Source organism: uncultured Maribacter sp., assembly GCF_947496775.1.
Lineage (GTDB): Bacteria > Bacteroidota > Bacteroidia > Flavobacteriales > Flavobacteriaceae > Maribacter_B.
Genome location: NZ_CANMDU010000010.1, coordinates 57,672 through 152,120 on the forward strand (window position 1 = coordinate 57,672; position 94,449 = coordinate 152,120).

The 94,449-nt window shown below is 32.4% G+C and carries 82 protein-coding genes and 1 pseudogene; 35 read left to right on the forward strand and 48 right to left on the reverse strand.

Going from position 1 to position 94,449, the window contains the following annotated elements:
* Positions 1 to 32: 32 nt before the first annotated feature.
* The gene (locus tag Q0856_RS14960; protein WP_298480788.1) at positions 33 to 620 is read right to left on the reverse strand and encodes a DUF1287 domain-containing protein; all 588 of its coding nucleotides are present in this window, start codon (positions 618 to 620) and stop codon (positions 33 to 35) included.
* Between the two features lie 618 nt (positions 621 to 1,238).
* On the opposite strand from Q0856_RS14960, the gene Q0856_RS14965 reads away from it, so the two are divergent.
* Positions 1,239 to 3,992, forward strand: a complete 2,754-nt coding sequence (locus Q0856_RS14965) for a T9SS type B sorting domain-containing protein (protein WP_298506302.1) — start codon at positions 1,239 to 1,241, stop codon at positions 3,990 to 3,992.
* A 966-nt stretch (positions 3,993 to 4,958) separates the two neighbouring features.
* Here the strand turns inward: Q0856_RS14965 and Q0856_RS14970 are convergent.
* From Q0856_RS14970 to Q0856_RS15050, 18 genes and pseudogenes are all read right to left on the reverse strand, one after another.
* A complete protein-coding gene (locus Q0856_RS14970; RefSeq protein ID WP_298506304.1) occupies positions 4,959 to 5,681 on the reverse strand; it encodes a DNA alkylation repair protein in 723 nt (240 codons plus the stop codon).
* The gene (locus Q0856_RS14975) at positions 5,682 to 6,005 is read right to left on the reverse strand and encodes a hypothetical protein (protein ID WP_298506306.1); all 324 of its coding nucleotides are present in this window, start codon (positions 6,003 to 6,005) and stop codon (positions 5,682 to 5,684) included.
* Positions 6,006 to 6,115: 110 nt separating this feature from the next.
* Entirely contained in the window at positions 6,116 to 7,339 is a 1,224-nt protein-coding gene (locus Q0856_RS14980; protein ID WP_298506308.1) for a M1 family aminopeptidase, read from the reverse strand.
* Positions 7,340 to 7,551: 212 nt separating this feature from the next.
* On the reverse strand, positions 7,552 to 7,938 hold the full coding sequence (locus Q0856_RS14985; protein WP_298480778.1) for a DUF4345 domain-containing protein: 387 nt from the start codon (positions 7,936 to 7,938) through the stop codon (positions 7,552 to 7,554).
* 69 nt (positions 7,939 to 8,007) lie between these two features.
* Positions 8,008 to 8,514 (reverse strand): WYL domain-containing protein, encoded by a 507-nt coding sequence (locus Q0856_RS14990; RefSeq protein WP_366139613.1) that lies wholly within the window; start codon positions 8,512 to 8,514, stop codon positions 8,008 to 8,010.
* Between the two features lie 66 nt (positions 8,515 to 8,580).
* Positions 8,581 to 8,640, reverse strand: a pseudogene (locus Q0856_RS18140) (HTH domain-containing protein); the annotation flags it as partial.
* A gap of 126 nt (positions 8,641 to 8,766) precedes the next feature.
* Positions 8,767 to 9,924: an IS481 family transposase gene (locus Q0856_RS14995; protein WP_298506311.1), complete on the reverse strand. Its 1,158-nt coding sequence runs from the start codon at positions 9,922 to 9,924 to the stop codon at positions 8,767 to 8,769.
* Between the two features lie 294 nt (positions 9,925 to 10,218).
* Positions 10,219 to 11,163 (reverse strand): hypothetical protein, encoded by a 945-nt coding sequence (locus Q0856_RS15000; protein ID WP_298506314.1) that lies wholly within the window; start codon positions 11,161 to 11,163, stop codon positions 10,219 to 10,221.
* Positions 11,164 to 12,089: 926 nt separating this feature from the next.
* Positions 12,090 to 12,521, reverse strand: coding sequence for a hypothetical protein (locus tag Q0856_RS15005; RefSeq protein WP_298506316.1), 432 nt, complete (start codon positions 12,519 to 12,521; stop codon positions 12,090 to 12,092).
* A 390-nt stretch (positions 12,522 to 12,911) separates the two neighbouring features.
* Entirely contained in the window at positions 12,912 to 13,910 is a 999-nt protein-coding gene (locus Q0856_RS15010; protein ID WP_298506318.1) for a hypothetical protein, read from the reverse strand.
* Between the two features lie 531 nt (positions 13,911 to 14,441).
* A complete protein-coding gene (locus tag Q0856_RS15015) occupies positions 14,442 to 14,840 on the reverse strand; it encodes a hypothetical protein (protein ID WP_298506320.1) in 399 nt (132 codons plus the stop codon).
* An 8-nt stretch (positions 14,841 to 14,848) separates the two neighbouring features.
* The gene (locus Q0856_RS15020) at positions 14,849 to 15,601 is read right to left on the reverse strand and encodes a methyltransferase domain-containing protein (RefSeq protein ID WP_298506323.1); all 753 of its coding nucleotides are present in this window, start codon (positions 15,599 to 15,601) and stop codon (positions 14,849 to 14,851) included.
* Positions 15,592 to 16,332: a DUF2071 domain-containing protein gene (locus tag Q0856_RS15025; protein WP_298506326.1), complete on the reverse strand. Its 741-nt coding sequence runs from the start codon at positions 16,330 to 16,332 to the stop codon at positions 15,592 to 15,594. The genes Q0856_RS15020 and Q0856_RS15025 overlap by 10 nt, the downstream gene beginning before the upstream one ends.
* Before the next feature lies 1 nt (position 16,333).
* Positions 16,334 to 16,708, reverse strand: coding sequence for a DoxX-like family protein (locus Q0856_RS15030; RefSeq protein WP_298506329.1), 375 nt, complete (start codon positions 16,706 to 16,708; stop codon positions 16,334 to 16,336).
* Between the two features lie 37 nt (positions 16,709 to 16,745).
* Positions 16,746 to 17,489, reverse strand: a complete 744-nt coding sequence (locus Q0856_RS15035) for an SDR family NAD(P)-dependent oxidoreductase (RefSeq protein WP_298506332.1) — start codon at positions 17,487 to 17,489, stop codon at positions 16,746 to 16,748.
* 63 nt (positions 17,490 to 17,552) lie between these two features.
* Positions 17,553 to 18,110, reverse strand: a complete 558-nt coding sequence (locus Q0856_RS15040) for a Crp/Fnr family transcriptional regulator (RefSeq protein ID WP_298506335.1) — start codon at positions 18,108 to 18,110, stop codon at positions 17,553 to 17,555.
* Positions 18,111 to 18,125: 15 nt separating this feature from the next.
* A complete protein-coding gene (locus Q0856_RS15045) occupies positions 18,126 to 18,785 on the reverse strand; it encodes a uracil-DNA glycosylase family protein (protein WP_298506338.1) in 660 nt (219 codons plus the stop codon).
* A complete protein-coding gene (locus Q0856_RS15050; protein ID WP_298506341.1) occupies positions 18,785 to 19,510 on the reverse strand; it encodes a hypothetical protein in 726 nt (241 codons plus the stop codon). Before Q0856_RS15050 ends, Q0856_RS15045 begins: the two co-directional genes overlap by 1 nt.
* A gap of 274 nt (positions 19,511 to 19,784) precedes the next feature.
* On the opposite strand from Q0856_RS15050, the gene Q0856_RS15055 reads away from it, so the two are divergent.
* A complete protein-coding gene (locus Q0856_RS15055) occupies positions 19,785 to 21,521 on the forward strand; it encodes a thrombospondin type 3 repeat-containing protein (protein WP_298506343.1) in 1,737 nt (578 codons plus the stop codon).
* A 239-nt stretch (positions 21,522 to 21,760) separates the two neighbouring features.
* On the opposite strand, the gene Q0856_RS15060 is transcribed toward Q0856_RS15055, so the two are convergent.
* From Q0856_RS15060 to Q0856_RS15070, 3 genes are all read right to left on the reverse strand, one after another.
* Complete coding sequence (locus tag Q0856_RS15060) at positions 21,761 to 24,307, reverse strand: phosphoenolpyruvate carboxylase (RefSeq protein WP_298480754.1); 2,547 nt, start codon at positions 24,305 to 24,307, stop codon at positions 21,761 to 21,763.
* Between the two features lie 127 nt (positions 24,308 to 24,434).
* Positions 24,435 to 27,887 (reverse strand): pyruvate carboxylase, encoded by a 3,453-nt coding sequence (locus Q0856_RS15065; protein ID WP_298506347.1) that lies wholly within the window; start codon positions 27,885 to 27,887, stop codon positions 24,435 to 24,437.
* A gap of 174 nt (positions 27,888 to 28,061) precedes the next feature.
* Entirely contained in the window at positions 28,062 to 28,427 is a 366-nt protein-coding gene (locus tag Q0856_RS15070) for a hypothetical protein (RefSeq protein WP_298506350.1), read from the reverse strand.
* 199 nt (positions 28,428 to 28,626) lie between these two features.
* Here Q0856_RS15070 and Q0856_RS15075 point away from each other — a divergent pair, with 199 nt between their 5' ends.
* Positions 28,627 to 31,047 carry an outer membrane beta-barrel family protein gene (locus Q0856_RS15075; RefSeq protein WP_298506355.1) on the forward strand — a complete coding sequence of 807 codons (2,421 nt, stop codon included), beginning with the start codon at positions 28,627 to 28,629 and terminating at the stop codon, positions 31,045 to 31,047.
* Positions 31,048 to 31,068: 21 nt separating this feature from the next.
* Here Q0856_RS15075 and yaaA read toward each other — a convergent pair whose 3' ends face one another.
* The 3 genes from yaaA to Q0856_RS15090 all read right to left on the reverse strand — a co-directional run bounded on the left by yaaA (position 31,069) and on the right by Q0856_RS15090 (position 33,545).
* Positions 31,069 to 31,830 carry a peroxide stress protein YaaA gene (gene yaaA, locus Q0856_RS15080; protein ID WP_298506358.1) on the reverse strand — a complete coding sequence of 254 codons (762 nt, stop codon included), beginning with the start codon at positions 31,828 to 31,830 and terminating at the stop codon, positions 31,069 to 31,071.
* A gap of 95 nt (positions 31,831 to 31,925) precedes the next feature.
* Positions 31,926 to 32,954 carry an RluA family pseudouridine synthase gene (locus Q0856_RS15085; protein ID WP_298506361.1) on the reverse strand — a complete coding sequence of 343 codons (1,029 nt, stop codon included), beginning with the start codon at positions 32,952 to 32,954 and terminating at the stop codon, positions 31,926 to 31,928.
* Positions 32,955 to 32,957: 3 nt separating this feature from the next.
* On the reverse strand, positions 32,958 to 33,545 hold the full coding sequence (locus Q0856_RS15090) for a PASTA domain-containing protein (RefSeq protein WP_298480743.1): 588 nt from the start codon (positions 33,543 to 33,545) through the stop codon (positions 32,958 to 32,960).
* Between the two features lie 98 nt (positions 33,546 to 33,643).
* Between Q0856_RS15090 and Q0856_RS15095 the strand changes: the two genes are divergently transcribed.
* The 5 genes from Q0856_RS15095 (at position 33,644) to Q0856_RS15115 (ending at position 39,488) form a co-directional block, all read left to right on the forward strand.
* Positions 33,644 to 34,615: a D-alanine--D-alanine ligase gene (locus Q0856_RS15095; protein WP_298480741.1), complete on the forward strand. Its 972-nt coding sequence runs from the start codon at positions 33,644 to 33,646 to the stop codon at positions 34,613 to 34,615.
* Between the two features lie 113 nt (positions 34,616 to 34,728).
* On the forward strand, positions 34,729 to 35,187 hold the full coding sequence (gene coaD, locus Q0856_RS15100) for a pantetheine-phosphate adenylyltransferase (RefSeq protein WP_298480739.1): 459 nt from the start codon (positions 34,729 to 34,731) through the stop codon (positions 35,185 to 35,187).
* A 186-nt stretch (positions 35,188 to 35,373) separates the two neighbouring features.
* Positions 35,374 to 37,266: a PAS domain-containing protein gene (locus Q0856_RS15105; RefSeq protein WP_298506364.1), complete on the forward strand. Its 1,893-nt coding sequence runs from the start codon at positions 35,374 to 35,376 to the stop codon at positions 37,264 to 37,266.
* Positions 37,253 to 37,657, forward strand: a complete 405-nt coding sequence (locus Q0856_RS15110) for a response regulator (protein ID WP_298506367.1) — start codon at positions 37,253 to 37,255, stop codon at positions 37,655 to 37,657. Before Q0856_RS15105 ends, Q0856_RS15110 begins: the two co-directional genes overlap by 14 nt.
* A gap of 82 nt (positions 37,658 to 37,739) precedes the next feature.
* Positions 37,740 to 39,488: a M14 family metallopeptidase gene (locus Q0856_RS15115; RefSeq protein ID WP_298506369.1), complete on the forward strand. Its 1,749-nt coding sequence runs from the start codon at positions 37,740 to 37,742 to the stop codon at positions 39,486 to 39,488.
* 12 nt (positions 39,489 to 39,500) lie between these two features.
* Here Q0856_RS15115 and Q0856_RS15120 read toward each other — a convergent pair whose 3' ends face one another.
* Positions 39,501 to 40,088 (reverse strand): NUDIX hydrolase, encoded by a 588-nt coding sequence (locus tag Q0856_RS15120; RefSeq protein WP_298480732.1) that lies wholly within the window; start codon positions 40,086 to 40,088, stop codon positions 39,501 to 39,503.
* A 7-nt stretch (positions 40,089 to 40,095) separates the two neighbouring features.
* On the opposite strand from Q0856_RS15120, the gene pyrE reads away from it, so the two are divergent.
* Both pyrE and Q0856_RS15130 read left to right on the forward strand, forming a co-directional pair.
* Entirely contained in the window at positions 40,096 to 40,737 is a 642-nt protein-coding gene (gene pyrE / locus Q0856_RS15125; protein WP_298480731.1) for an orotate phosphoribosyltransferase, read from the forward strand.
* A gap of 6 nt (positions 40,738 to 40,743) precedes the next feature.
* On the forward strand, positions 40,744 to 41,136 hold the full coding sequence (locus Q0856_RS15130; protein WP_298506371.1) for an SRPBCC family protein: 393 nt from the start codon (positions 40,744 to 40,746) through the stop codon (positions 41,134 to 41,136).
* Here Q0856_RS15130 and Q0856_RS15135 read toward each other — a convergent pair.
* The gene (locus Q0856_RS15135) at positions 41,133 to 41,864 is read right to left on the reverse strand and encodes a biotin--[acetyl-CoA-carboxylase] ligase (RefSeq protein ID WP_298506374.1); all 732 of its coding nucleotides are present in this window, start codon (positions 41,862 to 41,864) and stop codon (positions 41,133 to 41,135) included. The genes Q0856_RS15130 and Q0856_RS15135 overlap by 4 nt on opposite strands.
* Positions 41,865 to 41,957: 93 nt before the next feature.
* On the opposite strand from Q0856_RS15135, the gene rsfS reads away from it, so the two are divergent.
* From rsfS to Q0856_RS15165, 6 genes are all read left to right on the forward strand, one after another.
* The gene (gene rsfS / locus Q0856_RS15140) at positions 41,958 to 42,335 is read left to right on the forward strand and encodes a ribosome silencing factor (protein ID WP_298480725.1); all 378 of its coding nucleotides are present in this window, start codon (positions 41,958 to 41,960) and stop codon (positions 42,333 to 42,335) included.
* Positions 42,336 to 42,343: 8 nt separating this feature from the next.
* Positions 42,344 to 44,353 carry an ATP-dependent zinc metalloprotease FtsH gene (ftsH, locus tag Q0856_RS15145; protein WP_298506376.1) on the forward strand — a complete coding sequence of 670 codons (2,010 nt, stop codon included), beginning with the start codon at positions 42,344 to 42,346 and terminating at the stop codon, positions 44,351 to 44,353.
* 61 nt (positions 44,354 to 44,414) lie between these two features.
* Positions 44,415 to 45,026 carry an LUD domain-containing protein gene (locus Q0856_RS15150; RefSeq protein WP_298480722.1) on the forward strand — a complete coding sequence of 204 codons (612 nt, stop codon included), beginning with the start codon at positions 44,415 to 44,417 and terminating at the stop codon, positions 45,024 to 45,026.
* Positions 45,027 to 45,030: 4 nt separating this feature from the next.
* Positions 45,031 to 45,834 carry a phosphatidate cytidylyltransferase gene (locus tag Q0856_RS15155; RefSeq protein ID WP_298480720.1) on the forward strand — a complete coding sequence of 268 codons (804 nt, stop codon included), beginning with the start codon at positions 45,031 to 45,033 and terminating at the stop codon, positions 45,832 to 45,834.
* Positions 45,824 to 46,507 carry a phosphatidylserine decarboxylase family protein gene (locus Q0856_RS15160; RefSeq protein ID WP_298480718.1) on the forward strand — a complete coding sequence of 228 codons (684 nt, stop codon included), beginning with the start codon at positions 45,824 to 45,826 and terminating at the stop codon, positions 46,505 to 46,507. The genes Q0856_RS15155 and Q0856_RS15160 overlap by 11 nt, the downstream gene beginning before the upstream one ends.
* Positions 46,482 to 46,751, forward strand: a complete 270-nt coding sequence (locus Q0856_RS15165) for an acyl-CoA-binding protein (protein WP_298480716.1) — start codon at positions 46,482 to 46,484, stop codon at positions 46,749 to 46,751. The genes Q0856_RS15160 and Q0856_RS15165 overlap by 26 nt, the downstream gene beginning before the upstream one ends.
* A 14-nt stretch (positions 46,752 to 46,765) precedes the next feature.
* Here Q0856_RS15165 and ppk2 (Q0856_RS15170) read toward each other — a convergent pair whose 3' ends face one another.
* From ppk2 (Q0856_RS15170) to Q0856_RS15190, 5 genes are all read right to left on the reverse strand, one after another.
* Positions 46,766 to 47,551 (reverse strand): polyphosphate kinase 2, encoded by a 786-nt coding sequence (gene ppk2, locus Q0856_RS15170; protein WP_298480714.1) that lies wholly within the window; start codon positions 47,549 to 47,551, stop codon positions 46,766 to 46,768.
* 1 nt (position 47,552) lies between these two features.
* Entirely contained in the window at positions 47,553 to 48,401 is an 849-nt protein-coding gene (gene ppk2, locus Q0856_RS15175; protein ID WP_298480712.1) for a polyphosphate kinase 2, read from the reverse strand.
* A gap of 32 nt (positions 48,402 to 48,433) precedes the next feature.
* Entirely contained in the window at positions 48,434 to 49,024 is a 591-nt protein-coding gene (locus Q0856_RS15180) for a hypothetical protein (protein WP_298506377.1), read from the reverse strand.
* A gap of 74 nt (positions 49,025 to 49,098) precedes the next feature.
* Positions 49,099 to 49,713, reverse strand: a complete 615-nt coding sequence (locus tag Q0856_RS15185; RefSeq protein ID WP_298506379.1) for a fumarylacetoacetate hydrolase family protein — start codon at positions 49,711 to 49,713, stop codon at positions 49,099 to 49,101.
* Between the two features lie 19 nt (positions 49,714 to 49,732).
* Positions 49,733 to 52,363 (reverse strand): valine--tRNA ligase, encoded by a 2,631-nt coding sequence (locus Q0856_RS15190; protein WP_298506382.1) that lies wholly within the window; start codon positions 52,361 to 52,363, stop codon positions 49,733 to 49,735.
* 189 nt (positions 52,364 to 52,552) lie between these two features.
* Here Q0856_RS15190 and Q0856_RS15195 point away from each other — a divergent pair, with 189 nt between their 5' ends.
* Positions 52,553 to 52,945, forward strand: a complete 393-nt coding sequence (locus Q0856_RS15195; protein WP_298480703.1) for a DUF1573 domain-containing protein — start codon at positions 52,553 to 52,555, stop codon at positions 52,943 to 52,945.
* An 81-nt stretch (positions 52,946 to 53,026) separates the two neighbouring features.
* Here Q0856_RS15195 and Q0856_RS15200 read toward each other — a convergent pair whose 3' ends face one another.
* Positions 53,027 to 54,346 carry a PDZ domain-containing protein gene (locus Q0856_RS15200; protein ID WP_298506384.1) on the reverse strand — a complete coding sequence of 440 codons (1,320 nt, stop codon included), beginning with the start codon at positions 54,344 to 54,346 and terminating at the stop codon, positions 53,027 to 53,029.
* Positions 54,347 to 54,497: 151 nt separating this feature from the next.
* Between Q0856_RS15200 and Q0856_RS15205 the strand changes: the two genes are divergently transcribed.
* The 9 genes from Q0856_RS15205 to Q0856_RS15245 all read left to right on the forward strand — a co-directional run bounded on the left by Q0856_RS15205 (position 54,498) and on the right by Q0856_RS15245 (position 63,361).
* Entirely contained in the window at positions 54,498 to 55,688 is a 1,191-nt protein-coding gene (locus Q0856_RS15205) for a pyridoxal phosphate-dependent aminotransferase (RefSeq protein WP_298480699.1), read from the forward strand.
* Positions 55,688 to 56,704 (forward strand): UDP-N-acetylmuramate dehydrogenase, encoded by a 1,017-nt coding sequence (gene murB, locus Q0856_RS15210; protein ID WP_298506387.1) that lies wholly within the window; start codon positions 55,688 to 55,690, stop codon positions 56,702 to 56,704. Before Q0856_RS15205 ends, murB begins: the two co-directional genes overlap by 1 nt.
* 200 nt (positions 56,705 to 56,904) lie before the next feature.
* A complete protein-coding gene (locus Q0856_RS15215; RefSeq protein ID WP_298480695.1) occupies positions 56,905 to 57,471 on the forward strand; it encodes an RNA polymerase sigma factor in 567 nt (188 codons plus the stop codon).
* Positions 57,471 to 58,229 carry an anti-sigma factor gene (locus Q0856_RS15220; protein WP_298480693.1) on the forward strand — a complete coding sequence of 253 codons (759 nt, stop codon included), beginning with the start codon at positions 57,471 to 57,473 and terminating at the stop codon, positions 58,227 to 58,229. The genes Q0856_RS15215 and Q0856_RS15220 overlap by 1 nt, the downstream gene beginning before the upstream one ends.
* 74 nt (positions 58,230 to 58,303) lie before the next feature.
* On the forward strand, positions 58,304 to 58,513 hold the full coding sequence (locus tag Q0856_RS15225) for a membrane or secreted protein (protein WP_298506390.1): 210 nt from the start codon (positions 58,304 to 58,306) through the stop codon (positions 58,511 to 58,513).
* 40 nt (positions 58,514 to 58,553) lie between these two features.
* On the forward strand, positions 58,554 to 59,111 hold the full coding sequence (locus Q0856_RS15230) for a sigma-70 family RNA polymerase sigma factor (RefSeq protein ID WP_298480690.1): 558 nt from the start codon (positions 58,554 to 58,556) through the stop codon (positions 59,109 to 59,111).
* A 110-nt stretch (positions 59,112 to 59,221) separates the two neighbouring features.
* Positions 59,222 to 60,097, forward strand: coding sequence for a lipoyl synthase (gene lipA / locus Q0856_RS15235; protein WP_298480688.1), 876 nt, complete (start codon positions 59,222 to 59,224; stop codon positions 60,095 to 60,097).
* Positions 60,098 to 60,140: 43 nt separating this feature from the next.
* Positions 60,141 to 61,151, forward strand: coding sequence for a type I glyceraldehyde-3-phosphate dehydrogenase (gap, locus tag Q0856_RS15240; RefSeq protein WP_298506392.1), 1,011 nt, complete (start codon positions 60,141 to 60,143; stop codon positions 61,149 to 61,151).
* 23 nt (positions 61,152 to 61,174) lie between these two features.
* On the forward strand, positions 61,175 to 63,361 hold the full coding sequence (locus Q0856_RS15245; RefSeq protein ID WP_298480683.1) for an ATP-binding protein: 2,187 nt from the start codon (positions 61,175 to 61,177) through the stop codon (positions 63,359 to 63,361).
* On the opposite strand, the gene lpxK is transcribed toward Q0856_RS15245, so the two are convergent.
* Positions 63,358 to 64,362, reverse strand: a complete 1,005-nt coding sequence (lpxK, locus tag Q0856_RS15250; protein ID WP_298506395.1) for a tetraacyldisaccharide 4'-kinase — start codon at positions 64,360 to 64,362, stop codon at positions 63,358 to 63,360. The genes Q0856_RS15245 and lpxK overlap by 4 nt on opposite strands.
* Before the next feature lie 51 nt (positions 64,363 to 64,413).
* Here lpxK and Q0856_RS15255 point away from each other — a divergent pair, with 51 nt between their 5' ends.
* Together Q0856_RS15255 and Q0856_RS15260 are read left to right on the forward strand one after the other, a co-directional pair.
* Positions 64,414 to 65,508 carry a Nif3-like dinuclear metal center hexameric protein gene (locus tag Q0856_RS15255; protein WP_298506443.1) on the forward strand — a complete coding sequence of 365 codons (1,095 nt, stop codon included), beginning with the start codon at positions 64,414 to 64,416 and terminating at the stop codon, positions 65,506 to 65,508.
* Positions 65,509 to 65,510: 2 nt separating this feature from the next.
* Positions 65,511 to 66,290 (forward strand): C4-type zinc ribbon domain-containing protein, encoded by a 780-nt coding sequence (locus Q0856_RS15260; protein ID WP_298480679.1) that lies wholly within the window; start codon positions 65,511 to 65,513, stop codon positions 66,288 to 66,290.
* A gap of 72 nt (positions 66,291 to 66,362) precedes the next feature.
* On the opposite strand, the gene Q0856_RS15265 is transcribed toward Q0856_RS15260, so the two are convergent.
* Positions 66,363 to 67,706: an NAD(P)/FAD-dependent oxidoreductase gene (locus tag Q0856_RS15265; RefSeq protein WP_298506398.1), complete on the reverse strand. Its 1,344-nt coding sequence runs from the start codon at positions 67,704 to 67,706 to the stop codon at positions 66,363 to 66,365.
* A gap of 566 nt (positions 67,707 to 68,272) precedes the next feature.
* Here Q0856_RS15265 and Q0856_RS15270 point away from each other — a divergent pair.
* The 3 genes from Q0856_RS15270 to Q0856_RS15280 all read left to right on the forward strand — a co-directional run bounded on the left by Q0856_RS15270 (position 68,273) and on the right by Q0856_RS15280 (position 78,945).
* Positions 68,273 to 75,802: a Calx-beta domain-containing protein gene (locus tag Q0856_RS15270; RefSeq protein WP_298506399.1), complete on the forward strand. Its 7,530-nt coding sequence runs from the start codon at positions 68,273 to 68,275 to the stop codon at positions 75,800 to 75,802.
* Positions 75,803 to 76,077: 275 nt separating this feature from the next.
* Entirely contained in the window at positions 76,078 to 76,983 is a 906-nt protein-coding gene (locus Q0856_RS15275; protein WP_298481341.1) for a type IX secretion system membrane protein PorP/SprF, read from the forward strand.
* A gap of 18 nt (positions 76,984 to 77,001) precedes the next feature.
* On the forward strand, positions 77,002 to 78,945 hold the full coding sequence (locus Q0856_RS15280) for an OmpA family protein (RefSeq protein WP_298506402.1): 1,944 nt from the start codon (positions 77,002 to 77,004) through the stop codon (positions 78,943 to 78,945).
* Between the two features lie 75 nt (positions 78,946 to 79,020).
* On the opposite strand, the gene Q0856_RS15285 is transcribed toward Q0856_RS15280, so the two are convergent.
* From Q0856_RS15285 to Q0856_RS15300, 4 genes are all read right to left on the reverse strand, one after another.
* The gene (locus Q0856_RS15285; RefSeq protein WP_298481337.1) at positions 79,021 to 79,569 is read right to left on the reverse strand and encodes an ATP-dependent Clp protease proteolytic subunit; all 549 of its coding nucleotides are present in this window, start codon (positions 79,567 to 79,569) and stop codon (positions 79,021 to 79,023) included.
* Positions 79,570 to 79,701: 132 nt separating this feature from the next.
* Entirely contained in the window at positions 79,702 to 80,523 is an 822-nt protein-coding gene (locus tag Q0856_RS15290) for a mechanosensitive ion channel domain-containing protein (protein ID WP_298506405.1), read from the reverse strand.
* A gap of 23 nt (positions 80,524 to 80,546) precedes the next feature.
* Entirely contained in the window at positions 80,547 to 80,744 is a 198-nt protein-coding gene (locus tag Q0856_RS15295) for a hypothetical protein (RefSeq protein ID WP_298506407.1), read from the reverse strand.
* A complete protein-coding gene (locus Q0856_RS15300) occupies positions 80,745 to 81,374 on the reverse strand; it encodes an RNA polymerase sigma factor (protein WP_298506410.1) in 630 nt (209 codons plus the stop codon). It lies immediately after the preceding gene.
* A 75-nt stretch (positions 81,375 to 81,449) separates the two neighbouring features.
* On the opposite strand from Q0856_RS15300, the gene Q0856_RS15305 reads away from it, so the two are divergent.
* Positions 81,450 to 82,133, forward strand: a complete 684-nt coding sequence (locus Q0856_RS15305) for a hypothetical protein (protein WP_298506412.1) — start codon at positions 81,450 to 81,452, stop codon at positions 82,131 to 82,133.
* Here Q0856_RS15305 and Q0856_RS15310 read toward each other — a convergent pair.
* On the reverse strand, positions 82,130 to 83,278 hold the full coding sequence (locus Q0856_RS15310; RefSeq protein WP_298506415.1) for an MFS transporter: 1,149 nt from the start codon (positions 83,276 to 83,278) through the stop codon (positions 82,130 to 82,132). The genes Q0856_RS15305 and Q0856_RS15310 overlap by 4 nt on opposite strands.
* Before the next feature lie 25 nt (positions 83,279 to 83,303).
* On the reverse strand, positions 83,304 to 83,702 hold the full coding sequence (locus tag Q0856_RS15315; RefSeq protein ID WP_298506418.1) for a VOC family protein: 399 nt from the start codon (positions 83,700 to 83,702) through the stop codon (positions 83,304 to 83,306).
* Positions 83,703 to 83,836: 134 nt separating this feature from the next.
* Here Q0856_RS15315 and Q0856_RS15320 point away from each other — a divergent pair, with 134 nt between their 5' ends.
* The gene (locus tag Q0856_RS15320) at positions 83,837 to 84,694 is read left to right on the forward strand and encodes an AraC family transcriptional regulator (RefSeq protein WP_298506421.1); all 858 of its coding nucleotides are present in this window, start codon (positions 83,837 to 83,839) and stop codon (positions 84,692 to 84,694) included.
* 10 nt (positions 84,695 to 84,704) lie between these two features.
* On the opposite strand, the gene kynU is transcribed toward Q0856_RS15320, so the two are convergent.
* Positions 84,705 to 85,976: a kynureninase gene (gene kynU / locus Q0856_RS15325; RefSeq protein WP_298506424.1), complete on the reverse strand. Its 1,272-nt coding sequence runs from the start codon at positions 85,974 to 85,976 to the stop codon at positions 84,705 to 84,707.
* A 144-nt stretch (positions 85,977 to 86,120) separates the two neighbouring features.
* Here kynU and Q0856_RS15330 point away from each other — a divergent pair, with 144 nt between their 5' ends.
* Positions 86,121 to 86,762 (forward strand): O-methyltransferase, encoded by a 642-nt coding sequence (locus Q0856_RS15330; protein WP_298506427.1) that lies wholly within the window; start codon positions 86,121 to 86,123, stop codon positions 86,760 to 86,762.
* Here Q0856_RS15330 and Q0856_RS15335 read toward each other — a convergent pair.
* The 6 genes from Q0856_RS15335 to Q0856_RS15360 form a co-directional block, all read right to left on the reverse strand.
* Positions 86,728 to 87,300 (reverse strand): phosphatase PAP2 family protein, encoded by a 573-nt coding sequence (locus Q0856_RS15335; RefSeq protein ID WP_298506430.1) that lies wholly within the window; start codon positions 87,298 to 87,300, stop codon positions 86,728 to 86,730. The genes Q0856_RS15330 and Q0856_RS15335 overlap by 35 nt on opposite strands.
* 5 nt (positions 87,301 to 87,305) lie before the next feature.
* Positions 87,306 to 87,587 (reverse strand): twin-arginine translocase TatA/TatE family subunit, encoded by a 282-nt coding sequence (locus Q0856_RS15340; RefSeq protein WP_298481314.1) that lies wholly within the window; start codon positions 87,585 to 87,587, stop codon positions 87,306 to 87,308.
* 82 nt (positions 87,588 to 87,669) lie between these two features.
* A complete protein-coding gene (locus Q0856_RS15345) occupies positions 87,670 to 89,976 on the reverse strand; it encodes a M1 family metallopeptidase (RefSeq protein ID WP_298506432.1) in 2,307 nt (768 codons plus the stop codon).
* A 60-nt stretch (positions 89,977 to 90,036) separates the two neighbouring features.
* On the reverse strand, positions 90,037 to 90,543 hold the full coding sequence (locus Q0856_RS15350; protein WP_298506435.1) for a DUF6702 family protein: 507 nt from the start codon (positions 90,541 to 90,543) through the stop codon (positions 90,037 to 90,039).
* A 52-nt stretch (positions 90,544 to 90,595) separates the two neighbouring features.
* The gene (locus tag Q0856_RS15355; protein ID WP_298506437.1) at positions 90,596 to 91,375 is read right to left on the reverse strand and encodes a carboxypeptidase-like regulatory domain-containing protein; all 780 of its coding nucleotides are present in this window, start codon (positions 91,373 to 91,375) and stop codon (positions 90,596 to 90,598) included.
* Positions 91,362 to 92,108 (reverse strand): carboxypeptidase-like regulatory domain-containing protein, encoded by a 747-nt coding sequence (locus Q0856_RS15360; protein ID WP_298481307.1) that lies wholly within the window; start codon positions 92,106 to 92,108, stop codon positions 91,362 to 91,364. The genes Q0856_RS15355 and Q0856_RS15360 overlap by 14 nt, the downstream gene beginning before the upstream one ends.
* Before the next feature lie 328 nt (positions 92,109 to 92,436).
* Here Q0856_RS15360 and Q0856_RS15365 point away from each other — a divergent pair.
* Positions 92,437 to 94,449: hypothetical protein (locus tag Q0856_RS15365; protein WP_298506440.1), on the forward strand; the 2,013-nt coding region annotated here is incomplete at its 3' end.

The following is a 94,449-nucleotide window of genomic DNA, read 5'->3' on the forward strand; positions in this document are numbered from 1 at the left end:
AACTGTAAGACAACAAAATAAATTTTACTTTTTTACTGTAAAATTTTATATCTATAATGCCCTATGATTTTAAAATCAAAGAGACAATCTTCTACAACTTGTCCTGCACCAATATTATGAACTATTAAATTTCGTTTACCGTCCTTAGATTTTTTATCTACTACAATTCCTATATGGGTAATGGCTCCCCTTAAATTCCAACAAACTACGTCTCCTGGAAGATAATCTTTTGCATTTTGGGTAATTGGTTTTTCTGCTCCTTGTCTTGTAAAATATGTCATTAAGTTTGGCACTCTTCTATGGTCTATATTTTTGTCGGTTCTCTTAAGCCCCCAAATCTTAGGATACACTTTAAAATTAGCTTTCATATCCTCATGCACGTTTTTCTGTAAGTCTATATTTGCTTTTCGGTACGCACGTATAATAACATCGGTACAAACACCTTTATCACTAGGAACGTCTCCGTTAGGATACTCTATAGAAAAATAACTAGGGTCGTAAGTAACTTGTTGCTTGGTAAGCTCCAAAGCATAATTAGACAGTGTTGCTTCTTTGGCCTCGGCTTGCGGATAACAAAAATTTAAATTAAAAATAAAGAATACGAATATTATCTTTTTCATAGGAATATAATAGGTACTAAAGAGATAAGTTACATACAGAGTATCTGTGAATACATATATCCAAAATTAACTAGTTTACTTCCTAAAAACATCCCTGTTTCCCGTGAAAAAGAAAATAACTGTATTTGATTTACTCTGTAAGGCACGAGCATAACGCTCTCGAGAGCAGGGTGGGCTTGCGCAACGATTACCATCGTTACTTCTTTTTGAATTTACACCTAGATATCTCATTAATTTTGGGTTCTGTAGTAGTCAATTATTTTTAAGGCACTTTAGCAAAAATTCTAACTAAAAAAGTTAGAATAGCCATAGATTTTTTAAGGACTTGTACTAAATACAAATTCAGATTCTTGAAATAAATCTAGATTGCAAAAATGCATTACAATTAAAATTTCTGTTCTTAAAAAGTGTTATCCGAAAATGTTGCTATTTTCTCTAATGATATCTATGTTGTGAGAATCAATTCAGAGTAAATTAAAAGAGTAACCTCTAAGAAAAACAGAAATAACAAAATACTTCGTAAATAATTGAATAAAAACCAAAAGGCTCAACACAAAAAGTAGTAGTTTAGATTTAATTAAGAAATACAACAAATTGTTTTTGATATTCGAATACCACATGAAGTTTTATATTTTAGTGATAAGTCTATTCTGTTTTCAATTTACGCAAGCCCAAGTAACACCTGCTGAAAAAGCAGCTTTGCAAGCCTTTTACAATGCCACAGACGGGCCAAATTGGATTAGTGAGAATGACGGAGACCTAACAAATGACTGGGATTTTAGTGGTGCTGTTACCAATGACTGGTATGGGCTAACCGTTGCTGGGGGTAATGTTGTTGCTTTAGAAATGAACCCTGCAAATCTAACAAATGGGGGAAACAACTTAACAGGAATTATACCTAACGAAATTGGTAATCTACCACATTTAGTAACGCTAAATCTCGCAGCGGAAAACCTAATGGGTAACCTTCCCATGGGTTTGTTTAATCTTAATGTATTGCAGCATATAAACCTTAGATCAAATAATTTAACAGGTAATATTCCACCAGAAATATCCCAACTTACCAACTTGATTTCCTTACAGCTTTACGATAATAATCTTAGTGGTGAAATTCCTGTTGAATTAACAACATTGAATTTACTAGAAGACATACAACTGTCAAATAATAATTTATTTGGTGAAATTCCTATTGAAATTACGAACATGATTCAACTAAGAATTCTAGACTTAAATAATAACCCCTTTACTGGCTTTCTATATCCTGAATATGGAAATTTAGTAAATCTTGAAACTTTCTATCTGTATAACAACTTACTTACTGGCTCAATTCCCAATGAAATAGGTGATATGTCAAACTTAGAGTTTTTATGGCTTGGCGGAAACAATTTGAATGGCACACTACCCACTAGCCTTGGTAACTTAACGAATTTAAAAGTCATAAATATTAGTTTTACAGATATTTCAGGGAGTATACCAGTTACGTATGGTCAATTGGTTAACATACAACGCTTTCTGTTAAATAATAACCAACTTTCTCAAGAGTTACCTAGTTCATTAGCTAATTTCACCCAAATAATTACTTTTAACGTAGACTATAATCAACTATCAGGAGAATTACCTGTGAGTTATAATCAATGGGTTTTGATTGAAAACATTCAAGTTGGCAATAACCAATTTACAGGTAACATTCCAGATTCATATGCAAATCTTACTAATCTTACTCATTTTTCAGTAGACCACAATAATTTTTCGGGAGAGTTATCGCCATTATTCGCAAGTTGGGATAAGCTTATATGGCTTAATCTACAGGACAACGATTTTAGCGGACCAATACCCGATACCTATTCAAACTTAATTAATTTAGAAAGTTTAAATATTGCAAACAATCAATTCAGTGGTGAGTTATCTCCTTCTTTTTCTAATTGGTCAAACGCCAAATATTTATTTTTTCAAAATAACCAATTTGAAGGGGCAATTCCTGACTTTACTTCTGTTCTTACGCTAGGTCCAACAGGAAATAAAGAAGATTCACTATCCTTTAATGATAATGCCTTTGAATTCGGCGATTTTGAAAACGAATTTAATCATTACGACCAAGAGCTTTTCGGGTTTTTCTACAGTCCACAGGCAAAAGTCAATGATATTGAATCTTTTAGTAGTTGTGAAGGATCAAACATAACATTATCAACCATGGTAAGTGGTTCTGCTAATGAGTACCAATGGTTTAAAAATGGGAATATCATCGAGGGTGCTACAAATGCAGATTTAGTTTTAAACCCTTTAGACACTTCCGATTCTGGAACCTATACTTGTAATATAACAAGTACCATTGTAACCGATCTTACACTAGAACGTAACCCAATATCACTTACCGTAAACGCTGATGGCCCCACGGCTAATTCGGTTGAAAATATAGTAGCCTGCGATTTAGATGCAGATGGTTTTACAAGTTTTAATATTGACCTTACTCAAGTAGAATCGCAAGTAATTGGCGCTCAAAACGGACTTACAGTTTCGTATTATGATACAACAGGAAATCCTTTAACCCTCACTACTAATTACACAAATAGTTCTGCAAACGAAGAAGTTATCACCGTAAGAGTTACCGACTCTGGTGGTTGCTATAATGAAAGTACATTTAGTCTTATAGCGGCAGAACCAATAACAGCAGATGATTTAGACGATGTAATTTCTTGCAATAGTTACGAGTTACCAGAATTAAACACTGGCAATAGCTACTTTACAGAACCAAATGCAAGTGGAACACAATTACAAGAAGGAACTATAATTACAAACTCGCAAACTATTTATATTCATACAGGAGTAGGAAACTGTTCCGATGAAACCAGCTTTAACGTAACGATCAATTCTCCGGCAATTGTAGATGAACTAAAGGATGTAACAGAATGTGAATTCTATACCCTACCAGAACTTAATAATGGCAACTATTTTACAGAAAGTAATGGCCAAGGCTCAGTGTTAACAGAAGGAGACACCATACTACAAACACAAACTATTTATATCTATAATACAACTACCAACTGCTCAAACGAATCTAGTTTTTTAGTAACTATAGATTTACTTTCATGTGAAAACTCAGAAGAAGCTATACTTGCCAAATTTCCAAAGTTCTTTACTCCTAATGCAGATGGAATACATGACGTTTGGAAAGTTAATCAAGACTTTTTTAGTCTAGAAGGCTCCATTGCCATTTATAATCGTTTTGGTAAACTTTTAGCTCAATTTGATGCTGAAAATGGATTTTGGGATGGAAATTACAACGGAAAGAGACTTCCTGCAAGTGATTACTGGTTTATGTTTAATGGAGTTGAAGGAAATTCTATTACAGGGCATTTTTCGCTAAAAAGATAACACTTTTTAAAAAATAATAGCACCATAATTATGTACATAATTTTGATGATTCGTTTTATTTTAATTTAAGCCAAAAATGATTAATACCTCGAAGTAGCTCCAGAATCGTTAGTTTATAAATTGGTAGTTGAGTTTAAAAAACTAATTGGGTTCTATTTAAAAACAATGTAAAGCTGCTTTTTGATAAGACTTTTTCATAGGAATATAATAGGTACTAAAGAGATAAGTTACTTACAGAGTATCTTTAAATACATATATCCAAATTAACTAGTTTACTTCCTTAAAACATTCCTGTTTCCCGTGAAAAAAGAAAATAACTGTATGTGGTTTACTCTTTAAGGCTCGAGCATAACGCTCATGATAGCAGGGAGTAATACAAATCTTTTAAAGATTTTTAGGCTTGTTCCAAAATATCCATTTTAACTGTATTTGCTTGCCTAATTGGTTCTCGTATGCATTTATTTTTGGTACTAAAATAGTTGCTAGAACAAAAGAAATTATTCTAATATATAGGACACTTAAATCTTTAAACAAATACTGTAGGGTAAACCTAATTATTACATAAACAGTTAATAATGCTACAAATCTTACAATTATGAACTTTGTTTTTCTATTCATTATATTTTTTCTATTTATTATCACAGTACAACATCAGCAAGGGAAAAGAAAACAACTGTATTTAGTCTACTCTTAACGGCACGAGAGCAACGCTCTCACTAGCTGAAATTAAGTAACACGTTTTACTATTTTTAAAACTTATTAATTGTAAGTATCCTTTTCGTGGTATTTGTTACAAACGAATGTTAAAAAGGAGAATCTTAGTGCATAGATTATCCTTGTTTCTACATAGCATTAAACTCTTAACTATTTTTATTGCAAGGTTTATTATAACACCTATTATGTAACATACCTTATGGCACGAGCATGATGCTCTCGAGAACAGGGGATTAAACGCTAAAATCTGTATTAACTATTACTATTCTTATCCACTGGACTTCTGTACTCTGCTCTTGGATAATCCGATATTCTCAAATTATCTTTTTGCAATTCGGCTAGTGCTTTTTTTCCTATCCATTTTGCTGATTTAGTATCAAATTCCATTATTTCATAAGCTGTTTCTATGGCTTTTTTATTGAGGTCCAAATTACGTTTTCCTATATTCCGTAATGACCAATTAACAGCCTTTTTTACGTATAGTCTTTCATCATTTGACTCTCGCTTAATTATTGGAAAAAACTGCTCAAATAGTTCGTTTCCCGAAGTTTTATCTGCCATACAATATGAAGCCAATATTGCAAATCCTGCTCTCTTTTCAAACTCGGGTTTTCTTTTAGTCCATTCTAATATTTTGGCAAGAGCAAATTTGCTTTTAGAAAAGAGTCCCATACTGAAACTGTCACAGATTTCCCAGTTCTCAAACGTCTTAACCCATTTCTCCATTAATTGTTCGGTAACGTCTTTTGGTTTAAACATTTTACTACACAACAGTCGTCCTTCGTATATTCCGCTGTCAAAAAGTTGTAAGGCAAGTTCATTGTTCTGTCCAATTTCTTTGGCTATCATTTTAAGTTCTTTGTGGTAAATCCCTAAAGAATTGTTAGATATAATTCCAAATTTATTTTCTTTGAAAACCACCTTTTCTGCATCTTTCAGGTCATAAAGACATTCTATGATTTCTTTATAAGTCAATTATTTTTTTGAATTTATTTCGATAGCTTGCTTTATGTAGTATTCAACAGCTTTTTTGTTCAATTCTTTTTGAGGTAAAACTCTAATGGCTTTTCCATTACCTGTTAAAAGTCCTAAGCTATCTTCCATTTTCGCGCCTTTTAAAAATCCAAAATCGATTCCATAAGGCATTGTTCGCATATGACAAATTCCACCTTTTTCATTTGAATAGGTCGTAATTCGTTCTTTTTTTGTTTCAATTATTCCGTCAAAGGATAGCAAAAATTTCCTTGCGTTTAAAAATAGTTCTTTATGTTTAGATTCCAAATCTTTGTCGTATTGCATAATGTTTCTTTTTCTTATTACGTATGGTTTTTTTTATAAGAAACGTAGAGCTATAAAAAAAGCATATTCGTTTCTGTTTATTAAATCAGTTTTTTGTTAGGCAACTGGCTTTATTCATTTAGTTTGTCTATAATATATTGTTCTGTTTCAATTCCGATTTCCGATTTAACTAAATTTAGAAATTCAGAGGTTTTATTTATTCTGTCTTTATGCACTTTTTTCAGCAACTGTTCAAAATCTTTTCTTCCAATTTTGTTTTCCAATTCGTAAAGCAGATGAGCTCCTTTATAGGTTGTAGTCTTCTGATTTTCAATTTTTTCTTCTTTAAGTTTGTAGAGCGAAGGCAAGTCGGTTATCCTTTCTTTTAATTTCTTTATATTTTCATTAAAACTCTTTTCGCCATATAAATTACGTTGTAAGATTATTGATGAATATTCTGCAAAGGATTCGTTTAGCCAATCTTCCCAAGTATTTACATTTGCCTTGTTCCACCATAAATGAGCTATTTCGTGGGCAAGTGTTTTTTCATCTGTCACTTTAAATGAATTTTCAATGGAAAGGGAAATAAATTCTTTTCGTGAATATGAAATTGAACGATTGAATTTGTTGATTGCTAACACAAGATTTCCACTACTACAATTACCCAACATAGTATTCAGCTGATTGTAATGATTTTTAGCACTTGTTTTTATGGCCTTTTTTGTTTTCTTGTCAAGAAGCAGATAATAAATTTTTATTCTACCTTTTCCAATATTAAAATGCCTAAAATTAGATGAGATAATTATTGGGATGTCTAAAAAGGGATTATTTTGTTTAATTCTCCATAGTTCTCCAGCATGTGATGTTTTCCCTGAACCAATGAGTTGATAGTCTTTATTTAATTGAACATTTATGTCATAGGCAAAAAGTCCGTATTCTATATTTAATGGAAACCAAGAAGTATAAAGATTGAGTTCTAACCAATTTTCATTAAAACGAAAATCTTTGTTTTGAATACTGTCTAAATCGTAGGTGTATTGTATAGTCAACTTTTTATTTTTAACTCCTTTTGTATTAATAAGAATAGCCCTATCGTGTCCTATAAAGGCTTCTTCTGCTATTTTATAAACAACTGGATTGTTGTTAGATGAAATATTAGATATGTTGGCAAATTGAGTTAGAAATAATTTTAATTCTCCTGCATCTGAAAGTGTACTAAATGTTATTGTAAATTCAGCTTTAATTTTTTCATCCTCTATATCAACAAGAATATTCCCTTTATAGTTTTCAATTTTCTGTGCTTTGGAAACAAATGAAAAGATTAACAACAATACACAAATACATGTTTTTCTCATACAGTTTCAATATTTTACATTAAAGACGAAAGAAAGTCATTCTTGTTACGGGTCAAGCTTGTTGACAACGTCTCGTATAACCGTCAGTTACGGGTTTATATACACAGACTTTTCAGAATTCAATATACTTAATTCAACGCAAAAACGGTTTAGGTTTGAACCTAAACCGCTATTTTTTGTATACGTTGTTAGCCACTGGCATTATTTTAGGTTTAAGACCAAATATTTATCAGACAAAAAACATTAGCTAAACCTAGAACAAGTTCAAATATAATTCCTTGAGTAATTTGCTTACTTGGTTTGCCATCAGCTTTTAAACTAATTATTCTACCAATTACAAAGCCAATAAAAATAAGTATTGCAATAATATGTGACGTAAGGGTCAGTTTTGCAATAAATATTCCAAGAGCAATTATGATTCCTGCAAAAAGCATTACAGAGCTAACACCTCTCATTTCATTTAACAAGCTAGCATCATTTTCTAATTGAATTCCTGAATTTTTTAAATAAGTATTAACAGGATTACTTAACCTGCTTATTCCTATAAATATTAACAAAAGAGCTGATAGTGATAAGACTATAATTCCGACAATTTCCATTTTTTTAATTTTTTAATTATTATTTATGCAAATGTAAATTGAGGTTGTGACAAGGATATGTCAAGGGTATTATTTATTCTTTACATATTTTTCAAAATATTCTTTTATAGTCATATTATGAGGACTAAAAATCTGTTTTTCAATTGTAATATTTTCAATAAAATCTATTCTGAAGTATCTAAAATCATTTCGTAATTGACAAAAAGCTACTAATAAAAAGTCTCCGTGAATGCTATAGATTGCAAAAGGTTCGATACTTCGAGTAGTTTGTTTTTTGTCAGAAGAAAAGTAGTCAATAGTTAATACCATATATTGAGTAATTGCCGATTGTATAAGCATTAGGTTGTCACTTGTTTTTTCTTCATTATTATTACCACTAAAGTAAATTCTCTCTGCTAGTAAATCTGTATTTCCCTTTTGAGAGTAGCGTAATATTGCTTTTATTTTTTCTAATGCACTAGTAACATTATCGACTAATGACAAGTCTTTATTTTTTATCGCTAGTTGCTCTATTGTGATTAAAGCATTAGCTTCATCTTCTGTAAAAAGAACTGGAGGTAGGTGATATCCTTCCATAATTGCATAACCTTTGCCTTCTTCTGTTACAATAGGAATTCCTGATTTTTCTAGTGTTCGAATATCTCTATATATGGTTCTTAAACTTACATTATGTTTCTCAGCAAGTTGTCTAGCTGTAACAATTCTTTTAGATTGTAGTTATGTAAGGATAGCAGTCAATCTAGAAAGTCTTGGCTTTTCTTTTTCCTCCATTTTGTGTTTTCAGCTGTTCGTTAAGAGACATGGTTTACACAAGTTAAAGATTAGGGTTTACACTAAATTAGTTTCTAACCTTGTAGATTCTTGTTTGTTTCTTAGGTTTCTTTGATCAAAGAAACCTAAAAATACGTTTCTAAAGAAGACCCTCCAAATCCCGTTTCCAATATCCTCTATTGCGACATATTTTCCTTTTAAAGCTGCCGATACATATACCCAATAATATGATTTCCATCTAATTGCACCACTCATGGTTACTTTAAGAATTTTATATTTAGAATCATATTGAAAATCGGGTATTTTTTCAGGGAAGGGTCTGCTTGAGAAATCATGTATATCAGCGGGTGTTTTCATATCCAAAGCTTCATGTGGTCTTATGTTATTATATTGCTTTACAAAGTGATTTAAACGTCTTTGTTGGGCTTTTAAATCATAGGCTGAAGGTTTTGCGAAAGCTGCCTTTAAATCGCGGTGCATGCGTTCATGTCTGCCGTTTTGTTGTGGCTGTCCAGGGTCTGAGAAAACCGGAGTGATTCCTAGTTCGATAAACCAATAGGAGAGTTGTGTAAATCGTTGAATGGCCCTGACCGAACCGAAGGGACTTCCGTTATCGGTGTGCAGTTGTTTTGGCATGCCGTATATTCTAAAAACCCTTTTGAATTCGGCCTTTGCGGACTTTAGGGTTTCTTTGTAATGCCCTTTGGCGGTAAAAAGAAATCTGCTTTTAGAGTCTGCAATGGTAAGTGGGTGACAATAGATTTTATTTCCCATCAGGAACTTACCTTTATAGTCCGCACTCCATACTTCATTACACGATTTTGGGTCGAAAATAGGATTAGTTGGTTTAACTCTTCTCATTCTTTTTTGAGGACATACCAGACCATTTCTCTTTAGAATATTATGCACAGTAACCACCGAAGGGACTTCTTGCTTGGTGAATTCTTTAAACAATAATTCTCTGATTTTTTTAGCCCCCCAAAGCTTGTATTCTGCTTTTAGATTTAGAATACTTTCAATGATGTTTTCTTTTGTGGCGTTGGGATGGTTTGAAGGTGCTCTAGATTGCTTTTTCAGACCCTCGAAACCTTGTTTTTCAAACCTATTTATTAGCTTGTAAGCTGTAGGTCTAGAGATTTCAAAGCTTTTGCATAATTCCGTAATGGTATATTTTCCTGTACGCCATTCACAGATAAATTCGATTTTTTGTTCCATAGTCGTTGTTGTTTTCCAAGGCATGATAATTTGATTTTTATCTCAAATTATAACTTGAAAAAGTGTAAACTATGTCCCTTTAACTTTGTAAACTATGTGCCTTTAACGTACCTGCTTGTGGCTAACGTCTCGGCTATGATTAGTACGGGAGCAAATATGCGATTACTTTCCGTTTGGCACTAAGCAAAAACCGTTTGTTTTGTTTTTTCTTTTTTTTAAATCAATACAAAATCCAACGGATTTTGCGACCTTATAAATATACACAAACCTTGGCTTAAAAACCCAAAGCCCGCATTAATTATAGCCATTGTTAGCTGCAGTTATTTTTTTTTCAATTTCCCTCCACATATGGTCAGAAACAGGTTCTCCAATCCCAGTTTCTGGGTTACGGTACAACATAGTCCATTCAGTCATACCGATATTTTCTGGAAATCGAGATACACTCTTCATATCCGAACTTATTGACCTAAGAATATCAATAATTGAATCTATTGTTGTTTCGATTAACCATTCGGAAACAAAGGAAATAGTTAATCTATTATCTTTAGTTTTCTTTCTTAAATACGAGAATTTTTTTGTTAGTTCTTTTCTTGCAAAAAATCTTAAGTCTATTTTTCCGGAGTTTAGTTCTATTTTAAGCGCTGATGGGTGTATATCGCTTTTTTCGTGTATTAACCTCGTTCTGTGTTCGTATAATTTATTTACAAATGAGTTGTGTTTCTCAATTACACATTTCGACACCTCTTTATTATTAAATTCTGTTTTTTGTCTACAGCTATTATTTAATTGCGACCATTTAGTAATTGATTCATCTTTATTGTTAATTATATAATTAATAATAGCACTTAAATAATCAAATATGGATGATAAGTGAAAGACTATACTATCGAAAATAGAAGTTATTTGTTTTTCATAGTTATCAAATAATGGATGAGAAGGGAATATTTGTTTGAAAATAACTTCAGGCTTTTTTTTAGCATATTCTTTTATTTCCCGTTCTATAATATAATATTGCCGAAATAGTAACTCCAAATGAAATTTAGAAGAAACCAGTCTAAAATCAATATTTTCTCTTAGTCGAATTATATGATGATTTTTACCTAATGTATTTTCAATATGATGACTATAATCCATAGTCATAGCACGAAAGGCTTCATGAAGAATGTCTATTTTTGTAGTGATACGCTCAAAACATCGGCTTAAGTCCTCTACATCTAATATTGGTAATTCTTTACTCATAATTGCAGCTAACTAAGATATATAAGTCACTCCCTCACCAGAAAACAACTCCCTATTTTTTATTTGAAGTAAAAATCTTAATAAAAAAGTAATCTAAAAAACAGAAAGGCGTAATGCCGCTACATACTTATTAACTAAAAAAGTTAAAAACTACGGTAAGTGTATGAAAAATACATTTTTTGAGGGTAAAACCATCATTTTAAGAAGTTTTAGGCGTGTAGGTCTTATATACTATTTTCCCTAAAAAAAGGAAAAAAACAACCACCCTTTTCTATGCTATTTTTTAAATATTAATGGCTAATGCATCAACATTAAGTGTTAAAACTTATGCGTAAACTGGAGACCTCCATAATAAAAAAGTTGTACCCAATATATAAGCTGAAAGGGCAAAGAAATAAAAAAATGCTTCCACACTATTTCTTGTTTTTGGAGTAATACAATACCAGCCACAAGCGCTACTAATTGTAGAACACAAAAAATAGGAATCAAAACCGCTTCATGTTTCTTTAAAGTAAATAGAGAACAAATAGAAATACCTATAAAAAGAAATAACATAATTGCCGAAGGCCATAAAATAGCAATATTTACATTAAAAACATATTTTACAAGTAACCCAACTATAAGCAACGGTAGTACAAAATAAATCATATTTAGAAAGAATTGTATTAAGTTAAAAAGCTCGTTTGTATTTCTACTTCTTTTGTAAAAACAGTATTGTATTACAAATTTCCGTAGAATATAAACTAAATACTACCCTGTTTATTGGGAAAACCTATAACAAATGCGTAAAAAACACCAAACACTTATTCTCCTAATGCATCTATTAAAAAATCTTTGTAGGATTAACCATAAGCTTATTTACAAATTTCATTCCGCTATTTATTGTATGCAAACTTTTCCTATCTGGTTAATTTTAGGGTGTTGCATTATTTAATCCACAAAAACTCTCGTTCACATGCTATATGAGATTGGTAATAGTTTATTTTAAAATCATCATGGGTATAGTTTAATCTCCAATCTATAGCTCCAAAATAAACAAAAGAAACCAGCATAGACCAGGCCATAATTAACCAACCAAATACAGGAATAATCTTTTGCGCTAGTTTTTCTTTTATTTTATGTAAGCGTACTACTAGTGTATAAATAAAGAGTGTCCAGAAAACTAAATTACCTAAAAAACCAAATAGATAAATTTCCCCAGACATAGAAAAAATCCAACTTGTGTTAGTTTCTTGAACAAACGGAAAGCCATAAAATTCTGGTCCATGTTCTGGATAATCGCAAACATATTTAAAAGTAAAATATTCATCTGTAATACACCCAAGTGCCGTTGTTAGAGAGAATACAATTTTTTTCATCTATGTAGTAATTTGTAAACTTTTACCAAAGATAATTGGTAAAAACAATATGTATACCCCTGTTTTAAGTGGAAATTAAAAGGCATCTATACACTTTAATTGTTTTTACAAATGTCATTTATTTTCTTTATATCAATAGATAAAAAAATATTAACGAAGAGAACAGCCTCTACTTGGCGACTAGTTTTGTTGGTATTTCCAATTTTCTTGTCTAAAATAGGTGTCGTTTCTAGACGAAAAAAAATTCTGTTTCAGTCAATGCATTTTTGTATAAATAGTGTTCCATTTAAGCAACTAATTTAGTAAATACAAACGAATAGAAAATCCTTGAGGATTTTCGTAAGCAATATAGGGCTACGCAATTATTTTTATGTGGTGTTGCCAATTGTGTTATTGTAACTGCACTACAAATTCCATTTCCTCGTAATTAGGCACATAAAGAATAAATTTTTCAATTCTGTCTGTTGATATAAGTATTGTATAATTTTCTCCAAATTCCTTTTTATAAGTATCATCTGGAATATCGGAATTTTCTATTTTTAAAAGTTTATGATGAATTTTTTTACTATAATCTTGAAGCGATAAGTTAGGGTTTTCTTTAAAAAGATTATAATTATAAGTGCAGATAGTAGAACTTCCAATCGATTCAACTCTATATCCGTTTTTATTAATATTAAAGTACCCTATGCCATCCAAAAGTTCACTTCTAGAGTTTTCTTGAGATATAACAACTGTATTATTGATAATATTTATGATTTTAAATTCCGAATCGTTTAATATAATGGGTTTGTTTATATCATTCATCGTAACTTCTTTATATGCATAACCCGAAATAAATCGAGCCTTAACGATTAATTCACCAGCTATTTTATCTTCTTTTGATACATCCAACTTAAAACTACTACTTATTGTCTTGCATAAAGATGAATTTGTTTGTATTTTTTTTGAGTGGCATTTTTGGTCATATCCCCAACTACTACCTATATAATCTCCAACTTTGATTTTTTCATTTTCTTGATTAGTTAAGTCACTCTTTATAATTACAAAATCTAATAATTTAAATATATCTTTATTTTCATCTTCCGATAAATAAGAACTTATTTGTAACTGTACTGTTCCAATACTACTGTTTATTTCTAGAGTACTATTTTCTTTAAGTATTTTTAAATATTTTTTCAAATTATCTTTTGAAGGAAATTCTTTGAGCCAAGGAAACAAGAAATCTTTATTTTCTTTTGGCACTATATCTACTTTCTTAAAGATATAAGAAGACTTTTCATATAAGTGCTTTGCGAATTGCTCAATTTCATTATTTTTAATTGCATCCATTTCTTGACTGAATATACTAAATGAAAGATTGAATATAATGATTGTAATATATATTTTCATTTTTTAATGTTAACAGTTAATATATTAAAACTTATGCGTAAACTGGAGACCTCCATAATAAAAAAGTTGTACCCAATATATAAGCTGAAAGGGTAAAGAAATAAAAAAATGCTTCCACACTATTTCTTGTTTTTGGAGTAATACAATACCAGCCACAAGCGCTACTAATTGTAGAACACAAAAAATAGGAAACAAAACCGCTTCATGTTCCTTTAAAGTAAATGGAGAACAAATAGAAATACCTACAAAAAGAAATAACATAATTGCCGAAGGCCATAAAATAGCAATATTTACATTAAAAACATATTTTACAAGTAACCCAACTATAAGCAACGGTAGTACAAAATAAATCATATTTAGAAAGACTGTATTCATAATAAAAAAAGAATTGTATTAAGTTAAAAAGCTCGTTTGTATTTCTACTTCTTTTGTAAAAACAGTATTGTATTACAAATTTCCGTAGAATATAAACTAAATACTACCCTGTTTATTGGGAAAACCTATAACAAATGCGTAAAAAACACCAAATACTTATTCTCCTAAAGCTGTTATAAAGAAAATAACGGTTACATATAACCAAAATATACTAAATACTACATGTACTGTAGTTTCAAAGGTTTTGCCTTTCCAAAGTTTTGAAGAGTAGCCTACAAACTGAATAATTAGGCGCAATAACCAAAAAACACCTAAGCCTAAGGCAATTTTTTTACCTAAGGAGGTTTCTATTATTTCCGTGGCAGATGAGACACAGAGTAGTCCCATAAGAAATACAGTTACGGCAATAAAAATCGTATGTATTTCCATCATTTGTTTGTTTACAAGACTCAAGGAACGCAGCTCTTTTTTCCAATGAAAGTATTTTGGAAAAATAATGTGTACCAATGCTAAAGCCATACATAAAACTCCAATAATTTTTAAATGAATTTGCATACTACTTATTAAGAACTACAACGAAAGATAGACATAAACGGGGTAAACTTGGTTTCTTTAAAAATAGAAAAACCTGCTTCGGTAAAAGCCTTTTTCCATGTTTTTCGAGAAAAAAAGTGGGTAAAACCAATAGAAAATGCCAAAAAATTGGAAAAATCCCGTAAATGTTCCACCGTAATTACCGTACCATTGGGTTTACATATTCTTTTGCATTCTTTTAAAAATAGCACTTTTTCTTTGTACGAGCGAATTTCATGAACGGCAGAGAGTAAAAAAACCACATCGACCGAATTACTGCTCACGGGTATACGATTGGTTTTTATTTGTTGCGTATTAGGGTACACTAAACTTACTTTACGTGCCCGTACAATTGCTGGTTCTGTATGTTGCTTAGGGTCGTAAAAATCGAACACTTTTATATCGGCTTCTGGAAAATTGTTTTTAAGGATAAAGCTGGTTTCATCAAAACCAGCATTAATGTTTACTAGGTGTTTTGGCTGTTCTTCTTTTAGCCCAAGCTTATCTAACCAATTAAAATTATAATAGCCAGAAAAATCATATACATAGGCAGATACTAACAACGGCATTAAAAAGCCATAAAGAAATACCCCAAGAATTATCCCTGTGATTACTAGTGGAATTTTATAAAAATTTAATGCTGCTATAAGCACTACCAACACCAACAACCCAATTACATAAAAATGTCTATTAAAGCTTAGAATATTTAATACCCCTTGAAACTTTCTTCTTTTTATTTCCATACTTCTATTCTACCTTTTTTCCAGTAGTAGGGAATATTTTTAATCTCAAAAACGTTAGCCAAAACCGCATTTTCCAAATTTTGTTCTTTTAAAAATTTAAAATTATAATCTATGGCTTCTATTGCTTGGGGTTTCCAATTTTGCCGTACGCCTTCTATTATTAAAACTTCTTTCTTTTCTTTAGTATACGTAAAGGTAAATGGCAATGGGCCTGCAAATCTCCGTGCTTCTTTAAAATCTGCAAAGGGAGAATTTATGGGTAAAGGTACTTCTGCCTTATTATTCTTTTTTACGGTTACCAAAAAGTCTGATTTTAGAGAAGAAATGCTACTGGTAGTTGCTGTTTCTTCTTGTTTAATATCTGTAGTAGTGTATTGGTAATGGGTAAATATGTTCCCCATAAATTGCATTTTCTTACTATCGGTTTCTGATTTTAATATATAGAGCCCTCTCAATTTTTTGCCTTCTTTAGTGGTGTACCGTACAAAAACACGATACCCAATTAAAAAAAAGTTATTCCCCATAAATTTAGGAAAACCTTTAGGACGTAAATCTTCCGTTTGCACCATAGCTACGGCTATAAAGGCATGGGTATCTTTAAAAGTATCTAAGGTTAAACACTCTGGTATCTTGTCCTGAAGTTGTTCTTTGGGTACTGCAAAAGTGAATACCAAAGAGCTTTTAAAATGAGATTCTACTGCAAAAGGATGGTTTTTTAATGTACTAAACATACTAGGCTTGGTTTTTTCCTTTTCGTAAATGAAACTCGTTGATATAAATAAGCATTATAAACAAAAATGCGAATATGGAATTATACTTTCCCCATAAAAGCAAATCTGGCACTATAAAGAATTCCATAATATTCATAATAGCTATTATTCCCATTTGCACTATGGCATTTATTCTTCTTTGTATTCTGGAGATTACCCATATACACATGGCCACTTCAGAAACACCAATAAGAATGGTAAAAAGTGGCCCGTAGGATTCTCCTAAAATATGACTTACAATTTCTTGGTGTCTTGGTACTTGGTTTAAGACTTTACAGTAGAGGCCATTAACCAACCAAACCAATGCAATTATATAGGTTATTATTTTAGAAATCATTACTCTAAGTTACTACTTTAACTTAAGTCTAAAAAAGCTATTCTTTATTTAATCCATTTATCTTTTTAAAGGCAAATTTTGGTGCTATTCTATGTAACCAATACAATAATTTTACAGCTCCTAATTTTATTTCTGTCTTTGCTGTTTGTAGTTCCCCTAGCATTTTTTCGACTGCTACTGGTGTAGAAATAGCAATTTTAGGAGGATTGCCTTTATGCCAAGGAGTATCTACCACTGGTAATAAAACCTCAACTATAGATATATTTTCTTGTTTTAATTGTTCTCGTAATACTTGGGTAAAAGAATGTAATGCCGCTTTGGTGGCATTGTAAAACGGGTAATCTGCTCTAGGGCAATACACCAAACCCGTAGTAATATTAACTATAGTGGGCCGGTAATTTTTCTGTAATACTGATACTAGTTCTTTTGTTAAATGAATGGGTGCCAAAAAATTGGTATTTATCTCTAATTCTGCCATTTCTATAGCCTCTGAGGTCTCCATAAAATTAGTTTTATGCACCAAAGCAGCATTATTAATCAAAACATTTAAACTAGAATGTTCTTTTTTTACCCATTCTAAAAATTGATTTCTCTGTTCCTTTTTAGATAAATCGCAGGAATACGTTTCTACCTCTGGCAACTCCTTTTTCACTGCGTTTAGCTTGGATAAGGACCTTGCGCAAATAATTATAGTATTGTCTTGTATTAACTGCCTGCATAGTTCCAAACCAACACCAGAGCTACCCCCGGTAATAAGAATGGTGTTATTTTTTAAATTCATTTTTCTCTGTTTAGAATTGAATTCAAAAATAAAAGCCTACAAAAAGGTTTGCATTGACCTAAGTTAAGACGAGAGCTTCTTTTTTATTCTGCTTAGAGATTCTGGTTGGATGCCTAAGTAAGATGCTATGATATTTTGCTTTGCTCTTCTGATAAGCTTGGGGTTTTCTTGCAAAAAATTCTGAAATCTTGTTGGAGCATCTAACAACAAAAAATCTCTTTCTCGAGCTTCTTTAATTATAAAAGCGTGCTCTAATAATTGCACTAAAAAAGTATTCCAACAGGGATGACTATCTTTAATTTTCAGCCAATCCGAGTACTTTAATTCTATTATTTTAGAATCTTCTAAAGCTTCGATATAAAAGTGGGATGCTTTTTCATTTATCATAGAAGAGTACGATACTATAAAGCCGTTTTCTTCTATAATATTTTTTGTAAACTCCATACCTTTTTCGTTTATATACACATAACGAAACAAACCAGAAGAAACAAAAGCAAACTTTCTTGGTATTTCCCCTGCACGCACCAAATAATCGCCTTCTGCTAAAGTTCTCTGCTTTCCTAAAGCAATTAACTTTTTGGCCTGTTCTTTGGGTACTAGATTATTTAAAAACTCTTTCATCAACTATTTCTTAACTTAAAAAAAGGGTTCGTACTGCATTACCCTAAAATCTAGTGTATTGAATTTTGGGTTTGCTTTTTTTAACTCTTTATACGCTTGCGTACTACCAATAGCTCTATTGGCAGTTCCAGATGGAGCAGTTAAAGAAACCGTAATAATTTTCCTTTTGCTATTAGGCATTATAAAACTATGTATCCTGGGAACTTCATTGTTTTCTACGGCTAAAGACAAGCCATTTTCTTTAAGGTGTTTTCTAAAAAAAAATTCAGGACCGTTTTTGCTGTTACCACCTGTGAAAATTAGCATTTGCACATTGGTATATTCTTTTAAATAGCCTACTATATTTCTGAGTTCTATTTGTTTCATTCCCAAATCAGAAGCATCTATTTTATCTCTTCTAGCACTACCAACAATATCGCAAACACCAATTTTTCTTTGCAAAAGAAAATTACGTCTTTGGTCGGCTGCATAAGCAGTAGTCTCGTATTTTAAATTTAGATCAAAAATACGGTCTAATACAGGCCATAGCATTCCATTACGACTACCATAACAAAAATCTACATCGTCTTCTTTTAAATCGCCTGTAGTAAATCTTGGCGGAGGCAAGGTACCTACAATTAGTTTGGTAGCTTCTTTAAATAAAAAAGGCTCGTAAGGATGGGTATGTAAGAACATTATAGGCTTGTTGTAAACAGTTCTTTTGCCTTAATAATTATAGCTTTGTTTTGTTTATAGCTTGGCTTAGACATATTCTCTGATTCGGTAATTATTTCTTGTAGCACTTCTTTAGAGGCACTCAATTTATTATTTCGGATATAAAATTTTGCTAATTCTAAACGTTCTTGGTACTTGCTATACGGGGCATTATATGATTTTAATACCTCCTCTGCCTTCTCTACTTGCCCCTCTTTCTCTAGTGCCATACCATACAAAAAGAAGCTTCTATATTTTTTAAACTTTGGTGTGTCTATAATTCTTTGCGCGTATTCTAATGAAGTTGCAAAGTCCGAAGAAAAATAATGGCATTCTTGCAGCTTAGAAATTACATAAAAATCGTTTTTAAACATATTGGTTAGCGCTGCTTGGTATTGGGTAATAGCTTGTGCATACATTTTGTTTTCTAGATAGGCATCGGCTAAAGCAACTTTATTCTCAAAGGAGTCCGAAAATTGAAGTTTTTTCTCTAAAGTCTTAATCTTTTTTGTCGGGTTTATTACTGCAGTTATGTCTTTCTGCAATTTATCCACATCATTCTTACGAATAACATTCATAAATAAATAAACGAAACAACCAATCACAGGTACAAAGAGAATTACAAAAAACCAATACGTATCATTCTTATGAGTAAAACAATGATAAACGCAATACGCCTGTAGGGCCAAAATAAAGTAATAATACATTCCTCTAATTTAAGAATTATAAAATTTTAAGGGCTTTCCGCTAAAGTATATTATTACATTTTTTTACAAAACATTTAAAAGGTGCCCTTTTAGAGCAAGATTCCCCAAGGCATATAAAACGGCTGCGTTAGCACTAAGATCGCTATAACATATATAAACTATAGGTTTTTTCCTACAATTCAACATCAAAAAAACACAATTTTACATCACGTTTAAGTTCCTATGCAACAATAAATTAGCTATAAACTACAAAAAAAATACATTTACCTACATTATGCATAAGTTATTTCTTTACATTATATGGTTGTTTGTATTTTTTATATATGCAAAAGTACAAGCACAAACTACCTGTACAATAAGCGGTGTAACTGTTACCGCCACAGGTTCCACAAGATCTGGTTACTTAAATCCTCCTACGAACCCCGGAGGCTGTACCTCTGCTTCTTTTAGTGGCTCTGGTATATGGACAGGGTTTTCTTCTACAGGTATAATCCTTTATACTTTTAGTCAACCCATTACCAGTATACGAATATCTTATAGTGCAGTTAATACTGCTGATATTTTAGCATTTACTACCAATACTGGCGGTACTATTAGCTTAAGTAACCCTTGTAATGTTACCATACCCAGTTCTAACAGAATTAAAGGAGTTGCTAATTATACCGATTCTTGGATTACGGTTACCTCTACTATACCATTTACAACACTTACCAGTACTAATGTTGGAGGAAGCTCTGGTTGGGTACAAGGAGATCTTTGCGATTTTACGATTTCTAGCTGCGATTTAAATAACCCTAATGACGATTGTGACGGTGATGGGGTAAATAATGGTATAGATTGCGACCCCCAAGACCCTAATGCGTATACCGATATAGATAATGATGGTGTTTGTGATGTAAGCGATTTAGACAATGACAATGATGGTATTTTAGATAGCGCAGAGGGTTGCACTTCTGGCATGCAAGATATAAGCGCCCTAAGTTTTAATGGGAACACCGTGGCATCTACCACCACAAATAGTATTACTACACGTACCGATTCTAGATGGTCTACCTCTTATTCTAATGAAGATTTTGATCTTCCCTTACGATTAAAGTTTAAGGCTGGCACCTTGCATAATATGGTAGGATTTCTTCCAAATGGAGGAACGCAAAGATTAACTACATGGAATGATGGGGCTTATAAAGTATATAGCACACCAAACCGTATGTATGGAAAATTACTCACCACATGGAATCCTTTTAATATAACACGAGCCGCCAATGATATTTTTGTTTTAGAAATTGATGTCTCTGGAAATTTAACCTTAACGCAAAATGGTATTACGCGTTTTACAGGAACAGCGCCAGTTACTTCTTATAAACTTGCAATAACTTCTATAACCGCAACTACTATTTCTGAAATAGAATTTACCCATGGTAATTCATTTGCTTGTGCAGATACAGATAATGACGGTATTGCAAACTATTTAGACTTAGATAGTGATGGTGATGGCTGCTCAGATGCCGATGAAGCCTATAATAATGTTAATGCCGACGGGAATGACGATGGTATTTATGGCACCGGAACTCCCAGCGTAAATGCAGATGGTACTGTTATTGGTGCTTCTTATGCAACTCCTTACGATTCGGAACCGAATGGAATACCAGACTTTTTACAATCTGGGCCCATACCAGTTATAACCACGGTACTAACAAATACTACTGCTTTTTCTGGCTCCAATGGGGTGTTTTCTATTGCCGCTACCAACGCCGATATTTTTTCTTGGGAAGTAAGTACAGATAATGGCACCACCTATAATTCTATTGTAGATGGTACAGAATACAATGGAACACAAACCGCTACTTTAACTATTATAAAAGCGGGTCTTGATAAAAATGGATACCTATATCGGGTAAAGTTATCGAACCAGGCCTATATATGCTCCGAAGAATCTTCTTCTGCATCTTTATTTGTTCGGTTACGCACTGTTATAACCAATAGAAGAATTACCTACAGAGTAAAGAAATAATAAACTATTTTAATTGCGGTACCCATTATCTCTATAGTAACAATTATAAATGTAATACCTCAGCACATACAATAGATTGTACCTCTTTTATATACTCGATGTTATACCTCTTTTTGGGCTATCATTAGATTAGTTTTTGGAAAAATTAGCTAGGATAATTGACCACCATATATTTTACAAAAAAACCTTACCAGAAACATCTAGTAAGGTTTTTTTACATTTTGTACTCTACTATAATACTACGCCGAATTACGACTAGCATTAATGTTACCATAAAGAGAACGCGTAACAATCTTTTCGTACAATTCTTTAAAAGAAGAATCTCCAGCAATTTTCTGAAGTGCATATTGTTGAATTACCAATAATGGCAATACAATATTTTCTCTTATTTTAATAGACTCACGAGAAACCGCTTCTTTTTCCATAAGAATTTCGGTATCTGCTACTAACAATAACATCTCCTTAGAAAGTTGATACTCTGCATGTAATATTTTCCAGAACTCTCCATATTCCTTATCATCTTTCATATAACTGGTAAGCTCAAAATAACATTTAGAAAGCGACATCATACTGTTAGACATAAGCGCTTTAAAAACAGGAACTTCATTATACAAGGCTTTTACCTCTTCTATTCTGCCTTGGTCTTTTAATGCTTTTATAGCGGTTCCTAGACCAAAGTAACCTGGTACGTTTTGCTTTAATTGACTCCACGACCCTACAAAAGAAATGGCACGTAAATCGGACAATTCTAATTTTGCTTTATTTCCTCTTTTTCCTGGACGACTACCAATATTAGCTTTGGTATAATATTTAAGTGTACTTCTATTTTCCAAATACGACATAAATTTATCATGATGTTTTAAGGCATCATACTTCGCAAAACTAAGCTCGGAAAGTTCTTCTATTAAATTTCTTTGCTCTTTTAGAATTACATTTTCTTCTCCAAAGAAATTGTTAGATAAACCTGCTGTTAACAATTGCTCTGAATTATAAATAAACTGCTCTTTGGTACCATAGGTACTTGTAATGGTTTGCCCTTGAATAGTTAATTGTATTTCATTATTTGCGATATCCTTTGTTTGCGCTGCGTAGAAACGGTGCGTTTTTCCACCACCACGTGCTGGAGGTCCACCACGGCCATCAAAAAATATGGCTTTTACATCATTCTTAGCACAAACACCAGATAAACTTTCTTTTGTTTTAATTATGGACCAATTGGCTTTTAAATACCCTCCATCTTTAGTACCGTCGGAGAAACCAAGCATCATAGTTTGCTTTTTACCTCTTTGTTCTACATGCTCAAAATAGGTTGGCATAGCAAATAGTTTTTGCATAGTGTCTTCTGCGCCGTCCATACCATTCATAGTCTCAAAAAGAGGAACTATATCAAAAGTAATTACTTTATTTTGCCATCCACTCCATCGGAACAATCCGTATACAAATAAGACCGAGAATATATCTTCCGAATTACTAATTATATATCTATTACACCCTTCTTCACCATTCTTACTTTGAATTTTTTGTAATTGGCTTATATTTTTGATAGTATCTCTTACTATACCTTCATCAAAATCTTCTGCATTTAATTGCAAATCTTTATGCAATAAAATATCTACCAACTCCTCTTCTTTTAGCTCGGATATGCTTTCACTAATTAAGTCGTTTTTCTTTAAAACTGCTTCTATAACTTTGGTATGTATGCTATGATCCTGTCTAACATCTAAGGTTGCAAAATGTGTTTTAAAGATTTTTACCTTATCCATAAAGTAATCTAACTCTTCTAAATAAAGACCATGAAATTGATCTATTAAAATAGCTCTTATTTTCTCTAATGGACCAATAATATCATTATATCCTACATGCTTCTGTGGGTTAAACATAGCAGCATATAAATTAGCACGAAGCTCATTAAGGCTATCCTGAACCGCAGTAAAAGTTAATTTTTTCTGAAGTTTCTTTAAATCGTTGTAATAGCACTTCATTAGCGTAATACGTAATTCATCTGCCACATCGCTAGTAATATCTGCCGTTACAAAAGGGTTACCGTCGCGGTCACCTCCAGGCCAGAATCCTAGTTTTAAAATATTGTAGTTTTCGAATTCTGTATTCTTAATATTCTTTTTTAAGTAAGCATACAACTCCCCAACGGCATCGTAATACACATTTCTAAGAATGTATATAATATTCTTTGCCTCGTCTAAAGGTGTTGGTTTTTTAGAATTTATAAGCGATGTTAATCCTAATTGCTGTAGAGTAACATCTATATCATCTATATTGTTTTCTAGAATTAAAGTTCGTAGCTCTGCAATAATATCTAAAACTGCAGGGGTATAAAATTGTGTAGGGTGTGCTGTTAATACTAATCTAGAACTAAAATTAGACAAGTGTTCCGCTATTTTATCCCAACTTTTATTTTTGTCTACTAACTCAAAATAATCTTTAATAGTTAGGTTGCTACTGTGCTCATACAATTTAGGGAAAGCCGCATCCTCTACACTATCATATAGCACCACTTGGCGCTCTACATACTGAATAATACGGAACATAAAATCTATTCTATCTTTCTCTGAGTTTATTGCTATATAATTCTCAAAAAAGCCATCTAGAATCTCTTTAGGGTTTAAACCCGATTTAAGACCTTTTTGACATTGTTCCAATATTAAAGGAATTACCATTCCTACATTTTCTATGTTGCGATAAGGTAAATTTAAAAACAAGCTATTGTAGACATTGAATCTATTAGTAACCGATTTTTTAAATTCTTCTAACCTTGGTGTTTGTTTCATACTCATTTATTTGCTTACCAATCGTATTATAGATTTAGAGCCTGCAAAAGTACCAAAGCTTTTTGGACAAAAAAAACCCTTTTGCATTAGTAACAAAAGGGGTTTAAATCATTATTTTTTTTACATTCTATTTAAGAACGATCACTAAATCTTCCGAATTTACTAATGAGCCACCGTTTAAAACAATTCTATCTACCACACCATCTGCTGTTGCCGTAACTGAAGTTTCCATTTTCATTGCTTCTATAATAAATAATGGTTGATTTCTTTTTACTTCTTGTCCTTTTTTAACTAACACATTAGACAGTAAACCTTGTAACGGAGCGCCAATTTCCTTAGCATTAGCAATATCTGCCTTTTTATTCTCCATTTTTTCCACTTTTACAGATGTATTTTTAACCAATACATTACGTAATTGTCCGTTAATTTTAAAGAATATGCTAACATTACCTGCCTCATCTGGCTCTCCTTTTAACATCAAGGAAATTAGAACTTTTTTTCCTTTATCTAACTCTACCATAATCTCTTCACCTACTTCCATACCGTAGAAGAAATTTTTAGTAGGTATATTTACCACATTCCCATATTTTACATGATTGTTATATGCATCTGTAAATACCTTTGGATATAATTTATAAGACAAAAAGTCGGTCATTTCTAAGGCTCTTCCCATACCTTTTTTAAATTTCTTTTTAAAAGCAGCAAATTCTTTTTTAAAATCTACTGGTTCTAAATGCGCATTTGGCCTTTCGGTATAAGGTTTTTCATCTTTAAGAATTATTTTTTGAAGTTTTTCTGGAAAACCACCAACTGGTTGCCCTAAATCTCCTCTAAAGAAATTCTTAACCGATTCTGGGAAAGAAATATCTTCTCCTTTTTCTAAAACGTCTTCAACTGTTAGGCTATTACTAATCATATATTGCGCCATATCCCCAACAACTTTAGAACTTGGAGTTACTTTTACAATATCGCCAAACAACGTATTTACCTCGCCATACATTTTGGTAACTTCTGGGAATTTATCTTCTAAGCCTAAAGCAATTGCTTGGCCTTTTAAGTTAGAATACTGGCCACCAGGAATTTCATGCTTATACACTTCTCCTGTTCCTGATTTTAAGCCCGACTCAAAGGTATAATAGTAATTCCGAACGGTTTCCCAATAATTAGAATACTCTGCTAACTTTTCTGAATTTAAAATATTCTCGCGTTCGTGGAAACGCAACATTTCCATCACCGAATTAAAATTCGGTTGCGATGTAAGTCCGGATAGGCCACCTAAAGCAACATCTACAACATCTACTCCTGCCTCTACAGCTTTTAAATACATTGCAGCTTGGGTAGATGAGGTATCATGTGTATGTAAGTGAATAGGAATATTTATTTCCGATTTTAAAGTTCCTATTAACTCATAAGCAGCATTTGGTTTAAGTAAACCAGCCATATCTTTTACACCTAGAATATGTGCTCCTGCATTTTCTATATCTTTTGCCAATTGCACATAATACTTTAAATTGTATTTGGTTTTGGATGGGTCTAAAATATCCCCTGTATAACAAATAGAACCTTCTGCTAAGCCACCAGTTCTTTTGCGTACATGGTCTATACATGGCGCTATTGATTTCATCCAGTTTAGCGAATCGAATATACGGAATACATCTACTCCGGTTTCCCAAGATTTTTCTACAAACTCACCAATTAAATTATCTGGATAAGCCTTATAACCAACTCCGTTAGAGCCTCTTATTAACATTTGCAACAAAAGATTTGGCATGGCTTTACGTAATAAAGCTAAACGTTCCCATGGGTTCTCTTGTAAAAAACGCAAACAAACATCGAAAGTGGCTCCTCCCCAAACTTCCATACTAAAAATCTCTGGATGATTTTTTGCAAAACCTTCCGCTACTTTTAGCATATCTGTGGTTCGCATTCTAGTTGCTAAAAGACTTTGGTGCGCATCTCGCATTGTAGTGTCTGTGAAATGAACTTTCTTTTCATTTTTTAACCACTGCGAAAATTTCTCTGGACCTAGTTCTGTTAACAAATCCTTAGTCCCTTTAGCATAATCCTCATTCTTCGGAAAAGCAGGAACTATAGGCTTAGAAAAAACATGGTTAGGATTATATTTTTTAACATCTGGATTACCATTTACAATAGTATCACCCAAAAATTGTATTAATTTGTTTACACGATTTTTTGGTTCTATAAACTCAAATAACTTTGGTTCATTCTGAATGAAATTAACGGTAACATCTCCGTTTCTAAAAGTTGGATGTTGAAGAATATTATTTAAAAAAGCAATATTTGTTTTTACCCCACGAATTCTAAATTCTGCTAGAGCTCTTATCATTTTACGGCAAGAACCATCTAAGGTTCTACTCCTTGCAGATGCTTTTACCAACATGGAATCAAAGAAAGGAGAAATAGCAACGCCTTGATAAACACTACCTGCATCTAAACGAATACCAAACCCTGAAGCACTCCGATAGGTAGTTACTACCCCATAATCTGGTTTAAAATCATTAGCCGGATCTTCTGTAGTAATTCTACACTGCAATGCATAACCAGATATATGAACTGATTCTTGGTTTTCGATTTTTATTTGTTTGTCCGATAATTTATACCCGCCAGCAACAAAAATTTGAGTTTTTATAAGGTCTATATTCGTGACCATTTCAGTTACCGTATGCTCTACCTGTACTCTTGGGTTTACTTCTATAAAATAAATACTACCATCATCATCTACCAAAAACTCAACGGTACCAATATTATTATAATCTACCGCTTTGCAAATATCCTGCGCGTAGGTATACAAACTATCTTTAGTTTCTTGAGACAACCCCACAGAAGGAGCAAATTCTATTACTTTTTGATAACGTCTTTGTACAGAACAATCTCTTTCGTACAAATGCACCATATTACCGTGTTCATCTGCTACTATTTGTATTTCTATATGTTTAGGGTTTTCTACAAATTTTTCAAGAAAAACGGTATCATCGCCAAAAGCATTTAAAGATTCTCTACGGGCCTCCGGAAAAGCTTTTCTTAAGTCTGCTTCTTTTCGAATAACTCGCATACCACGACCACCGCCACCTGAAGCAGCTTTTAGCATAATTGGGTATCCTATTCTGTCTGCTTCGGAAAGGGCTATTTCTACAGAAGTTAAATCTTTATCACTGCTTTGAATAATTGGAATATTATTCTGAACTGCTACTTCTTTGGCTGTTATTTTATCCCCCAAAGCTCTTAAAACTGATACTTTAGGGCCAATGAACTTTATACCATTTTCATCACACCTCTGCGCAAATTCTGCATTTTCCGAAAGAAATCCGTACCCAGGGTGTATAGCATCTACCCCATTATCTTTCGCTATTTTAATAATAGCCTCGATATCTAAATACGGTTTAAGCGGTTCGTTATCTTCTCCTATTTGATAACACTCATCTGCCTTATACCTGTGTAACGAATAACGGTCTTCGTAGGTGTAAATCCCCACAGTTTTTATTCCTATTTCTACACAAGCCCTAAAAATACGGATGGCTATTTCCCCGCGATTTGCTACTAAAACAGTATTGATTTTCACGCTTATTTTGATTTAGTTAATGGTTCTTTAATACTAAAATCAAAATTACGGCTTTTGCCGTCGTAACACAATACGATAAAAGTATAATTAATGTGTATTTTGTTATAATTTAAAATTAATACACGCCTCTATTTACGAAAATAGAAGCAAAAGGGCTTTTTTAAAGAATTATCCCTAATCGACAACAAAATTTAATAATACGTTTCCGCTTTCATCCAAGCCCAATTCGTAAGTGTAAAAACCAGGGGCTAAAAGACTTTCTCCAACAAAATCAACAGGTTGTAAAACATACGTTTCCCCATCGGAAATTATATTTATATATGCATAAGAATACAACTGATCGTACTCTAAATAATCCGAATACGAACCCGAAGAAATATTAGTATATTTAGTAGTATCTGAAACCACAATTACCTCTTGGTAAGTAACTTCGCTTGTATTTTTAATCCTAAGATTTACTTTGGTAATATTATCATCTCTATCGGTACAGCTAAAAGAAGTTATTAAAATTACCAGCAATAAAACCAAATGCTTTCTCATAATCGAAAAATATTTACCCTTTATTAAAGAAACGTCAATAGGAAGGATATATTTTACAAAGTAAAAACAGGCTTATTTAGCAGTAAAAGATGGAAAAACCATCGTTCTTCAATTACAGTAAGAAAAAACCCTAATTACTTTAAGAAATAAGCAAAATAAGGTTAAATTTATCTTCTCTTAAAACCAAATTTTACTTTAAATGACAGGATTAAAAACTAACCCGTGGCTCGCATTTGCGATTGGCTTTTTCTTTATGTACTTTTCTTGTTATGCGCAGGACTTTACTATTACAGGTTCTGTAAAAAACGGCAATGAGACGGCCATAGCTCTTGCTAATATTATTACCTATAAAGCAATTGATACCTCGGTAGTTAAAGGTGCTATTTCTGAAGGAAATGGAAATTTTACTCTAAAAAATCTAAAAAAAGGAGACTACTTAATACAAGCAAGTTATATAGAAAATGTATCCGATTTTAAAAAGGTAACCGTTGATCAAGACAAGCACATTGGTGACCTAAAAATTATACATCTAAACGAACTTGAAGGAGCTACAGTAATTGCTAAAACACCTACTGTTCAACGAAAATCCGACCGTATAATATTTAATATTGAAAATACCACATTAACAGATGGCAGCCTCGAAGACGCCTTAAAAAAAACCCCAGGCGTAATTATAATAAAAGATAAGTTGACCATAAAAGGTTCTGGAGATGTAGGCGTAATGATTAATGGAAAAATAATAAATCTCCCCAAAGATGATATCATGAATCTGCTCTCTGGTACCATGGCCTCTTACGTAGAGAGTATTGAAGTAATTACCTCACCACCTGCCAAATATACTGCAGAAGGGGGTATGCTAATTAATATAAAAATGTCTAAAGATATAAGTCCTGGCTATAATGGTTCTTTTTTTAATAGATACAAACAAGGTGTTTTACCAAAACATATCGTAGGTATTGATAACTTTTTTAAAAGAAAAAGTGTATCCTTCTCCGTGAACTATAGCTATACAGATTCTAAAAAAATATATAGAAATAACTATGTAACTCATTTTACGGATATTAATGATATGAAAACCATTTTCAATGAAAAACGTGATTTTCATCGATTTGAGAAAATACATAATGCAAATCTTTTCTTTGACTACAAAATTAACCAAAAGAATACCTTAAACATTTCTTCTCTAAATAGTTGGCAACCTAGATTTGACAAACCATATAACTCGGAAATTTATATTACAGATGCTAGCGACCTACCTATTTCTAATTTTACCACAGATAACAAAACTCAAAAGCCAAAACTCAATTCTTCCATTTATTTAGATTATAAGCGTCGATTAGCAAAAAAAGGAGCTACACTTTCCTTAGGTGCCCACTACACCTATTTTAAAAACAAAAATAACCAACAGAGTTTTACTGATTTTTACGATAATATTGGCATTAAAACAAACGGAAACAGTTTTGCTACGGAAGCAAATCAACAAATAGATTTATTTAACACTCAAATAGATTTGGTATACCCCATTGGCAAAAAAACCACCTTAGAAGGCGGAATAAGATATGCACTTATAGATTCTGAAAGCTTTATAAACCAAAACGCAGAGAACCAAAACTCTTCTAATGTAAACATAACCGATAATGGCAACTTTACCTACAATGAAGATATTTTTGCCGCTTATACATCTTTTGCTAAACAATGGGATAAAATAGAGTTGAATACAGGCATACGTGTAGAGCAAACACAAACACTAGGCATTGAACGGATTTTAGATAGTAAAACCAAAAAAAAGTACTTAGAATGGTTTCCTTCTTTTTCTATATTATACACTGCTAACAAAAAAAGTGAATTTAATTTATATGCCTTCAGGAGAATTTACAGACCTAGATATGAAAACATAAACCCCTATCAATATTTCTTAAATAATTTTACAGTAAAAGAAGGCGACCCAAATTTAGAACCTTCTATCAAAAAATTTCTAGCTTTTAATTATTCACGTAAGAATACCTATTATTTTGAAGCTTATATACGGGAAGAAAAAAATTATTTAAGTCAACTTACTTTTCAAGATAATGATTTAAATATAGTCCGCTTAATAAGTTCTAATTTAGAACGTGAGTTTTCTTACGGCTTAGACTTTTCCTACTATAAAGACCTAACCAATAGATGGCATTGTTATGTTTTATCTTCCTATTTTTTTAGTGAAAATAGATTTAACGATATAAATACAAACCAGTTATATGACAATGGCATTTGGTCTCTTTTTTTTAGAACTATAAACACCTTTACGTTTTTAGAAGACCGCAGCCTTACTGCCGATTTTTCTTTAGATTATCTTTCTAAATTAAGTGACAAAAACGGCGTACAAACTGGGTATAATGAGTTTAGCATTGCATTGCGTAAAACTTTTTGGAATAATAAAGCTAGTGCGTCACTAGGAATTAGAGATATATTTAAGCAAGGAAACATCTTTAGCACCATTAATTATGCGGATCAATACAGTACATGGAGCTATAGACCAGAAACAAGACTGTTAACCTTAGGTTTTCGTTATAAATTTGGAAACACTAACATTAAGAATAATAAAAAACGTAAGCATACAGCAGAAAGAAAAAGAATTTAAAACACTGTAATACGGCTAATGTTACCGAATAAAAACAGGCTCGTTTTCTTTTAAAGTATGAGCTTTACTATATTGATAATCGTCCAAATTAAAGCCTTTAATATCTTCTAGGGTAGTTGCATTAGTATCCACGATGTAACGGACCATAGAACCCCTTGCTTTTTTTGCAAAAAAACTAATTATCTTTAGTTTATCATTTTTCCAATCTTTAAAAATAGGCGTTATTACTGGAACCTTTAAAGATTTTACATCTACAGAAGAGAAATATTCATTACTTGCTAAATTCACAAAAAGCTCTCCGTCTTCTAATTCTGAATTTAAATGAGTGGTAAGCTCTTTTTTCCAAAACTCGTACAAATTACTATTCCTACCTACTTTTAATTTTGTCCCCATTTCTAATCTATAGGGTTGTATTAAATCTAAAGGCTTCAGTATGCCATATAAGCCAGATAAGATACGTAGAGAATCCTGAAGAGTATCTAACTTACTATCTTCCAAAGTATAAACATCTAAACCTTGATACACATCACCACTAAAAGCATAAACAGCTGGCCTTGCATTGCTAGTAGTAAAAGGAACAGAAAAATCCTGATTTCTTTGCCAATTTAATTGCGCTAGTTTATCTGAAATATGCATAAGATCAGACAAAGCCTTAGGCTTTTTTTTAGCCAGAATCTTATTCAACTTTACTGCTTCTTCTATAAATTTAGGCTGCGTAAATTTGCCTGTTGGTAATTTAGTATCAAAGTCCAATGACTTCGCCGGAGAAATAACAATTTTCATTTTCTTGCAATTAGAGTATAAAAATAATAAGGATTTACTAGATTAACTAGTTCCTGAAGAAAGACTTTTTAATACCGTTATTAAAGAAATTTATACTACTGACTATTTTTGGTGTATTGCCTCCATTTCTCAACGCAAGATGCTATATCTTCCGGAATATCTGAATTAAAACTCATTTTTTCTCCAGAGACTGGGTGCACAAATCCAAGCGTTTTAGCATGGAGTGCTTGTCTTGGTAAAATTTTAAAAGCATTATCTACAAATTGCTTATACTTGGTAAAGGTAGTTCCTTTTAAAATTCTTTCTCCGCCATAACGCTCATCGTTAAAAAGAGTATGGCCAATATGTTTCATATGCACTCTAATTTGATGAGTTCTTCCGGTTTCTAACTTACAAGAAATTAAAGTAACATACCCCAAACGTTCTATTACTTTATAATGAGTTATTGCTTCTTTTCCTTGTTCTCCCTCCGGAAAAACATGCATCTGTAACCTGTTTTTGGGATGCCTACCTACGTGCCCTTCAACTGTACCTTCATCCTCTTCTAAATTCCCCCAAACTAAAGCTACATATTCTCTTTCCGAAGTTTTATCAAAAAATTGCTTCGACAAATGTGTCATTGCTGCTTCAGTCTTTGCTATTACTAATAAACCAGAAGTATCCTTATCTATTCTATGTACTAATCCCGGGCGTTCATTACTATTTGCCGGCAAATTATCCACATGAAAAATAAGTGCATTTATAAGTGTTCCGGAATAATTACCATGACCTGGATGTACTACCATACCCGCTGGCTTATTCACCACCATAAGCACATCATCCTCATAAACAATATCTAAAGGAATATCTTCTGGAACTAATAAAAATTCATGCGGCGGATGTTCAAAAAGAACTTTTACCTCATCCCCCGATTTTACTTTATAGTTTTGCTTAACCACCTTATCATTCACCCAAATATGGCCACCTCGAGCGGATTGTTGAATTTTATTACGCGTAGCATTTTCAATGAAATTCATTAAAAATTTATCTACTCTTAGTGGTTCTTGCCCCTTGGACGCAATTACTTTATGATGTTCATAAAGCTCCCCTTCATTTGGTTCTGGACCCTCTTCTATTGGTACCATATTTTATTCTGAATCTGCCTTTACCTGTGCTCTCGAAGTAATATTTCCATTACCACATACCAATTCAATTTTAGATGTCTTTGGCAACCTATCACCTGGTTTAATCATTTTTCCTTTATACTTTATAGTATACACCATGTCCTTGCCCAATTCATCTATATAGGTGACTCTCTGCACATCTAACCCTACAGCCCGCAACATAGAAGTCGCGTTTCTTTGCGTAACCTGAATAATTTTAGGAACTGACACCTTCTTATAACCAGAAGGGTTTACCGTAAAATATATTTTTCTATTCTCTTTTACTTTATTCCCTGCCTGCGGATTTTGATCAATAATAGAAAACCTAGGATAATCGGGATTATAATTTGCCGAATCTAGCACTTCATAACGCAAACCCGCTTCTTCTACAGATTTACGCATATCCATTACAGACATTTTAGCAAAATCAGGAACTTCAACGAACTCACCATGATTGGTACTACTATTCAACCACCGTAACATTACAAATATTAAAACTACTAGAACTACTATGGCTAATCCTATCTGGATTAAAAAGGTTTTACTTTTTAAAAAACTAAATAAATTTCTCATGGAGTATAATTGACCTGACAAATATAGGAAACGGATTGCTTTTTTCTTTACTTTGAAGTATTGTTATTTATTATTAGAAAAAGTAATTACAGATTCCTATGAAAAAGAAAGTAGCCATAATAATGGGCGGTTACTCCAGCGAATACAAAATATCATTAAAGAGTGGTAATGTTGTTTATGAGTATTTAGATAAAGATTTTTTGGATGCATACCGTATTCATATTTTTAAAGACAAATGGGTTTATGTAGCTCCAGACAATACCGAACACCCTGTTAACAAAGATGATTTTTCTATTGTAGTAAATAATGAAAAAATACAATTTGATTGTGTTTTTAATGCTATTCACGGTTCTCCCGGAGAAGACGGACTTATGCAAGGGTATTTTGAGTTGTTAGGAATTCCACAAACTTCCTGTGATTATTACCAAGCCGCTTTAACATTTAATAAAAGAGACTTACTAAGCGTTTTAAAGGCCTATGGAATTAAGTCTGCAGAATCTTACTATTTAAATTTAGGAGATGTTATTGATGAAGATGCAATTATAGATAAGGTAAAACTTCCTTGTTTTGTAAAAGCTAATAAAGCGGGTAGTAGTTTTGGCATCTCTAAAGTGCACAAAAAAGAAGAATTGTACGCAGCCATTGAAAATGCATATAAGGAGGATGATGAAATAATTATTGAGAGTTTTCTTAATGGCATAGAAGTTTCTGTTGGTGTTATAAAATATAAAGGAGAAACCAAAGTATTACCAATTACCGAGATTGTTACGGAAAACGATTTCTTTGACTATGAAGCTAAATACGAAGGCAAATCCACAGAAATAACTCCGGCAAGACTTAACAAAACCCAAGAAGATAATGTTATAGCTATGGCTAAAAAAGCCTATGAAGTATTAAAAATGAAAGGTTTCTCGAGAAGCGAGTTTATTTTTATTGGAGACGAACCCTATATGTTAGAAATGAATACTACACCAGGATTAACAACAGAGAGTATTCTACCGCAACAGGCACAACAAGCCGGAATTTCTTTAGAAGAACTTTTTAAAAATGCTATTGAAGAAGTTTTGTAATAACTATATTGAGACTAGTACACGAGATGTTAAAATAAAATGCCTTTAACCATCTATATAAGTACCAAAATATTAAACCCAGTAATTGAGAATAAAACATGTAATTTTACCGTATGAGAAGAGCTGTTTTTCCCGGATCCTTTGATCCACTCACATTAGGTCATCAAGATATAATTGAAAGAGGCGTACCTCTTTTCGATGAGCTTATTATAGCCATAGGAAAGAATGCCGATAAAAAATATATGTTTAGTCTGGAAGAAAGAATTCGCTTTATTACGGAAGCTTTTAAAGATGAACCCAAAATTAAGGTAGTTACTTACGAAGGATTAACCGTAGACTTTTGCAAAAAAGAAAAAGCAGAATTTATTTTACGAGGATTAAGAAACCCAGCCGATTTTGAATTTGAAAAGGCAATTGCTCATACCAACAGAAAACTCGCTGAGATAGAAACTGTCTTTTTACTAACTTCTTCTGGGAAATCTTTTATTAGCTCTTCAATTGTAAGAGACGTAATTCGAAATAATGGAGACTATACTATTTTAGTACCACCTACAGTAACTACCAACCAATAACCCCTACAAAACGGTATAATTCCTACAAAAATAAATAAAAACCTCAGCAAGTATGAGGTTTTTATTTGTATAAATCATTATATTTAGTAGGAAATTACTTTCATTTATTGATTTTTTTATACCTTTGCCTATAGTTTTTTAAGAAAACACAACGCCTTTTAGCTAGTTCACAACAAACCTTTACACATGTCGTATAATCACATTACTTTAGTAGGAAAATACGACAAAATGCTGAAGAAGGATTTAAAACTTACAAACAATTATTTAATAAAACAATTACCTAAAGCAACTGCTTTTATTAATAAAAAGTACGAAGTTATCCACGCGTCTGATCAATGGATTAATAGTTTTTACTTTGATAATAATGACGTTTTTGGCAAATCTATCTTTACTCTTTTTAATGAAAATAATAAGGATTGGAAAATTATTCTTAAAAATTGTTTTATTGGACAACCCAGTGAATTATTTACCACAAAAATAAAAGATCAAAACAATAACAATCAATGGTTTGAGTGGTCTAACATACCTTGGTACGATGATAATGAAAATGTTATTGGAGCCATCATTCAAGCAGAAAATATTACTTCAAGAACCATTGACGAATTACGACTAAAAAAACTAGAAACCATACTCCAAGAAAAGTCCGAAATAGCCAAAATTGGAACTTGGGGGTTCGATGCAACAACACAAAAAGGTAATTGGTGTAACATTACTAAAGAAATACATGAGGTAACTGATGATATTGACCTGCCTTTAGACACCATGATAAATTTCTATAAAGATGGTTTTAGTAGAAATAGAATATCTATGGCAATACATAATGCCATGATGAAAGGTGTTTCCTGGTCCGAAAAATTACAAATTACAACAGCAAATGGAGCCACAAAATGGGTAGTTTCTACCGGAAAACCCATATATAAAAATGATGAATTTCAAGGCTTACTTGGAACTATACACGATATAGACAACCAAGTACATTCTAAAATAAAAACTAAAGAAAACGAACACTTACTTAAAACCCTAATTGATAACTTACCATTAAACGTATACATCAAGGATACCGAATCCAGAAAAATACTAGTTAATAAGGCCGAATGCGAATACATGGGAGTGAACTCTCCTGATGAAATATTAGGTAAAGATGATTTTGATTTCTTTCAAAAAGAGGTTGCTCAAAATTTTAGAAGAGAAGACATCGGGGTTATAAAATCTCTTAAACCAGTATTAGGGAAAGAAACTATTAGTATCAAAAAAGATGGTAGTACTACCACTTTTCTTACCTCTAAAATTCCGCTTACCGATAATAATGGCGATGCGTATGGTATTGTGGGTATAAGTACAGACATTACCCATTTAAAGCAAAAAGAAGAAGAATTAAGAGATTTAATAAATGTAACTTCTCTACAAAACAAAAAGCTAATTAATTTTGCACATATTGTTTCGCACAATCTAAGATCACACACTGCAAATTTTTCTATGCTTTTAGATTTTCTAGTTAATGAAAAAGAAGAGACAGAGAAAGAGAGCATCTTAAATATGTTAAGAAATGCATCGGATAACTTATTAGATACCCTAGACAATCTTAATGAGGTTGTTGCTATTAGTTCAAATACAAACCTAGACAAAACCCCGATTAACTTAAATGGTAAAGTAGAAAGCGTAAAACAAAATTTATCTGCTTATATCAAAAAAAATAATGCAACCTTAATAAATGAAATACCCAAGAATGCAGAGATAAAAGTTATTCCTGCATATGTGGATAGTATATTCATGAATTTCATTACGAATAGCGTTAAGTACAAAAATCCAGATAAAGATCCTGTGATAAAAATCAGTATGTCTAAGAAAGATAACTATTCCGTAGTAAGTATTACGGATAATGGCTTAGGCATTGATCTTAAAAAATACGGAAACAAACTTTTTGGCATGTACAAAACATTCCACAAACATAAAGATTCTAGGGGGATAGGCTTATACATAACAAAAAACCAAGTAGAGGCAATGAACGGAAAAATTACCGTCTCTAGTAAAGTAAATAAGGGAACCACTTTTAATATATATTTTAATGAAGAAGATTAACTCTATCTGTATTATAGATGATGACCCAATAACGGTTTTTGGTATTCAAAAAATGCTAGGACTGGTAACGGATTGTAAGAATATTAATAAATTCATTAATGGCAAAGATGCCATTGACGGCATTTCATCTATGCTAGAAAATAATACTCCTTTACCACAAGTTATTTTTTTAGACATAAATATGCCCATTATGGATGGATGGCAATTTTTAGAAGAGTTTATAAAATTACCCATTACCGAAACCGTAAGAGTAAATATTGTAACTTCTTCCATAGACGAATTAGACCGTAAGAATTGGGAATTATACAAATCGCAAACACATCATTTAATTACATTTAACAATAAACCAATTAAAAAAGAAGAAATGCAGCGTATTACGAAAGTTGCATAATTCATTTCCCCTTAGATTTTACCTATTTTTGTGATAATGTGTAAACTAACAAACAGCATTACACTTTAATAGATTTAAAAAAATGAAAAATATTATTGCATTTTTCCTTCTAGTTATTTTTGTTTCTTGCGAAACTGTAACCGATAAAAATACTACAGAATTCTCTACTCCTTACGAAAACTCTGAGAGCAAGGAAACTGCCACATATAAAGAGGTTATAGATTTTTACCTTGAATTAGCAAAAGAATTTTCCGAAATTAATGTTCAAACTATTGGCCAAACCGATAGCGGATACCCTCTACATTTAGTCACTTTTAATCCAGACGGAGAGTTTGATTTTAAAAAATTAGAGGAAGAAAAAATTACTTTGTTAATTAACAATGGTATACACCCTGGGGAAAGTGATGGTATCGACGCTACCATGTTACTATATAGAGATTTAGCTGAAGAAAAAATAAGTACTCCAAAAAACACCGTTATAACAACCATTCCTATATATAACATTGGTGGTGCACTAAATAGAAACTCCTCAACAAGGGCAAATCAAAATGGACCAAAAGACTACGGGTTTAGAGGCAACGCTTTGAATTACGATTTAAACAGAGATTTTATAAAATTAGATACCAAAAATGCAAAAACTTTTTCTCAAATTTTTCATTTAGTACAACCAGATATATTTATTGACAATCATGTTAGTAATGGGGCAGATTACCAATATGCTTTAACTCACCTTTTTACACAACACAATAAATTAGGAAGTTCTCTCGGTAATTATTTACATAACCAATTTATGCCACTCTTAGAAAATAAGCTTGCAAAAAATAATTGGGATATTACTCCGTATGTAAATGTTTTTAACACAGTCCCAGAAAAAGGTTTTTCCCAATTTATGGACCATCCGCGATACTCTACTGGCTATACAACATTATGGAATACTATAGGTATGATGGTAGAAACGCATATGCTAAAACCATATAAACAAAGAGTAGAAGGCACTTACATTGTATTGAAAAACGCTATTGAAATAGCAGAAAAAGATAGGAAAGAAATTAAATCGTCTAGAATAAAAACTAATGAATATTTTGCCAACCTTAAGAGCTACCCTATACACTGGCAAGTAGACACATTAAAAACCACTACCTTAAATTTTAAAGGTTTTGAAGCGGACACAATTATAAGCAAGGTTACTGGGTTCCCAAGACTTAAATACAATAGAGACAAGCCTTTCACCAAAGAAATAATTTATCAAAATTATTTTAAAGCAACTGATTCAATACCTATCCCAAAAGGTTATATCATACAAAAAGAATGGACTAAAATTATTAACTTGTTAGAATTAAACGACATTAACTATTCCACTATAGAAAAAGACACCACACTATTTTTAGAAAAATATAAAATTGACGATTACAGCACCTCTAAATCTCCTTATGAGGGTCATTATTTACATTACAATACAAGTGTAAGCAAAACTAAAAAAGAAATTAAAATTTCTAAAGGAGATATTTTTATCCCTACAAACCAAAAAGGGGTTCGATATATTCTAGAAACATTAGAACCATCATGCGTAGATTCTTTTTTTAATTGGAATTATTTTGATACTATTTTACAACAAAAAGAAGATTTTTCTCCTTATGTTTTTGAAGATACCGCTGCTTTAATGCTAGAACAAGATTCCGTATTACGAGAATCTTTTTATTCTAAGAAAAAAATAGACACCAGTTTTTCTAAAAATTGGTATGCCCAATTAGATTGGCTATATAAAAAATCGAAACATTATGAAAATGTGCATTTAAGCTATCCAGTATACAGAGTACCTAAAACAGAATAACAATTTAAAATCCTATTCTTCAAATAGGATTTTAATATTTATGTAAGAATTTTGTAGTGCCTTTTGTATTTTTTTTGGACCTTTCCATTTTACCTTCTCTATCCCCTCTTCTTTCTGCCCTATTAAATCTCCTTTAAAATTAGTTTTCATTGCATACCAATGCACCTCTTTTAACTTATATTTATTATTGCGTTTAAAGACATGGTATGTCGTCTTTAAGAAGTTCTCTATCTTTAAGTTTTTTACTCCAGTTTCTTCCTCTACCTCCCTAATAGCACATTCTTCAATGGTTTCTCCCTTATCTAACTTCCCCTTTGGCAAATCCCACTTATCATTCCTATAGATAAAAAGAACTTTACCTTTTTTATTTGTAACCACTCCACCAGCAGCAACAACTAAAGGAATTTTATCCGTAAACTTTTTAAGAATTTCTTCTTTGTTAGGATGATAGATATATGCTTTTGTAAGCTTTTTCTTAGATAAAGCATCTATAGCTTCCTGTATTGCTGTGCCATTTAATAAAAAATATTCGCCATCCGTAGTATCCGATATTTTATTTGTTAATATCAGAGGCAATTCATTCACAAAAACTTTATACATTTGCGTCATGGTTTTAGATAAAAACACAGCTAAAAAAACAGCAGAGCTTCTTCTGCAAATTAATGCAATAAAGTTGAATCCTGAAAATCCTTTTACTTGGGCATCTGGATGGAAATCTCCAATTTATTGTGATAACAGAATAATACTTTCTTACCCTGTAATTCGTAATTACATAAAAGAAGAAATAGCAAAACAAGTAGAGTCTCTTTACGGAAAGCCAGATGTTATTGCTGGTGTTGCAACCGGAGCTATTGGCATGGGTGCATTAGTAGCAGATTATTTAGGTTTACCTTTCATTTATGTAAGACCAGAACCCAAATCTCATGGAAGAAAAAACCAAATAGAAGGCTATTTAGAAGCAAACCAAACCGTTGTTGTTATAGAAGACTTAATAAGTACGGGCATGAGTAGCCTAAATGCTGTAGAGGCATTAAGAGAGCAAAATGCAAACATAAAAGGTATGGTTGCCGTTTTTACTTATGGTTTTGATAAAGCTGTTACGAATTTTGCGGATAAAAACGTGGAATTACACACCTTAGGAGATTACGCACATCTTATGGAACAAGCGTCCAATACAGGATATATAAAAGAAGAACAACTAAACACCTTGATGGAATGGCGTAAAAGTCCTTCTACATGGAATCAATAAATATCTATGTTTTTAGAAACTCCCAAAAAGAAAGTAGCGAAAGGCGATAAAGCGACGTTCGAATTTTTAACCAATCTTGAGAATTTTGAACAATTAATGCCCGATAACATCGCTAAATTCGAAGTACTTAATTCGGACCGTTTTTTATTTGCATTAAAAGGAATGCCAGAAATAGTTTTAGAAAGAAAAACGCAAACCCCCAACAGTCAATTGGTTTTAGGTGCAGCTAGTGAAAAACTACCCTTTACTTTAATAGCAGATATTACTAGTCTTAATGATAATGAAAGTGAAGTTGTTCTTAGTTTTTCGGGTGAGTTTAATGCAATGATGGCTATGATGATAAAATCCCCTATAACAAACTTTATGGGAACTTTGTCCGACAATCTTACCAAGATTTAATACAGAAGTTTAATTTCTTTTAAGCCAAATTCTTTTATAAACTTATCTTCTAACAGTACTAATAATTTACCTTGTTTAGATACGCCTTTAATAAAACCCATAAATAGATTTCCATTAGAATCTTCAAAAGTAGATGGCTTATCTTTTCTAAATAAAACCTTCTCGTAATCAGAAAATAATTTTTCTTTTGCAATGTTGGTCATATTACTTAAATCTACTTTTAAATTAGTAAGTAAAATCTTTAAAAGCTCATCCAAATTAAACGTTTTTCCCAACAACAATTTTAAAGAAGAGACGTTTAATAAGTTATTAAAAACTATTTGATTTACATTTAAACCAATTCCTATAACAGAAGTTTGTATTTTATTTCCGGAAAGAGAGTTTTCTAAAAGTATTCCACAAATTTTTGAATTACCTGACAGAATGTCGTTTGGCCATTTTACAGACAAATTAGGAACATGTAATTTACTCAATGTAGAATAAATAGAAAGAGAAATACAAATACTTAGTAGAAACTGATCTAAAATTAAAAAATTGTTAAATTTCTTTAAAACACTAAAAGTGAGGTTTTTACCTCCTTCGGAATCCCAAACAGTACCCATTTGTCCTCTGCCGGACAGTTGGTTATCTGTAACAACTGTGGTAAAATCTTTTAAAGAATTAGACAGCATTAAGTCCTTTAAATAGGCGTTTGTAGAGTCCGTGGCACTAAGTTTGATTAACTCCATTAGTAACTTTTTTTAGCAAACTTAAATGTATTACTAAAAACTAGGGTTATAAGAACAAAAAAATAATAACTTTGTATAAACTAAATTTTTTGAATGCAAAAAGGGAAAGCAAGTCCAGATGAGTTAATTGCATTAATTTTACAAGGAATAGAAGAAGTAAAAGGAAACGATATAAACTTACTTGATCTAAGAGAAATTGAAAATACCGTATGCGACTATTTTATAATATGTAATGGTACATCTAATACACACGTAAAGGCAATAGTCGGCTCTATCCAGAAAATCGTAAGCAAAACCAGCAAAGACAAACCTTGGCACGTAGAGGGCGAAGATAATGCGGAATGGGTACTTATGGATTATGTTAATGTAGTGGTACATGTTTTTCAAAAACAAGTACGCGAATATTATGACATTGAAGGTTTATGGGGCGATGCAAAATTCACTACCATTGAAAGTAGTATAAATAATTAAGAGAAAGAATGGCAAAAGATAACAATACAAACACAAAGAAACCTAAGTTCAACTCCTGGTGGATATACGGTATAATAGCCTTATTACTTATTGGTTTTCAATATTTTAATAGTGAAAACTTTTCAAGTGCTGAAAAAACTACCACCTCCGATTTACAAGGGTACTTGCGCAATGGAGACGTGGATAAGATATTAATTATCACCAACACCAACCAAGCTAAAGTCTTTTTAACTGCAGAAGCGCTAGAAAAAGATGTACATAAAAACGTGGCTACAAAACCTATGATTCCTTCTTCTGGTTCTGTACCTCAGTATACATTAGATTATGGTGACCTTCAGATTTTTCAAAATGAAATCACAGATATAAAGAAAGAAAACAACTTAGATACTGTCGTAGAATTCGGAAAAGAATCTAACATACTTGCCGATTTACTTTTATCGCTACTTCCTTTCGTACTAATTATTGGTATTTGGATTTATTTAATGCGTAGAATGTCCGGCGGTGGCGGTGGCGGCGCTGGTGGCCAAATATTTAACATCGGTAAGTCTAAAGCTAAACTTTTTGATGAAAAAACAGATACAAGAACCTCTTTTAAAGATGTTGCTGGTTTAGAAGGCGCAAAAGAAGAAGTAGAGGAAATAGTAGAATTTTTAAGAAATCCAGATAAATACACTTCTTTGGGTGGTAAAATTCCAAAAGGAGCTCTTTTAGTTGGTCCTCCAGGGACTGGTAAAACATTATTAGCAAAAGCAGTTGCTGGTGAAGCTAAAGTACCTTTCTTTTCTTTATCTGGTTCTGATTTTGTGGAAATGTTTGTTGGTGTAGGTGCCTCTAGAGTAAGAGACTTATTTAAACAGGCAAAAGACAAATCTCCGGCTATTATATTTATTGACGAGATAGATGCTATTGGTAGAGCTAGAGGAAAAAATAATATTACGGGTTCTAATGATGAGCGAGAAAACACCTTAAACCAACTATTAACAGAGATGGATGGTTTTGGCACTAATACAAATGTTATTGTTTTAGCTGCTACTAACAGAGCAGATGTTTTAGATAAAGCTCTTATGCGTGCGGGAAGATTTGACCGTCAGATATATGTAGATTTACCGGATATCAGAGAGCGTAAAGAAATTTTTGAAGTACACTTAAGACCGATAAAAACATTAGAAACATTAGACCTAGATTTCTTAGCAAGACAAACCCCAGGATTCTCTGGAGCAGATATTGCAAATGTTTGTAATGAAGCTGCTTTAATTGCTGCTAGAAACGAAAAGAAAGCTGTAGACAAGCAAGATTTCCTAGATGCCGTAGACAGAATCATTGGTGGATTAGAAAAAAAGAATAAAATTATAACTCCAGGAGAAAAAGAGACTATTGCTTATCACGAAGCCGGACATGCAACTACAAGTTGGATGCTAGAACATGCTGCTCCATTAGTAAAAGTAACCATTGTACCTAGAGGACAATCTTTGGGAGCTGCTTGGTATCTTCCGGAAGAAAGGTTAATTGTACGTCCAGAGCAAATGCTTGATGAAATGTGTGCTACCTTAGGAGGTAGAGCCGCGGAAAAAGTAATTTTCAATAAAATATCAACTGGGGCATTAAGCGATTTAGAAAAAGTAACTAAACAAGCCAGAGCTATGGTTACCGTTTATGGGCTTAATGATGAAATCGGAAATCTAACATATTACGATTCTTCAGGTCAAGATTCTTACGGTTTTTCTAAACCTTATAGTGAAGAAACAGCCAGAAAAATAGATGAAGAAATTTCTAAAATCATCGAAGAGCAGTATTTAAGAGCTATTGAAGTTTTAACGCAACATAAAGACAAACTAACCATTTTAGCGGAACGTCTTTTAGAAAAAGAAGTTATCTTCAAAGAAGATTTAGAAAAAATCTTTGGAAAAAGATCTTTTAAGGAAGATGAAATAACCGAAGAAACTTCCGTTATTGAAGAAATAAAAACAGAAGCTTCTTCTGACCATAACACAGAAGAAAAAGAAATAGAAAATAAATAACCAATTTATTCGTTGTCCAAGTATATTATAACTGGTTAACAAAAGAAGTGTAAATATTTAAATGGGGCTATTTGATATACTTTTTGGAGGAGGCAAAAAGAAAATTTCCAAGGAAACTGCGGAAACCAGAGGGGTTCACATGCCAGATTTGAATCTCCCCGTAGATGAAAAATTTACCATACATTTTAAAAAAAATGGCGGTAAATTTTTGTATTGCGATTCCTTTAAAGAAATTTCGCAAGCTTTAAACAGCATCGTTCAAGAAAATAAATGGGAAAATCATTCCTTTTTTGCAATGAATAAACAATTGCAGAATAAATTCGCAAAAGAAAATATAAAATTCACTAACAAAACAAATGAAAGTGATGTGTTTTTTACTACCTGCGAACATCTTATTGCTCAGAATGGTTCCATCTTAGTTTGCTCTAATCAGTTAAACGAAAAAAAATTAAACGAACTTCCGGATAATATTATCGTTTTTGCAACCACTAGCCAACTTGTAGAATCTATTGGCGAGGGCCTTAAAACTATAAAAAAGAAATATGGTCATCAAATTCCGGCCAATATTACAACATTAAAACATTTCCAAGCTACTAATGAAAACTCTGATGACTTTTTAACCTATGGTAGTTCTACAAAAAATCTATATCTTTTATTCTTAGAAGACCTATAGAACTATGAAAGAAATTTTAAGAAGGGCATTAACAGGAGCCGTATATATAATTATATTACTATCTGCTGTTTTTCTGAACTCCGATGCTTTTGACTTTCTTTTTATGTCCTTTGGACTTGCCTGTTTGTATGAATATAAAAAACTTGTACATTTAAAAGGATATTATATTTTCATTGCCTATTTAGCACTTTGGTGGGCTTACATCTATTTAGTACATGATCAAATTTTAATAAACATACTAATGTTTATTACTATAGTAGTTGATATTGCTCTTTTGTTTTTTCTATTCTCAAAGAAAAAAGAATCATTTAGTTTAGCTCAAAAATTTATTATCGGATTATTTTATGTCGGTGGCGGCTGCATTTTCTTAACTATGATACCTTATAAAGACAATGAATTTGCTAAACTTTTAATAATGGGCATATTCATTCTAATTTGGGTAAACGATACTTTTGCTTATTTAGTTGGTCGTAGTTTAGGACGTACTAAATTATATTCTGCAGTTTCTCCAAAAAAAACTGTGGAAGGTTCCATCGGAGGCTTTATATTTGCACTTTTAGCGGCTTTTATAATCGGTAGATTTGAACCCCTTATTGACCCATTGCAATGGATGATTTTAGCCTCCGTAATTGTTATCACAGGCAGTCTTGGAGATTTAATAGAATCTAAATTTAAAAGAATTGCTAAAGTAAAAGACAGTGGTGCAATTCTTCCTGGACATGGAGGAATGCTCGACAGATTAGACAGTTTAATATTTGCGGCACCTTTTGCCTATTTAACTTTATATATATTTACCTATGTTTCATAAAGAGGGACAGACTATTATCTTAACTACATTTTTTATTGTTAGTGCTATTATTTTGTCCGCGCAATATTTTGTTGTAAACCCATTTTTACGATGGGGCTTACAAATAGCCGCTATAATTATACTGATTCTTATTCTTCAGTTTTTTAGAAACCCTAAAAGAAATGCAAATAAATCATTTGATGAAATTCTTTCCCCTGTTGACGGAAAAGTAGTGGTAATTGAAGAGGTGGAAGAAAATGAATATTTTAAAGGCAAAAGAAAACAAGTATCCATTTTTATGTCTCCAGTAAATGTACATGTTACAAGATACCCTGCCAGTGGTAGTATAAAATATTCCAAATACCATCCTGGAAAATATTTAGTAGCTTGGCACCCTAAAGCAAGTGAAGAAAATGAACGCACTACAGTTGTTATTAACACCCCGAAATTTGGTGATATTCTTTACCGACAAGTGGCTGGTGCTCTAGCAAGAAGGATTGTAAACTATGCTGAAAAAGGAGAAAGTGTTCAACAAGGAGATGACGCCGGTTTTATTAAATTTGGTTCTAGAGTAGACTTATACCTACCTTTAGATTGTGCAATTACTGTAAAATTAAACCAAAAGGTAAAAGGAGCTGAGACATGCATAGCTTCTTTTGTGGACACCAATGAAAAAGGAAAAGCTACATATTGATTTTAGTAAGGCGGTTAATTACATTAACAATTACCAAGACCCTATTCCAGCAGATTTACTATTAAAGCTTTATGCCTATTATAAAATAGCGAATAAAAACTATAGTAACCCTGGCAGTAAAACTCCCTTAATAAATGCTTTTAAAGCTAATGCTCTTATACAAGCAAAGAATATTAGCTTAGAAAAGGCTATGAAAGAATATATAAAACTCGTTAAAAAAGAGTTTAAAAATTCTTCTCTATAAAAATTTTATGACACCTATTCCTTATATGGTATTGTATCTAACAAATGTTCAATTGCTTTTATTCTCGCAACGGTTTTTTTATTTGCTTCAATAATCACCCATGGTGCATGAGGCGTATTAGTATCCCTTAACATTACCTCTTTATACTTCGTATAATCGTCCCAAAGGTCTTGTGCTTTTTCATCTACAGCAGACATTTTCCAACGTTTTAAATCGCTCTTCTTAATATCTACAAACCTTTTTTGTTGTTCTTCCTTCGTAATGGAAAAATAAAATTTAACTAAGTAGGTATTAGATTGAATTATCATCTTCTCAAAATCATTCACTTGAGACATAAAAATGTTGTATTCTTCATCGGAACAAAAACCATTCACTGGCTCCACCACTGCCCTATTATACCAACTTCTATCAAAAAAAACAATCTTCCCGGGTTCTGGCAACTTATTTACATACCGCTGAAAGTACCATTGTCCTTGCTCATCTTCAGAAGGTTTATTTAATGCAACAACCCTAAAATATCTAGGATTAATATGAGCAGTTATCCTACGAATTGCTCCACCCTTACCAGCAGCATCCCTACCTTCGAAAAGGACAACAATTTTTTTTCCATTTTTAATTGCCCATGTCTGTAACTTCACCAACTCTCCTTGTAATTCTCTTAAGCGATTTTCGTATTTAACCTCTCTCAAGGTTTTTTCTAAATCAATATTCTTATTTGCAAAAAGCCTTCTTAATCCTAACTTTGAATTTAAAAGTTCTAAGTCCTTCTCTGTAATTTTCTCTTCTTTATCTAGGTTCATCTTAAATATCGATTTGCTTGGCATTTCTGTAATAACGTACTATAACATTAGGGTCTGGTTGAATAATACTGTTTTTATCCTTTTTTTCAGAATAATTGAAATTAGATAATAAATAGCGCATACTCTCCAAACGAGCTGTTTTTTTATCGTTTGTTTTTACAATAATCCATGGGCTAAAATTTGTATGTGTCTTTGTAAACATCTGCTCCTTGTAATAGGTATACTTATCCCATAACTCTTGACCTTTCCTGTCTACAGGACTAAACTTCCATTGTTTTAGTGGGTTTTTCAATCGGGCATTAAATCTTTTCTGCTGTACTTCCTTAGAGATAGAAAACCAAAATTTTATTAAAATCACCCCATCTTCATACAACAAATGCTCAAATTCTGGCACTTGCACCATAAATTGCTGATATTGCTTTTCAGAACAAAAACCCATAACAGGTTCTACTACCGCCCTATTGTACCAACTTCTATCAAAAAAAACTATTTCACCAGGATTAGGCAATTCTTTTATATACCTTCTAAAATACCATTGTCCCCGTTCATTATCTGTAGGTTTCGACAAAGCCACAACTCTAGAAGAACGCGGGTTTAAATGTTCTATAAATCTTTTAATGGACCCACCTTTACCGGCAGCATCTCTACCTTCAAAAAGAACAGCTACTCGCATATTATTTTTTGTTACCCAATTTTGCAAAAGAACCAACTCACTTTGCAATTTTACAAGCTCCATTTCATATTTTAAATTGCGAACCACATTAGCAATATTTATATTTTGTTGTTCCGCAATTTTCACAAGATCTTTACGTGTTTTTGCTTTTAAAAGGTCCTCCAAACTATAGCTCATAAATAGAATTAAAAAAAATTATTAAAATCGAATTAAAATGGCCCTACCATTATGTGCGCTCTAAACGTTCCTGGATCCATTAACCAAGGCATTCCTTTTGCATGGGGCTTACTTGGTAAACCGGTGGATTCTATAGTGGCAAATGGTGTATAAATGACATATCTAAATTGACCGTCACCAAGTTTACCTGTACTTTTGTCATAGGCGGCCTCGCTACCAAAATAAATGTACGTCATGCTTGGTTCTTTTGGCATTTTAATTTTACCTGCAGCAACCTCAGCGCCACGTATTTCTCTTTTTTCTTTAAAATTTTTTCCTTCGGCGGCCAACTCTCTTCCTCGAGCCATAAAAGGTTCTAATTTTATAGAATAACAAGAAACACTTATACCTTCTTTATTAGGGTTATCTGCTAAACATACTAAGTTATTAGTTCCTTCTCTGAGAACAACAAAATTACCAGTTTCATCATAACCGTACACTTTCGCTCCATTTTTATCTTCTTCGGGAGCTGGAAGAACTGCTGTTTGTATTTGAATTTCTTTAGGTAATATTTCTTTTTTCTGCTCTTGGGCAAAAATAGACACAGAAAACAAACACAAAATAAAAGAGACAAATTTTATCATAAGAAAATGTTTTTCTTAAAGATAAGAATCTGTCTCTTAATTTTACATCTTAAGATTTAAAATTATTAAGCTCGTTATTTCACTTTTGTATGAAACATTTTCTCTCCTTCTAGATACCCTAACATTTCATCTCCAGAATTTACCTTATCTGCACCTAAAGCTGGTGTACCAGACAACAAAATATCACCTGAGTTTAATGTCATTACATTTGAAACATAAACTATTAATTCTGCCAAAGTAGTAATCATTAAACTGCTATTTCCTTTTTGAGTTTCTATACCATTAACAGTCATGGAAAAATTAATGTTTTTTACATCGGAAAAATCTGATATCGGTAAAAATTTAGATATTGGTGTAGCACCATCAAAACCTTTTGCTAATGCCCATGGTCCTTTATTTGGCTCTCGGCTTTGTTTTAAAACATCTTTCGCTGTTAAATCATTTGCTAATGCTATAGCATCTACAAATAACAAGGCATCTTCTAACGTAGCATTTTTACAGGTTTTCCCTATTCTAAAAGCCAACTCTACCTCATACCAAACATCATCTGAAAAAGCAGGAAGCTCTAAATCCGCATTATTCTCTAAAAGAGATGAATCTGGCTTTGTAAAAATTAAAGGAATTACTTTTCCTTTTGGCATTTCACTTAAATCACTTACATAATTCTTTCCTATTCCTATTATTTTCATACTTATATCTATTGTTTTATTATCCTAGACTCCTTAAACTTTTCTCTAATGTTTCTATTTTAGCTTCGGCATCTGCCAGCTTTTTTCTTTCTATGGCAATAACTTTTTCTGGCGCATTATTTACAAAACGTTCATTAGAGAGTTTTTTCTGAACAGAAATTAAAAACCCTTTAGTGTATTTTAACTCCTCTGCTATTTTAACTTTCTCTGCTTCTACATCTATAGCTCCTTCTATAGGAATAAAGTATTCGTTACTTTTTACTCTAAAAGTTAAAGCGCCATCTACCGCTGTATCTACATAAGAGATAGATTCTAAATTAGTTAATTTTCGTATTACCGTATCCCAAGCTAAACCAGCTTTTTCCGAGTTTAATATGGAAAGAGACAAAGCTTCTTTCATTAGTATATTTTTCTCTTTACGAATAGTACGAATTCCCGATATTACATCTGCTGCAAAATTAAATTCTGCAAGTATATTAGTGTCAACACCTACTTCTTTAGGCCATTGCGACACCATTAAAGCTTCTTCTGGCGTTCTTTCTGTTATATGTTGCCATACTTCTTCCGTTAAAAAAGGCATAAAAGGATGTAACAATTTTAAATTTTGCTCAAACAAAAGAATTACTGCATTAAATGTCTTTTTATCTATTGGTTTTTGATAAGCTGGTTTTATAATTTCTAACAACCAGGAACTATAATCATCCCAAACTAATTTATAAATTGCCATTAAGGCGTCTGAAATTCTATACTTACTAAAATGATCTTCTATTTCTAATAAAGTCTCATTAAATTTTGCCGTATACCATTCTATACCTAGCTTAGATGCTTCAGGCTGCGGCAAATCTTCAACTTCCCACCCCTTTAACAAACGAAAGCCATTCCAAATTTTATTTGCAAAGTTCTTTCCTTGTTGGCATAAAGCCTCATCAAACATTAAATCGTTCCCAGCTGCAGCACTTAATAATAATCCAACGCGAACCCCATCTGCACCATAATCTTCCATAAGCTGTAATGCATCTGGAGAATTTCCTAATGATTTTGACATTTTACGACGCTGTTTATCACGGACCAAACCTGTAAAATATACATTTTCGAAAGGTCTTTCATCTCTATATTCGTAACCAGAAACAATCATACGTGCTACCCAGAAAAATAAAATATCCGGACCTGTTACCAAATCATTGGTAGGATAGTAATATTGAATCTCTTCATTTTCTGGTTCTAATATGCCTCCAAAAACACTAATAGGCCATAACCATGAAGAAAACCAAGTATCCAATACATCTGCATCTTGTTTTAAATCTGCAGTAGTTAAGTTTGTCTTTCCTGATTTAGATTTTGCAAGCTCTAATGCTTCTTCTATAGTTTCCGCTACCACAAAGTCTTCATGCCCATCACCAAAATAAAAAGCTGGGATTTGCTGCCCCCACCACAGTTGGCGAGAAATATTCCAATCGCGAATATTTTCCATCCAATGGCGGTACGTATTTTCAAATTTCTTAGGAAATAGTTTTACTTCATTTGTTTTTAGCACCGCATCCAAAGCGGGTTTAGCTAAATCTTCCATTTTTAAGAACCACTGATCCGAAAGGCGAGGCTCTATAACCGCCTTAGTCCTTTCCGAAGTTCCTACTTTATTTATATGTTGTTCAGTTTTTATTAAAAATCCTTTTTCCTCTAATTCTTTAGAAATTTCTTTACGAACAACAAAACGGTCTTTACCTTCATAATGCAATCCAAAACTATTAAGAGATGCATCTTCATTAAAAATATCTATGATTTCTAGATTATGTTTCTCTCCTAAAGCTTTATCATTAATATCATGCGCAGGTGTTACTTTTAGACAACCTGTACCAAATTCCATATCTACATAACCGTCTTCAATAATTGGAATTACCCTATCACACAAAGGAACAATTGCCTTTTTTCCTTTTAAATGCGTAAAACGCTCGTCATTGGGATTAATACAAATAGCACTATCCCCCAAAATAGTTTCTGGTCTTGTCGTTGCAATAGTTACTTTTTCATCGGAACCCTCGATGGCGTAAGACAAATAATATAATAACCCTTGCTTCTCTTCATAAATTACTTCTTCATCGGACAATGTTGTTTTTGCCTCAGGATCCCAATTTACCATTCGGTTTCCTTTATAAATTTTTCCTTTATTAAATAAGTCTACAAAAACTTTAATAACGGAAGCAGACATATCCTCATCCATAGTGAATTTGGTACGTTCCCAATCACATGAACACCCTAATTTCTTAAGTTGTTCTAAAATAACTCCTCCATATTCCTCTGTCCAGTCCCAAGCATGCTTTAAAAAGTCTTCTCTACTTAGATCTGCCTTATTAATTCCCTGCTCTTTTAACTTAGCGACAACCTTTGCTTCTGTAGCTATAGATGCGTGATCTGTACCTGGTACCCAACATGCATTTTTACCCATTAATCTTGCTCTACGAATGAGAACATCTTGAATAGTATTATTAAGCATATGACCCATATGTAGTATCCCCGTAACATTTGGTGGGGGAATTACAATGGTGTATGGCTCTCTGTCGTCAGGGGTAGAATGAAAAAAGTTGTTTTTCATCCAATAATCATACCAGTGATTTTCTACTGATTGTGGATTATATTTTGATGGAATTTCCATTTTTTGGTACAGTTTTTGAAATATTAATTTAATGTATAAAAAAGTAACATTAAAAGATATGTTAAATTATATCAATTCCGTTATTTTTAAAATACGAAACAAAAATAAGTAACGTTAGAGTATAACAAAAGAATTTTGGAGGTTCATCTGAAAAGATTTAATTTTGATTTATACCCAAAACAAAAAATTATGAAAAAAATAGTACTTGTATTATTTGTAGGATTACTAGGATTTAGCCTAACAGCTCAGGAAACAGGAGCTAAAATTGAGTTTACAGCAGAAACTGTTGATTATGGAGAAGTTGTTAAAGGTGCGGACGGTGTTCGTGTTTTTGAATTTACTAATACGGGATCAGCTCCTTTAGTATTAAGTAAAGTAACCTCTAGTTGTGGATGTACAATCCCTTCCTATGATAAGGATCCTGTTTTACCTGGTAAAAAAGGAAAAATATCTGTAAAATATGATACAAAAAGAGTGGGGCCAATTAGAAAAGCTATCACCGTTTTATCTAATGCAGATACACCTACGAAAGTTTTAAAAATTAAAGGAGAAGTAAAAGATCCAAATAACGGAACGAAATAAAAATTACTTTTTAATTAAAATATAAAAGCTCGGTATATACCGAGCTTTTTTTATTTCTATCCAATAATATCACCAAAGATATTACTTAAATATATTTTTTAAAACGAAACTAAAAAGAACATCTTGATTGTACCTTTCTATAAGTAAGCGAATCCTTTTTCCTTCTTTTTGATTAAGCATCTGCATTATTTCTTGAAGTTTATAACTATAAACTCTTTTTCCGTTTACCGCTAATATTACATCTCCTTCTTGCAAACCAGCAGATTCAGCAGGACTACCCGCTCTAATTGCCGAAACCACTATTTCAGGAACTAAACTTAACCTAGTTGAATTTTCTATTAAAATTTGAACATTTCCAAATGTATCAGAACTTCCTTTTTTAGCACTTCCAATATATTCAGAAACATACCTTACTCCATCATGTTGAAGTTCTATACCGCTTAAATTGTAATGAAACGGAATATTAAAATTGCCGTTTTTTCTAAGAATTATTTTTTCATTCTTATAATCGAATACAATATTAAAACGTTTTAAAACCTCCCCTCCTATGCTACCATTTCTATTCCCTAAATTTTTAATGTTATTAAATGTTTTCATATTAGGGAATGCCGCTTTTGCATCTTCTAATGAAAAATTTCCTATGGATATACTGTTTACTTTAGTTCTTTTTCCAAAAATACTACCTCCTAATCCTTTACCTAAAAAATCATCATAATTCTTTTCCGGGACACCAATATTTTTATCTTCAAAAAGCCATATGGCATCACTACTTCCCGTATCCACAAGCATTCTAACTTGCAAATCGTCTTTGCCGTTAATATGTACCTTTGCATCTACATACGCTTTCTTTTTCCTTATTTTCAAAGGCAATATCTCTACCTTCTTTTTGTTTTTTATTTTATAACTTCCTGGAGCGTAGAATTTAATTAGCTGTTTTCCGTAATTAATATCTACTACAAAGTCTCTAAATAATTCATAACCTATAATACCATGAACTGGAATACCTAAACTAGGAGAAAAATTGAGACTCTTATCCATCACCACAAATAAATCTTGGTTTGCATTTTTTACCTCCCCAATCTTAAAAAAGTTTTTTTTAGAACTTAGGGCTTTAATAGGTTCACTTTCCCCTAAACCACGAATTGCAATTTCAGAAACATTATTTATCTGTATAGAATCCTTATCAGACACATTAAACAAAATAGGTTTTCCTACACCAGAATCTAAGATAAAAGACAATTCTGTACCGTTAACCTCAATAGGCATAACGATTAAGTTATTAACCAATTTAAATTTTACTTTCTGAAAATCTTGACCATTAGGTAATTCAAAATTTTGCCCTATCGCAGAAAAAGCAGAGCACAATAAAAGCAATATAAAAAGTGTAGCTATTTTTCTCAACTTACTTTATTTTAACGCATTACCTACTTTAAATCTATTGTATAAATTACAAACTACCTAAAACTTTAACAAAAAATGAAAAACGAAATAATTCTTGTTATCATTGTTTGTTCTGTTATGTTTCCTCATTTTTGCTTAAAATATGTTACATATGCCAAATATTTCTCGAAAAGGAGTTTCTATGCCTGAATCTCCGATACGCAAACTGGTTCCTTTTGCAGAAAAAGCGAAAATGAATGGTGCTAAAGTTATCCATTTAAATATTGGTCAGCCGGATATAAAAACACCACAAATTGCCTTAGACGCAGTAAAAAACAATAATTTAGATATCGTTGCATATAGCCGAACAGAAGGGTCAGAGATTTTTAGAGAAAAAATTGCGACCTATTATGCAAAACATTCTATCACCGTAGAATCTACAGATATTATCGTTACTACAGGTGGTTCTGAAGCTCTTTCCTTTGTGATGGGAAGTATTGCCGATTTTGATGATGAAATTATAATACCGGAGCCTTTCTATGCAAATTATAATGGATTCGCTACTTCAGCTGGGGTAAAAGTAGTCCCTGTGGTTTCTAGAATAGAAAATAATTTTGCTTTACCACCTATAGAAGATTTTGAAGAATTAATTACTTCTAAAACTAAAGCCATACTAATTTGTAATCCTGGAAACCCAACTGGATACCTATATAGTAAAGAAGAAATTCAAAAATTAGCCACCATTGCAAAAAAACATAATCTCTTTTTGGTTGCTGATGAAGTGTATAGAGAATTTACGTATGACGATAAGGGGCATTATTCGATTCTTCAAGAAGTAGGGTTAGAAGAAAACGCTATAGTTATTGACTCCGTTTCTAAGCGTTATAGCATGTGTGGCGCTCGTATAGGCTACTTAGTTTCTAAAAACAAAGAAGTTATTGCTACTGCACTTAAATTTGCACAAGCAAGATTATCACCTCCTACCTATGCCCAAATAGCAAGTGAAGCTGCTTTAGACACCCCTCAAAGTTATTTTAATGATGTAAAAGAGGAGTATCTAAAAAGAAGAAATACTTTAATTGCAGAATTAAAAAACATTGATGGCGTAAAAGTTGGCGTACCAAACGGAGCTTTTTATTGCATAGCTGAATTACCCGTAAAAAACGCAGATGATTTTGCACAATGGTTGTTAGAAGATTTTAGATATAAAGGGGAAACGGTAATGGTTGCACCAGCCGCAGGGTTTTATGCTACCAAAGGTCTAGGTGAAAACCAAATTAGAATTGCATATGTACTAAACCAAGATAGTTTAAAAAGAGCAGTTACTATACTAAAAGAAGCTCTTAAAAGTTATATAGGGTAATGCATATTTTACAAAACATATCTTTACAATCTTATAACACTTTTGGTATTTCCGCTAAGGCAAAACACTTCTGTGAAGTTTCTAATATAGAAGAACTAAAAAATGTTTTCTCTCTAAAAGAATACCCCACTAAATTTGTTATTAGTGGAGGAAGCAATTTATTACTTACTAAAGACATAGAAGCCCTTGTAATACATATTAACATAAAAGGAATATCTATAATTGAGGAAGACAACGATTATGTTATTCTTAAAGTTATGGCTGGTGAAAATTGGCACGAAATGATTCTATGGACCCTAGAGAATAATTATGGAGGTTTAGAAAACATGTCACTAATTCCTGGTAAAACTGGAACAGCTCCAATCCAAAATATTGGTGCCTATGGCGTAGAACTTAAAGATCATTTTGTAAGCTGCGAAGCATTACACACAGAAACTTTAGAGATAAAATCTTTTAGCAAAGAAGCTTGTAAATTTGGATACCGAGACTCTTATTTTAAAAATGAAGGAAAAGGAAAATTTGTTATTACGTCTGTAAATTTAAAACTTACTAAAACCAATCATATCTTAAATACTTCTTATGGTTCTATAGAAGAAGAATTACTTAAAAAAAACATTAAAAAACCTAGTATTCAAGACATTTCCAATGCCGTAATTACTATAAGACAAAGCAAATTACCAGATCCAAAAGAAATCGGTAATAGTGGTAGTTTTTTTAAAAACCCAATACTTTCTAAAGAAGAGTTTCTTGTTTTTAGTTCCAAACATCCAGAGGCTCCATTTTATAAAATAAGTGATACTTTATTTAAAGTACCCGCAGGTTGGCTTATTGAACAAAGTGGTTTTAAAGGCAAACGCCTTGGTGATGCCGGTGTTCATAAAAAACAAGCACTTGTTTTAGTTAATTACGGTAAGGCAACCGGACAAGAAATATTAAATTTAGCACATACTATTATTTCTGAAGTTCGCAATAAGTTTGGGATAACTATTTCCCCTGAAGTAAATATAATAAGATAACCCCCGCAAGAAACTTACGAGGGTTATACCAAACCAACCAAAATTAAATGTACAATAACCAGTTGTACATTTATACTATTATTTTTATCATAACGCTTTCCTTAACAATCAATTTAATAATTTAGCGTTTAAAGGATATACGGTAAAAAAGAAGATATTGGATGCCTTTGTGTTTAATTTTCTTATACCCTATCATTATTATGAGCACACTACTTGAAAAACATATTGTAGAACTTTTGCAAGAGCGCAATGACAAAGCCATCTCCCTTTTGTATGAAAACTATGGAGATACCCTATATGGAGTAGCCCATAAAGTAGTACGTAACGATGATTTAGCTCAAGATGTGGTCCAAGAAAGTTTTGTGAAAATTTGGAAAAAAGCAGATACCTATGATCCATCCAAGGCCAAATTGTTTACTTGGTTATTTAGAATTACCAGAAATACTGCTATTGATAAATTAAGAAGCGTTAACACAAAACTGGATAAAGAAATCCAAATAGATGTTTCCGACGTATATAATTTAGGTGTAGATAGTACAAGGCCGGAATTCATGGATATCCGTGACAATTTAGATAAGATAGAAAGCAAATACCAAATAGTTTTGGAAGCTTTGTTCTTTCAAGGGATGACACAACAAGAAGCTAGTGATGAGCTAGATATTCCTTTAGGAACAATTAAGTCTAGATTAAAAATAGGTTTACGCGAGTTAAAAAAAATATATGGACCTGCTTTGGTTCTACTTGCACTTACTTTAAATGTGTTATAATGAAAGAAAAGATTAAGATATTTTTAGATTCAGATTTGTTAGAAAAATACCTATTAGGTAGCACTAATGAGATGGAATCTCTACAAGTAGAAAGATACATCGCGATGTATCCTGAAGTAAGAGACACTTATAATGAGCTTCAAGACAATTTAGAGAGTTTTGCAAAATTACATGCTATAAAAACCCCAGATGGCTTAAAAGAAAAGATTCTTGCACGAATAAAATCAGAACGTACTGGTCGTAAAAAATTCTTTAGATACGCTATCGCTGCAAGTATAATTGCATGTGTGTTTGCAAGTGCTTCCTATTTTTTCTATAATCAGAATCAAAATTTACAACAAGAAAACACCATTGTTTCTAATAAAATAAAAACATTAGAAGCAGATATGAGGCAACAATTAGAGGATGTAAGAAACCAATTTATTGTTCTTAATAATCCGCAAACTAAAAAATATAATGTAAGAGGTAACAGAATGGCCAAAGACCTTAAAGCCATAGCCTATATTAATCCTGTTAAGAAACTTTCTTATATTAACGTTAGCAAACTTCCTGAATTGCCAGAAAACCAATGTTTTCAGATGTGGGCAGAGGTTAATGGCAAAATGTTAAACTTAGGAATTATTGAAGAAGCTGGTAATAAAGATAACCTTACTGCTCTTCCTTATGCTGATAATGCGGTTAGTTACATTACTATTGAACCTAAAGGCGGTAACGTAAGTCCTACTGTCAATAAAATTGTTGCGAATATTGCGTATTAACAACAACACATATAAAGTAATCTTAAAGCCCCTTTTTGGGGCTTTATTTTTATATCTTTGTTGAAAATTTTATTATGAAGTTGATACTACTTACTATAGGTCTTCTCACCTTAGCTTTTGCCGGAATTGCAATTAAAATATGGGCGAAAAAAGATGGTAAATTTGCAGGTACTTGTGCTAGCCAAAGTCCATTTTTAAATAAAGAAGGAGAGGCTTGCGGCATGTGTGGTAAATTACCTGACGAGCAAGATTGCAAAAAAGACGCTACTCCAGAATTGCAGTAGTCTATATATTAAAAAAACGTAATTTTCTAAGTTCCCTGTTTTGGAAAACAAACAAACAATTCTTGATATTATAGAAAAAGCAAAATTAGGCAACCAAATTGCTTATAGTAAATTACTAGATACATTTTGGAATGATGTTTATGGTTTTCAATTAAAAAGAACAGAAAACGAGAGTGATGCTGAAGATATAACTGTACAAACATTCTCTAAGGCTTTTGATAAATTACTGACTTATGATAACTCCTACGCTTTTAAAACTTGGTTAATTACTATTTCTAAAAATATTCATGTAGATCTTTTAAGAAAAAGAAAAAAAGATATTATTAACCCGCATGATGATAATGAAGCATTTAAAAAAGTCTTGGATGATGCCCCTTCCGCAGAAGACCAACTTATTACGGAACAAAACCTTGCCACTCTTTTACTTCACATAAAAAAATTAAAACCGCATTATCAAGAGGTTATAAACCTTAGGTATTTTAACGAACTTAGTTATGCCTCCATAGCAGAACAACTAAATGAACCTATGAACAATGTTAAAGTAAAATTATTGCGGGCAAAAAAATTATTAGCCGAAGTAATTAGTGGTAATAAATAAGCCAATTCAAAAAAGCAATAAACAAAATAATATTTCAATTATAATTTTAGGTCTTCTTAATACCACAAAAGGTCTTTTAATTAGTTTGTATATTTGATTAAAATTTATTCATGAGTACAGATTCTATAGAACATGTAAAACCGCCTAAAGGAAAACCAAAATGGTTACGTGTAAAACTACCTACTGGTAAAAAATATACGCAATTAAGAGGGTTAGTAGACAAGTATGAATTAAATACTATTTGTACTTCTGGTAGCTGCCCTAATATGGGAGAATGCTGGGGAGAAGGTACAGCTACTTTTATGATTTTAGGAAACGTTTGCACTAGATCTTGTGGCTTCTGTGGAGTAAAAACTGGTAGACCAGAAGATGTAGATTGGGCGGAGCCAGAAAAAGTTGCCAGATCAATAAAAATAATGAGTATTAAGCATGCTGTTATTACATCTGTGGATAGAGACGATCTTAAAGACATGGGATCCATTATTTGGGCAGAAACAGTTAATGCAATACGAAGAATGAACCCTACCACTACTCTAGAAACCTTAATCCCTGATTTTCAGGGAGTAGAAAAGCATTTAGATCGCATTATAGAGGTTAACCCTGAAGTTGTATCTCATAATATGGAAACTGTAAAACGATTAACTAGAGAGGTTAGAATACAGGCTAAATATGAAAGAAGCTTAGACGTTTTAAAATACTTAAAAGAAAGTGGTATCAACAGAACCAAATCTGGTATTATGCTTGGGCTTGGAGAATTAGAAGAAGAAGTACTGCAAACAATGGAAGATTTAAGAAAAGCCAATGTAGATATTGTTACAATAGGTCAGTATTTACAACCTACAAAAAAACACCTTCCAGTACGACACTTTATTCTTCCGGAACAGTTTAAAAAGTATGAAGAAATTGGATTAAAAATGGGGTTCAGACACGTGGAGAGTGGCGCCCTAGTAAGATCATCCTATAAGGCGCATAAACATATTAATTAACGTGCAACACCTTCTTGCTATATTTCAAATCTGATATTTTCTTATGAATAAAATAAACATAGGTATTAATGGTTTTGGAAGAATAGGGAGAACTCTTTTCAGACTTCTTAGTCAACAAGATCACTTACATGTTGTAGCAATTAATGACTTAGCAGATAGTAGAACATTATCTCACCTATTAAAATACGATAGTATACATGGCGTAAATAGCAGCGAAATAAGTCATGATGACAAACACATTATTGTCGAAGGAAAAAAAATTATTCTATTTAACGAAGACCATCCAAAAAACATTGATTGGAATTCCAAGAGAGTAGATATTGTAATTGAATCTAGCGGCAAATTTAAGTATAAAAAAGACTTAAATTATCATTTGGCTAATGGAGCTAAAAAAGTAATCTTATCAGTACCTCCAATAGAAGATTCTATTAAAATGATAGTATGTGGTATTAATGAAAATACGCTTACTGTTAATGACCACATTATTTCTAATGCGTCGTGCACCACAAATAATGCTGCTCCAATGATTAAAGTGATTAATGATTTATGTGGTATTGAACAGGCATATATAACCACCATTCACTCCTATACGAGTGACCAAAGCTTACATGATCAACCTCATAGAGATTTAAGAAGAGCGAGAGCTGCAGGGCAATCTATAGTACCAACAACAACAGGTGCTGCTAAAGCCCTTACTAGAATATTCCCTGAACTAAAGGACGTTATTGGAGGTTGCGGTATTCGTGTTCCTGTTCCTAATGGATCCCTTACAGATATTACTTTTAATGTAAAAAAACCTACAACAATTAAAGAAATTAATGATACTTTTGAAAAAACAGCTAATAAGGAGCTAAAAAACATATTGTTTTTTACAAAAGACCCTATAGTATCTATAGATATAAACAATAGTTCTTATTCTTGTACGTTTGATTCACAAATGACTTCGGTTATTGGTAAAATGGTAAAAATAATTGGCTGGTATGATAATGAAACGGGTTATAGCAGTAGACTTATTGACCTAATTAATATATTAATTAGTAAAAATTACATTTGAAAATTCTTTGTACATACAGAAAGATGAAAAATCTTGCAATACTTATAGTTGCTTTTGTAATGAGTTTCTATTCGTATTCTCAAGATTCTCTTCCAAAAAAAACTGTAGAGGAATATTTTAACCTTGCTAGGAGTTTTAAAAATCAAAACAAAATAGATTTAGCTTTAGAATCCTTGAATAAAGCCTCTGCACTAGCAGAAAAAAACGAAGATGTAAAATCTCTGTTAGATAGCTATCATAAATTTGCAGAACTCTATTTAAAACTAGATAATGAGGAAAACTCCCTTTTCTACTGGGATAGAGCCGAAGTTTTATTGAAAGATATTGAATATCCTTATGGAGATGCAATACATAAATACATAGAAGCCATTTTACTGTTTAGAAATAATAAAAATTTTCAAGCAATTTTTATGCTCAATGAAGCTAAACAACTTAACAACGACCGTAATTTCTTCAACAACATACTATTAACAGAAGGGAACATATATTTAAATTTAGAAAAGTATGATAATGCATCTAAAAATTTTAATTCCTTAATTATAAATACGGATATTTTTGAAAAAGAATATCTAGCAACAAAAGCGCATTTAGGACTTACGGAACTATATTTTAAAATGGGTAAGTACAAAGAAAGTGCGGATCATGGAGAAGAAGCTTTAAAGCTAGCCCGGCAAAATAGTTTTAATATTGAAATTCTAGAAAGCCATAAACTTCTAACTATGGCTTATGAGAAAAAAGAAGAATACAATCTTGCATTACAACAAAACAAAAAGACCCTTCTGATTAAAGACTCTATTTTTAATATAGATAAATTAAAAACGGAGCAAAAGACAGCGGATAAAATCAGAGATGAATTTAAAACATCTGAAATTAACCGTTTAGAAACTGTAAATGAAGAACTAAACGAATCTGCAAACAGATCCGAAATAACAGCAGTGTTAACCTCTGCATTTTTAATTATTATCTCTCTATTGGCAGTATCTTTATATAGAAATAACCAGATAAAGTTAAAAACGAACGATTTATTACAAACCAAAAATAAAGAGTTACAAGCTGCAAGAGATGGTGCAGTACAAGCCATGGAAGCAAAAACCAACTTCTTATCAACGGTAAGCCATGAACTACGAACCCCTCTTTACGCCGTTACTGGACTCACCCATTTACTACTAGAAGAAAATCCAAGTGAAAATCAAAAAGAACATTTAAAAGCCCTAAAATTCTCTGGTGACTATCTACTAAATTTTATCAATGATATTTTACAAATTAATAAAATTGATGCGGATAAATTAGAACCATTAAACATGGAATTTAACCTTAAAAAGGTACTTAAAGAGGTTATAGATTCTTTACAACAAAGTGCTAAAGAAAGAAACACGCAAATTACTTTACAATACGATGAAGATATTCCAGGTCATTTAATGAGTGACCCTATAAAACTTTCTCAAATTTTTATGAATTTAGTAGGTAATGCCTTAAAGTTTACCAAAGATGGTGAAGTAAAGGTAATTGCTAAACTTCTTAAAAAGGTAGATGATGATGTAACTCTCTATTTTGAAGTAGAAGATAATGGTATAGGAATATCTAAAGAAATGCAAGAAAGTATCTTTGAAGGATTTGAGCAAGGGTCTATACAAATCAACAGAGAATATGGCGGTACTGGTCTTGGACTGACTATTGTAAAAAGTCTTTTAGGTTTATTTGATAGTAAAATTCAACTAGAAAGTGAATTAGGTAATGGTAGTTCTTTCTTTTTTGAGATTGTAGCAAAATCTAAAGATGCAATCGTAGACGAAATATCTTTTGAAATTACAGAAAAAGATTATGAGTTTAAGGGTCTTCATTTGATGATTGTAGAAGACAACAAAATAAACCAGGTTATCACCAAAAAAATGTTAACCAAAAAAGAAATTACTAGTGACATTGCTAGTAATGGCTTAGATGCCGTTGAACTTGCTAAAAACAATACTTATGATGCCATTTTAATGGATATTCATATGCCAGGGATTAGCGGAGAAGAAGCGACTATTAGAATAAGAGAGTTTGATACAAAAACTCCAATTATTGCATTAACCGCTATATCTCTAGATGATAGCTTAGAGAGCTTTTATGCTGCAGGCTGTAATGATGTGGTGACCAAACCATTTAAACCTGAAGTGTTTTATCAAAAAATAGGAGAAAACATTTTCGATAAGAATAGTGAAAATTCTTAATTATCAGCTACATAAGACTTTATATCCTGTTCAAAAATCTTTCCTCCATCATTAAAAAAACAATGCTCCACTCTTATATACATAAGGTTTTTCATTTTTCCTTTTAACCGAACATAGTCCTTCTCCGTAGTAAGAATATATGGTTTAGATTGCATAAATTTAATTTCCGATTCCGAGAAAAAATGATGGTCTTTATAATTTAAATGACTAAAAGAAATTCCTTTTTCTTCTAAATAAGCAACCAAAGGTGCTGCATTGGCTATACCAGTAACCAAGGTTATATCTTTATTTCGTAATGAATCTAACGAAACTGAGACCGATTTTTCATTTAAAACATCTTTATATCCTATATAAGTAAACAGCACTTTCTGGTTAGAGTTTATACGTAACTTCTCTATTATACGCTTCTGACTATCCAACGGCAAATCTTTAGGGCATTTTGTAACCACTATAATATTTGCTCTCTTGGCCTCCTTTTTACTATCCCTTAAATTACCTGTAGGCAAGTACCAATCTTCTGAATATAAATTATCATAAGCCGTTAATAATATAGAAAAACCAGCTTTTACCTTCCTGTGTTGAAAACCATCATCTAATATTATAATATTGGGGTTTTCTTTTTCCTCTAAGTTTTCTATTCCATTTTGCCTATTGGCATCTACAACTAATGCTATTTCGGGAAATTTAGACCAAATTTGATAAGGTTCATCACCCAATTCTTCCACCCCACTTTCTTTTGTAGCTAAAATATAGCCCTTAGATTTACGCCCGTACCCCCTACTTAGAACCGCTACCCTACTATTTTCTTTAAACAAAGAAATTATGGTTTCCACCATTGGTGTTTTTCCCGTTCCACCGGCACTAAGATTCCCAACACAAACAATAGGTGTTTTATAGGATTTAGACTTTAGCACTTGTATATCAAAAAGCCAATTCCTTATATATACCACCAAAGCATAAATAAACGAAATAGGAAATAGTATTTTTCTGAGCAGTTGCATTAGAACGAAAGTATAATATTTTATCTTTGATAACCATATAATCCAATGAAAATGATTGTTAAAGACATTACAAATATACTAGAAGAATTTGCTCCTCTTAATTATGCTGAAGATTTTGACAATGTAGGTTTACTTGTGGGGAGCCCCACTCTCGAAGTTTCTGGAGTTTTAGTAACACTAGATACGCTAGAAAATGTAATTGATGAAGCCATAGAAAAAAAGTGTAACCTTATAATTAGTTTTCATCCTATTGTTTTTGGAGGGCTAAAAAAAATAACTGGTGCTACTTATGTAGAAAGAGTAGTTATTAAAGCCATACAAAACAACATTGCAATATACAGTATGCATACCGCATTGGATAATAATACCCAAGGTGTAAACGCCAAAATATGTGACGTATTAGGTTTAACAAATACTCAAATTTTAATACCACAAAAAAACACCATAAAAAAATTAATAACATACGTTCCTTTAAAAGCTGCCTCCCAATTAAAAGAAGCCTTATATAGTGCAGGAGCAGGCAATATTGGTAACTACAATAATTGTAGCTTTTCTAATGAAGGTACAGGTAGTTATAAAGCTAATGAAAATGCCAACCCTACTTTAGGTGAGATAGGCAAAGTTCATCTTGAAAAAGAAATACAAATACATATTACTTTTTCTAAATCTAAAGAAAAATCGGTATTAAAAGCATTATTTAATAACCATCCATATGAAGAAGTAGCCTATGAAATTACTACTTTGGATAACACCAATCAAAATATTGGAATGGGTATGGTAGGCGAATTAAAACAACCAATTGAGGAGTTACCGTTTTTAAATCTTCTAAAAAAGAAAATGCATGTTTCTTGTATTAGACACACCAATCTTTTAGGCCTAAATGTGTCTAAGGTAGCTGTTTTAGGAGGAAGCGGGGCTTTTGCAATCAATGCTGCAAAGCAATCTGGGGCCCAAATTTTCATCACTTCAGATATTAAATATCATGAATTTTATCAAGCAGAAAGTAACATTGTAATTGCTGACATTGGACACTATGAAACTGAGCAGTTTACAAAAAACCTTTTAGTTGATTATCTTACGAAAAAAATCCCTAATTTTGCAATCCATTTATCGGAAAGTATAACAAATCCAATCCAATATTTATAAATATGGCAAAAAAAGCAGAAGCTACGGTAGAAGATAAGTTAAGAGCATTATATGATTTGCAATTAATTGATTCTAGAGTTGACGAGATTCGTAATGTTCGTGGAGAACTACCATTAGAGGTTGAAGATTTGGCTGACGACGTATTAGGTCTTAAAACAAGATTGGACAAGTTAAAAACAGATGTTGAAACTATCAATTTTGAAATAGGAGCTAAGAAAAACATAATTGAGGAAGCTAAAGCCTTAATTAAAAAATATACGGAGCAGCAAAAAAATGTTCGTAACAGTAGAGAATTTAACTCTATTAGTAAAGAATTAGAATTTCAAGAATTAGAAATTCAATTGGCAGAAAAGAATATTAAAGAATTCAAAGTTCAGATAGAACAAAAGAAAGAAGTTATTTCTGAAGCTAAAGAACGTTTATCTCAAAGAGATGCTCACCTTAAACATAAAAAAGGAGAACTAAATGCAATTTTAGCAGAAACAGAAAAAGAAGAAAAAGCTCTTTTAGAAGAATCTGAAAAATACCAAGGTAAAATCGAAGAGCGTTTAGTAAAAGCATACGCTCGTATTAGAGGTAATGTAAAAAATGGTTTAGCAGTTGTTCCAATTGAAAGAGGAGCTTCTGGAGGTTCTTTCTTTACTATTCCTCCTCAAATACAAGTGGAAATTGCTTCTCGTAAAAAAATAATTACAGATGAGCATAGTGGTAGAATCTTAGTAGACCCTGTATTAGCAGAAGAAGAGGCTGTAAAAATGGCGAAATTGTTTGCCAAACTATAAAAGTACCTTTTTTTAATAAAACATAAAAAACCATCTACATAGATGGTTTTTTTGTACCTATATTTTTACTGATTAACCCAGAAGAGCTAAAATTTTCTTCTCCACAGTTACACTATCCCAAATAGCTTCAATATCTGGCATATTCATTATTTGTTGCATTATAGATTCTTGTTTATCTCCATAGGATAAAGCTTCGGCATATGGTTTATTGGAAAATGTAACTCTAGAATACACAGGAACCCATTTATCTGGATATTTGGACGCAAAATGCTTCTCAATTCTTTTTTGCAGTAAAAATTTAGGATTAGCAGTTTTTTTACTCATTTCAATAAAATTCCTATAACTAAGTTCTGCTATGGCATCTGCATTTTCCTTTCTACTTTCTTGGTACTTTTTAAAAATAGTTTCCCAATCATCTTCATTTTCTTTTATTAAACTATTCAAAACAAAAATATCTTCAAAACCAGCGTTCATACCTTGTCCATAAAAAGGAACTATAGCATGAGCGGAATCCCCTACCAATGCCACTTTGTCCCAATATGTCCATGGATAACACTTCATAGTAACCATGGCACTTGTTGGATTCTTAAAGAAATCCTCTGCCAAATTTTCTATATCTGGCATAACATTAGGAAAATAGGTGGTAAAAAATTCTTTTGCGTCTTGGGTTGTTTTTATTTTTTCGAAAGAAACGGCCCCTTCAAAAGGCATAAATAAAGTACAGGTAAAACTGCCATCTAAATTAGGCATAGCAATAAACATAAAATTTCCTCTTGGCCAAATATGAAACGAGTTTTTATCTAATTTATGACTACCATCTTCATTAGGTAAAATAGTAAGTTCTTTATAACCTACATCAATAAAATCTTGAGAATAATCAAAACGACTTCTTCTTTGCATTTTATGACGAACACGCGAAAAAGCGCCATCGCAGCCGAAAATTAAATCATATTTATATTCCTTCCATTCTCCTTTTTCCGTTTCACCGGTAAACAAACGAGCCGTTGGGAGATCCACATCCCAAACTTTTTCTTCAAACTTAAAGACTACACCAGATTCCTCTGCCAAATCTATCATTTTACGATTAAGTACCCCTCTAGAAATAGACCATATGGCTTCATTATCTTTTCCATAATCTTGATAATACAATGGCTTCCCAATAACATGTAATGCTCTCTTGTTTAAGGGTATAGCTATTTCTTTAATTTCATCTTCTATACCTACTTCTTCTAAAGCATTCCACCCCCTATTACTCATTGCAAGATTTATAGAACGCCCAGAAAACTTTACTTTTCTAATATCTGGTCGCCTATCAAAAACCGTGATTTTATGCCCAAATTTTTTTAAATAAATAGCTAATAAAGAACCTACTAAACCCGATCCAATTATCGCGATTTTTTTATGAGAATGAGACATAAATGTGAGTGATTATTTTGAAGTTACCAGCAAAAATACTAAAATATAAATTGCTCTTTTAAAGATAAGAAAATACGTGATTTTAATATTTTTTGTAGCCGTAATTCAAAGAAAACAAATTAAAATGTGACATTTATCACATTAATACTATTAAAAAATATCAAATAAGTAATCTTAATCTTACTAATAGCCAAATATAAACTTTCAAAGTGATAAGAATTTAATTAATAAAATCGCTATTTTAAAAACTATTTTTTACATTTCACCGTAACATAGCCTTTATTTAATAGAGGTTTTATAACCCTTCATCGACAAACTACACCGTACATCTAAACGGAGTTATCCGATAAAAACACCTGTTAATCGACACCTTTGTTTCTCATCGATTAATCTTCCTGCTTAGACTAGAAAATCTACAATATAATAATACTATGAACGTTATTTGAATTCGCAAAATCTATACTAGATTTTTTGCAACCCAACTAAACCTACTATTGCAAATTTTAGTTCGCAATTATTTAAGCTAACTAAATTAACGATAGATTTTTATTTTAAAAAATATGCCTATGTGCAAATTTACTTTAAACGCTAAATTCGTCAAGTACCTTTTAACACTAGTATTTGCCGTTGTATCATATTCAGCAACTGCTCAGGTACAAAAAGCTTTTTCCATTAGGTATTCCGAAACCATTAATGGTGATGTAACAATGATTGCAAACAATGTGCTATCCGCTCATGCAACTAACAACTTTAATGGTAATGAAGATAACCAGGATTCTAATAATAGAGTTTATGTAGATATTGACAGTGATACTTCTACCTTTAACTCAAGTAGCGCAAATTTAACCGACCCAGAACCTGGGGTGTCTTGTAAAGAATTTGTAAGAGCTTATATATATTGGGCTGCTTCCGATAAAGAACCAGGCGGAGTTACTAATAATAACGAATCATGGAATCACAATGAAATAAAACTAATGCTTCCTGGAGAATCGAACTACACTACAATAGTTGCAGATGAAATTATATATAGAGGTAGAGATTCACATTTTAGCAATGATCCGTATATAGGTATTAAAGATATAACCGATGAAGTAAAATTGCTTTCTAATCCTTACGGAACCTATCAAGTTGCAAATATAAAAGCTTCGTACGGAGGATTAGAGCCACATGATGTTCCTGGTGGTAATTATGGTGTAGCAGGTGGATGGCAAATTGTTTTTGTATATGAATCTCCACAATTGTTAAGAAGAAATATAACCCTTTTTGACGGTTACGCTCATGTTGATAATAACACAGAAACCGAATTTAACGTAAATGGTTTTTTATCTATTCCAAACGGACCTGTAAAAGCGGATATCGTTTTAGGTGTTATTGAGGGAGATAGAGTACTGAATGATGATAGTTTTCAAATATTAAGACCTGATAATGTTTGGGAAAGAATTAGCACTTCTCTTAGAGATGAAGATAACTTTTTTAACAGCAGAATTACAATAGATGGTGCTGATTTCACCAATAGAAACCCTAGCAGTACAAACACTCTAGGTTTTGATGCTTCAATTTTTGAATTAAAAAACCCTGGAAATCAGTTAATCGATAATAATCAAAATAGCACTAGATTAAAAGCTACCTCTGGTACCACCATTGGCAATGGAGAATCTTATGGTTTGTATTTAGTAGGTTTTTCTATTGAAGTTTACGAACCAAGCTTAGGAGCTTTAGAGTTTTTAACCTCCCCGCTAAATAGCACATATAGTCCAGGAGATACCGCCACATTATCTTTAAGTATTGAAAATACGGGTAATGATAATATTCACAATTTAGAAATCTCAACAATTTTACCAAATGAAGTAGAGTTTGATGCTACGCAACCTTTACCAAGCGGAGTAACCTACAACTATAATAGCGGTACAAGAACACTAACGTTTTATGTAGCAGATGGAAATGTAGATACCAATGATTCTGCTTTTACGATTGATTTTGATGTCATTGTAAAAGACCAATGTTATTTTTTAGAAGGTGCATGTGCAGGTAATTTTAGCATTCAAGCTGAAGCTAATTTTACTGGCGAAATTAACACCCTTCCAAGAACAACATATAGCTCTGGAACCAAAGATATTTGTGGATTTGGTAATCATGACCCTAGTGTTGTTTCTATTAATCGTCCAGCGCAAGTAAATTGGACGACAGCAGCAAATGCACTAAACAGAACTGTTGAATGTAGTGATGCTACTGCATTAACAACTGCTCAAGCTTTGGAACCAGCAACAGAGTTTTGCAACTTTACTTTAAATAAAACTTCGGGTAGCTTTGTTGCCGATGCCGGTTGCGCTTCAACTGGGACATACACAAACACTTGGGAGTTTACAGATGGATGCGGTAGAACAAGCTCAACGTTTACGCAAGTTATTACTTTAGTAGATAACGGTGACCCTACATTTGTAGAAGCCTTACCTTCTGATACAGTTGCTGCTTACAACAGTATCCCAGGTGCTGAAACACTAACTGCAAATGATAGTTGCGACACCAATGCAACAGTTTCTTTTAACGAAAATTACATCGGAGACAATACCGGAACAACATATACTATTGTTAGAACTTGGATTGCTGAGGATTGTTCTGGAAACTCTATATCGCATACGCAAAACATATATGTAACTGAGAATGGTGATCCAATTGGTTTAGCCATCAATGATCTTACTGTAGATGAAGATGCTGGCACTGCAATTTTTACAGTAACTCATACCGGTTTTGTTTCTGGAGGGTTCACAGTTAATCATGCTACAAATAACAACACTGCGGTTGCACCGGGCGATTTCACAGCTATAGCTACAGCTCCAATATCTTTCAATGGTACACATGGCGAAACACAAACAATAACAGTTACTATAATTGATGACTCGCTTTTAGAATCTAATGAAAATTACAATATAGAATTAACAGCAGCAACTAACACTCCTAGCATTAACGATGATAGTGGCTTAGGAATTATCAATGACAACGATAATGCTACTCTTGTCCTTTCTGCTAATAATGCTACGGAAGGGAGTAATATAATATATACTGCCACCCTTTCTACAGTAAACAATACTGGTACTGTTATTACTGTAGACTTTGCAGACCTAACTACTGGTTCTGCAACTTCTGGAACAGATTATACCGCTGTACCTGTTAATGCAACAATTACTATTGCTAATGGAGCCACAACTGGTACTATTAATATACCAACAACTCAAGATAGCGTAATTGAAGGCAATGAAACTATAATTGCTCAAATTAGTAATGTATCTTATTCCGGAGTTACAATTAGCTCCAACTCTGCTACTGCTATCATTAATGATGATGATAATGCAGCTCCTGGTGATGGTATCGCTTTTTCGCAAGCTATAGTTAATACTTTAGAAGGAAATGTTGCTGCGGATAATGTAACACTTACTTTTAATGTTACCTATTCTGGTACTATTCCTGCCGGAGAAACAGTTTCTGTAGATTATACTACCGTAGACGGAACTGCGCTTGATGCTTCTGATTATGAAAGTAATTCTGGTACCCTACAATTTACATCTGGAAACCAAGCTACAACCATAGTGGTACAAGTAACAGAAGACACTAACATTGAAGCGGATGAGAACTTTACTGTTCTTTTAAATAATATTACTACTGCAAACGGTTTTACTACCGGATTTGTAGATGGAAACTCTTCTAACTCTGCTACTGGTAATATCAATAATGATGATAATGCTGGAGCTGGTGATGGTATCGCTTTTTCTAGTGTTACTATTTCTGAAGATGAAGGAAATGTTGCTGCGGATAATGTATCACTTACTTTTAATGTTACCTATTCTGGTACTATTCCTGCCGGAGAAACAGTTTCTGTAGATTATACTACCGTTGACGGAACTGCACTTGATGCTTCCGATTATGAAAGTAATTCTGGTACCCTACAATTTACATCTGGAAACCAAGCTACAACCATAGTGGTACAAGTAACAGAAGACACTAACATTGAAGCGGATGAGAACTTTACTGTTCTTTTAAATAATATTACTACTGCAAACGGTTTTACTACCGGATTTGTAGATGGGAACTCTTCTAACTCTGCTACTGGTAATATCAATAATGATGATAATGCTGGTGCTGGGGATGGTATCGCTTTTTCTAATGTTACTATTTCTGAAGATGAAGGAAATGTTGCTGCGGATAATGTATCACTTACTTTTAATGTTACCTATTCTGGTACTATTCCTGCGGGAGAAACAGTTTCTGTAGATTATACTACCGTTGACGGAACTGCACTTGATGCTTCTGATTACGAAAGTAATTCTGGTACCCTACAATTTACATCTGGAAACCAAGCTACAACCATAGTGGTACAAGTAACAGAAGACACTAACATTGAGTCTGATGAAAACTTTACCGTGCTTTTAAATAATATTACTACTGCAAACGGTTTTACTACCGGATTTGTAGATGGGAACTCTTCTAACTCTGCTACTGGTAATATCAATAATGATGATAATGCTGGAGCTGGTGATGGTATCGCTTTTTCTAATGTTACTATTTCCGAAGATGAAGGAAATGTTGCTGCGGATAATGTATCACTTACTTTTAATGTTACCTATTCTGGTACTATTCCTGCGGGAGAAACAGTTTCTGTAGATTATACTACCGTTGACGGAACTGCACTTGATGCTTCTGATTACGAAAGTAATTCTGGTACCCTACAATTTACATCTGGAAACCAAGCTACAACCATAGTGGTACAAGTAACAGAAGACACTAACATTGAAGCAGATGAAAACTTTACCGTGCTTTTAAATAATATTACTACTGCAAACGGTTTTACTACCGGATTTGTAGATGGGAACTCTTCTAACTCTGCTACTGGTAACATCAATAATGATGATAATGCTGGAGCTGGTGATGGTATCGCTTTTTCTAATGTTACTATTTCTGAAGATGAAGGAAATGTTGCTGCGGATAATGTATCACTTACTTTTAATGTTACCTATTCTGGTACTATTCCTGCGGGAGAAACAGTTTCTGTAGATTATACTACCGTTGACGGAACTGCACTTGATGCTTCTGATTACGAAAGTAATTCTGGTACCCTACAATTTACATCTGGAAACCAAGCTACAACCATAGTGGTACAAGTAACAGAAGACACTAACATTGAAGCAGATGAAAACTTTACCGTGCTTTTAAATAATATTACTACTGCAAACGGTTTTACTACCGGATTTGTAGATGGGAACTCTTCTAACTCTGCTACTGGTAATATCAATAATGATGATAATGCTGGAGCTGGTGATGGTATCGCTTTTTCGCAAGCTATAGTTAATACTTTAGAAGGAAATGTTGCTGCGGATAATGTAACACTTACTTTTAATGTTACCTATTCTGGTACTATTCCTGCCGGAGAAACAGTTTCTGTAGATTATACTACCGTAGACGGAACTGCGCTTGATGCTTCTGATTATGAAAGTAATTCTGGTACCCTACAATTTACATCTGGAAACCAAGCTACAACCATAGTGGTACAAGTAACAGAAGACACTAACATTGAAGCGGATGAGAACTTTACTGTTCTTTTAAATAATATTACTACTGCAAACGGTTTTACTACCGGATTTGTAGATGGAAACTCTTCTAACTCTGCTACTGGTAATATCAATAATGATGATAATGCTGGAGCTGGTGATGGTATCGCTTTTTCGCAAGCTATAGTTAATACTTTAGAAGGAAATGTTGCTGCGGATAATGTAACACTTACTTTTAATGTTACCTATTCTGGTACTATTCCTGCGGGAGAAACAGTTTCTGTAGATTATGCTACAGTAGACGGAACTGCGCTTGATGCTTCTGATTATGAAAGTAATTCTGGTACCCTACAATTTACGTCTGGAAACCAAGCTACAACCATAGTGGTACAAGTAACAGAAGACACTAACATTGAAGCGGATGAGAACTTTACTGTGCTTTTAAATAATATTACTACTGCAAACGGTTTTACTACCGGATTTGTAGATGGAAACTCTTCTAACTCTGCCACTGGTAATATCAATAATGATGATAATGCAGCTCCTGGAGATGGTATCGCTTTTTCTAATGTTACTATTTCTGAAGATGAAGGAAATGTTGCTGCGGATAATGTAACACTTACTTTTAATGTTACCTATTCTGGTACTATTCCTGCTGGAGAAACAGTTTCTGTAGATTATACTACCGTAGACGGAACTGCACTTGATGCTTCCGATTATGAAAGTAATTCTGGTACCCTACAATTTACATCTGGAAACCAAGCTACAACCATAGTGGTACAAGTAACAGAAGACACTAACATTGAAGCGGATGAGAACTTTACTGTTCTTTTAAATAATATTACTACTGCAAACGGTTTTACTACCGGATTTGTAGATGGGAACTCTTCTAACTCTGCTACTGGTAATATCAATAATGATGATACTAACGCAGGCGACGGAATCCAATTTACGCAAACTGAAGTAATTGTTACTGAGGGTACAGATGATTACGCAATTTTCAATGTTACCTTAACAGGAAATATTGGAGAGAACGTAACTGTGGATTATACTACCGCTGTTGGAACAGCTATAAGTCCTAATGACTTTACAGAAACATTAGGAAGAATAACTTTTGAACCAACGGTTAAATCGTTTAATATTCAAGTACCAATAATAGATGATATTTTAGTAGAAAATCAAGAACAATTTACAGTTATACTTTCTAATATTGTTTCTAACATTGGAATTGAATTTGTAAACGGACAACCAACAAACACGGCAACTGGTACTATTAATGATAATGATAGTGACGCAGATTTCCCGAATGACGAAACAGTTAGTTGCGATGCTATCCCAGCAATTGAGACTATTGTATTAAATGCAAAAAATTGTGCGTACACCGTAGATGTTGTAGAAAATATAACTGGTCAGGACGATTCTTGCCCATCAGAATATACTATTACAAGAACTTGGACTGTAACAGACTGTGTTGGTAATATTCGTACACATACACAAACTATTACTGTAGAAGATACTACAGCACCAACTTTTGTAGAAACATTACCACAAAATATTACAGTTGCTTGTAATGCAGTTCCTGATGCAGAAGCCCTAACAATTACAGATAATTGTGATGCTAATGCTACAGTAACTTATAATGAAACTACTACAAATGATAGAAACTGCTCTACGGGTTATGTTATAACTAGAACTTGGACCGCGCAGGATTGTGCAGGTAATGAAAATACACATACGCAAACTATTACTATAGAACCTACAGGTCCTATTACAGCAAGTAACTATGACCAAGAAATTACAATTACTTGTGGCGAGGATATTCCTGAAGTTCCTGCTATTGAATTTATGGGCGGTTGCGGAGATTTTGATGTAGTATTTACAGAAGAAGAGCAATTCTCTACAGATACAGATGATTATATGATTGTAAGAACTTGGAATGTTACCGATTCTTGTGATAACATGGAAACATTTGAGCAAATAATATTTGTAATGCAGCCTCAAGAAGAATTAATAACTATTGATATTTGTATTGAAGACTCAGAAATAGATTTAATAAACTATTTACCAGAGAGCTTTGACACTAATGGATCTTTTGAAGTAATAAGCGGAAACGCAACTTTAAATGGAAGTTATTTTGACCCAATTAATTTCGAAGTAGGAGAATATATTATTTCTTACTCGTCAATAGATACTTCTTGTAAATTCTATGCAGAATATACTATAAACGTTAATGCAGACTGTGTTCCTTGTGGGGTAAAAGATATAGTTGTTTCTAAAGCAGTAACTGTTAACGGAGATGGTATTAATGACTTTTTTACCATAACTGGAGTAGAAAATTGTGATTTTCAATTCCATGTACTGCTATTTAACAGATGGGGAGATAAAGTTTATGAATCTGAGAATTATGACAACGATTGGGGCGGTTTTTCTCCAAGTGGCTCTTTTGGAAATACAGGAGTATTACCTTCCGGAACCTATTACTATATTATCAACATACCAAATAGAGACAATATTAAACCTTTAAATGGCTACATTTATCTAGGCACACAGCAATAAGCATACTATATAAATCCATAAAAAAAGGAGGAAATCATCCCTCCTTTTTTTATACACAAAATTATTCAAACACCCTATAAAAAATGCCTTTCAACGTTATGTGCAATTTTTACATCTTGTCCACATATCCTTGATAAATTACAAATAAACGATATAAATGTTTCCTATCGAATTTTACTTTAGTTAAACGTCTATAATATTAAAAAAAGAAACATTATTGTTGCTTTGTAAAAGAAATAAAGAACAAATCTTAATAAACCATTAACAACAACAACATGAAATTATCTAAAATATTCATTTTTGGATGTATTTTATTATCAAGTGTCCTAACTAAGGCGCAACAGTTACCACAGTTTACCCAGTATATGTATAACACTATATCGGTAAACCCAGCATATGCAGGAAGTAGAGAAACGCTAAATGCCACTATTTTACATAGAAATCAATGGGCCGGCTTAGAAGGTAACCCAAGAACTAATACATTCTCTGTTCACTCTCCTTTAAGAGATGAGAGAATAGGGCTAGGTTTATCCTATATTAACGATAGGCTTGGAGACGAAAGTACCAACTATATTTACGGAGATTTTTCTTATTCTGTTTATTTAAACAGAGAAGTAAAAATGTCTTTTGGATTAAAAGCTGGTTTATCAAACTACACATTATCTAATCCAGATATTACAGACCCATTTTTTAATGATAATTTTAATAGCTGGAATCCTAACTTTGGAGCTGGTGTATTTATTGGATCCAACCGATGGTATGCAGGAATTTCTTCTCCTAGAATATTAAATACAGATGTTAATAATGGAGAATTTAAAGCTATAGAAAGAAACAGCTATTATGCTATTGGAGGATTAGTTTTAGACATGTCTGAAACATTAAAATTTAAACCTACCATAATTTCAAAATTTACAAACGGTGCTCCCGCTACATACGATGTAACTGCCAATTTTTTGTTTAACGAAAAATTTTGGATAGGTGCCTCTTATAGATTTAACGACGCATCTAATTTTGGTGCTATGATGGATTATCAGGTAAGCAAAGACATCAGAATAGGTTATGCATACGATTTACCTACATCAACAATAAAACCATATACGGGAGGAACACACGAGATTATTCTTATTTACGAATTAATAAAGAAAAAGAAAGGCCCTATAAAATCCCCAAGATATTTCTAATCTAAAAAAATGAAGATTATGAAAAACACAAAACCATTATTTTTATTCTTGTTTTTTATTGTATTTCAGTTGTCTTTTGGACAATATGGTGCTCAAAAAAAAGCAGATTACTACTTTGGTCAATTTTCTTATTCTAAAGCAATTAAAGAATACGAAAGAATGATTAAAGGAGACTTAAACACAAGTTATGCGCATCAGCAATTAGCAGAATGTTATCTCTTAATTAGGGATTACAAAAAAGCTATTCCGCATTTTGAAGCTATAATTAATGATGCCATGCTTCCTACAGATTATTATTTTAAATATGCTATGGCTTTATATAGCGATGGCCAGCATAAACTATCGGAAAAATATTTAAAAAAATATAAAAAATACAACAAAAATGACTCTAGGGTTAAACGTTTTTTAAAAGACGGAAACCTTGCATCTGTGGTATTTAATAGCCGACAAAGGTATGATGTTGAACCAGTATCCTTTAACTCTACAGAAAGTGACTTTGGAGTATATTCTAACCAAGGAATACTCTATTTTGCTTCCTCTCGAAAAGATGCTGTAGAAGGAGATGTGTATGGCTGGAACGAAGAACCTTGGTTAGATTTATTCCAAGTGCAAGAAGACAATCCAATGTCTATTCCTAAAAAAATACCAGGTAGCGTAAATACCAAATTTCATGAAAGTTCTTTAGTTTTTTCAACAGATTACAAAAAAGACACCATAATCTATTTTACAAGAAATAACTATTATGAAAAAAAAGAAGGCTATGGTGCTTCCAATGAAATTAATCTTAAAATTTACAGTGCTATTCAAGAAAACGGTGAGTGGAAAGAAAATAGAAGCTTACGCATAAATAGCGATTATTATTCTACTGGCCACCCTACAATAACTCCAGATAGAAAAAGAATATACTATACTTCGGATAGACCTGGAGGTTTTGGAGGTACAGATATATACTATTCCAATATTCATGAAAGAGGAGGTATTGGTTCTCCAATAAATGCGGGACCTACAGTAAATACCGAAGGAAACGAAATGTTCCCTTTTATTAACCAAGAAGGAAAATTATTTTTCTCTTCGGACGGGCATGTTGGCTTTGGGCAATTAGATGTTTTCTCTACTATTAGTAATGAAGAAGGAGAAATCGTTGATGTAATAAACTTAGGAACCCCTATGAATAGTTCAGCGGACGACTTTGCTTATTATGCTCACGAAAATGGAATAAATGGTTATATAAGCTCTAATCGCGACGGAGGAAAAGGTGGAGATGATATTTACAAATTTAAGTTTACCCCTGCCCTAGATATAGAAGGAGTGGTTACCGATGGTATAAACCATAAACCTTTAGACAGTGTAAAAATTAGACTCTTCGACCAAAAAACGAGTACCCTAGCTGCAGAAACCACAACAGATAAAAACGGGTATTACAGATTACCAATAAATAGAAAAACAAACTATATGATTGAGGCTGTAAGAAGAACACACCCTCATGAAAATGTTTTCTTAAATACATATTCCGTAAAACATAGTACGAAAATAATTCAACAAGATATTGTTTTAGAACCTGTGCTAGATTTAAAGCTTTTGGCTAACCTAAATAAAATTTATTTCGATTTTAATAAAAGTGATATAAGGCCCGATGCAGCTCGAGAATTAGATAAAGTTGTAAACGTAATGGTAAACATGTACCCGGATATGATTATTAGATTAGAAGCACATACTGACCCTGTCGGAAGTAATGCTTATAATGACAGATTATCCGAAAGCAGAGCCAAATCTACCTACGAATACTTAATAGCAAATGGGGTACCCCGAGAGCATATTTTATCTTATAAAGGATACGGAAAAAGAAAACTCATTAACCACTGTACTAGTAAAAAAGATTGTTCTCCAGAGGAATTAGAATTAAACAGAAGAACAGAATTCCCAATAATACAGATTAAAAAAGGTGTTATCTTAGCTAAATAAAATTACCCACCATAACCAACCAAAAAGGGTCTATCCAAAACGGATAGACCCTTTTTAATTTTGTAAAACTAGTTCTTATTCTAAAACACCATCTACAATACCATAAGCGATAGATTCTTCTGCTCCCATCCAATAATCTCTATCGAAATCTTTCATTACTCTATCATAATCTTGACCACAATTATCTGCTAAAATTTGAGCACTTAATTCTTTTGTCTTAATTATTTCTTTAGCTTGTATTTCTATATTAGAAGCTTGCCCTCTTGCTCCACCACTTGGTTGGTGTATCATCACTTGCGCGTGTGGTTGTATAAAACGTCTTCCTTTTTTTCCTACAGAAAGAAGAATAGACCCCATAGACGCTGCTAAACCTGTACATATAGTAGACACAGGACTTTTTAATGACTTTATAGTATCATACATAGCAAAACCAGAAGTTACATAACCTCCTGGGCTATTAATATATAATTGTATCTCCTCATTATTTTGCATATCTAAATACAACAATCTATCAATAACATGTTTTGCAGAATCATCGTCTACCATTCCCCAAAGGAATACTTTACGTTCATCTAACATTTTTTGATCTATTGCTTCTTGTATTTTACCTTTTTTTGAACTCATCTTCTATTTAATTTATGCTATACAAAATTAATCAATTTATTGAGAAACTAATACCTCTCTATAGATTGTTCTTATTATACTAAAATTCAATACTACAACGGAGTTTTTCTAAAAATAATATGCGCGGCACCACTATGGTTCTACTTCTACAGTATTTTCTACCACCTTACGAATAGGCACTACTACTTTTCCTTTTTTTGTTTTTAGAACCATTGCAATATTATCTATGGATTCTACAGTACCTTCTAACTTTTTAATTTTTACCTTATCTCCTACTTCGTAAATTCTGCGACTATAAAAAGTGCGTAATAAATCGCCCACTACATCTCTTGAACCTAAGCCTAAAGCAATTGCCATAGCCAATAAGAAGGCTCCCAAAATAATAGTAAAGTTACTAGTAATTATAGTAGTATCTATTCCCGCTTGATTAAGAGCTGTAATTAGTACAAAAATTAATATTATATAATAAATTACATTACTTATTATTTTTGAACCTCCTATGCCCATGGACTCAAAAACATTACAAATAGCTGTTTTTATAAGTTTTGCGCCAAACATACCAATCATAAAAATTACGACTGCACTAAGCAATACAGGCAAATAACGTAACAGATTGGCTATTTCTGTTGAGATGATTTTTAACCCCATTACATCAGCAGCAACTATAATAAAAACTAAAAGTAAAATCCCTTTTACAAAACCTAAAACAATTTTCGAAACGTCTACTTTAATTGTACTATCGTCTCCAAACAATCTAGCATCGTTAATTTTCTGAGACAATTTATCAATGTTAGCAAGTTTTAATATTTTTTTTAATATCAACTTTATAACTTTAATACAAAGCCAACCAAAAATTAATACAATTATAGCTCCTATTATTCCTGGTAAAGCGGAGGCTATATCTTTAAATATTGAACCTAAAGAGTCTGATACTATCTTTTCAAAATTTTCCATTTTCTATTTTCTAGTAGTCCTAATTATTTATTTTTATTTCTATTTGATGTTTTTAAAAGTCCATCAATAAGCGCCGAATAATTTCCAGTAAAAAGTGTTGCTAAATCCATCATTAACTTAGCCATAGCAACATCATCCATAACTTTTTTGCGTAACTCCGGCGGCACTTCTTTTAGTTCCCCCTGTAACTTTTTAAATGGATTTTTATCTTGTTCCTTCATCTAGGGTAAAGTATTATAGATTTCGATAATTTTTGCTTTTGCTCTTTTCAACCTCATCTTCACTGCACTACTACCTATATTTAATAGCCCCTCTAATTCTTTTATAGAAACACCATCTTGGTATTTTAATAATAATAAAGATTTATCCTCGGGGTCTATTAACTCCATTGCTTTTTTTAATTTAGCAACCTGCAAATCATACAAACTCTCGTCTGTAACCTCCACTGGAATTATATTTTCATTTTCATTAATATCGCTAGCGTTGTCACTAATTTTTCGCCCCTTATCTCTATTAACATAATTAACACAGAAATTATAAGTAAAGGAATACAACCAAGTAGAAAACTTAGATTTTCCTTTAAACGTACTCAATTTAACAAAAAGCATTAAAAAAACATCTTGAGTTAAATCATTAGCCTCATCCTGCGATTTAGCAAAACCGTAGCATTTATTATATACTAATTTAGCATACCTATCATACAAAACTCCAAATAACATAGAGTCTTTTTTGGCTACAATTTTTTTAACTAATTCCTCATCGGAAACGTCTTTATACGGGTCATTAGCCGCCAATTTAGTATTGAATTGGTTACTTATGATAATAAGACACAGTTTTCTAAGGAAAGTCACTATACATATTTTAGGTAAAACAAAAATAGGGGAAACTTAGCTTTATTGATATCTTTATGGTAAAATCCTTTTATTATGAAAAATATAATATTCTTTTTAGGGCTATTTATCCTTTTTAATTTTAGTTGCAAAACGGATAAAAAACAAAAAGAAATTACTCCAAAAGAAGTAGTACCATCTATTCCCGAAAAAATAGCATATACCAGCGGTTTTAAAAATTGGGAGAAGGTAAAAGAAATTCAATTTTCGTTTAATGTAGATAGAGACACTTCTCATTTTGAGCGTAAATGGATATGGAATACTCGTAAAAACAAAGTAACCAGAATAATTAAATCTGATACCGTATCCTATAAGCGTAACACATTAGATAGTATTTCTAAAAAAATAAATGGAGGTTTTATAAATGATAAATTTTGGTTATTGGCTCCTTATAATCTTGTATGGGATTCTAAAAACTATACCTATACTCATTCCGAAAGTTCTATATCTCCTCTCGCAAAAGAAGAATTACAAAAACTTACCATTGTTTATGGAAATAAAGGAGGGTATACCCCTGGAGACGCGTATGATTTTTATTTTGATAAGGGTTATAAGATTAAAGAATGGGTATTTAGAAAGGGAAATCAAGAAGAACCTTCTATGACCACTACTTGGGAAGATTACCTTATAGAACATGGAATACATATTGCAAAAATGCATAAAAAAGAGGGTGATAATTTTAAACTCTATTTTACAGATTTAAAAATTCTTGTAGACTAACTCTTTCTCTTTTTTAATAAAAAACTAATCGGCAATACTGTTATTACCCCCAATAATAAAACTAAAAAACTAAGGTTTAAAGAATACTTATCTGCCAAAAAACCTAAGATTGGCGGGGCGCATAAAAAACCTGCGTATCCGCTACCTGCAATAAAAGAAACACTTTTAGAGGTATCCACTCCTGGTACGTTAGCTCCTATTCTAAAAGTTTCTGGTACCATTACAGAAAACCCTAATCCGCATACTGCAAAACCAAAAATTGCTAAGTAAGTATTTGCTGTTAACACCAATACATACCCAATTATAGCTAATATAGCTCCTAATAAGACAATCTTAATGGGCCCTATTCTAGAGCTAACAGTATCCCCGAGAAACCTTCCTAAAGTCATTGTTATTTGAAATCCTAAAAAACCCAAACCCCACAACGCTTCTGGCGCCATTGCGATTTCATTTAAATATATACCACTCCAATCTATAATAGCCCCTTCACTTGCCATAGAAATAAATGAAATCAATGCTAATAAAATAAGTGGTTTAAATAATTTTAAACTAAAACTTCCTTTTTCCTGTAGATCCGCTTTAGTATTTCTATAGTATCTATAAAAAATTGCATTTACTACAACCACTAAAATTATTGCTATACCCATATGTAAAACAGGATTCTCTAACGGACCGATTAAAAAACTCCCTAATCCTGCCAACACACCTCCTAAGCTAAAAAAGCCATGAGAAGCAGACATAAATTTAGCATCATTTTTTTTCTCTAATTCTGCAACCAAAGTGTTCATAGAAATATCTGTAAAACCATTGGCACCTCCAAAAAGGAAAAGGGACAGCATTAAAGTAAAATAACTTGGTGCTAAGAAAGGAAGTATTGCCGTTAAACCACTTATTAGAATGCCATACCAAGTAGCTTTACCAACACCTATTTTATTTATTATTAAAGATGCTATTGGAAATACGGTAAAAACACCTAAGGATAAAAAGAAAATCGCAAAACCAAGTTCTCCGTTATCTATTTGTAATTTTTCCTTTACAGTAGGTATATAAATTGCCCATGTCCCGAATAAAATATTTATACTACTAAAAACCCATGCAGCTCCAAAATACTTAGGATTAGAAAAAATTAACTTCAGAGAATTCATTATAAAGATTTAAAAAAATTCAACCCTAGTACTTTGTGGTTACCTCCAATCGATTATTGTCGGGGTCTAATGTTACAAACTCGTAATAACCATCCCCTGTTTTTCTCGGGCCACTTATTACACGGTAACCAGCTTTTAGTAACTCCTCACATTTGTCTGTAACTTTTGCCATAGTATCTACTCCAAAAGCCAAATGAATAATACCTAAATATTCTTCTTTTATAGTATCATTCTTATTGTCCGGAACGGAATTTTTATACATAATTTCTAACCTCGCTCCTGATTCGAACGATAAAAAATAACTTTGAAAACCCGTTTTTTCATTTATATATTTTTCACTAGGTGTTGCTTGAAAAAACTTAATATAATAAGCTGCTAAACCCTCTAAATTTTTAGTCCAAATAGCAATATGTTCTATAATCATAAATTAATATTTCAAAGGTTCTCTAACAAAATAAAACAATTTAACTTCTGTTTTCTTGTATAATCTATACACATCCTAAGACAATCTATTCTTTGATTTAAAAAAATCATATATTTATATGGTAATTTTATCTTATGAAACCTGTTTTTGAAAATATCGATGTAAATCATAATTCATCTTTAAAGATTGCATCTTACAACCATAGTTCTACTAATGAAACTGCCCATTGGCATATTCATCCGGAATATGAAATTGTATTTATTAAAAACGGAAAAGGATCTTTAAAGATTGGTACTAAATCTTTTAGCTACCTCAACGGATTATTAATATTTTTGAAAGGAAATATTCCTCATACTGATTTTGGAAATAACGATTTTGAGGATAATTTTGAAGTTGTTATCCAGTTTAAAAAAGAGTTTATAAGCAAAAAACTAACCACTTTTCCCGAGCTTCAGGAAATTGAAAAATTTATAGATAAGGGTCATCATGTACTTCTTTTTAGTGAAGATTTTAAAGATTCGGTAGCTAGTTTATTCGAGAAAATAAGAAAAGATAGCGAATCTCAAAAATTAATTACTACATTATCTATTTTAGAAAAAATAGCAAATACTAAAGCATATTCTGTTGCTATAAAAGGGAATGAGTTTTTAAGTCAATCTGTAACTGACAGTAAACGTTTAGAACAAGTTTTTGAATATGTTAACACAAACTACAAAAACACTATTACTATTAGTCATTTAGCCGAGCATGTTGGTCTTACTTCTAATTCTTTTTGTAGATTTTTTAAAAAAATGACAAATCAGACTTTTGTATACTTTCTAAATGACTATAGAATAAATAAAGCTTCTGAAATAATTCGTTTTGAGAACAAAAACCTAACAGAAATTATGTTTGAATGTGGTTTTCAAGACCAATCCTATTTTTGTAAAGTCTTTAAAAAACACCAAGGATTAACTCCTTCCGATTTCGCTAAATCTTTTTATACTAAATAATACTATTACATTACGTTAATTCTTGGATCCCCTTTTTTAATATCTGACCAAAATTAAAAACATCTTCAAAAGAACAATATAGTGGTGCTGGCGCAACACGAATTACATTTGGTTCTCTCCAATCCAATATCACCCCATTTTTCATTAAATAATTAAACAACGGTTTTCCTTGCCCATGTAACAAAACAGAAAGTTGCGTTCCCCTATCTTTAGGGGTTATAACCTCAAAAGAACTGGTAACTTCTTTATCTATTTCCGTTAAAACATACTCCAAATAAGCTACTATTCGATTTCTTTTTTTTACAATTTCTGGCATTCCTACCGCAGCAAATAATTGCAACGAAGCTAAGTAAGGAGCCACAGACAATACTGGAGGGTTACTCAACTGCCAAGCATCTGCATTTTCCATAGGCTCAAACTCTGATTTCATAAGAAAACGAGTTTCTTTTTTGGTTCCCCACCACCCTTCAAAACGTGGAATATTTGGATTATTTAAATGCTTTTCGTTAATAAAAATACCTGATGCATTACCTGGACCACTATTCATATATTTATAACTACACCAAGCCGCAAAATCTACATCCCAATTATGTAATTGCATTTCTATATTGCCAGCAGCATGGGCCAAATCCCAACCAACACTTGCACCGACAGCTTTTCCTGCTTTGGTTATCTTATTCATATCAAAAACTTGTCCGTTATAATAATTAACACCCCCTATTAAGACTAGTGCTAACGCATCTCCTACTTCATTTATCTTCTCTATAATATCTTCTGTTCTCCAAAAATGTTCCCCTTCTCTTTTTTTTACCTCTACTATAGCATCTTCCGTCTTAAAACCATGAAATTTAACTTGACTTTGCAACATATATTGATCGGACGGAAAAGCTTTTTCTTCACATATAATTTTATAACGCTTTGGTGTTGGTGTGTAAAAAGAAACCAACAAAAGATGAAGATTTACTGTTAGAGTATTCATTACGGAAACTTCATTCACTTTTGCACCAACAATACTTGCAAGCGGTTCTGCTAAACGCTCGTGATAATCCCACCAAGGTTTTTCTGCATAAAAATGCCCCTCTACAGCTAGAGACGCCCAATCTTGCATTACATCATCTACATAACTCTTGGTTTTTTTTGGTTGCAACCCTAAAGAATTTCCGCATAGATAAATACTCTTTTTTCCATTAATTACAGGAAAATGAAACTCGTGGTGATACTGGTTTAAAGTATCTTCTTTATCTAGTTGTTGTGCAAATTGTAATGTATTTTGAAAATCCATCGCTATGTTTTGTTCAAAAATACAACTTCGGAAAAGATATTTTTAATCTAATTAGTACTACTCTTTAAAATAATTATAAATGAAATAAACCTTAAGCATCCCAAATTCTTATTCCTAAATATATATTTTTGTTAAAAAGTTAGAATGCATTTTTTATCACCTTTATTAGAAACTTACATTAAAGATAATTCAGAAGAAGAACCAGAATTATTACAAAAACTAACTAGAGAAACACATTTAAAAGTTATACAACCCAGAATGATTACTGGGCATTTTCAAGGTAGGGTCTTAAGCATGCTATCCAAAATAATCTTCCCAGAAAATATCTTAGAAATTGGTACGTATACCGGGTATTCTGCTTTATGCTTAGCCGAAGGACTTCCTAAGAATGGGCAATTACATACTATTGAAATTAATGACGAATTAGAAGAAATGCAACGTCGTTATTTTACAGAGAGTGGCTTAGGCAAACAGATTACACAGCATATTGGTAATGCTTTAGAAATTATCCCTAGTTTAGATATAATATTCGATTTGGTTTTTATAGATGCAAAAAAAACAGATTACCCTGCCTATTTTGAGGCTGTATTAAAAAAAACAAAACCTGGCAGTGTTATTTTAACGGATAATGTTCTATGGTCTGGTAAAGTAGTAGAACCTTTAGACCCTAAAGACAAGGCTACCAAAATATTAATAGATTTTAATAAACAAATTAAAGAAGACTCTAGAGTAGAAACTGTTTTATTACCTATTAGGGATGGCTTAACTTTAAGTAGGGTGCTATAATTTTAATATATGCCCTAAAAAATAGAAGAGCACATAGTATTCCTACCAAAGAACCTACCAATATATCTAAAGGATAATGTACGCCAACATAAATCCTACTATAAGCAAATAGTAAAGGCCAAAGGTAAAATAACCAAGGCCATCTAAATCTATTTTTAAGAAATAAAAAAAGTAAAGTCGTAATCGAAAAGGAACTAGAAGAGTGACCAGAAAAGAAACTATAACTGCTTGGCCTTTTTAAAATTCGTATGTAATGGTTAATTTCCTCATTATTATTTGGCCTTAACCTTTGTACTATTTCTTTAATAAAATCTGTAAACCCAGTTATAAAAAAGGTTAAAATAAGTACGGTTAATAGAACGGCGATGGCTTCTTTTTTGGGATATTTAAAAAGAATAATTATAAAAAATAAGATAAAAATAGGAGTCCAATTTAAAATGGTAGTTACTGTAACCCAAAACAAATCATAATCGGGAGAACCTAGACTATTTAGATATACAAATAAACTCTGGTCCCATTGCAGCAGTTCATCTAACATTATAGTTACTTTCTTTTAATTGTACCAGTAACTTCATTTACATTTTTCTTTACCGTATCTATTTCTTTTTTAATATCATCGGTAAAGCTGGTATCTATCCCTTGCTTATCGGCACTATTTTTTATTTCCCTTTTAATATCATCGGTTGCATCTCTTAATTGACGCATTCCTTTTCCTAGACCCTTAGCAATACCCGGTACCTTATCTGCACCAAATACCATTACCACTATAAACATGATAAAAAATATCTCGGCACCACTTATAAATAAAAAATGTAATTTAAGCATGTAGCAAATATAATAAAGTTTATATAGCAATATAAAAAAAGCCCTGCTATTAACAGGGCTTTATATATGGTATAATAAGTAATTACCCTTTTACTTTCCTTTTAAACTTGTCAAAATCTGATTTTTCCTCTTTTTTAGGCCATGCATTATTGCTTGTATCAATATCTGCCGTTTCTAATTTTGGATCTACCACTACACTTTTAAGTTCACTTATAGAAGAAATAACCAATTTTACTTCTTGATCATTCTTTCTCCAAATTTCTGGCGGGTATGTTATGTTTTTTGTAGTTCCATCTGCATAGGTATATTCCACTATTAATGGCATTGGTATACCCCCTGGCTTATTAAATGCAATTTCGTAAAAATATTTAGGCTCTTTAACTGCTGCTCTTTCTTCTGCAGTCAAATTATCCATCATAAACTCTTTTAATGTTTTAGAGTTTTCAGTGGGTGCTTTACCTTTTAAATTAGCATCAAAGTCTTCACTATCCTCATCTGCCAAATATACTAATGGTGGTAAATCTGCTTCGGTAAGATTACGAGCTGCCATATATTCTTGCATTTTTTTACTCGGTTTATCACTTACATAGTATTTCTTAATTCCTTTTACTCCTATATCTACATAATCCGTTGTATAGAACCATCCTCTCCAATACCAATCTAAATCTACAGCAGAAGCATCTTCCATTGTTCTAAAGAAATCCTCCGGTGTAGGGTGCTTAAATTTCCATCTTTCTGAGTACGTCTTAAAAGCGTGATCAAAGAGTTCTCTTCCCATTACCGTTTCTCTAAGTATATTCAATGCTGTAGCCGGTTTTCCGTAAGCATTGGGTCCTAATTGGTATACATTTTCTGGATTACTCATTATTGGAGCTATCGTACTTTGATCACCACTCATATAAGGAACTATTTTTGCAGGAGCTCCTCTTCTAGAAGGGTAAGCTTTATTTGGAGCTATAGCTTCCGGAAATTTTTCTCCAAATTCTTGCTCGGCCATGTATTGTAAAAAAGTATCTAAACCTTCATCCATCCATCCCCACTGACGCTCATCAGAATTTACAATCATCGGAAAAAAGTTATGCCCAACTTCATGGATAATTACACTAATCATTCCGTATTTAACTCTATCCGAATATGTTCCGTCTTCGTTTGGCCTACCGTAATTCCAGCAAATCATGGGATACTCCATACCCTGATTTTTAGCATGTACAGAAATAGCTTTAGGGTAAGGATAATTTGTTGAATGCTCAGAATAAGACTTTAAAGTATGCGCAACTGCCTTGGTAGAATATTCTCCCCAAAGCGGGTTTCCTTCTTTTGGATATAACGAAACCGCCATTATATTTTTTCCACCAACCTTAACGGCTTGCATATCCCATATAAACTTACGAGAAGTAGCAAAACCATAATCTCGAACATTTTTAGCTTTAAATTTCCAAGTCTTTGTTTTCTCAGATTTTATTTTTTCTGCAGCTTCTGCTTCTGCTTGGGTTACAATAAGAACTGGTTTGTCATAAGACTTTTTTGCTCTTTCATAACGATTCATCATTTCTTTGGAGAAAACTTCTTTTCTATTTTGAAGAGTTCCTGTTGCATCCAAAATATGATCCGCTGGAACCGTAATATTTACTTCATAATCTCCGAAAGTTAAAGCAAACTCTCCGCTACCCCAAAATTGGTGATTCTGCCATCCCTCTACATCGCTATATACCGCCATTCTTGGGAAAAACTGAGCAATAACATATGCTCTGTTATCATCTTTCGCAAAATATTCGAACCCAGAACGAGCTCTATTTACGGTATGGTCTGGAATATTATAATTCCATTTAATAGAAAACGACATCTGGGCCTTACTTTTTAAAGGCTGCGGGATATTTATACGCATCATCGTTTGGTTAATGGTATAAGACAATGCTTTACCAGAGGCGTCTTTTACGTAATCTATATTAAAACCACCATCAAAAGGTTCTCCTAAATATTTTCCTGCAAAAGTTCCTGGTTGTTCTGCCAAAGGAACTCCTCCTCCATTTCTTAATGGAGATTTAGAGTCTTTTGCTCTTACGTTTTGATCTAACTGTACCCATAAATATTCTAAATCGTCAGGAGAGTTGTTATAATAAGTAATAGTTTCTTCACCATATATTATAGCCTTTTTATCATCTAAGGTGATATCCATTTTATAATCTGCCTGCTGTTGGTAGTAATTTGGCCCAGGAGCTCCTGATGCTGAACGATAGGAATTTGGAGTAGCAAACTCCTCATACAATTGTTTAAATTTATTCTGGTTTGTATGCCCAGATTCTCTTTCTTTAGTTTGTGTTTCTTGCGCAAAACCAACTGCGACAAGTAAAAAAAGTAAAGAAGCAAAGTAATACTTCATCTTATTCATGTTATTTTTAATTTTAAGTCGCTGTAAAATACTTCATTTTTAAGAAAATGTTAATACTTGCTAAAAGTTTAACATTCCTTTATTATTTTCTTTAATTAAGATCACGCTCTTTTTTTGTCCTTTTATCTTAAAATGTATTATATTTTGCTGGTCGTTATACATATCTATCAATACTTCGTTTTGTATTTCAATAGTGTTTAATTCCTCTTCTTTAACATTGGTAACTTCCAGATAACAGACCATTAAATCATCTTCATACTTCTTTCCTAGAAAGTTATATTTTATATCTTCTCCATTAATCCTGAGGATAAATTTAGTTTTAAAGTATTTTTCTAAATATTCATTAGCTATTACTGACTCGTTTTCTGAACCAAATTCAGCTTTTACCCCATAGCGTTCTTCTAAAACAGCATTTATATCATCTATAAAAACCCTTGATGTTACCTGTATAGCTTTATCCTTTTGAGAATACGTAATATTGGTTACACTTATATAATACTTATGTGTTGTACTAAAAGCCAATAAAGGCAATACTAGTACTAAAATTATTTTCCTAAAAATCTTCATAGTATATTTTTTTCGTAAACAAAAATGCAAGGGCTATGCCAAAAATATAGATTTATTTTATGGCATTATTCGTTCTATATAGCGTACTTTTTTTTCGTAGATATTCCCATATTTTTAAGTGATCATGAGAATCTACAATGGTTTGAAAAGTAGTATCTATCTCACAGAAATACATAAAATCTTCAATCTTTGCTATGGGTATTTTTAAATCTTTAATAAAAAGGGAATCTACATAAAACGCTCTTACTCTCTGGGTACGCTCGTATTTTTTATTTCGTTTTATTCTATTTTTTAGCATCTTTGTTCGTCCAGAAATACCATTAATAATAGGGTTTAAAGGAATACCCCTACCAGTAGTAGCCTCAAATAATTTTCGTTCTGCTTTAGAAATTGGTTTTACATAAGCATTAGGCAATCCTAAAGTAGATGCTGTAACTACCGGTTCTGTTTCTAAGGTATTTAAATCTTTAGAAATATCTCCAGATAAATTATAAGGTGTTACCACCACTTCATCCAATTCTGTTAATGCATCTTCCATCGGAATTTTCAATAATAGACTTTGTAACATATCTGTACTTACTACAATTTCTTTCTTTTTAAATTGTACTGCAGAAAATATTAAGGTATCCTGTACCTTAGCTCTTATAACAAAATAACCATGTACATCGGTTATTGTAGCTCTCTTTGTTGTTTTGTTTTGTACATGCGTAGCTGCAACATCGCCACTTTTACTTACTATGCGTCCTTCTAGTTCTTTGGAAAAAGGGTTCTGCGCTTTTACCCAAGAAGATAAACATAATAATACGACAAAAAGTAATTTATTTTTTTGCATTAATTTCTTCAAGAAATGTTTTGCTATGGTTAACTAAAGCATCTATCAACTGAAATTCATTTTCTTTTTTTAGTAATTTTTTCGCTGGCATACGAGCATCACAATAGAATAAAAATTCATTTATTTTATCTTGGGGTAGTTTTAAATCCGATACAAAGAATTGGTCATCATACACCTGTCTAAGGACTTGGCTCACTTTTAATTTAGGAACATTTTCCGTTTCTTTCTTATCCGATGATTTAAACATGGCTCTGAATATATTTACAAAATTCAGTCCGTCTTGCATCCCTTTCACCTCACGAGCCATTGCAACATTTTCTACTTCAGTAGAACGGTCAATTTCATATTCTATCTCCTTAAATTTTTCGTTTTTCATAGCTAAAAAACGTTCCTGATCTTCTGGTGTAACAACCACCTCTTCTAACTCAGTTACTTTTTCTTTAACTTCAACAACTAATCTATTCTTTTTTAGAATCTCCGCTGTAATCGTAACCACCATTAACTGGTAATTTACCGCTGTAAAAACTAACTCATCTCCCGCTTTTACTAAAATAGAAAACTCTCCATTATCATTTGTAATTGTTGCTCTTTCCGAGGTAGAATTTATAACATTCTCGTTTGCAACACTTATATCCCTGTATAAAACCTTTCCTCTTAAAATAGTGCGACTATCCTCTTGCGAAACAGAAACTGCAACTACAAGAAAAGCTAAAATGGTTAGAAAATTCTTCATGGTTATTCGTTATTTATATTAAAAAGAAACTTTAGAATCAAAGTATAGAGTAACTAATATAGTCCCTTATATGCTTATAAAAGATAAAGAAAATACATGTTCCCGGTTAAAAAAAACTAGAGCATCTAAACTTTTGTTAATTCGTAAGCCGTATATCTATTAAAATAACATTTTTCTACAAGTTAGGGTATTAGGAAACCGTTTATCGAAAATCTTATTCCGTTTAACTTAATGCCGCCATATTTTTATCATTAATATTAGGTAAGTAGTAAGATAATTTTATTTTTGCTAGTCCAGCTATATTTAATAGCTTACAAATGAGAACCTTATGAAATTACCGGTATTAACTTTGCTTTTTGGTCTTTGTTTTTGCTTTACTTCTTATTGTCAGATAAAAATTGGAGATAATCCGCAAACTATAGACGCATCTTCTGTTTTAGAACTAGAGAGTACTTCGCATGTCTTGGTAATTACAAGAGTTACTACCGCAGAAATGGATGCTATAACACCAAGACCTGGCGGTATGGTTTACAATACGGATACAGAATGCGTACATTATTATAATGGTGTTGAATGGGTAAGTTTATGTGATGATACTGGAGCTTTAACCAATTTAACCACAGACCCTATTGTTAATCCTTTTAGAACTATTATTATTACTCCAGATGGCGATACCAATCACATAGAAGTTGGTGTTATTGACGGGAATCAAATCCAAGAAGGGACTATTAGTGGTGAAAATATTAATCCAGGATCAATCACAGCAAATGAGCTTGCTCAAAACTCCGTTACTTCTTTCCAAATAGATGATCGTTCTTTACTACCGGAAGATTTTGCAGACGATAATCCTAACCAAGTATTTAGTACTGATATTAATGGTATTCCAAATTGGGTAGATGCCAATAGTTTAACAGGCGCTAATGCAGATGGCACCACAATAATTGGGGATGGCAATAGCACACCTCTAGCAGTATCTGGAACTGTTATTGCAGATATTCTTGCCAATACAACAGCTAATGCTAACGATACGGATGGGGATGAAAATAATGAAATACAAACTTTAAGTATATCAGGAAATACTATTTCCCTAACTAATGGAGGAACTGTTACTTTACCAGCTGCAACGGTTAATACAGATGAACAACAACTTAGCATTTCTGGTACCACTATATCCTTAACTAACGGAGGGGATATTGATTTACCCGATGGAACCGTGGATACGGATGAGCAAAACATAACCGGTGGTGCTATTGTTGGCAATAATTTAAGAATTGATATTGAAAATGGAAACTCCGGATTAATTGATATTTCTTCACTTAATTCAGGAGGAACAGCAGATGGAGTAATTTCTAATGTTATTCTTAATAATAGCAACCTAAATTTTACAGGTACTGGAGGAGGTTTTAATGGAACTGTAGACCTTTCTGGACTTGGAGGAGGTACTAATCCCGAATTTAATCCCGCAACAATTGGAGGGACTGGTACTATTACTAACCCTTACACAATAGCTCCTAATGCAATTACAGCTGCAGAAATTTTTAATGGGTCCATTTTATCAGAAGATATTCTAGATGGTACTATTACAGGTAACGATATTTCTAATGGAAGTGTTACTCCTGTAAAAATACAACCATCTTTAACTCTTGGACAATATTTACGTACGGACCCAGTAACTGGGATTGTTTTTTGGGATAATTTACCTACTGGAACAGCTGGAACAGTTACTACCGATGGTATTACTATTTCTGGTGATGGGTCTTCTACAGTATTGCAAGTAATAGATGGATCTATTTCTCCTGTGAAAATACAACCTGCTCCTGCAACTATTACCGAAAACCAAATGCTTATTACAGACTTTACTAATGGCACAGTTACTTGGGCAAATATTCCTACTGGTGGTAATGTTACTTCCGATACAACTCTTGATGGAGATGGAAATACAACACCACTTAGTATTGCCGATGATGCCATTACACTACCAAAATTACAAGACGGTACTGCTCCTGGGCAATTATTACAATGGAATGGAACAGATTGGGAATTTATTACTGAAGCTGATATTTCTGCAACTGTAACAGAAGTTGACGGTATTATTGGCAATGAAATTTCACAAGTTGCTGATGCTACTTTACTATTAACTGGCACTGGGACTGTTGGAGACCCTTTAACTGTGGATGTTGCCGATAACGGTATCACCACAAATGAAATTGCTGATAACGCTATTACACTACCAAAATTACAAGATGGTACTACTCCTGGACAACTATTACAATGGAATGGAACAGATTGGGAATTTATTACTGAAGCTGATATTTCTGCAACTGTAACAGAAGTTGACGGT

What these genes read in the sequence shown, in the direction of transcription:
- Q0856_RS14960 (WP_298480788.1), bottom strand. Translation starts at nt 620, where the DNA reads ATGAAAAAGATAATATTCGTATTCTTTATTTTTAATTTAAATTTTTGT.
- Q0856_RS14965 (WP_298506302.1), top strand. Translation starts at nt 1,239, where the DNA reads ATGAAGTTTTATATTTTAGTGATAAGTCTATTCTGTTTTCAATTTACG.
- Q0856_RS14975 (WP_298506306.1), bottom strand. Translation starts at nt 6,005, where the DNA reads ATGCAATACGACAAAGATTTGGAATCTAAACATAAAGAACTATTTTTA.
- Q0856_RS14980 (WP_298506308.1), bottom strand. Translation starts at nt 7,339, where the DNA reads ATGAGAAAAACATGTATTTGTGTATTGTTGTTAATCTTTTCATTTGTT.
- Q0856_RS14985 (WP_298480778.1), bottom strand. Translation starts at nt 7,938, where the DNA reads ATGGAAATTGTCGGAATTATAGTCTTATCACTATCAGCTCTTTTGTTA.
- Q0856_RS14990 (WP_366139613.1), bottom strand. Translation starts at nt 8,514, where the DNA reads ATGGAAGGATATCACCTACCTCCAGTTCTTTTTACAGAAGATGAAGCT.
- Q0856_RS14995 (WP_298506311.1), bottom strand. Translation starts at nt 9,924, where the DNA reads ATGGAACAAAAAATCGAATTTATCTGTGAATGGCGTACAGGAAAATAT.
- Q0856_RS15000 (WP_298506314.1), bottom strand. Translation starts at nt 11,163, where the DNA reads ATGAGTAAAGAATTACCAATATTAGATGTAGAGGACTTAAGCCGATGT.
- Q0856_RS15005 (WP_298506316.1), bottom strand. Translation starts at nt 12,521, where the DNA reads ATGAAAAAAATTGTATTCTCTCTAACAACGGCACTTGGGTGTATTACA.
- Q0856_RS15010 (WP_298506318.1), bottom strand. Translation starts at nt 13,910, where the DNA reads ATGAAAATATATATTACAATCATTATATTCAATCTTTCATTTAGTATA.
- Q0856_RS15015 (WP_298506320.1), bottom strand. Translation starts at nt 14,840, where the DNA reads ATGCAAATTCATTTAAAAATTATTGGAGTTTTATGTATGGCTTTAGCA.
- Q0856_RS15020 (WP_298506323.1), bottom strand. Translation starts at nt 15,601, where the DNA reads ATGGAAATAAAAAGAAGAAAGTTTCAAGGGGTATTAAATATTCTAAGC.
- Q0856_RS15025 (WP_298506326.1), bottom strand. Translation starts at nt 16,332, where the DNA reads ATGTTTAGTACATTAAAAAACCATCCTTTTGCAGTAGAATCTCATTTT.
- Q0856_RS15030 (WP_298506329.1), bottom strand. Translation starts at nt 16,708, where the DNA reads ATGATTTCTAAAATAATAACCTATATAATTGCATTGGTTTGGTTGGTT.
- Q0856_RS15035 (WP_298506332.1), bottom strand. Translation starts at nt 17,489, where the DNA reads ATGAATTTAAAAAATAACACCATTCTTATTACCGGGGGTAGCTCTGGT.
- Q0856_RS15040 (WP_298506335.1), bottom strand. Translation starts at nt 18,110, where the DNA reads ATGAAAGAGTTTTTAAATAATCTAGTACCCAAAGAACAGGCCAAAAAG.
- Q0856_RS15045 (WP_298506338.1), bottom strand. Translation starts at nt 18,785, where the DNA reads ATGTTCTTACATACCCATCCTTACGAGCCTTTTTTATTTAAAGAAGCT.
- Q0856_RS15050 (WP_298506341.1), bottom strand. Translation starts at nt 19,510, where the DNA reads ATGTATTATTACTTTATTTTGGCCCTACAGGCGTATTGCGTTTATCAT.
- Q0856_RS15055 (WP_298506343.1), top strand. Translation starts at nt 19,785, where the DNA reads ATGCATAAGTTATTTCTTTACATTATATGGTTGTTTGTATTTTTTATA.
- Q0856_RS15060 (WP_298480754.1), bottom strand. Translation starts at nt 24,307, where the DNA reads ATGAAACAAACACCAAGGTTAGAAGAATTTAAAAAATCGGTTACTAAT.
- Q0856_RS15070 (WP_298506350.1), bottom strand. Translation starts at nt 28,427, where the DNA reads ATGAGAAAGCATTTGGTTTTATTGCTGGTAATTTTAATAACTTCTTTT.
- Q0856_RS15075 (WP_298506355.1), top strand. Translation starts at nt 28,627, where the DNA reads ATGACAGGATTAAAAACTAACCCGTGGCTCGCATTTGCGATTGGCTTT.
- yaaA (WP_298506358.1), bottom strand. Translation starts at nt 31,830, where the DNA reads ATGAAAATTGTTATTTCTCCGGCGAAGTCATTGGACTTTGATACTAAA.
- Q0856_RS15085 (WP_298506361.1), bottom strand. Translation starts at nt 32,954, where the DNA reads ATGGTACCAATAGAAGAGGGTCCAGAACCAAATGAAGGGGAGCTTTAT.
- Q0856_RS15090 (WP_298480743.1), bottom strand. Translation starts at nt 33,545, where the DNA reads ATGAGAAATTTATTTAGTTTTTTAAAAAGTAAAACCTTTTTAATCCAG.
- Q0856_RS15095 (WP_298480741.1), top strand. Translation starts at nt 33,644, where the DNA reads ATGAAAAAGAAAGTAGCCATAATAATGGGCGGTTACTCCAGCGAATAC.
- coaD (WP_298480739.1), top strand. Translation starts at nt 34,729, where the DNA reads ATGAGAAGAGCTGTTTTTCCCGGATCCTTTGATCCACTCACATTAGGT.
- Q0856_RS15105 (WP_298506364.1), top strand. Translation starts at nt 35,374, where the DNA reads ATGTCGTATAATCACATTACTTTAGTAGGAAAATACGACAAAATGCTG.
- Q0856_RS15110 (WP_298506367.1), top strand. Translation starts at nt 37,253, where the DNA reads ATGAAGAAGATTAACTCTATCTGTATTATAGATGATGACCCAATAACG.
- Q0856_RS15115 (WP_298506369.1), top strand. Translation starts at nt 37,740, where the DNA reads ATGAAAAATATTATTGCATTTTTCCTTCTAGTTATTTTTGTTTCTTGC.
- Q0856_RS15120 (WP_298480732.1), bottom strand. Translation starts at nt 40,088, where the DNA reads ATGTATAAAGTTTTTGTGAATGAATTGCCTCTGATATTAACAAATAAA.
- pyrE (WP_298480731.1), top strand. Translation starts at nt 40,096, where the DNA reads ATGGTTTTAGATAAAAACACAGCTAAAAAAACAGCAGAGCTTCTTCTG.
- Q0856_RS15130 (WP_298506371.1), top strand. Translation starts at nt 40,744, where the DNA reads ATGTTTTTAGAAACTCCCAAAAAGAAAGTAGCGAAAGGCGATAAAGCG.
- Q0856_RS15135 (WP_298506374.1), bottom strand. Translation starts at nt 41,864, where the DNA reads ATGGAGTTAATCAAACTTAGTGCCACGGACTCTACAAACGCCTATTTA.
- rsfS (WP_298480725.1), top strand. Translation starts at nt 41,958, where the DNA reads ATGCAAAAAGGGAAAGCAAGTCCAGATGAGTTAATTGCATTAATTTTA.
- ftsH (WP_298506376.1), top strand. Translation starts at nt 42,344, where the DNA reads ATGGCAAAAGATAACAATACAAACACAAAGAAACCTAAGTTCAACTCC.
- Q0856_RS15150 (WP_298480722.1), top strand. Translation starts at nt 44,415, where the DNA reads ATGGGGCTATTTGATATACTTTTTGGAGGAGGCAAAAAGAAAATTTCC.
- Q0856_RS15155 (WP_298480720.1), top strand. Translation starts at nt 45,031, where the DNA reads ATGAAAGAAATTTTAAGAAGGGCATTAACAGGAGCCGTATATATAATT.
- Q0856_RS15160 (WP_298480718.1), top strand. Translation starts at nt 45,824, where the DNA reads ATGTTTCATAAAGAGGGACAGACTATTATCTTAACTACATTTTTTATT.
- Q0856_RS15165 (WP_298480716.1), top strand. Translation starts at nt 46,482, where the DNA reads ATGAAAAAGGAAAAGCTACATATTGATTTTAGTAAGGCGGTTAATTAC.
- ppk2 (WP_298480714.1), bottom strand. Translation starts at nt 47,551, where the DNA reads ATGAACCTAGATAAAGAAGAGAAAATTACAGAGAAGGACTTAGAACTT.
- ppk2 (WP_298480712.1), bottom strand. Translation starts at nt 48,401, where the DNA reads ATGAGCTATAGTTTGGAGGACCTTTTAAAAGCAAAAACACGTAAAGAT.
- Q0856_RS15180 (WP_298506377.1), bottom strand. Translation starts at nt 49,024, where the DNA reads ATGATAAAATTTGTCTCTTTTATTTTGTGTTTGTTTTCTGTGTCTATT.
- Q0856_RS15185 (WP_298506379.1), bottom strand. Translation starts at nt 49,713, where the DNA reads ATGAAAATAATAGGAATAGGAAAGAATTATGTAAGTGATTTAAGTGAA.
- Q0856_RS15190 (WP_298506382.1), bottom strand. Translation starts at nt 52,363, where the DNA reads ATGGAAATTCCATCAAAATATAATCCACAATCAGTAGAAAATCACTGG.
- Q0856_RS15195 (WP_298480703.1), top strand. Translation starts at nt 52,553, where the DNA reads ATGAAAAAAATAGTACTTGTATTATTTGTAGGATTACTAGGATTTAGC.
- Q0856_RS15205 (WP_298480699.1), top strand. Translation starts at nt 54,498, where the DNA reads ATGCCAAATATTTCTCGAAAAGGAGTTTCTATGCCTGAATCTCCGATA.
- murB (WP_298506387.1), top strand. Translation starts at nt 55,688, where the DNA reads ATGCATATTTTACAAAACATATCTTTACAATCTTATAACACTTTTGGT.
- Q0856_RS15215 (WP_298480695.1), top strand. Translation starts at nt 56,905, where the DNA reads ATGAGCACACTACTTGAAAAACATATTGTAGAACTTTTGCAAGAGCGC.
- Q0856_RS15220 (WP_298480693.1), top strand. Translation starts at nt 57,471, where the DNA reads ATGAAAGAAAAGATTAAGATATTTTTAGATTCAGATTTGTTAGAAAAA.
- Q0856_RS15225 (WP_298506390.1), top strand. Translation starts at nt 58,304, where the DNA reads ATGAAGTTGATACTACTTACTATAGGTCTTCTCACCTTAGCTTTTGCC.
- lipA (WP_298480688.1), top strand. Translation starts at nt 59,222, where the DNA reads ATGAGTACAGATTCTATAGAACATGTAAAACCGCCTAAAGGAAAACCA.
- gap (WP_298506392.1), top strand. Translation starts at nt 60,141, where the DNA reads ATGAATAAAATAAACATAGGTATTAATGGTTTTGGAAGAATAGGGAGA.
- Q0856_RS15245 (WP_298480683.1), top strand. Translation starts at nt 61,175, where the DNA reads ATGAAAAATCTTGCAATACTTATAGTTGCTTTTGTAATGAGTTTCTAT.
- lpxK (WP_298506395.1), bottom strand. Translation starts at nt 64,362, where the DNA reads ATGCAACTGCTCAGAAAAATACTATTTCCTATTTCGTTTATTTATGCT.
- Q0856_RS15255 (WP_298506443.1), top strand. Translation starts at nt 64,414, where the DNA reads ATGATTGTTAAAGACATTACAAATATACTAGAAGAATTTGCTCCTCTT.
- Q0856_RS15260 (WP_298480679.1), top strand. Translation starts at nt 65,511, where the DNA reads ATGGCAAAAAAAGCAGAAGCTACGGTAGAAGATAAGTTAAGAGCATTA.
- Q0856_RS15265 (WP_298506398.1), bottom strand. Translation starts at nt 67,706, where the DNA reads ATGTCTCATTCTCATAAAAAAATCGCGATAATTGGATCGGGTTTAGTA.
- Q0856_RS15270 (WP_298506399.1), top strand. Translation starts at nt 68,273, where the DNA reads ATGTGCAAATTTACTTTAAACGCTAAATTCGTCAAGTACCTTTTAACA.
- Q0856_RS15275 (WP_298481341.1), top strand. Translation starts at nt 76,078, where the DNA reads ATGAAATTATCTAAAATATTCATTTTTGGATGTATTTTATTATCAAGT.
- Q0856_RS15280 (WP_298506402.1), top strand. Translation starts at nt 77,002, where the DNA reads ATGAAAAACACAAAACCATTATTTTTATTCTTGTTTTTTATTGTATTT.
- Q0856_RS15285 (WP_298481337.1), bottom strand. Translation starts at nt 79,569, where the DNA reads ATGAGTTCAAAAAAAGGTAAAATACAAGAAGCAATAGATCAAAAAATG.
- Q0856_RS15290 (WP_298506405.1), bottom strand. Translation starts at nt 80,523, where the DNA reads ATGGAAAATTTTGAAAAGATAGTATCAGACTCTTTAGGTTCAATATTT.
- Q0856_RS15295 (WP_298506407.1), bottom strand. Translation starts at nt 80,744, where the DNA reads ATGAAGGAACAAGATAAAAATCCATTTAAAAAGTTACAGGGGGAACTA.
- Q0856_RS15305 (WP_298506412.1), top strand. Translation starts at nt 81,450, where the DNA reads ATGAAAAATATAATATTCTTTTTAGGGCTATTTATCCTTTTTAATTTT.
- Q0856_RS15310 (WP_298506415.1), bottom strand. Translation starts at nt 83,278, where the DNA reads ATGAATTCTCTGAAGTTAATTTTTTCTAATCCTAAGTATTTTGGAGCT.
- Q0856_RS15315 (WP_298506418.1), bottom strand. Translation starts at nt 83,702, where the DNA reads ATGATTATAGAACATATTGCTATTTGGACTAAAAATTTAGAGGGTTTA.
- Q0856_RS15320 (WP_298506421.1), top strand. Translation starts at nt 83,837, where the DNA reads ATGAAACCTGTTTTTGAAAATATCGATGTAAATCATAATTCATCTTTA.
- kynU (WP_298506424.1), bottom strand. Translation starts at nt 85,976, where the DNA reads ATGGATTTTCAAAATACATTACAATTTGCACAACAACTAGATAAAGAA.
- Q0856_RS15330 (WP_298506427.1), top strand. Translation starts at nt 86,121, where the DNA reads ATGCATTTTTTATCACCTTTATTAGAAACTTACATTAAAGATAATTCA.
- Q0856_RS15335 (WP_298506430.1), bottom strand. Translation starts at nt 87,300, where the DNA reads ATGTTAGATGAACTGCTGCAATGGGACCAGAGTTTATTTGTATATCTA.
- Q0856_RS15340 (WP_298481314.1), bottom strand. Translation starts at nt 87,587, where the DNA reads ATGCTTAAATTACATTTTTTATTTATAAGTGGTGCCGAGATATTTTTT.
- Q0856_RS15345 (WP_298506432.1), bottom strand. Translation starts at nt 89,976, where the DNA reads ATGAATAAGATGAAGTATTACTTTGCTTCTTTACTTTTTTTACTTGTC.
- Q0856_RS15350 (WP_298506435.1), bottom strand. Translation starts at nt 90,543, where the DNA reads ATGAAGATTTTTAGGAAAATAATTTTAGTACTAGTATTGCCTTTATTG.
- Q0856_RS15355 (WP_298506437.1), bottom strand. Translation starts at nt 91,375, where the DNA reads ATGCAAAAAAATAAATTACTTTTTGTCGTATTATTATGTTTATCTTCT.
- Q0856_RS15360 (WP_298481307.1), bottom strand. Translation starts at nt 92,108, where the DNA reads ATGAAGAATTTTCTAACCATTTTAGCTTTTCTTGTAGTTGCAGTTTCT.